Consider the following 115,343-nt stretch of genomic DNA (forward strand, 5'->3'; position numbering starts at 1 on the left):
GTTACGAAAGCAAAATTTGCTTTTTACTCAATCCTGTGTACTATAAACTGATTTATGACGGACTGAATAAAGCGGCGCTGACCGAATTTTACAAATCAATAAATGACACACGAAAAGTGGATAAAGAAACGTGGCAAGAAACGGTAGAGCATTACTATAGCAAATTATCGTTTTCCCCCAAAGATGAAACGGACATAGACCGTATCTTCAGAAAAGATTTTGAGCTTTGGGCAAAAGATACCGTAAAGACATGGCTTTTCAAGGAAAACGGACATATCACGTATAAAAGAGGCCTCACACCTGAAAGCGCGCAAGAGCTATCGGTGTAAAACAATTACCTACTGCGTTTCCTGCGATTATCCTGATTGCACCTAGCCAAAAGATATTTTTTGTGATAAATTGCTGCAATCATGGGGGAACCAATGAGCGAAAAATATGATTTGATAATTGTCGGCGGCGGTCCTGCAGGGATGGCAGCCGGAATTTATGCTGCGCGTTCAAAATTAAAGACCGTTGTTTTGGAACAAAAACGGAATACGGGCGGCCAGTGTTATATTACCGAGGAAATTGAAAACTATCCCGGCTTTCCGGAGGCAACAGGGCCGTCTCTCAGTGAAGCTTTCCATAAGCATGCCGAGAAGTTCGGTGTTGTATTTGTAAATACGGGTGCTGAAAAGCTTGAAAAAGAGCAATGACTCTCTCCATTATATCGTGCATGGAACCAACGGTACCGACTATGAAGGTCTTGCCGTTTTGATTGCAACCGGTGCCGGCGCTCGTACTCTTGGGTGTAAAGGTGAAAAGGAATTCAGTGGAAAGGGTGTTTCCTACTGCGCTACGTGCGACGGTGCATTCTTTGAAGAATGTGAAATTGCCGTTGTCGGCGGCGGAGATGCGGCTGTTGAAGAAGCAATGTATTTGACAAAGTTTGCCGATAAGGTAACCATTATCCATCGCCGTGATGAATTGCGGGCAGCTAAGTCTATTCAGGAAAAAGCATTTGCCAATCCTAAGATGGCTTTTAAGTGGAATGCTGTTGTAGATGAAGTATGCGGCGACGGACTTGTGTCTCACTTAAAACTTCGGGATACGAAAACCGGAGAAATTTCCGATTTTAAAACCGAAGGTTTATTCATATTTATCGGGCATGATCCCGAGACTGAACTGGTAAAGGATATGGTGAAACTTGATGAGGCGGGATATATTATTACCAACGGGCGAATGGAAACCAATGTGCCGGGTATTTATGCCGCCGGTGATGTTATCCGTAAAGAGTCCCGTCAGGTGGTTACTGCAGCAGCGGACGGCGCTCTCGCCGGAATTTGGGCAGGCAACTATATCGACGATATAAAAGCGCGTCAAAAGCTTTCAAAATAATGTAAGAACCCCGCTTGTCAACGTTAAACTGAGCGGCGGCGTATAGGAGGACTAAAATGGTTGAATTGACGAAAGATTCATTTGAACAAGAAGTACATGGATCAAAGGGTGTTACGCTGGTAGATTTCTGGTCTCAGTCTTGTGTGCCATGCAAGCAGTTGATGCCTGATGTTCATGCAATGGCAGAGCGCTATACGGGGAAGGTAAAGTTCTGTTCGTTTGATATCGGTCTCGGACGCAGAGTTGCAATGAAAGAGCAGGTGCTCGGTCTACCTTCAATTCTTATTTACGTTGACGGCGAAAAGAAAGAACATCTGACCGGCGAAGGTCTAAACGCCAAACAGATTGAAGATACGCTTCAAAAGTATCTGTAAGAATTTAGACTTATTAATAATGAAATATCGGGGAAATATCTCCTGATATAGGGTGTTTCTAAAAATCAAAGCGGATTTTTAGAAATTTCTATAATTTCCTTGGAGGATATGCTATGGAATTAAAAGGCAAAAAGGTCATCATTATTGGTGATCGCGATGGCATTCCCGGGGAAGCCATAAAGCTTTGTGCTGAGTCGGCGGGCGCTGAAGTTGTTTATGCGGCAACCGAATGCTTCGTCTGAACAAGCGCAGGCGCAATGGACTTGGAAAACCAAAAGCGGGTTAAAGATTTAGCTGAAAAGTACGGTTGCGAGAACACGGTAGTGCTTCTCGGCGGTGCCGAAGCAGAATCGTCAGGCCTTGCCTGTGAAACCGTTACAAACGGTGATCCTACTTTTGCAGGTCCGTTGGCAGGAGTCTCGTTGGGACTTTTGTGTTATCATGTGGTTGAACCGGAAATTAAAAATCAAATAGATCCTAAGATCTATGAAGAACAAATCAGTATGATGGAAATGGTTCTTGATGTTCCCGCAATTATTGCAGAAGTCAAAGAATATCGTGAGAAATACTGTAAGTTTCTAAAGTAAAAAATAGTACAATAAAAGCGTATCGATTACGATCCGGTAATCGATATGCTTTTGTAAACTTTCCTCAGTCTTAAATTAGAATAAAATTCGTATATGAGACCTTGACTAATCTTGAAAAGCAATTAGAATTATTGTTATGAGTGATTATCTGGATATCAATAATGAAGAGTTGTTGAAAGACTTTTTTAGTGAAGCAGAACAGCAAGTAGAGCAGTTGGAAAGTAACATCCTTGTTATTGAGCAGGATCCTACCAATAAAGAAGCTATTGATGAGATTTTCCGTGCGGCTCATACTTTGAAAGGCGGTTCTGCAACTGTTGAGATGAGTGAATTATCCGGTTTCACTCATGCCGTAGAAGACTTACTTGATGCTATTCGGTCAAATAAGGTTACTGTCACAGAGGATACTATTGACCTTTTACTGCATGCTTTGGATATAATCAAAGATATGCTTGCGGCAAGATCTAATGGTGAAGTATACAACCAGGATGTATCAGCCACGGTAGCAAAATTGCGGTCAAATATACCTGAGGGCAAAGAAAATAAAAAAAATGCTGCAAAAGCTTCGCAGTCGAAGGCAGCTTCCAAACCGGTTGTGCAACCTCAAGCAAAGACTACCCCAACAAATAATGGAAATACGGCAGATCCTGCCTCGTTGCTTTCTGAGTATGAAATACTGGAGTTACGCGAGGCTGTTCCAGCCGATAACAAGGTATATGCCATTCGCGTACAATTTGATGAATCAAGTTTAATGAATACTGTCGGTGGTATTCAGGTGTTTGCTGCATTGAAGCAATCTGCATTGGTGCTTAAAACTATTCCTGATTTTGATGCCCTTTATGAAGATGAATTTCATCCCGAGGTTCTTTATTATGTTGCATCAGATGCAAGTGAAAGTGATTTGTTGTCGATCGCAAATATCCCCGATGTAACGCTTAACGCAGAAATCGATGAGTTAACCTTCAGTGCTGAGGGTAGCGCTTCTAAAACGAAAAGTGTAAACGCTGATGTTGCCTCCGATCCGTCGGCTGCGGAAACTCGGTCTGTTGCCGCTGATGCGAAACCGAAGGATGAAACGCCTGAGCCTGCAGCTGCTACTGTTGCAACGGGAGAAGCGGAGCATCCGAAAAAATCTCCGGCTACAGCTGCAAATGCTGCACATTCATCGGGATCGGTATTGCGCGTTGATGCGAAACGAATCGACTATTTACTTAATTTGGTCAGCGAGACGGTTATTACGAAAGCCTCACTTAATCAAAGTGCGATGGAGTTTAATGAACTTTATGCGCTCTTCCAAAATGCAAACGGTGAATATAAAGACCGGATTCGTAAGCTCTTGGACAAGTTTCCGTCTTACCTCGAAAAAATACAGCAGGGGGTAGATTTAAATACAATTAAAAAAGAACTGGCTGCAGATTATGCCGGTATGTTTGAGCTTTTTAGCCAGTTCGAAACCTCTATGAAGTATTCAGTTACGAAATTTCGTTCTTCCGCACAGAATTTAGGCCGTATTTCCGGTGAACTGCAGGAAGGCGTTATGAAAATCCGTATGGTTCCTATTAGTCAGATTTTCAGCCGTTTTCCTCGTGTAGTTCGGGATCTTTCAAAAACATTAAATAAGAGTATTCAATTGGTAATTGAAGGTGAAGACACTGAATTGGATAAGTCGGTTGTCGAAGACCTTCTCGATCCGATTATGCACTGCGTGCGTAACTCTATGGATCATGGTATTGAAACTCCTGAAGAACGGAAAGCATTGGGTAAATCCGAGCAGGGGACGCTTTTACTTAGAGCGAGCAATGAAGGTAACATGATCGTTATTGAAGTTGTCGATGACGGTAAGGGTATCGATGTTGACGCTGTAAAAGCAAAGGCTGTTGAACGAGGTCTTTTGCATCCCGGTAAGAACCTCACCGATGTTGAAGCATATCAGTTGATCTTTGCACCGGGCTTTTCGACCTCAAAGACAATTTCAAGCGTTTCAGGGCGTGGCGTCGGACTGGATGTTGTTAAAACGCATATCGAAAAACTCAACGGAACTGTTACCGTCGTTTCGGAAAGAAATAGAGGAACTCGCTTTACAATAAAGCTCCCGCTGACACTCGCTATTATCCAAGGTTTGCTGATACGGGTCGGCGAAGAAGTTTATTCCATCCCGATTACTTCCGTTATTGAAAGTCATCGTGTGCGCAGCGAAGAAATTAACCGCATTGATAGCTATGAAGTATTTAATGTGCGTAATGAAGTTATTAGTTTGTTGCGTCTGAATAGACTATTCGGTGTTCCTTCAGCAGAAAAGGGTGATGATGGTCATCACTATATCGTTATTGTCGGAACCGCCGAAAAGAAAGTCGGATTGATGGTCGATAGTCTCATTGGTGAAGAAGATGTCGTTATTAAGCCTTTGAAAGATCAGTTTACCAATTCTCCGGGAATTGCCGGTGCATCAATCTTGGGGGATGGGTCAGTTTCGTTGATTATCGATGTCGGGCAATTGCTTGATTTGGGCTTAAAACAAGAAATGCATGCTCGTGAACGTCGCGAGGCTTCTATCTGGTAAAAGGGGATTAAATGACTATGGAAAAAACCGAGTTGAATACAAGTATAAATGAGGAACTGCAAGACGAGTATGTAAGTGAACCTCTTTCAATTATCGATTTTAAGATGATAACTTTTTCCCTTGCAGAGAAAGATTATGCGATCGATATTATGAAAGTAAAAGAGATTGCAAAGGCAAATAATTTCACATATGTACCGAATACTGCGCCTTTTGTACTTGGAGTATATAACCTTCGTGGTGATATTATTCCAATTATTGACTTACGTATTTTTTTCAATATTCCGATTAAGCAGCGCGCAAAAGATACTATTGAGAGTATGGTTATCATTAACGTTGATGATCAAACTTTTGGTATCGTCGTTGATCGAATCGATAAAGTAGTCGGCGTTTCAAAAAATACTATTCAACCGCCGCATCCTATTTTTGGTGATATAAATATTAAATATATTTATGGTGTTGTAGAAAATTCCGGACAATTGTATATTTTGTTGGATGTCGATCGTATTTTCGCTTCCCGTACCGTAACGGAAACAAAAGCAACAGTTGTCGAAAGTGAGGCTCTGCCAGCCGATGATTCTTCAAAGATCGGTGTGGCAGATGTTGCTCAGTCAAATGATGCGCTTGATATCCGCTTTATTGGTGATACGCTTGCTGCTCTCGGTCAATTTTATCCTTCTCCCGTCAATAGTGCATGGCTGGAAAAGCGATATTACGAATGGCGGGATATGCGCGTTGCCTCGAGCATCCAAATACAATCTGAAGATCAAGCTCGGGAGTTTTTGAGTAACTTCCTTTCGCCTAATACGCGGCGCTTTTGGTCTGATGCGTATATGAATTCGGTATTGGCTGCCTTGCCCGATAATGATGCTAAAATTATTACCGTTTGGAACGTCGGTTGCGATTCGGGATACGAGACATACAGTCTTGCCGTCCTGTTAAAGCAGAAATATCCGCGTGCTACCATTAGAATTTATGCAAATGATGCCGATCTTTTGGCTATTTCCAATGCGCCGATGTTGACTGTTCCTGAAGAGCAGGTGATTAATAGATTTAAGCCGTATTTGGTTAAAGGAGTGAATGATTCATATAGCTTCAACCAAGAAATAAAAGATATGATTTTGTTTGAATACCATGATTGTTTGCATCAAAATACGGTGCCGGATGTCGACCTTATCCTCGCTCGAGACGTGTTATCGTTTATTAAAGCGGAAAAGCAAAGCATCTTATTGGAAGAATTCAGGGATAAGCTGAAAACAACCGGCGTCGTTATTTTAGGTGCAAATGAAATGATGCCAAAACAGAGCGGATGGATGCGGCAAGTGATGGGGGATATAACTACTTTCTCGCGAGAGTAGGTTGTAGCGGATAATCGAAAATCAATATAGATTTTCGATTATTGATAAACAGAGGGCTGGCAATCGTTGAATAAACGGTCGCCATGCGCAGTTTGTATCAAACTGAAAACGGACCTCGTACCGTAACGGATGTTATTGTTCGTTTAATTTTTTTCGAAAGGAGATTTTGATGCGTGTAGAGTATATCAATCCGTTTAGTGAAGCTGCCTATAACATCTTAGTGCAAGTACTTGGCGGTGAAATTAAACGCGGTGACTTGTATTTGAAATCTACTTGTATGCCTGTGATGGGCGTTGCGGCAATTGTAGGTTTGGCCGGTGATGTTGAAGGGCGGGTTATTTTTGATATGACCCCGGAAACAGCATTAAAGATCGCATCGGCGATGAATCAAGAAGAGTTCACCGAATTTGATGAACTGGGGCGTGCGACGATCACGGAACTTGCGAATCTCATTACCGCACAAGCAGTGACAAAACTGCATGATCTCGGGTTTAAATTCGATTTAACCCCGCCTGCTCTTTTCACCGGTGATAATATGTCAATATCGAGCAGTGATATTGAAGCACTGATTGTACCGATGGAAACGGCGCAAGGTAAAGTTGAAATAAACGTTGCTATTCGCGACAGAGCTTAAGAGGAGTAGGCTATGATTTCTAAACAAGATTTTCCGTCTATTAACGAACGTGCCCCGGGCGGTGTAAGAGCTGATGGTTCAGCTTATAAAGTTCTGGTGGTGGATGATTCTATTTTCGTTTCCAAACAGATCGGCCAGATTTTAACCAGTGAAGGTTACGAAGTTATTGCAACTGCTGTCGATGGTTTTGAAGGTGTCGAAAAATATAAAGAGTTGTGTCCGAATGTTGACCTTGTCACAATGGATATTACGATGCCCAAAATGGACGGTATTACAGCTCTTGAACAGATAATGGCTTTTGATAAGAATGCAAAGGTTGTTATGATTAGCGCACTCGGAAAAGAAGAGTTGGTAAAGAAATCTCTGCTGCTTGGAGCAAAAAACTACATTGTTAAACCGCTCGATCGCAAAAAGGTTCTTGAGCGCATCGCTGCCGTTTTATCGAAATAATGAAAGTTTTTGATCTTACCGTGGATTGAACTCTTTCTACGGTAAGATATTGTTTTTGCAGTTTTCTGTGGTATAAAGTGGTTGCTTACAATGGTTATCATTTATGGATACAAAGCAGTTGATAAGTGTGATCTTTATAGGAAATAATGTATTCATCTCCGAGTAGGCGATTGAGCTTATTTCTAAGTCGATAGATGTGCGTTTGTGCATAGTTCTGACTATTCTTAACTGTTTTTGCATTTAATAATTCAATAATCTCTTCTACGTTTATTCCATCTTTCTTTTCTAATAACCTTGTAATTAGTTGCCTTTGTTTTTTTGTAAAATGTTCCATGACTTGATTGACGCTGCTCGCATTGGCAGAATAAGCATTGATAGCTTGATGTTCTGTTTGCGATGCAGATTTCTCTTTTTGCTTTTTATACTTTCGAAGCCTCTTTTTTACTTTTTTAATCAATTCCTTATCTTTTTCGGTTGTAAATGGAAAATAATAATATGATGATAGGTAATGGACGGAAAAATCGAACGTTGTTTCCGTTTCGGTATAATCGATAACGGTAAAAGTTAAGCCTAATTGTTCAAGTAGGGCTTCGATATCAATATTATAATGCTGTATTCTGCTGTGTTCGATAAGTAAAATTTTAAGCGATGGCTTTTCAAATTTTGAAAGAAAATCCTTTAAGCAATAGGCTGCCGTAACTTGTATATTGGCATCTTCGAGATACCGGTGGAGACTTTTATTTCTTTGTATATCTTGATCATATAAAAGCACTCTCATATTTTTATTTTCGGCTAAGTATTGATATGGCTCAATCATTTATCGGAGAATTGTCGAAGCTTTTTTGCTGTGCAAAATTATGTCTAAAATTTCGCGTATTTTTCTAGTAGACGGGTAAACGCATCAGGCGAAGCAAATAAATATCACAGAATAAGAGAGGTCTTGCATACTGCCTGTAAAGTATCGTATGATATATCTCATGGCAAAACGTAAAAGAAGAAAAATATCGCTCGGTTGTCTTTTTTGGATTGTATTTATTTTATTGATTGCCGTGCTTTTTTTCTTGAATAAAGACACGATTTCTTTTGTTTTAGAAAAAACAAATGCGAAAAGTATATTCTTAAAAGATAAAACCGAAAAAATGCAAGACGCTTCACAGGCGATCCTTGGGCTTCAATCTAAAGAAGAGGGTGGCGATAACGCTCCTGTAAAAGGAGACGGTAGTAAGGAACCCGAGCAAGAAGCAAAAAACGAAGCTCCCTCACAACAGCAAAGCGACGATAAACAGTCGGAGTCGGCTGCACCGCAAAGGAATGAAAGCTCACATGTCCGTAACAATGAGCAAATAAAAAAGCCTCAGCCTGAAAATAATAGCAGGGGCAATTCGCAACAAAACAGCGGACAAACAGCTGCGCCGGGTTCGGTAACACAAAAACCGGCTGACGAACATTCTTCGTCGCAGCGCAGCACTGCTACGACAGCACAACAATCAACACCCGCTTCTTCGCCGGTTCAAAAACCTACTGTAACTCCATCAAGCCCATCGGCAAAGCCGGAAACCGCTCAAAACCGGTCGGCGGCAGTAAGAAAGGCTGTCATATACTGGGTTCGGGTAGATGCGGACGGAAAGCTTGTTCCGAAAAGTGCAACTCGATTACTTCCTAAATCCGATGCGCCGATGAGCGATGCACTCGAAGCTCTTTTTGCCGCTCCTACTGTAGCTGAGTTAAAACAAGGAGTACGGACGCTTATTCCGCCCGATACCAAGCTCCGTTCCGCATGGGTAAAGGACGGCATCGCCTTTATCAATGTGAGCGAAGAATTCCAGTTTAATCAGTATGGTATCGACGGGGCGTTGGCGCAGCTTTTGCAGGTGGTATTCACCGCTACTGAATTTTCAACCGTAAAATCGGTACAGTTTCTGATTGAAGGACAAAAAAAAGAGTATCTTGGCGCAGAGGGCGTTTGGATCGGCTCGCCGCTTTCGCGTACCTCTTTCTAACTTGAATCCCCCGTGTGTCTTTTAAAAAACGGAGCTTTGGAGATGCCTTGCGGTTTACCGAAGGGGACTTTATGCCGATATTGGAGAGTATGAAATCTTTTGTTGTGCTGGCGGCAAACGGTATTTCCGATTATGCGATGCGGCCGCTTACTCAAGGCGGTTGTACAGCTCTCGCTTCCGCGCTGGATCGTGCGAGCCGTTTCCCCGATTATGCGGGTACCATTATAACCGCAGCAGCGGAGCAATGCGCTGCAATTCAAAAATACTGTAATGAACTCAATATACCGCCGGTGCGGGTCGTTCCGGTTGCGGAATTTACCGCTGCCGCTTTTTTTAAGGCGCTTACCCCTTTTGCAGCGGAAGCCGACCATATTTTTATTGCATGGGCTGACGCTCCGTTTTTAGACAGTGCAGGGGCGGCGCAGCTCTATACTCAGCATTGTACTTATAAGGCGGAATACAGCTTTGCAGATGGATATCCCGAAGGACTTCTTCCGCAAATTGTCGCGGCAGGTCTTGTGCCCATATTGGCAGCGTTGCCTTTTGCGGCAGAGGTGCCGCTTGGGCGTTCTTTCCTGTTTGATACCGTTAAAAAAGACATAAACTCCTACGACTTGGAGACAATGATTGCGCCTGATGATGTGCGGCACCTGCGTCTTGCTTTTTACGCCGATACCAAGGCTTCATGGCTCTTATGTCGACATTTTACCGGTATCACAGCGGAAAATTATGCTGCGTACATTGCCGAGCGGCAAGAATTCCTGCGGCCGCTGCCTGCCTATTACGGTATGGAAATAGTCGCCTATCATCCTTTACATTCTATTTATCGTCCGAACTTGTTTCCTAACAACTTTGATGATTCTTGCTGTATGGACTTTGAAGCCGCCGCTCGGCTCATCGATGCGATTGCCGCTTTTTCCGAAAGTGCAGTGATTTCTCTGTCGCTCTATGGGGAACCGCTCCTGCATCCTCGCTTTGCAACACTTGTAGCGCTGATACTGAACCACCCAAACCTTTCGGTATTGATAGAAACGAGCGGCATTGCGGATAAGACGGCATATAATCTTGAGTATTTTACTCAACTCGCTCAAGTTTGCAGGGATGTGCCGCCGAGGAGCGGCGGACACTTGCCGATTTATTGGATTGTCGATATCGATGCGGCAGGATCGAAAACGTACGGCGCAGTTCATCAGCTTCCCGATGAGGAGGCTGAACGCTCTTTAAAGCAGGCGGTAACATTTGCGGATCAGTTGGCAAACGTTTTTCCTAAAGCAGTGTGGGTACAGATGACGCGTATGAATGAAAATGAAGCGGAATTGGAGCCTTTTTATCGGTTGTGGGAAAAACGGGAAGCAAAGCCGCTTATTCAAAAATACGATCACCTCTGCGGAGCGCTCCCTGATCGGCGCCCTGCAGATATTTCTCCGTTACAACGACATCCTTGTTGGCACCTCAAACGGGATATGTCTATTTGTACGGATGGAACCGTTCCGCTCTGTAAGGAAGATGTTAACCGTTCGGTGGTACTCGGAAACGCTTTTACGATGCCGCTCGAAACGATTTGGGAAAACGGCCGGCGTTACTATTGCGAGCAGATACAATCATGCTATAAGGGGGTATGTGAACACTGTGACGAATACTATACCTACAACTTTTAATGAACGGAAAGTTTCACATACTATTATCGGCGGTATGCAGTATCGAGGACAAAATAAGCCGGAAGATTTCTGTGTTATCGTCTTGAACCGGGGTAGAAAGTATTATCGTCCTTTCTTTTTTGAACAGCTGTTAGCGGAAGGCTTTACATCCGTTATTTCGATAGAATCAAGCCCCGACGCAGGCGATATGGAAAGTCTGACAACGAAATTTCCGCAAGTACGCTTTTTATTGCCTCAAGAAAAGCTCACCGTCGGGGAGATGATCAATCTCGGTTTTGCCGAAACGGTTGCGCCGTATATTATGGTGCTCTGGAACGATACGCGTATTCCGCCGGGGAGCTTTACCGATCGAGTATTGGAGAAGATTAAGGAAGCACATTTACTGTGTGCAGCGCCCGTGCTGGCGAATGTGCGCGGAGAGGCGGTGCCTAATCAAATGGTTCCCAGCCTAAGCGGAAATCGATTTTCGACCGAACAGTTCTCGTGTATCAAAAATAAGACGGCAACGATCTATCCCTATGATTTTATGGGAATATATAGTAGAAATAAGTGTATGCAGCTCGGCGGTTTCGATTATACTATTCAGAATCCTTATTGGCAAAACCTTGATTTCGGTTTTCGCGCCCACCTCTGGGGTGAAGCAATCCGTATCTTTACTTCTTTCAGGATTCATTATGAGGGAGAAACGCCGCCTGAAAATATCTCTACCGATGCTTCATATCGGCAGTTTTATCTCAAAAATCTTGCGCCGGAGCTGACGGGCGGATCTGCTGTGATTCCCTTCAAATTATTTTGGAGATATTTGCGTAACTCCGGTTTAAATCCGCTGCATGCATGGCAGCATTTTTCTGAAGCGCGGCGATGGGTTGAACTGAATAAGGATCGGTTTACCACCACCGCTCGTGCGCTAATAGAGCATTGGGAGCCTTTTATATGAGCGTTTATTCAGGCGTTGCCGTTGTTGTGCAGGCTCGCCTCAATTCTTCACGACTGCCGCGTAAGGCACTTTTGAACCTTTGCGGTAAGCCGCTTCTTGCCTATACACTTGCAGCAATGCGGGAGATTCCTGCGGAACGGTACATTCTTGCCTGCGATCATGCGTCGAAAGCCGAGTTTGCACCGATTGCTGAGCAATACCATTATACCCTGATCAGCGGTTCGGAGACCGATGTGCTTGGCCGTTTTTGTTCGGTTGTTAAGCAGTTTGAATCCTCACTTCGCCCCATTACGACGATTATCCGTGCGACGGCCGACAATCCCTTTTTATTCACCGAAGCGGCAGAAGCCTCCGTTAAGCGGTTTGTCGAGTTGGGAGAGCCGGATTACTTTACCTACACCGGTCTCCCGCACGGCAGCGGTGTCGAAATTTTAAAGGCAAAGAGTCTTCTTACTGCGGCGCAACTTACGAATGACTCGTATGACCATGAACATGTAGGTCCCGCGCTGTACCGGTATACCGACACTTTTATCTGTGTAAAGGAAACCGCTCCGCTGCAGTGGTATGCGCCGCACCTGCGGACAACGGTCGATACACAGGAGGATTTTAACCGTGCGGAATTGATGATGCAGTATCTGCAACGGGAAAAGACCACAATGCCTCCGTCTTCGTCTGCGGTAATGAAGGCCTGCCGGTATGCCGGTAGGATTGCCGTTTTTGTTCCGTCGGTGCGGGAAGGGCAGGGGACGGGACATCTCCGCCGCGCCTGTAGCTTGATACAAGAGCTGTCCCCTCAGCTGCGCTGTGTGCTGTATCTTCGATCTTCATCTACGTCTTCATTTGTACAGGATATCATTAAGAAGGCGGGGAGTATTGAAACCGTCAATGAAATTCCGGAGCAAGCATGTGTGTTTATCCTCGATAACTTTAGGACACAGGCCGAAGAGGTGCGGCAGCTTAAAAAAATTGCGCCGGTTGTCGCCTTGGATGAAGGCGGGGAGGGGAGGGCATACGCCGACTATCTGATCGATATTCTTCCTACATTGCCGTATCCCATTGAGTTATCTGACGTATCGGCATCGAAACTTTCGGCGGCTTCATCAAAGGTTTCAAGTTCCTCGCACTCCGCGTCGAACCGTACCGTCGATCGCTCCAAACATACTATAGATCATTCTTCACGTACTTCGGATCACTCCGAATCGGGCGAAGCGCTTCGCTCGAATATTACTGAAGTGCGTTTTATTGCGCTGCCTCAAAAGCGGAAACGGGACGGCGCTTTAAAAAAATATGAAAAGAACGGAAAATACTTTTTTCCGATTGAGAATGCAAAACTTTTGGTTGCCTGCGGCGGAGAAGATGCTGCTCAAATGGGACTTCCGGTTGCCCGTACGTTTGCCGAGCTCGGTGCTGAGGTTTCTGTCGTTGAGCCTAATGAAAAAAACTATTCCCAGCAGAAGGTGAATCTCTATGTGTATCCTTATTTGGAAAATCTGCGGGATAGGCTCTGCGAATGGGATATCATTGTAACGCACTACGGCTTTACCGCCTTTGAAGCGCTCGCTGCAGGATGTGCCGTTATCCTTGTCTCTCCGACCGAATATCATTATCAACTCGGCATTAATGCGGGCTTTTCAACGATGCCTGCCGGCATCCCTTCTGCTCAGGGGTTTAAAGCGTTATTCAAGATCGGTATCGATATTCCGTCCGTCGTTACTCCGCAATCAAAAGAGAAAAGCCTTGCCGATTTTATCTTGAAGCTTTCTACGGCAACCGCTCACCGCTGTCCGCTCTGCGACGAGCAGGCTTTGCTGCCTCCCGAAGGGAGAGCTGAAAATAAAACCGTTTCGCGCTGTCCTGTCTGCGGAATGTACTATCCGTCATTTATCGCTGCAGAAAAAAAAGACTACAGCGAACAGTATTTTTTTGAAGAATATCAGGCTCAGTACGGTAAGACCTATCTTGAAGATTTTGAATCGATTAAACGGCAAGGTTTACGGCGGATGTCAATCATCAATGCGATCTATGCGAAGGTCTTTAATGGAGGCAAGGAAGAGTCGCTTTTTGAAGGACTGCACCATGGGACAAAGCGGATTCTCGATGTGGGCTGCGCTTACGGCCCCTTCCTTGCGGCTGCGAAGGAGTCCGGTTGGAATCCCGTCGGTACCGATATTTCGGCGGAGGCTGTGCACTATGTTTGTAAGACGCTCCAGCTTCCCGCTTGTCAGGCTCCGTTTCCCGTACTTCCGGCACGGTTTCCCTTTACGGTTGAAAAAACATTTACCGAACAGCATAACCAGTCTCTCAGTATTCCGCTGGAATCAGGCGGTTTTTCTGCGGTAACGATGTGGTTCGTTATTGAGCATTTTCAAGATTTGAATTCGGTGCTGCAGAAGGTCTCTGATCTTTTGATTGGAGGTGGAATTTTTGCTTTTTCCACGCCTGCGCTGTCGGGCGTTACCGGCCGGTGGAATCGTCGACTCTTTTTTGCGCAAAGCCCAACCGATCACTATACCATCTGGGATAGATGGCAGGTAAAAAAACAGCTGGAACAATATGGATTTACCGTAAAAAAGATCGTATCTATCGGGCATCATCCGGAGCGGTTCCCCCATGCTGCCAAGATAAGGAAAGGTGGCTTCCGCTGGAATATATTGATGTTGGTCAGCAAGCTCTTTAAGTTGGGGGACAGTATGGAGATTTATGCGGTAAAGCAGGGAGCGTTTGATGACTAAAAAACGGGTGTTTATGCTCGGTGCGGGCTTTATGCAAGGTGTTGCGATACGCGCTGCCCGCGCGCTCGGCTGCACCGTGGTTGCAGCCGATGGAAATCCGTCCGCGGTGTGCGCTGCGGAAGCCGACGAGTTCGTATGCATCGATTTAAAAGATACCGCGCGCCTTATCGACTATGCGCGGTATTTACAGCAAAACGGCGGACTTGATGCGGTGTTTACCGCTGCGACGGATTTCTCCGCCGCAGTTGCCGCGGTTGCGGCTGCCTGCGGCTTGCGCGGCCACACGCTCGAAGCGGCGCTCAATGCAACGGACAAGGTGCGGATGCGGGAATGCTTTCGCAAAGCCGGTGTACCGTCTCCCGCTTTTATCGAGTTGACCGCCGCCGACCTTGCAGCTCCGGCTGACCGTTTAGAAGCAAGGGGTAATGTCCGGTATAGTGATCTAGGGGCAGCTACAGCCGATACACTTGAACGGCGGCTTGGCGAACTTGCAGGACGTTTTCCGCTGGTGGTAAAGCCCGTCGACAACATGGGCGCCCGCGGATGCTCGCTGGTTAGAAATCTTTCGGAATTACGGAAAGCGGTTGCTACGGCATTGCAGTATTCGCGGAGCGGGCGCGCCATCGTCGAAGAATACATAGAAGGAAGTGAATTTTCGATTGAAGGGCTGATCTTCGGCAGGCGGCTGTATATCACCGCACTTGCCGACCGGCATATCTTTTTCCCCCCGTATTTTATCGAGATGGGGCATACGATCCCGTCGGACTGCACGCAAGACATTGCCGATGAGGTTATGTCGGTGTTTGAACGCGGCGTTCATGCGCTCGGCTTAACCGACGGGGCGGTGAAGGGCGATATTTTGGTGCGGAACGGTAAGGCCTTTGTCGGAGAAATCGCCGCCCGCCTTTCCGGCGGTTACATGTCCGGTTGGACGGTGCCGTACAGCTGCGGTTTGGATATTACAGCTGCGGCGTTGACCCTTGCGCTCGGCGATTCGCCCCGGCTGCACACCTGCGGAAAGGATTTTTTCGTAGTGCCGCTCAAGCAAAACTGTCCGTTTGTGTCTGCGGAGCGGGCATGGATTTCCATTCCCGGGCAGGTGGCATCCGTCAGCGGCTTGGAAGCCGCACGCGCAGCGCCCTTTGTCAAAGATGTGTTTCCCCGTGCCGGTGCAGGCGATACGGTGGTGTTTCCACAAAACAATGTCGAAAAATGCGGCAATGTACTAAGCGCTGCGCCGAGCCGCCGAGAAGCGGTGCAGGCAAGCGAGGCTGCCTGCCGGAAAATCGTACTGCGGCTTAGACCTCATGTTGCGGAAACCGATGCTTTCTTGGCGGAGCTGCACTCCCCGGCGGAACAGCAGATCTTTCCACCGAATTTTTTGCAATTTACGGAACCGCTCGCCGGCGCCGAGACCGCTGCAAAGGTCGCTGTCGAGGTTCTTGCCACGGCTCCTGCGGCAGATAGTAAGAGGCAACGCAGTGGAGGTTCCTCAGCAGCCTCAAGCGCTTTTTTTGATCGGTTACTCGCGGATGCCGTTTACGAAGAAAAAGAAAGCTTTGTACTGCCTTGCTTTTTAGCGGCAGCGCTTGGTACCGCCTGCGATCTGCAGGGTAGGTCGCTGAGGGAATTGCTGCATCAAGCGCTTGAGGAGGAGCCGGGATTGGCTTCCATACTGGGCATTTCCGGTTCGCCGGAAAGGAGTGCAGTGAGTGCTTTATCTTCGAGGAAAAGCCGTGGCTCATCTTCACTAGACATACAACGGAAGAATGGCTATTGGAAAGCTCTTATCCGGGGCGGACTACAAGGTTTACTCTATCGGTATGACTGCGAAAAGGTATAATGCCAAGTTTTTTACCACTGTTATTTTCCTTTTGCTCGTGAGCGTTGCTCCTGCGTTCTCTGCGGAAAAAAACGTCTCTGCGCTTGAGACGGCGGATAGGCTTGGCGCCGACCTCACATGGGATCCACTTTCGCAGGAGATAACGTTTACAGTCGGGAACCATACGGCACAGTGCCGGATCGGTACGCCGCTTGTGTTTTTTGACTATCGTGAAACGATAATCGCTCAAGCTCCTCTGATGGGAACAAATGCTCAGCCGCAGCTTCCTGCAGCTCTCTTTACGCAGCTAGAGACTTTTTTTAAACAGTTCGACATCGGCTCATTTTTCCGTGTCGGTGCGATCCTCATTGATCCCGGACACGGAGGAAAAGATCCCGGCACGACCGGCTCTTATGTCGAAAACGGTAAAACTATCCCCGTTTATGAGAAAAACATTGCATTAAGCGTTTCACTTTCCCTCTATGATATGTTACGCAAGACTTATCCCGATAAAAAAATTCTTCTAACTCGTTCGGATGACACGTATCCCAGTTTAGAGGAACGGGTTGAGATGGCAAATAAAGTATTACTCAAGAAAAATGAAGCCATCCTCTATATTTCAATCCACGCAAATGCTTCTCCGTTTAATAAGAAACCTTACGGTTTTGAGATCTGGTATTTACCTACCGACTATCGACGCAATTTAATCGATAAAAATACAGCATCAAGAGAGATTGCTCATATTTTAAATATAATGCTTGAAGAAGAATTCTCTACCGAAAGTATTTTAATCGCAAAAAATATTTCAGACGGCTTGGAAGCGCAGATCGGTAAAGAGAGTAAAAACCGCGGTTTAAAAGAAAAGGAATGGTTTGTGGTACGGAATGCAAAGATGCCGAGCGTGCTCATCGAGCTGGGCTTTGTAACAAACCCCGAAGAAGCGAAACGGTTGAATACTCCTTCCTACTTGCAAAAATGCGCACAGGGAATATATAATGGCCTCACTGCATTTATCTCTCGCTTCGAGGGTCAATAGGTAAGGTATGAGATGAGTTTTTTTACAAAGCAGAGGCTGATATGCTGGTCGTTGCTCAGTGTAATCGCCGGAATATTGTTTTTATCGTATATGGCGAGCCCTAAACTTGAGCGTGCACTTCTGTATTTTCCCCAAAGTGATGGTGGTATCGGTATTGAAGAAAGGTATTTACCGCAGCATCCCGAATCGGAATTTGCCGTGTTGTTGGTGAATGAACTGCTGCTTGGTCCTGCCGATCACCGCTTTTTACGCTTTTCCGATCCCGAATTACTACCCCGTAGTTGTTTTGTGCGTGATAATGCATTATATATCGATTTCCCTGCCCAAGTTCTAACGCCGAGCGTTAAAACTCCCGACTTTTATACCGTTTATAGTTTGTTACGAAAAAATATCGCGGTAAACTGTAAAAGTATCAATACCGTTTATTTTTATATTGATGGTATGCCTGCCTATGTAAAAAATTATCGTATTTCAACCGATAATAAAAGAGTTGACAAGAATAAGTATCTTTCGTATACTTATTCTCAACAGGGCATTCTTAACAATGGAAAAGGAGCTTTTGAATGAAAAGAACAAGCATACTTGTAGCAATTGCACTTCTCTTTATCGGTGCATTTGCGGTTGCTGAAGAAGCAATTTTGGTTGACTTTGCGTTATTGAACGCAGATATCCTTGCGGATAAGAATGGTGCTATGACTCAGAACCGCAAAACGGTTATGGACTATGCTACCGTCGCAGGTTCTACCTACACCGATGAGCAGAAGGCTCTGATGAGAACATCTTTGGCTATCGGTCAGTGGGAAGTGGTTTTGAACTCATCTTCTCGCAATCCGACTGCGGTTGCAGTTTCTCATGCTACCGAAGCAAAAGTCAGTGATGAAGCAAAAAACTTTGCAGGTCAAACCTTAATGGGTGTCCGCATTGAGTTTCCTCTGTGGGCACATAATGCAAGTGCGACGATTGAACCGACTTTTGATATACCCGTCTATGAACCGCTTTCACAGGTTGATGAACAAGGAAATATTCAAGAGCCGACTGACGAAGAAAAAGCTTCTGGGAAGGGACGCTTTGAAGACGGATACGGCGTTGTTCGTAATACCGGTGTCATTAAGTCTATTGCGGTTAATACCTATGGTATGAACTTTCCTCACGGGCTGTATGTACTCATTCGCAATGAAAAGAATGAAGTAAAACGCTATTTCATGGGATATCTGCTGTTTGACGGCTGGAAAGAGCTTGTGTGGAATAACCCTGCTTATTTGACCGATGTACGCAGTCGCGAAACCCGCATCTATCCTGCTTATCCTACCTCACTTCCGTATAGCAGCTTTGCAGGCTTCTTGGTTACTCGTGACGCCGCGCATGAAGGTGGGACGTTTGTAGGTTACTTCAAAGATGTTAAGCTTATCTATGATAAAGCTGTATTGAATACTGTACGCGATTTTGCTGATGAAAATATCTGGGGCATCCAGACAAAGATGAACAACGAACGCATGCAGCTTGAGATGTCTCGTTTTGGCCAAACACAGGTTCTTCGCTTCTTGGAGCAGGAGAAGATGGCAACCGAAGCAGGGTTCACACCTTCTGAAGGTTCTGCTGCTGCGACGGCTGGAAATACGAATCAATAGCTGATTTAAGTTAATGATAAAATAGGCGGTGTTTATCTATAAGTAAGTACCGCCTATTTTTTTTGTTCTGAATTTGGTTATGGCATTTAATACTGTGTGGATACCCGATAAAAACCAATTAAAAAGCCAATATAACGAATTCCATGCACATTTTACCGTATTATTAAAACGTCTTGAAGATCATTTGCGAGCAACCGTTAAAGTATCTGCACTGCTCACTTATAAAACACGTGTAAAGAGTTTTGACAGTTATTACAAAAAATTATTAAAATTCCCCCCTACCGATCCAGCAATTCGATTTCCTCTTGTAACTGATTTAATTGGTATCCGAATTGTATGTCCTTTTTTACAGAATCTTAGTGAAGTTGAAAATATCCTTATAAAAAATTTTACTGTCAGAGAGGTGGAACGAAAAGGAGCGGATCGTACTTTTTGTGAATTCGGCTATGAGTCTACTCATATTTTAGCGGACATCCCTGAAAGCTTTAAGGTGGGATTACTGCTGCCGGAAAATTTAATCTTTGAAGTCCAAATTAGAACAATTTTACAAGATGCATGGGCTGAAGTTGAGCATGAACTGATTTATAAATTTGAATTTTCTCCTTTTGATTTTCCTCTTAAGCGAAAGTTTGCCTCAATTAATGCAAGTCTTAGTCTCGCAGATATACTCTTTCAAGAAATTAGAGATGCACAGACCAGTTTGAATATGGAGCTTGATAGGCGGCGTGAACAGTTTTATTTGCGTGCCGACGAATTTACAGATGGTTTACTCGGTGATCATTCGGGAGCTGAAGAAAAATCCGGTATGAATTCATCGAATACTTCCTCTTTGGAAACAATTGATACTATGATTTTTTATGCTATCAAGGCTCATAACAATGGAGATTTTCAAACGGCAGAAACACTGTATACTAAAATATTAAATCAAAAACCGAATGCGCTGGTAGCTTCGATTGTCTATAAGCATCGCGGTATGGCTTTTTTTGCACAAGGTGCCTACGAAGATGCATATAAAGATTTTTCTGCCAGTCTGAATGAAAATCCTAAAAATTTCCGCTCTTACTACTATGCCGGTATCGTATTGATGATGATGAATAAAAATTCCGAGGCCATCACAATGTTTAACAAGTCTCTTGAAATAAACGGATATCAGGCGCATGTATATTTTAGGCGTGCTTTGGCTTATTTTCAAGAGGATCAGCTTATCTTGGCTTTACATGACCTTGACAATGCCGCTGCACTCGGGCTCTCTGCGGAAGAAGAAAAGAAATTACGGGCAGCTATTGCAAAAAAGATCGATATGGTTTAATATTACAACCCTGTATTGATTGCTAACAATTTTATTGGAGGTTTATAAATGGCAAATAATGCATCCGCTATAAAACGTCATAAACAGAGTGAAGTACGCCGTATCCATAATAAATCGGTGAAGTCGGCGGCACGAACATGCGCTAAAAAATATACACTTGCTGTTATTGAAAAAAATGCTGAATCCGCTGTGACGTTATTAAAGGAGCTTGCGCATCAGCTTGATAGCGCCGCTCGGAAAGGAATTATTACAAAAAATGCTGCTGCGCGAAAAAAGTCTCGTATGCAAAAGTTGTATAATGTAACTTTTTCACAAAAATAGCGTATTTACCTTTACATTTTAATTATCCCTTATCTTTTCTCCGATTTTATGAATCAAATAGTGGAGAGCCGTAGCTTTTGTGTTTTTATATCGGCTAGAAAATCGCTAATGTATGATTTTTTAATTTTAAGGGATAATATGATAAAAATGGAATCTCCTTACGCTTTTGCCTTTTTAGCGCAACAGCCGACTGACTTTCTTGTGATATTATTGAATGTTCGTGTCGCTGCATTAAGGGCACTTATAGATAGTTTCGTATTCCGTCTGGAAGGTTAAAGATGAGTAAACATAAGCAAATAATTAAACAAACAAAAACAAGTATTGTTGATGCAATTTATAAAAAAACAGATCACATGCTGAAGGACATTCACTCCGTAAGCGATTTGTTTTTTTCGGAAATGTTTCAAGCGCTGCGACGCGGTGAAACAATAGAAATTCGTGGCTTCGGTACGTTTTCAGTGCAATTTCGTAAGGGGCGAAAAGGTATGCGAAATCCTAAAACAGGTGAATTGGTGAATACGGAGGATCATTCAGTTGTCGTATTTCGTCCGGGAAAAATATTGAGTGCAGCTGTACGACCTATTGTGGAGAAGGACTCTCCGGATGCAGAGAAGTAGGAAGCTTGCTTATTGGGGTGTTAACGTCGCTCTGCTCATAAGCTCTTCTGCTCTTTTTGCTTTTTCGCAGCCCGGGTTTTTAGTTTCGACCGGGTTGCCGTTTCTCGCATATTTTATTTTTGTTCCTCTTTTTATTTTAGTTCGTAGAATTTCATTCCTTTCTTCTTTTTTATGGGGTGGAATTTACGGGGTGTTTAATTATTGTATTTTTAGTTATTGGCTGTGGGGGTTCCACCCGCTTGCAATGTATATTGTTGCACTGGAATACTTTTTTTACTATATGCTAACGATTCCACTGCTTAAATTAGCTGATATCTATTTTCCTCGATACGGTTTTATCGTTCAATGGTTAATCTGGATCGGATACGAGTATATTAAAACGCTTGGCTTCCTTGGTTTCTCTTATGGTTTGATAGGGTATTCGCAGTGGCAATTTATCCCACTTATTCAGATTGCCTCAATTTTTGGTGTATGGGGAGTTTCTGCACTGGTATGCTTCCCTTCTGCATGGATAGCTGCCGGAATAAAAATTCATTGTAAGGAGCCTGTTCGGAATTGGCTGCATGGGCTTCGCGCATTTGCTTATAAAGAACGCATCCCCGCTTTGATGTGGTGTCTTTGTTTTGTTGCAGCATTGATTTTCGGTTTGTCCATTCAACGTGATTATAAAGACTTGCCGACTGCTCGTATTGCGCTTATTCAGTCGAACTCCGATCCATGGGTAGGAGGAGTTGAGTCATATAAAAGAGATTTTAAAACGCTTAAGAAACTTTCTGATCAGGCTATTGCCGGCGATCCAAACCTTGCACTGGTCGTATGGCCGGAAACCGCTTTTATACCCCGTATCGATTGGCACTATCGGTACCGTGAAGATCGAAATACTTTTGAGTTGGTGCATGAGCTTTTAACCTATTTAGACGAACAGTCGGTGCCGTTTTTAATCGGAAATGATGATGCGGTAAAAGCGGTAACCGATACGGGCGTAGAAGAGCGGCTCGACTATAATGCTGCTTTGCTATTTTGTCCTAAGGAGAATGTATTGCCCCCAAACCCCGAACGATATCGGAAGATGCATTTAGTGCCTTTTACCGAGCATTTTCCATATAAAAAAGCTTTTCCGGCTATCTATGACGCATTAGTTGCGAATGATACTCATTTTTGGGAGAAAGGACTCGAAGCGACGGTTTTTTCGGTGAATGGATTGGAGTTTTCCGTTCCGATTTGCTTTGAAGATACGTTCGGGTACATCACACGGCGTTTTGCACGTCATGGGGCGAAGTTATTTGTCAATATGTCGAATGACGCATGGGCAAAAAGCGTTGCCTGCCAATATCAGCATTTAAGTATGAGCGTGTTTCGAGCTGTAGAAACGCGCTTGCCGATGGTGCGGGCAACTGCATCGGGGCAAACGGCGGCAATTAGTCCGCATGGGCATATTACTGCGATGCTAAAGCCGTTCATCGAAGGGTATCTGTGCGTTGATATTCCGGTGTTTACAGCAAGGTCGAATACATGGTATATGCTGTGGGGTGATATTTTTGGGCTTATAGCAGCAATAACGGCTGGGTGCCTCTTGATTATCGGTTCAGTACGGACTATACTTAATTCTAGGAAAACTGCATGAAAAAAATCGATAAAGAAAAAAAACTAACCGTTTTAGGAAAAGAGACGGTTTTTGACGGTTTTTTGAAATTTAGTGAAGACTTGCATATCCAAGGTACTTTTTCGGGCGCTATAGATGCACAAGGGTTCTTATTGATAGAAAAAGGTGCGGTTTGTAAAACTCAGTATATCAGAGCTGCTTCGATCGTTATTGAAGGTACCGTGTACGGCTCTTTAACGGCTGCCGATAAGATAGAGATGAAGGTCGGCAGTGTTGTGCATGGAGATGTTCATGCTGCCCGCATTAAGATTGCAGACGGCGTTTCGTTTGAAGGTGCCGTACATATGATTCGGGACAATGCCGGAGTTGACGGAAATCTTTTTTCCATGCATCCTGAACAGCTCAAGCAAAAGCTGCGTAGCTAATGTTTCCGCAAATTCATTATATATTTGACGAACTAAAACGTAGAAATCTTTTCCTTGTAACGGCAGAATCGCTGACCGGCGGTTTGATTGCAAAATATATTACGGATGTACCGGGAGCTTCCGCTGTTTTCTGGGGTGGTTGGGTTACATACTCGGCAGAGGCAAAGCGCCGGCTATTGAATGTCTCTACTGAAATCTTGGAACGGTTTGGCGTGGTAAGTGTAGAAACAGCGACTGCAATGGCGAAAGGCGCATTAGCGATTGCATCCGATTCCTTGAACAAGTGCGGTTATGCAATTGCAGTAACCGGATTAGCGGGACCTTCCGGAGGTACTCCGCAACTGCCGGTCGGCACGGTATGTATCGCCTGTGCGGCTAATGGACATACCGCTTGTGTGTATTCTGAAAAGTATCTGTTTAGCGGTACGCGCGATGCTATCCGTGAACAGACCTATACTGCTGCAATGCAAATGTTATTACAGCGACTGAAAGAAGATTGCCAAAACCGATAAAGTTAAGGCGATACTCTTGACAAGATAAAAAGCAACAAGATACAATAAGAAAGTTGCCGAGCAATCTAACGATGATGCTCGGCAGTGACTTTGGCATTTCAAATTTCACAGTAGGCCTGTATGATCTAAAAAAGCCTTATTGCGAAATAAACGGAAACACTTGGGTGCCTACGGGCAGCAGCTATTCCAAACAGAAAAAAATCCCTGTAATACAATCGTATCGTAAGCGCTGTATGCAACGATAGGTTGTTGATAAAGGCTTTTTGTTTGGATATTGTGGTTTCTAAAACAACTTATCAAAGCTAATCTTTCTTAGGAAATACTCCGTATCTTTTTGATATTTTAAAAAGCAAAACTTACTATGGAGAAATTTTATGACAATCTTAAAAGTACGCCGTTCGCCTTTTACTGCTGACGGAGCCGCTCCGGATTTCCAAGAACAACCTGAGTTGAATCTGGAACAACAAGAGGCCGCGGGTACTGCGTCCCTTGAATCTGATGGGTTTGCACACCGAACAGACAGTAATGCAGAGTATTCTTCTGCGCCCGATGAACCGCCTGAAAAAAAATTAGTAGTACGGCCACGTATGCACAGAAAATCATCCTTCGACGGAACTGCGCCTGAGGTAGAGAAGAAACCGCGCCGCCAATCTTCTATGCGAAGAACCTATAATCGAACGCAGGATTCCACCGCTGTCGGTGCAGATGGAAATATCGGTTCCGAAGACAATGAGAATAAACTAAAATTGGTTATTAACGATTTGACACGTATGGGGATGCATGCCCTGCGTGATTTGGCAGCGCAATATGGTATACCACACGAAGATATGGTTGCGATGAAAAAGCAAGAAATTATCTTTTTTATTCTGAAAAATCATACCGAAAACGGCGGAATTATTTTTGCCTCAGGCGCTTTGGAAATTCTACCCGATGGTTACGGTTTTTTGCGTTCGCCGCAGAATAGCTATCTGTCCGGTTCCGATGATATTTATATTTCGCCGAGTCAGATACGGTTGTTCAATCTTAAAACGGGCGATACCGTATACGGGCAAATCCGTTCACCTAAAGAGGGAGAGCGTTTTTTTGCTCTGCTGCGGGTTGAGTCGGTAAACTTTGAGGATGTTTCTATTGCTCAAAGCCGTATTCCCTTCGATAACCTTACCCCGCTGTATCCCCGCCAAAAACTCAATCTGGAAACAACCAGCGAACTTTATTCAACTCGTATTATGGATTTGTTTTGTCCGATCGGGAAAGGGCAACGTTCTTTGATTGTTGCGCCTCCACGTACCGGTAAGACAATATTGATGCAGCAAATCGCGAATGCTATAACGCAGAATCATCCTGAGGTATATCTTATCGTTTTGTTGATTGATGAACGGCCGGAAGAAGTTACCGATATGGAGCGAACGGTGCACGGCGAGGTTATCTCCTCTACTTTCGATGAACAGGCAACGAGGCATGTACAGGTTGCGGAAATGGTATTGGAAAAGGCAAAGCGGTTAGTCGAACACAAAAAAGATGTGGTTATCCTACTTGATTCCATCACACGTCTTGCCCGTGCGTATAACCAAACGGTACCGACTTCCGGTAAGGTGTTATCCGGCGGTGTCGACTCGAATGCATTGCATAAGCCCAAGCGCTTTTTCGGTGCTGCCCGTAATATCGAAGAAGGCGGAAGTTTGACCATTATCGCGACGGCTTTGATAGAAACCGGCAGCCGTATGGATGAGGTTATCTTTGAAGAATTCAAGGGAACGGGTAATATGGAAATCAACTTAGATCGTCGATTATCAGATCGCCGTATATTCCCTGCGATTAATATTAAGAAGTCGGGCACCCGTAAAGAAGAACTTTTGATTAACGAGGCTGATTTGCAACGGATTTGGCTGTTGCGGAAGGTTATCAATCCGATGGATGACATCGAAATTATGGACTTACTTCTTGACAAAATGAAGAAAAGTAAGAATAATGAAGTGTTCTTGAAATTGATGAATTCCGGAACCATGCAATAATACGGCCGCGGCTGATTGATGCTGAAATGGTATAGTAAACCTCTAAAAACTAACTAAAGTTTTTAGAAATACCTATAGTAATGCTCTTTTCGGGGCAGTGTATAAGAGGTGTTATAATGAAAAAAGATATTCATCCTAATTATGTGGAAACAACGATTACGTGTGCATGTGGAAATGTTATTCGGACACGTTCTACAGAAAAAGATATTAAAGTTGAAATTTGTTCTGCTTGTCATCCTTTCTTTACCGGTAAACAGAAACTGGTAGATACAGCCGGACGTATTGATCGCTTTAAGAAACGCTACAATATTAAAGACTAAGAGTCCGTTATTCCGCAGAATCAAAACACTAAAACGGATTGGTTTTAGTGTTTTGTTTTTTATGGGGGCGATGATGGCGCACGTGATTACAAAACGATATACAACCGGCGAAGAAATTGTCAATGCAATAACACATGGCATTGGAACGTTGCTTTCGATTGCCGGTTTGGTGCTTCTTATTATCCGGGCGGTTCATTATGCGCCTGATGAATACCGGGCGCGATGTATTGTCGGATTTACAATATTCGGATCTTCGTTAATTATTTTATATTTGTTTTCAACACTCTATCATGCCTTACCACTCGGTACAAAAAAAGTATTCGGTATATTCGATCATTGTTCAATTTATATTCTGATCGCCGGAACCTATACCGCTTATTGCCTTACTGCACTGAGAGGAGCGGTCGGTTGGTCTATCTTCGGTGTTATCTGGGGGTTAGCCGTAGTCGGTATTGTGCTCTATGCGATATTTGGAAGCAGGGTACGTGTGTTATCGGTTGTTACCTATATCCCGATGGGATGGCTTATTATATTTGCTGCAAAGCCGCTGAAAGAACAACTCCCTCTACTTAGCTTTCGCTTCTTAATTTTAGGTGGTGTACTCTATACCGCCGGCTGCGTTTTTTATGCTATGAAAAAAATAAAATGGATGCATGGCGTGTGGCACCTCTTTGTGCTCGCCGGAAGCATCATGCATTTCTTTTCTATTTATTACAGCATATAAGGGGACTGGCACTTTCCGTTAGCTTTCTATGTTTTACTAATACAATACTTCCATCCTTCTCAAGATGCTCATAGATTTTTTTCACTACCATATCCTGTATCTGCTGTAATCATTTTAGAAGTACGCTATCCGGACGACATTCAATGACATTTTGTTATGCTTACTTCTGTGCAAACTCGATTTTATTTCGCGTTCTGTTCAGCTTACTGAAATAGACGCCGAGCGTAAAGTACAGCAATAGGAACAAAAGCTGCATACCGATATTATTCCAATCGGGACGCAGCATCCGTTCGGTAAAAGTATTTGCACGCACGTAATAGTATGTCGGAAAGACTTGAGCGAGCGTAGTAATGCTTTTCGGCAGCAGTTCCTGATCCAAAAAAATCCCCGAAATAAAGGCAAGCGACAGGGGAAGCACCGTACCGACAATTCCCATTACCGCCCCTTTTTTTAACGCGGCGTTCAGCATAAAAACCGCACTTAAAACCACCGCTGCGTAGACGGCAGCGTTTAGCGTATAGCTTGCAAGCGGCAAGGTACGGATAGTCTGCCGGTACATCAATGCGGCAAAGGCAATTAACACCGCAAGAAAGAGGGCTACGGCGGTCAGCTGCGCAGCAAAATTTTCAAAAGCAAGCCGCATATTCGACACCGGTGAAACGGCCGTGCGGATTCTCAGCCGCTCGTTATTTAATTCAAACAGCGCCCAGCCGATGGAATTGATAATCAGCGAGAATATCGCCCATCCCAGAAAATTGAAAAAATATTTAAGCCCTGCGGCAGTCGATGTGTCTTCCTCTCGGTTCACATTGATAACCTCGGTTCGTACCGCAAGCGCGTTTCGTACTTTTTCAAAGTCGAAAGCCCCCGTTGCTTCCTTTGTTGAAAGTGCAAAGCGTAAAAAGGTTTGTATCTGTGAATCGATATAGAACGCTGCCGCTTGTCTGCCGTCTTTAATGCTGATGATTCCTTTTTGTCCTGATTCTGTTTTCTGTTCAAATCCTTCGGAAATAATCAATCCTGCATCAACTGTACCGACGGAAATATTTTTTCTGAGCTTTTCCAAAAGCGCTTCATCGCTTAAACCGAAACCGTCTAAAAGCGTAACCCTGTGTTTTGTTTGCAAGTAAGCGGTCAGCTGCTCCGAAAGCGGTGAATGATCTTTATCTGCAATGCAAACGGTAAGCGGCGTTTCGGAAAAACCGTGCGCATTCCTGCTTTCCGGCTGCAGCATTAGAAAACACAGCGATAAAAAGATAGCGAGAAAGATAGCGGTGCCGATTTTCCGCTGCCACACCATCAGCAAAAAATGCTTATAGACTGTCATACTGTACCTCCCGCGCATTAAAAAACGCAATACTTAAAAACAGCGCGATGAATCCTGAGTACACAATAAAAAATAACGACGCTGAATCGTATTCGTGCAGGATATTGATGTTGTATAATGTATCTGTAAAAAGCGCGATGGGGTTTATTTTACTCAGAATCGGAACCGAAGCATCCAACGCGGTTTTGACACTGACACTCATCATACCGGATAAAAAGGAGAGAAACAGCGAACTGAACACGCCTATCATCACTTTTGTGTTTTCCGTCAGTTTGGGAATTGAGCCGATACAGAGGCCGAAGGCGGTTCCGAACAGATTTGCATAGATCAACAGCGGAACCGTTACCGCAAAATCCGTGATGAGGTTAAGTTTTAACACAAGCATCACATAGCCGATGTATAAAAGATTCGATGCAAGGTTAAAGCAGACAAAGAAAAGAACGCCGGAAAGATATAGTCTGAACCGCTTGATAGGCGCTGCGGACATTCTTACCGCTAATTTTGAAATATTTGCCTGCATGCGTTCGGGGATGGATATTGCACCGAACATACTGTAAATGGAGACCATCGCCAAAAGCGAGTAGAATAAAATCATCATCGAATTGTTTTGTTCATCCTTACTGTCGATGAACCGTTTCCGGTAAACGGAAGGCGTTATTGGGATACCGAGCGCATCGGTTTGCTTTATCTGCTCTACTATATTTTTAACGATTGTCTGTGCGGTACCGTCTTTGTATATTCTGATCGATAAATCGTCTGCGATAAACACTTGAATACTGCCTTCGCGCAAAGCGGCATCGGCAGCATCCTGTTCCATCGAGATAACATGCACTATCGGAATAAAATTAAGGATGACTCGGTGGGGATTTGTTTTGGTAATGCCGGTGTTTATAGCGGTACTTAATCCCCGTGTACTGATGGCGGAGAAGATCACAAAAAATAGCGACGATAACAGGATCGGATATGCTACCGTCCAAAACATTCCTTGCACCGTCGAGATCATCGAAATTGCCGTGTACTTTAATTCGCGTAAAAAATTCATCAGTCCCGCAGCTCCTTTCCCGTAAGCTCTAAGAAAATGTCGCTGAGGCTGGGACGTTCGGAATACAACTTGCGATATGCGAGCTGCCGTTTATTGATAAAGAGGATCAGTTCGTTTAAGTTGTTGATGGAGTTTTCAAAAGTGATCAGCCATTCCGAACCGTTTTGTACAACGCCGGTTACGTGCGGAATGGTTTTCAATGCTTCCATTATACTGTCAGCGGTATCGTGCAGACCGACAAACTCAACGACAACTTTTTCGCTGGTGCGGATAAGGTCTTTCAACTCGTCAAAGGTACCGTTTGCAATATCCCGCCCGTTATCCATAATCACCATCCGGTCGCAAAGCTGTTCCGCTTCTTCAAGGTAGTGCGTGGTGTACACAATGGTGCTGCCGTTTTGCGCCAGCTTCCTGATACCGGAAAGAATAAAGTTTCTGCTCTGCGCATCGACGGCAACGGTCGGTTCGTCCAAAAAAATGAGTTCCGGCTTATGCGCAATGCCGCAGGCAATATTGAGCCTCCGTAATAATCCGCCGGACAGCTTTTTCGCTTTATACGATTCGTAGTTGTTAAGACCGACAAAGTCGATTGCTTCCTCTACCAGTTTTTTTCGTTCGGCTCCGTTATCGATGTACAGTCCGCAAAAGTAGTCGATGTTTTGTTTAACTGTAAAATCGTAATAGACGGATACTTCCTGCGGCACAAGGCCGATTTTCCGTTTTATTGCAAAAGCGTCGGGACGCATCGGCTCATCAAAAATCCTGATCTCGCCTTTATCGTACTTTAACAGCGAAAGGATGCAGTTGATTGCCGTTGTCTTACCGCAGCCGTTCGGCCCCAACAGCCCCAGCACTTCTCCTTTTGCAACGTCCAAATTAAAATGATCCAATGCGATTTTTTCTTTATACCGCTTAACCAGATTTTTTACCGATAATACCGGTGTGCTCATACATTCTCCTCGTCTATTCGGCTGTTTCATCAGCCGTTTCCCTTTCCGTCAATTCAGGTATGCGTATTGTACGCTTTTGTCCAATCTAAAAAAAGTGTGCAATATCATATCGGCGTATGACATTTGTCATTGGTCTTCTCTATTTCGTATAATAATACACAAGGAGCTGTGTGCGGTCGCGCAGATTCAGTTTTTCCAATATCGAAGAAATGTAGTTACGAACAGTACCTTCGCTTAAAGAAAGGCGCTGCGCAATTTCCTTATTATTCAGTCCGTCCGCTAATAAATCCATCACATCGTTTTCGCGGGAGTTCAATTCTTTAAATGATTTCCGTTCCTGTTTTGCAACGGGAAGGTTTGTAATAATTTCGGAATCGAAGACAACGCTTCCCGCTGCAACGGCGTGCAGTGCAGGAGCCAGTAGGCGGATATTCTGTTTTAAAATATAGCCTTTGCACCCGAAATTAACAGCCCGCATAATGTATTCTTCGTCATTAAAAGTTGTCAGTAATAATATTTTTGCGTCTTTGTTTTGCGCAAGGATTTTTTCCGCAACCTCGATACCGCTCATTTTTTGCATACGGATATCCATAAGCAAAATATCAGGCTTATATCGTTCAAATAGCTCTTCGGCTTCCGTTCCGTCAGAACCGCAGGCAACAACCGCAAAATTATTCGCCGTCAAAATTGTTTTAAGCGATTGTATTACCAGTGGATCATCATCTATTATTACGATATTCATTGTATGCCTCCGTAAAATGGTATCATTTTTTTGGAAATGTTATATGCACCTTAAAACCGTCTTGGGAATAAAAATGAATGGTGCCGTTATGTCTTGCGGCAATTTCGCTTAAAACGGTAAGCCCGATTCCCTTAACGCACGGTTCGGTATCGGAACAGACTGTTCCGTTATCCTGTACCGATACCGAATAAAATGCAGGATGCTCTAAAATACTGATTACCATTGCCGAAGCACCGCTGTGTTTTAAGGTGTTTGAAAGACATTCTTTTATTACCGAAAGAATGTCGTATTTTAACGTATACGGCATCGTTTCCGTTTTACAAGTTAGACGAATATGCAAGGTCTGCGTAGACGAAGCAATCAACTTTTCGATGCCGGTTTGCAAATCGAACGAATCGTTATGCAGATTATGAAGACAATTACGTATTTCGGTCAATCCCGCTTCCAGCGAATGTTGTAACATATTGAGATTTGTTTTTACCTCATCCTGCACGGTAATATACTGTAATGCATTAACCTGCACTATGGCGGCACTAATGGTATGACCGATCGAGTTATGCAGTTCTCCCGAAATACGATTCCGTTCAGCTAAGATCGCTGCTTCTAAATTTTTCAGCGCTTCATTTTGCAAATGCCGTTTTTGAACCTCGTTTTGAAGAGTGCGTTCGGTAAGCGAATCCTGCAAGGCTGTAAATTGTTTGGAAATACTATCGTATCGTTTTTTTTCGATTGCATAAAAAAAGATGATGGCGGTAAAAACAAAGAACGGAATGTTTAAGCAGGTAAGAGTGCAGCTTAAAATAATTACTTTAACTGCGATTTCTTTCGCATTGAAAAAAAGCGACGGTGTTTGCCGTTTGGGATGTTCTTTTTTCCCGCTGCCAAAATCTGACATATCGAAATCCGAAACTAAAAGCACCGGTGAGAAAAACAGGATGGCCTTACCTAAGGCAAACACTGCGAGTATAAAAAGGCCAAAGCATGCTATTCTCAGTTTTTTGTTTTCCGTCATTTCCAGCCAAAGAGAAAGTGAAAAGAAGACTATAAAATAATGCACTGTCGAAACGCCGCTGGTCTGCATCAAAAAAAGAGCACACAAAAGATTGATCAAAAATAAACGTACTAGGACAATCATATCGATAAAACCGTCTGCTGTCTTCGCGAAGCTTCTATGGTATTCACATGTACGATAGACTTTTTACGGCCTGGTGTCTAGCTTAATAAACTAAAAAAGATGACAAATGTCACGGTACCCAATGACGTTTCTCACTGACTTTTTTAGAATAAACTTCTATAATACCGGCTTGAGGTACATAAAGAGGCTTTCGCAATCTGTTTTTCCAACGGAAATTGCTGAAATTTCTACAATGAGGATGATACTATGAAGATACGGACCGTTACGGCGGTGTTTACAGCGTTGCTATGTATGTGTGTAATGCCGTTGTGCGCTCAAGAAGCGTATAATAATTTTTTAAAGTTTAAAATCAATCTCTATAATGCGGAAAGCAAAGAAGCCATTCAAAATCGCATTGAAGCATACCGAAAGAACATTGAAGCGTCAAATCTTAACGAAGAAGAAAAACTAACGCTTTTTACGCTGCTGACAGTCGAGCAGACTGATATGGCGGACAAAGCAAACGCAAAGCAAAATTACCTTCTTTTGACCGAGCAAAACGATCGGTGCAAAGCGTTTATGGAAGGTAAAAAAGACAGCGAGGTAAATGTATGGCTGCTTGTCGGCTGGGCGGATATTAAATCTCGATTGGCAGGGTTTTCATCAGGGCAGACGATGTACGATGAAGCGCTCCGTTCCCGTCATCTCTATGAAGAGGCGCTTAAACAAGATAAGAAGTTCCCGCAAGGACACCTTTCATACGGACTCTGGTTATTCTTTGCCCCTCCTATTGCAGGCGGAGGAGCCGATGCTGCACTGAAAGCATTTTCAAAAGCGGTTTCGTACTCAGAAACACCGGAGGAAAAATACTTCGCACTGCTGTACCGTTCACAAGCATATATCGCACTTGAAAACCCAAAAAAAGCTGCTGCCGATTTACGTGCTGCACATGACCTTTTCCCTAAAGAAACCTTTACGCAACTGGTAAGCGAAGGAAATAAAAATGGCAAACTATTTTTTGAATAAACGCGCGGTGCTGTTCGTGTGGTGCGCGGCGCTGTCTGTGTATGCATACACGGAAATTCCCGCTGCTCAAAATGCGCCGCTACCTCAGGAGCAAACACAAACGGAAATGACCGCTGCCGTCAGCCAAGCGCAGGCACCTGTTCAGGGCATATTGTCTATTACCGACTGCAAAGCTCTTGAAGAACAGTATTACCGGATGCAGTCATTCGATCCGCAGCTGTTGCTGGACAGTTTTGACCGGATCCGGGAAGCGCTTAACACTTCTTTTGAAGATGCGGGGCTGCTTGATCTGTATTTTGAACACGCAAAGTTGATTTCCATGCTGTATGTCTACGAGGGAAACCGGCAGTGCGGAAAATACGATACGCTCATACAGGGTGAAGCGCAGGACTTTTTACGGCAAGCAGAAAAATTGACCCGAAAACATGCGGGATTCACAAGGGAACAGATGTCCGCCCTCTTTATGCGGTATGCAAATTATCTGTATACAAAAATAGGCGTGCCGAAAAATACTTTTGCAATCGCCTCGGCAGTACCGGTGCTATACCGCAAGGCACTCATGCTCAATCCCGGTAACACTGAAGCGGCGGTAAAACTGGCATGCTGGCATATCTTCCCCGCTGACGTAACAACGGGGAATTACAATAGCTACATCGAATCGCAGGAGGAGTATATAGAGGAGTTATCTGCAGCAGACCGGTTTAATGCGTATCTTTTATATTCAATTTACTCTATGAAAAAATATGAAAGTACCAAAGGACGCGCCTATTTACAAAAAGCTGCCTCATTGTTTCCCAATCATGTGTTGCTCTTGCGCGTCTATGAAAATTACCGAAAGGGAATATTCAGTTTATAAAAAGGAAACGGTATATGACGGATAGAGAGAACAAAGAAATACACGGTTTAGCTGTCAAAAATCTGTATAAAAGTTATACGATAGAAAAGAACAACTATGAGGTTAATAAAGATATCAACCTATCCGTTCCGCCTGCATCGCTCGTATGGATTTACGGAAATTCGGGCGCGGGCAAATCTACATTTTTAAATGTGATTACCGGCATCGACACACCCGATGCGGGAAGCGTCAGTTGGGATGGCTCCGAAATCAATACCATGAATGTGAACAAGCGCGCTCAATTTCGGCTGGAACACTTCGGGCTGATTTTTCAGTTTTTTGAATTGATTAAGGCGCAGACTATTTACGAAAATGCCGCGCTTCCATTGAAGATAACGCGGAAATCAAAAAAGGAAATTGATGCGGTACTGTTTCCGCTGTTCGAATATTTTGATGTGCGGTCTCTCATTCGTAAAAAACCGGATCAACTTTCAGGCGGAGAAAAACAGCGGGTGTCTATTGTCCGTGCACTTTCTACCAATCCGCGCTATATTATCGCAGATGAAATTACCTCCTCGCTTGATACAAAACGTTCCCATCAGGTGTACGGGTATCTACGCAGTTATATAAAAGGGAAGAACGGTATCGGTATCTTTGTTTCACACGACCCGATCATCAGCGAATATGCAGATACTGTGTACAGTATGCAGGCAGGCTGCTTAATGGAACAGAGGCAAGGAGACCGTTGATGTTTTTATTGAAGAGCGTATGGGACAATATTCTGTTTCATGCAAAACGCAGTTTTCTTTCGGTGTTACTGATTACAATAGCGTCAAGCGCAATGCTGCTGTATCGCGGTTTTGTGGAATATTCCGAACAGGGATTAGCGCTCAGCTTTATTTCAAATTCGGGGCATATTCAGGTAAGCATGAAAAGCGCAGCTGAGCCGCAGCATACCGACAATACCGGCGCGGCACTGTTAAGTGCACGGGATATGGAGATGCTGCGGAGCATCTATGCGGATATGCCTGCGGTGAAATCTTCCGATGCGGTATTAAACTTTCAGGGAATTATCGGTACCGATACAGATACGGCTGTGTTTTGGGGCGCGGGGTACGATTCACCGCAGCGTTTGGGCGCAACGGAAGGGACACCGGTATTTGCAGGAGACCAAAGCCTTGTGCTGGGTAAGGCGCTTTTTGAAACACTCAAACTGAGTACGGCGCAAGAACCCTTTGTCAACCTTATGTCTTCGATCGGAGACAGCGGTTTGTTGACAGGATCCTTTGAAGTAAGCGGATGGCTCGATACAGGTACTCCGCAAAACGATGCCGGTTTGGTGATTGCTTCCCGCAGCGCGCTGCTCGATTTTTTTGAGCTGAAAGATTCCGCTTCGTATATGCGTGTGTACCTCCACAAAGATACCGATATGCCCGCTGCACAGGCTGCCCTCGATTCGTATTTTGCCGAACATCAGCTGCCGTATCAGACGCAGAATTGGAAGGAGCGCAATCCTTCGTGGGAACAGATCAGCGGTTTATTCCGCAATCAATCTTCTTTTATCAGCATCATTTTGTATATCTTAATTTTCACGGCATTGACACAAAGTCTTTCCGCAAGTTTTATGGAACGGCTCGGGGAGTTCGGCACGATGGAAGCAATCGGACTGAAACGCTCCTCCGTTATGCAGATGCTGGCGCTTGAGGTATGCCTCATTAGCCTTGCCGGTATTATCGGAGGCATCGTGCTCGCGCAGCTGGGAAACAGTCTGACGGAAACATGGAATATTACCATGACCCCGCCCGGATATACACGGGCATACCGCCTCAGTTTTTACATCACCCTCCCGGCGATTTTGACAACCCAGTTTTTTATTTTTTTAACCGGCATTATTTCCGTACTGCATCCGATGTACACCATCTGCAAACATAGCACGGTGCAGCTTATTCATTATAATGGAAGTTAGGTATGAACACACACATAAAGATAGTATTGCTCTGCATGGCGGTATTTTCCGGCATAGCGGGATTATGCAGCGCGGTGTTATATGCCGATGAAGTGCAGAACCGGACGGACTATGAACGCTTTCTTTCAGTGAATAAAGCGTATGGTTCAGACCGGACGGTGTTGGTACAACAGCGTATTATAAAGCAGAAAAAGAACGCTCAGAGAAAGAACGCTCAATCTAATAGCGTTGCGAGTAAATCGGAGACGGCGTATTGTTTGTTCCATAAAAATGGGCAGTGCGTACGGATGAAAACGAAAAGCGGTATACAGTATTTTTTCAGCTCCGATCAGGGGTATTGGCTTTTAACGAAAAAGCTGAAAAGCCCGCTAAAAATTTCAGGTTCGTATAAGGTTGAGGAGTTTGAAATTCAGGATATTCTGAAAATCGATTTTAGAAACGAATATCGGATCGTGGATTCAACGGACGGCGTTTTAACGCTTGAGCGGACATCGTCAAAGGCCGCGTATAAATTCGTACTGTTTGAAAAAACGGATGATGAGGTATTCGAGCTGACCTTTACCGATACGAAAAAAAATCCGGTGAGGACATTACGATACAGCCGCGGTATAGTCGATGGGTACGAATGTTTTAAGCAAATCGATATATATAATCTGCTTTTTGATAAAGACATGGTCAGCACATGGATAACGGAGGGGATAACTCCGACTGATGTTCCCGCAAGTCTTTTTCAGTATTCAAATATGAAAATGCTCAGTCAAAAAATCGAAGGTATAACTTCGGCTGCTAAATAGAGCAGCCTCGTTAACCGATGAGTTTGCCTTGCAGCAAACGTCACGTATTGTATGCCGTTTCTCACTAACGTTACGAAACGGCGTAATGCACCAGCCTCCAAAATTGATATTTTGTTCGACTGGGGCATTTTAAGGAAGGTATAACTTCGGCTGCTAAATAGAGCAGCCTCGTTAACCGATGAGTTTGCCTTGCAGCAAACGTCACGTATTGTATGCCGATTCTCACTAACGTTACGAAACGGCGTAATGCACCAGCCTCCAAAGTTGACACTTTGTTCGACTGGGGCATTTTAAGGAAGGGCTTATTCAATAGGCCATCTTTTAAAAATTTAAGGTTAGATGGTTAGAGGTTCACAAGAGTAATGCGAAAAGCGATAGCCTATTTATTTTTTTTATGCATTGCATTTTCCGTGTGCGCACTTTCCGGCATTGATTCGGTACAGGTAGGTGCAGGATTTGAAGTGCAGCATGAATCAATATTTTTACAGAAGAATACAAATGAATATGCGCCTGATACTATTCCGAATATGGCTGGTACTGTGTTTTGCAATATTGAACTTTCTGCAGGTAATCAAAATTTTCTTGTACAGCCGGGGATTCTTGTAAAAGAGCAAAAGTTCAGACCGTTTTTTAGAAAGCTGCGTTATTCACTTTTTACCGACCGATTTTCGCTTTCCATCGGAAAGGATTCATTTTCTTTTGGAGAGGGCATAATGAAAAATTATTTTTTTGTGCATCTTCCTCAACCGGACAGATTTGGAAAAAAGATCTATCCATTGGTGTGGCATACCGTGTTTGAAGTACCGGTCAAGCAATTCCTGTTGACCTCCGGTATTTTTGCCGATGCCGATTCAACGGCGTTCCGGAAAGTGCCCAAGTGGTATAGCCTATGGGCAAAAGCTGTGTACACCAATCCGGTCGTATCGGTGGGGCTTGAAGCAGATGCACTGTTGCAACCGGAATTACCGGAGACAGCTGCTTCCGCCGAACAGAAAAAAGCCTATACCTGTACCGCAGCAGCGGAGATTTCAGCGCTGCTGCCATATCAGTTTAAGCTCTATGCCAATGCGCAGTTGCCGGTAGATTTGCTGCATAAAAATATCACCGATTGGGGAACGCTTGCCGGTATTTCAAAAGATTTTCTATTGAACTCGATTACGTTAAGTTCCATTGCAGAGGTATCATATTCGACGGAAGGATTTGCGTATTCGGTCTTTCAAAGTATGGGGCTAGCCGACTATGCACAAATTTCCGCCGGAGTGCAGGGACTGGAAGCAAAAAAGCTCGTTGGAATTATGCAGGCGGAGTTTTTCATATCTGATTTTTCGATTAAAATCGGATATATTTCAAAAGATATGCTGAAAAAGCAAACGACGGATATGAGCTATCTCGGTATACTTTCGATTGCCGTCAGTTTTAATGGAGATGTATAAAAGTTATGGATGAATTTTTACTTTTCCAAAAGATCACTACGAAAAAGATGATACGGAACATAAGCCGTAAGATGCGGCGGTATTGTGTGCTTTGCCTACTGTTGTGCGCCGGGGTAACCGGATACCCACAGTCCGCGCTGAATACTGCTGCGGCATCGGCTTCTGTTGTATCAAAAACCGATAATGCGGCATCGGATCATGCCGTAGCGGCATCCGGAATCGCAATGGGAGAGACACCGGGCGGTAATACCGGAGCCGATGGGCACGCCACGGATACTGCCGGAGAAAAGTCTCCTGACAATCCACAAAGCAAAAACTCCGGCGGTACAGCTTCCCACGATTCGGCGAACGCTCCGCTGGATTTTCACGTTAAGGTGTCGGCATTTAAAATAATTTCGCAGTATTACGGCTTACCGCTATCAGTACGATTCGGATGGTTTTATCGGAAAGAAGACTTCAGTGTCTTTCCCAATGCAGGGTTTTCGTTCTCGGTTGCCGATACACCGGTGCTGGATACCTCGGTCGGATTAGCGCTCCAGAAAAAGTCTTTCTTTTGGAGCGGCTACGCCGTATATGACATTGTTCCCTTCGCCATGCATAAAAAAGCTGCTGATCAAGCGGTCTACGGGATAACTTCCTTCGGTTTTAGTTTTCCCAGAATAAAGGTAACCATGCCGCTTGTTGCCGGACGGCTGCGGAAAAATGAGATCATCGGAGATGAGTGGAGTACCGTAACCGCACCGACGGTGGTTACTCAGGTTTCTGCAGGATTGCAGCTGGATTTTTTCCTTACTGATCTCGGTTTTTTTAAGAGTACCGGTACCGCTGCGTTTTATTATCATTGGATACCGAAGGCTGCATTTCATTATTATACTGTTTCGGCGGCAATTCCCGCTTCTTTTCATCTCTATTATGTTGATATTGCGTTCATGTATTCGCTCTTTCATACCTCAACTGTGCAGTACGGCAAGGCTGCGCCGTTCCGCCGCTATGCGATCGGACAAACCCAAAGCGGCATGACCGGGCGCAGTACCTTTAAAACGCAGGCATTATTTAAAGATATGCATCTGTTCAGCGCTGAGTTCCGTTGGTACCCTGCGCGGATTACCGCCCAAACAAACGGCTTTTTTCTTTCGCTCTTTGCCGATGTCGGCTTCGGTATTACCGAACGGCGCAAAGGTTCTCTCTTCTATGAAGCAGGCGGCGGACTCGGCTACAACCTTTACGACAGTGTTCCTTTAACTTTTCAGGTAGGTTTCAATCAAAAGATGCAACCCGTATTTTACTTCAGTGTAGTTTCCCGGCTTTCACACAGGCTGTAATGGCGCGTAGTATTTATTATCTCGATATAGATGCCTGCAAAAGTAAGCCGCTTGACACATTTCTCCCCTTGAAATATACTCCTCCTATCGAGGGTTTCCTCGGTAAAGAGAAGTTCATTACTATGCAAAGAACACGATTACTTCCCGAAGAAAGAAAAAAGGAAATTAGAAAAGCAGCCGCACGGAAATTCCTCGAAAAAGGATTCTCAGCAACCACAATGGAGGATGTGATAGCTGAAAGCGGTTTATCCGTCGGCGGGGTGTACCACTATTACAAAAATACCGGCGACATTCTCTACGACATAATGGAAGAGGCTAATAAGAGCCGTATCGAAAAGACCTTGCACCGGCATCAACAGGGGAATTACAGCACTCCTGAAGATATGGCGGCGCAGTTTATTACTGAAAAAATCATCGATGAAAATCCGTATAAGCCGCTTTACGCCATGTTTTTATTGGAAAAGAGCCGCGATCCGAAATTACAGCACCTGTTTGAAAAACTAAGTACCGACGGTTTCCAGGAAATGCTTGACGCTTTCGGACAAGCGCAGAATGCTTGCGGCATCGAACAACTCGATTCATTTTTATTTACTTTTATGAATGCACTTACGATCGGTTTTGAATATCTTGGCGAAAAAGAACTTTTTAAAATGAAAAAACAGGCGATCACCGAAATGGTCAAAGCCTATCTTGTGTATAAAAATAATGAAGAATGATTAATGGGTATCCTCTAAACACTAACCTTGAATTTTTAGAGATGTTTAATGAGGAATTATACATTGGAGTAATCACACATTACGCATTACAAATTATAAATTATAAATTATAGTATTGGAGGTCTAAATATGAATACTCAAAAAGGCTTATCGGTAAAAGATTTGGTAACAACCGGTATTTTTACCGCATTGATGATTGTGTTTACAATGCTCGGCGGCATGTTTTTTGCAGCTAATCCGGTATTGACGTTTTATATGCCGATGGGCTGCGCATTATTGTGCGGTCCGGTATATTTGCTTTTAGTCGCAAAGGTTCACAAACGCTGGAGCATTACCATCCTCGGCATCATTTTAGGCTTTTCCTTTTTTGTTACCGGAATGCATTGGTCGATGGCACTCGGCAATATCGGAATGGGCATTATCGCCGACATCGTTGCAGGGATCGGCGCCTATACCAATAAAAAACTCAATGCACTTTCGTATATGCTGTTTATGCTTTCAAACACCTTCACCTATCTCATCTTTTTTATCGACCGGGACAGATGGATACACGCTATGCTGAAAAAAGGCACCGACGCTTCCTACATTGAAACCATGAATACCTCGGCAGCATCATGGATGCCTGTCGTGATTGTCGGCGGAACATTGCTCGTTGCAGCATTCAGTGCATGGGTAGGCAGCAAGATGCTGAAAAAACAATTTGAAAAAGCAGGGGTTGTGTAATAATTAGTAATTTGTAATGGATAATGGATTAATGTACCGGTTACACATTACCAATTAACAAAGTGATGAGTAAGTAACTTCTAAAGACATAGACATGCGCACTTAAAATGCGTATCATATAATTATGACTGCAAAAGAAGTCTTAAAATTATTAAAACAAAATGCTTCCTTAAAATTGAATAACTGAACAAAGTATCAACTTTTGAAGTTGTTCAATTCGTGCGCGGAAAGCGCACATATAATCTGCGATGTTTGCAGGTAGCAAACTCGCAGTGTTTTTCAGTCGCGCTATTTCAGCGACTGAAAATAAACCTTGGTATGTTTATGAAACAAAAGGGTCTCATTGTCAACTAAAACATTCGGAAATGTCAGGTAAAATAACAATCCCGATGCACAGCGGTGATTTAAAACCCGGTACTTTGAATAGCATCTTAAAACAGGCAGGATTAAAATAGGAGGCTGTGTATGCATAAAATGACTTATTTAGCGGTGTTTGAACCGGCAGACAACGGCGCTTATAGTGTTTATTTTCCGAATGTTGCAGGCTGTATAAGCTATGGAAAAAACTTTCAGGAAGCACAGGCAATGGCACAGGAAGCTCTTGAATTGCATATATACGGTATGGAAAGAGACGGAGACAAATTACCAATTGAAAATTTTTCCAATATACAAACTAATATAGGTGATATAGTATATGCAATTACTATTTATCCTGATTTTGTAAAAAAAGAAATGGATAACAGAAGAGTAAGAACAAATTGTACTATCCCATATAATTTAAAACGAAAAGCAGAAGCGCAAGGGATAAACTTTTCTCAAGTATTAGAAGCGGCTTTAGAAGAATTATGCAGTTGATAACTGCGTATTTGTCATTCCTTGTAATGCAGACAGTGAAATAATTTAGTAATGCATAATTTATAATTAGAAGTATTCATCTACTTATGATTATGCATTGGATTGCTCATTACCAATTATTAAAGAGCTATTTTATGGAACAACGAGTAAAACTCATTCTTGACCCGCGGACAAAGCTTTTTATACTGCTCTTGTGCGTTATTGCTGCCTCTCTTGCACCGTCTCTTTTATACGGAGCCGGGCTTGTCGTTCTTATTGGAATGGTGGGAATCTTGTGCGGGTATTGGCGCAGCGCACTAATGGGGATCGTCGGTTATGCGCTCTTGTATGCGCTGACACTGTGGGCAGCCGGTCTGACGGGCACATTGAAGACAACACTGCTGGCTGCGTTTGGGCTGTTTCACAAGGTATATCCCTGCGGTATGATGGGCGGCTTGTTTATCACTTCAACAAAGGTGAACGAATTTTTATCTGCGATGCACCGGCTCCGTGTTCCGAAAAAGATTGTTATTCCGCTTGCAGTAATGATCCGTTATTTCCCCACAATCGGTGAAGATTGGCGGTACATTAAAGATGCAATGCGGATGCGTGATGTGTCGCCGACGCTTGCAGGATTTGTGAAACAGCCGACCATGACCGTTGAGTGTATTTACGTGCCGTTGCTGTCAGCAGCATCAAAAACAGCTGACGAGCTTTCTATCGCTGCCCTTACCCGTGGTATCGAAAATCCCCATCCGCGAACGTGTCTTGTGCAGACTCAATTTAGATTTGCAGATGCTATAACCGCTGCGGTCTTTTTACTGTATACAGCGTTGGCATTGCTATTTTAATAACTAATAACTTCGATATTCATTTCAGCGCTTATTTTTGCTAACTTTTTATCGCGCGTTAATAATTTTGCGTTGTATTTTTGTGCAACGATAAGATAAAACATATCATAGACAGGATGCCGGTATTTTATTGATTCTTTATAAGCCTTGTTACATAATAGTTTTGTATGAATAAAATCATCTATCAACTCGATACAATACTCTATACCCTTTTCGCATATTGTTGTATCCAAAGAAGAAAAGTTCCTATATTTCCAGAAAACATTTGTAATTTCTGATGGATAAATATCCGGTGCAAAAATGCAGTCAGCATTTGCACATATTTCTTTAAACAAAGACGCATGTTTCATATTTAATGCCATTTCAATAGCTGCACTGGCATCAAGTACTATATTCATCGTTCTCTATCCTCACGTAGTAAGGTTACCGGATCCGGTAGCAGGACATCAGGGATAGTGAGGTCTTCCATTTTCTTTAATGTCATTCGGCGCCTGTTTTTATTGGCATTATTGTTGTTCAAGCTTTCTTTTAAAAGAATTATTGTTTGTTCCGCAATCGATCGTTGTTCTTGTGCTGCCAGATATTGTATTTGCATATACATATCATTCGGTATATTCCGTACTTGAATGGTAGGCATAGTATCTCCTCTAAAAAGTCAAGAAGAAAGTAGCAACTTTCGATTGACTTCTCGTATACTAGGCGTTCAGTGTAGTTTTTTTATCAACAGATGTCTAGTATTTACTTTAAGCTGTATGGAAAAAATCCATGATTTACAGTACTATAAGCTGTGTATATACCACGTTAAAGGTGCAATACGGTACTATGATAACGATACGAGATGTTTCTTTTACCTATGCCGGTAATGAAACGGATGGCATACATCATATCAATTTAGAAATACAAAAAGGTGAATGTGTTCTGCTTTGCGGACGTTCCGGTTGCGGCAAAACAACAGTTACGCGGTTGATCAACGGATTAATTCCTTCCTTTTATATGGGCACGCTCACCGGCTCCGTACTCATTGACAATCAGCCTGTCAGCGAATTACCGTTGTATAAAATTGCCAAACGGGTCGGTTCGGTGTTTCAAAATCCGCGGACACAATTTTTTAATGTTGATACCGACAGCGAAATTGCATTCGGTATTGAAAATGAAGGATATCCGCAGGAGCAACTGGTACAGCGGGTACGGCAAACAGCCGAAGAGCTGCATATCGAAACTTTGAGCGGAAGAAATATCTTTGAGCTTTCCGGAGGCGAAAAACAAAAAATCGCCTTTGCCTCCGTGTATGCGATGAATCCCGATATATATGTACTTGATGAACCTTCGTCAAATTTGGATTCGGAATCAATTACTGCGCTGCAAAGCTACATACGGAATATAAAAGCGCAGGGGAAGACAGTCATCGTTGCGGAGCACCGGCTGTATTATTTAGCTGACCTTGCAGATAAAATCGTATATATGGAAAACGGCACCATCACCCGCATATTCACACCGCTGGAGTTTAAGTCGCTTTCCGCTGAAACACGTCACGGAATGGGATTGCGGGCAATTCATTTGCAGGAAGAAAACCCCTCCTCTTTACATAATGAGACGATGGGTATTCGCTCAGAAACTCCCTGCCGTATGAGCGGAGCAGCGTCGGTTCAGACCACACAAGATACGGCTCAGTCTCCCCAACCGCCGGTTCAGCCAGCGCTGGCAGAGCCGCTTACGTTAGAGCTGCAGAATGTTTCACTGTACCGTAAGAAAAAACTCATCCTCCATGATCTTTCTTTCTCTGCCCATGCAGGAGAGATTATTGCAATTACCGGCGCAAACGGTACGGGAAAGACAACCTTTGTCCGTGCCTTGTGCGGTCTGCACGAGGAAACATCCGGCAGTTTTCTATGGAACGACAAGCCGCTTAAACCGAAAGAACGGTTACAGCGTGCATATATGGTGATGCAGGATGTGAACTACCAGCTTTTTGCCGAAAGCGTGGAGGCAGAATGTTCATTCGGTTTGAAAACAGCATCGGAGACTGCGGTAGAAGCAGCGCTTAACGCTTTGCAGTTAACGGAAATTCGTACACGGCACCCCGGCTCTCTTTCAGGCGGACAAAAACAGCGGGTTGCTATTGCGGCAGGACAGGTAAGCGCTAAGCCGCTGCTTGTGTTTGATGAACCCACAAGCGGACTTGACTACGATAGCATGGCGCGGGTTTCCGCTGTTATCCGCAGCCTTGCAGCGGGGCGCATCATCTTTGTCGTTACTCACGACTATGAGTTTATACATAAAGCCTGCACACGGATTTTGCATTTAGGAAACAATACGCTCCTGTCCGATCCGCAGCTCTAGAAATGTAGATTTATCCAATAGACTATGAGGGGCGGAGATGGTAATACTTGCAGTTTCGCGGCAGTGCTCTGCGCCGGCGGTGTGGATTGCAAGATATAGAAAAAGAATGTAATGGAGGCAGAAATGAAAATTGAACATATTGCCATGTATGTCAATGATTTGGAAAAAGCAAAAGACTTTTTTGTTGACTATTTTGGCGGACATCCCAATGCCGGATACCATAATAAAACGACCGATTTCCGCTCATATTTTATCACTTTTGATGAAGGTGCACGGCTGGAAATTATGAAAAAGCCGCATGTAGCGGATTGTGAGAAAACACTTGCGCGTACAGGGTACATCCATATTGCGTTTTCCGTCGGAAGCAAAGATGCGGTTGATGCCTTAACTGAAAGGCTTAAAAAGGCAGGCTTTGAAGTTGTAAGCGGGCCGCGGACAACCGGAGACGGATATTATGAAAGTTGTATTGTCGCAATTGAAGATAATCAAATTGAAATTACGGTATAAAGGGAAAGCGTAAGGCGGTAACATGATGTGGGCGGTTTTTGCATTTCTATCCGCTGTTTTTGCGGCACTCACTTCTATTCTGGCAAAAGTCGGGATTGAAGGAGTAAACTCAAATCTGGCAACAGCGGTAAGAACGGTTGTGGTATTAGCTATGGCGTGGGGCATGGTTTTTATTACCGATACGCAGGATGGAATTATGGACATCAGCAAGAAGAGCTGGATATTTCTGATTCTTTCAGGCTTGGCAACAGGGGCTTCATGGCTGTGTTATTACAAGGCATTACAAATCGGCGAAGCATCCAAAGTTGTGCCTATCGATAAGTTAAGCGTAGTGATTACATTGATTTTAGCAGTGATTTTTCTGCATGAAAATATGAATGCAAAATCGATACTTGGCTCGCTGCTGATTACGGCAGGCACCCTTTGTATGGTGTTATAAAGATGGTGCACTGTTTGAATATCAAGATTACGGTAGCATAATCCATGCGTATTTTATCATCAATCCTCAATCATTACTGTGTAAGACGATTAAAAACAGCCTGATGTGTGTACCCGAAGCAACCGTCTGGCATCTTGACTTAAAATGCCTTTGTCATAAAATATCGGTATGAAACATATCTATACGAAAATGCTGCCATTTATGGCGGCGCTGATTGTTATTTCCTGCGGAAGCTGCTCAAGTAAAGACGAAATCAAGCCGCTTACCGAAGGAGGTTCTATGAAGTTGACAAGCACGGCTTTTGCCGACGGCGAAAAAATGCCCCAAGAATTTGCAAAACTCGGAGCGAATCACATTCCTCCGCTCGAAATCGACGGTGTACCGGAGGGTACAAAGAGTCTTGCGATTATCGTGCACGATCCGGATGCGCCGCTTCCCGGCGGATTTTATCATTGGACGCTGTGGAACATTCCGCCGCAAACAACGTCGATCGGAGAAGGTAATGTGCCATCGGATGCCGTCGAAGGCGAAACAAGCTGGGGTACGAGCGGCTACAACGGGCCTCAACCGCCGTTCGGTACGCACCGCTATATTTTTTATCTCTATGCGCTCGATATGAATCTGAGTCTTCCGGCGGGCAGCAGCGTAAAAGAGCTTAAAGCCGCGATTAAGGGACACGCAATCGAAGCAGCTTCACTTACGGGTATGTTCGGTGCTAAGGATAACCCCTGACCAAAGCAGTGAAAAATTATCCGTATACTATAATGATCTAAACTCATCATTCACCGAGGAGGTGTAAGGAAATGAATTTATTTTTGTGCTCACACTTTTCAAAAGTAGGCGCTCTTCTTAAAGATCTCATTGCGGGAAAAAGAGTTGCTTTCATTCCCACTGCATCGATACATGAAGGGTATACAGGCTATGTAGGGTCTGCCCGTACAGTATTCAAAAAATTAGGAGCTGAGCTGACTGAAATTGAGATTTCAACTGCAAACGCTTCCGATATTACGCAGGTGTTTGACACAGCGGATATTATTTATTTTACCGGCGGTAATGCATTTTTCCTTATTGATCAATTGAGGAAAACCGGTACGGATACGTTGCTAAAGCAACAGCTGGAAAAAGGGAAATTATTTATTGGAGAATCAGCAGGCGCTATTGTATGTGCTCCGGAGCTTTCTTATATTGAAAAAATGGATCCTATTCCGGAAGATTATTCTCAGAGTGATTATGCAGGATTAGGGCTCATCAATTTTTATGTGCTGCCGCACTATCTTACCGCACCATTCAAAAAAGTTACCGCAGACATTATGCAATCCTTCTCAAATATCGAACTATGCGCTATCAATAATGCACAAGCTCTTAGTGTTAAAGACGGAATACGGAAGGTGGTGAGTGTAGCGAAAGAGTAAAATACAAAGATGGAATTTGATGAGATGAACGCTGCCCCCATTATCAAACACATTGCGGTGCGCAGCGTAATATCAAAATCGAATTTACCCGTAGCGGATTATTCCGTTAATCCATACACCGGATGTACCCATGCGTGCAAATATTGTTATGCGTCTTTTATGCGAAGGGAGAATATTGATTTATGTTTTCAATATTAGGTGCAGTATTATTTGGAATTATAGCAATTATGACAGTTCTTGTTGCTTGCGGTTTGCCTTTGGGCGAATTTACAATGGGAGGACAACATAAAATCTTACCTAAGAAATTGAGAGTTGCGGCAGTCATTTCAGTGGCTATCCAAATTTTTGCAATGATAATTATTTTGCAAGCCGGAGGTTTTATTTCCTTGTGGTTGTCTTTTAAGGCTACTAAATATATTTGTTTCTTCTTTGCCGCTTATCTATCTTTGAATACTATTATGAACATGATTTCAAAAAGTAGGAAAGAAAAATATGTTATGACTCCGCTTTCACTTATTGTCGGAATATGTTTTTGGATAACGGCATTTCAGATGTAGTATGTAAAATGAGGATAATCTACAGTGCGTCAAATTGGAAAAATATGAGAAAAGTGATATAGTAGGATGGACGAGAAATTGACAAATTTGAATTTGAAGAGGAGAAACTTTCCCATGAAGAAAGAAATCAAAACAATAGAGAAAGATGGATATAACGGCGTATACTGGCCGAATCCGAACGGCAGTAAATATTGCATGATTGCCATGCTTGGTGATGATACAAAAGACATGATGGCAAAGGGTGGCGTCAAATGGCTTCAAAAGAAAGGTCTGAACGTCCTCACAATGTCACCGGCCCCAAAAGATTACGGTCACCATAACTATCCACTCGAACGTTTTGAGAAGGCACTTGCATTTCTGAAGACGATGGGTAATGAAAAAATCGGTATTATGGGTGCCTCGACAACTGGTATGCTTGCGCTTGTCGCAGCGTCATGCTTTTCGGAAATAACGCTTACGATAGCCATTTCTCCTTCTGATTTTGTGATGGAAGGTTTTTATCAGGATGGGAAAGACGGGGCTCACGAACGTCCGGGAGACGGAGAGTCATCTGTTTCGTATCACGGTAAGCCGCTTCCTTATCTGCCCTATGCGTATCGCCATCCGGAATACTGGCAGAAAATATCTGAGGAATCCAAACGGCGCGGCGCGATGGTTGCCAGTCGCGATTTGTTCGATGAATCGGAGAAAAGGCATCCCGTGCAGGAAGCCGAGAAAATAAAGGTGGAGAATATAAAGGGCCGCATTCTGCTGATTGGTGCGGAGGATGATGTACTTTGGGATACCTGCAAATACATTCGTAGAATGGAAAACAGGCTGAAAGAAAGGGACGCGGATAACAGTGTAGTTCTCATGACCTATGAACATGGAACGCATTTTATATTTCCGCAGACCATGTTAACAGGCATTCTTCCCGTGGGTTCCGGGCTGTTTATCAGCATGGCTTTTAAGGAGGCAAAGCAGTATCCGAAAGAGTGTAAGCAGACGAGGATTGATGTTGATGAGCGCTTATCGGAGGAACTAAAGCAGTGGATAAATTCAGCTTCATAAATCCCGGTTTGTCGAAGTAAAAAATCAAATAGGATATTACCAAGAGGAAGCAAAAGCAAATTGCCGATACTTCCTTTTTTGTTGTCAAAAATTCAAAAAATGGAAAGGAGGCATGATAAAAACTAAACGAACAAGCGGTAATGTGATGGACTGAAGTGATTCAGCGGAACCCGGGCATAAGTTCGCCATTTTTAGTAAGGGCATGACCCTTGTAAAGGAGTTGTTACGATTAGAAAATACGAGTGAAAAGTGATACCCTAGTTTGACGGGACTGGGGAGCCGGTGGAAGGCAGTGTTTTTCTTCGAACAAAAAGTTCGGTAAGGAGTTTGTGTCAAAGCCGGCCACCGTATAACAAAATGCGGCTTGCCTCTGGGCGAATTTACAATGGGCGGGCAACATAAAATCTTACCTAAGAAGTTGAGAGTTGCGGCAGTCATTTCAGTGGCTATCCAAATTTTTGCAATGATAATTATTTTGCAAGCAGGAGGTTTTATCTCCTTGTGGTTTTCTTTTAAGGTTACTAAATATATTTGTTTCTTCTTTGCCGCTTATCTATCTTTGAATACTATTATGAACATGATTTCAAAAAGTAGAAAAGAAAAATATGTTATGACTCCGCTTTCACTTATTGCCGGAATATGTTTTTGGATAACGGTATTTCAGATATAGTGTGTAAGATAAGGATAATCTACTGCCCTGCTTGATTGCGCCTTTATTCTTCTGGGAACCTCTAAAAGCTGAAGTTTTTAGAGGTTTTCCTTAGATTTAATTTGCGATGTTTTATTTAAGTCGTTGTGAAATAAAGACTTAAATAAAACTCGTCGGGCATCTCTAAAAATCTAACCGAGTTTTTAGAGATGCCCTTCTATCGCCTTAAACAGCGCTTGATACTCTCTTGCGTTTTCCGCTAAACAGACACACCAAAATTGCACATTCACTTCCGGATCGGATAAAGGAACAGCGACTTTACCGTGCGGAATGGCATTATTGGTATTCGTAATATTCGTTATGAAAGAAGGCAATTCGCTGGCATGTACAATTTCACGCAAGACCGAAAGCTCGCTTTGTTCCAAAAACACTGCGTCAGGAATTTTTTGTTTACATACCGAATACCAAAAACCGATGGTATTGTGTATCAAGAGTTTTTCTCCGGCAAGGTCTTGCAGTTGCAGCGTTTTTCGTTTTGCAAGCCGATGTGAGACCGGCAAAAGTACGGAAAGCTTTTCTCGAATAAACGATTTACACAGATACTGTGGCATTCCATCAGACTTTTTTGCTTCAAGCGGATGGAGCAGTATAATCAGATTGTATGTTCCGTCATCAAGTCCGCGGATAAGTGATGCCTCTGTTTCCTGTAAATCGCTCTGTATTGTTTTACCGGTAAAAACTTTTGATGCGATCGGTGCCAATTCCCACATTGGAGCCGGAGCAATCGAGCCGAAAGAAAAATTGCGCAGTCTGCGGTCTGCTTCTCGAACAGCACCAATCATATCATCATGTGCAGAAACAACAACGTGTGCGTGCTGTGCTGCAAGGACACCTACCTCGGTAAGCGCAATATGATTTTTAGTACGACTAAAAAGCGGTACCCCAAGCTCGGCTTCCAAATTCTGCATAGAGCGGCTTAAAGCAGGCTGAGACGTGTGCACCATCTCTGCCGCTTTAGAAAGCGTTCCGTATTCTGCAAATGCCACAAGCTGCCGCAACTGATAAAGTTCCATAGGTATAGTATATCTCACTATGCACTTCTGATATAGTGCCTTGCAAAACTTTTATTGTACATAGTTTACTCTCTTTGCTATATTGAAAACAGCCAAATACACTAAGGAGGAAAACGATGGATTTTGTGACGTTATCAAACGGTGTAAAGATGCCGGTTCTCGGTTTCGGTGTGTTCCAAATCGATGCAAAAGAAACGGAACAGCGTGTGCTTGCTGCAATACGGGCTGGATACCGTTTAATTGATACAGCCCAGTCGTATTTTAATGAAGAAGGCGTTGGGGCTGCGGTGAAAAAATCTGGTGTTGCACGGGAGGAACTGTTTATTACAAGCAAGGTATGGATTGAACACTACGGGTATGATGCGTGCCGAGCGTCCGTCCTTAAATCACTGGCAAAGATGCAGCTTGACTATATCGATCTTATGCTGCTGCATCAACCTTTTAACGACTACTACGGTGCGTGGCGGGCGTTGGAAGATTTATATGACGAAGGTAAAATAAGAGCAATCGGTGTGTCGAATTTTTATCCTGACCGTTTGGTGGATATAGCTTCGTTTTCCCGGATTCGTCCTATGGTGAATCAAGTAGAAACACATCCTCTTCATCAGCAAATTGAAGCGCATAAATGGATGGAGAAGTACAACATTGTACATGAAGCATGGGCTCCGTTCGGTGAGGGGCGCGGAGGACTTTTTGAAAATCCGGTACTGAAAGAAATCGGTGCAGTATATGGTAAGACTACTGCGCAGGTAATGTTGCGGTGGCTTTTGCAGCGGAATATTGTCGTACTTGCAAAATCGGCACGGGTGGAACGTATGGCAGAAAATATTGCAGTATTCGATTTCCGTTTAAGCGATCAAGATATGCAGCGTATAGCTGCACTGGACAAGGCTGAAAGCTCGTTTTTCTCCCACACAGATCCGAATATGGTGGAATGGTTTGTAAAGATGATCGAAGAGCGAAAAAAGAAATAATGTATCGGAGGTGATGATAATGAATAGAACAAAGAAAACAGGTCATGCGCTTATTCTAAAATGTACCCTGTGCGGAGTGCTGTTATCGGTCGGGTTGTTACTATCATTAACAGGATGTGCAACAACAAATCACAACAATCTTGTGATTGCAAAACAGGGGATGTTTTCCTCAGGCGGAATCGTGGTGCGTTCAGCAGGAGTGTTCAACCCTGAAAATCAATGGGAGGCAAGCGGATCCGGACAAACAACACATGCGGATCACGCAAATGTATTGTATCAAATTCCGGCGGTGGAAACAGAACTTCCGATGGTGTTCTTACACGGTTATGGACAGTCCCGTATGGGGTGGATGACAACACCGGACGGACGTGAAGGCTGGAGCAATCTTTTTTTGAAAAAGGGACACAGTATTTTTTTAATTGATGAACCGCGCCGGGGTGAAGCGGGACAGAGTTCGGTCGGCGGAACCATCAGCACAAAGACATTGGATCAGAGGTGGTATACACAGTTTAGAATCGGTCGATGGGAAAACGGACGCTCTGTAGTCAATACAGGGTCTCAATTTCCGAACGATGATGCATCGGTGGATCAGTTTTTTCGGCAGATGACACCCGATACCGGTATGAAATCGGATATGGGGGCTGACTTTGATAACGAAATGGTTGCAAAAGCTGTAGCTGCAACGATTGACAGGGTCTTTGCAATGACAGGTAAAAAATCAATTTTAGTAACACATTCCCAAGGTGGCGGATCGGGATGGACGGCAGCAAAATACACCGATCATATTGCTGCAATTGTCGCAGTTGAACCGGGTGGAGCACCAGGAACAGACAGCGAAGATTTTAAAGCAGTGCTTTCTAAAAAAATATCGGTAGCATTCTATTTCGGCGACTATATTGATAACGGTGATTCTAAGATTCAAGCGACCGGAATGTGGCAGATGATGCGTAGGATGTGCTATTCATTTGCGGAAAGCTATCGAGCACAAGGCGGAGACGCAACAGTTATCGACCTTCCGAAAGTAGGTATCACCGGTAATAGTCACTTTCTGTTCCAAGAATTGAATAACAAAGAAATTGCAGATCATGTTGAAACATGGTTGAAAACAAGGAATGTTAAATAAAAGCCGTACATTTTTATCGGAGGTTATAATGATGAAAAGATTTGGTTTAGTGCTATTCGGTTTTGCACTTTGTACGGCAGTTTTGCAAAGGAGTCCGCTATTATGGGCTGGTTATTTAAAGTTCGATAAAAAGCGGTAATATAATGGAGGTGAAAGATGAAGTTCACACAGAAAATGATGGCAGTATTTGCTGTTGCGGCAGTACTTTTAGCGGAGGGTGTCCCTGCTTGTGCTGTTCCGGGTAGTCCCGCAAATACTACGGTCAATGCGAAAAAAGTACTGGTGGTCTATTATTCGGCAACCGGTACAACAGAACGTTTGGCAAAGATTATTGCACAGGAGACGAAAGCTGATACGTTTGTAATAAGACCGAAACAGCCTTACACATCGGCAGATTTGAATTGGAATAATAAAAACAGCCGTGTTGTTCAAGAACATGAAATGGGTGTTGACAAAGTGTCTGTAACGCTTGAGTCAACAACAGTCCCGAATTTTGAAAGCTATGACACCGTTTTTATCGGTTATCCGATTTGGTGGCGAGAAGCCTCATGGGTTGTGGATGAGTTTGTCAAAAACAATAATTTTACCGGCAAGAGCGTGGTCACATTTTGTACTTCCATTTCGACCGGTACGGGTGAAAGCCGGAAACGTCTTGAAAAACTTGCCAAAACCGGTAATTGGGTGACAGGTGAACGGTTCCCCAGCAGCTTTAGCGAGGTAAGTGTAAAGGCATGGCTGAAAGGTTTAGGTTTTTAAGGTAGACCGATGTGTGGGATGAAGAAGCTGTTTCTTCTGTTATGCAGTCTGTTCCTTTCGTTATCTTGTACGGCACAAACGGCAGAGCAAGGCGGCAGTGTAAAAACTACCGACATCGTATCGGGAGGACGGATAAAAGTTGAAGATATTACCGCGCAAACTGTGATTGACCGCGTTATCGCCGATACTGGTTTTTCTCCGTGGGGTAGGCTGCTCTTCCCGGCGGATTCAGGTTATTGGAGCGGAGCGACACTCGGCACTTTGCAGTTGAGATGGTACAGCCATATCGATGCAGCAAAGACGGTAGAGATCATCCGTTATTTTAAAGCTCAAACCCTCCGGGGCGAGCCGGTCTTTTTCGATATCTACACGGAAGCGGAAAAACAGTACGATCCGCGAAAACGGAATACCGGGCTCTTTTTCTTTCGTGGTAAGAAAGGTGCAAAAGGTGCAATCTGCAGTGCAGGCGGCGGCTTTGTATATGTCGGAGCAATGCATGACAGTTTCCCACACGCATTGGAACTTTCCAAGCACGGTTATAACGCTTTTGCGCTCATCTATCGACCGGGCTCGCAAACCGCCTGCGAAGATTTGGCACGTGCTATTGCCTTTATGCACGAGCATGCGGCGGAACTGCAGATCGATACGGCGGATTATTCCCTGTGGGGCGGTTCGGCCGGCGCACGGATGGCAGCATGGCTCGGCAGTTTGGGGACGGAACGATTCGGCGAAAAAAAATACCCGCGTCCAGCTGCCGTCATCATGCAGTATACGGGACTTTCGGAAGTTTACGGTAACGAACCGCCGACATACGCCTGCGTCGGAACAGCGGACGGCATCGCAAGCTTTCGGGTGATGGAAGATCGCATCCGGCAAATCAGAGCCAATGGAACCGATGCACAGATAGAAGTCTTCAACGGCTTGCCGCACGGCTTCGGCTTGGGAACGGGCACTGTTGCCGAGGGCTGGATCGATAACGCGATGAAATTCTGGGAACGGAACATACAAAAGCGGTAATCTTTTGAATGTTCCGAATGATGGGTATATTGTCACCGTTTCAAAATTTCAATCAACACCCCCGACGCAGGGGATAATCTTTGTACGAATGAAGGAAGCTATATGAAAAAATTGACCATTCTTATGATGCCGATTTTTACGTGCGTGCTATCTTGCACCTCAGCGGAGACAAAAATGACTACATTGTTACAAAATTATACAGTAACAACAGCTATTCCCAAGGCGTATTTTTCTACTGCCGCAAAACAGGGAACAGTGCATCTGATTGAGTATGCTACCTATGATTACACTCAAGCCGCCCGCCCGGCAATTACGAAGAAAGCATACGTTTATCTTCCTTACGGGTATAACGCGGATGACACAAAAGTACGCTATAATACTCTTTTTTATATGCACGGGTGGACAGGGATAGCCGGTGAACTGTTTACAATAGGGAACGGTTTTATCAAAAATATGTTCGATGTTATGATTGAAAAAGGGGATATTCAACCGCTCATCATTGTTGCTGCAACATTTGATAATGATAATGCCCCACAGGATTTTTCACGCAGTGTTGATGAACTGGGGATATTTCATCATGATTTCCAGAATGCCTTGCTGCCTTTTATCGATTCTCACTTTAATACAAATGCATCACGGAATAGCCGGGCATTCAGCGGTTTTTCACTGGGAGCTGTTACTACATGGTACGAATTTTGTTACAATAACGATCTTATCAAGTATTTTCTTCCCTTAAGCGGCGATTGCTGGATTATGGGAACCTACGGCGGGCGCTATCGGCCCAAGGAAACCGCTGACCGGCTTGAACAGCTTGTGCAAGAAAAAGGATATACTGCTGCAGATTATGAAATTTATGCCGCAGTCGGTACACGCGATCCTATCTGGGATCAGGTAAACAACCAACTGACCGAAATGCTGACCCGCTCCACTTTCAGCGGGGGAAATGTACGCTATGCTGTCAAACAAGGCGGTCGCCATGACTACGATGCAATCGCCGAATATTTGTACAACGCTCTGCCGCTGTATTTTGGACGTTAGTACTTGTATATCTCAAAGCATCAACGAACGTCAGAAACAAAAACAGGAGCATTTGTACAGTCGGCGTTTTGTACCCATGCCGGGAGCGGGCTTTCAAATACAGTAAAAACGATTGCTTCGAAATGTCCGCGGGCAACGGTTCTGAACGGTTTTGCAATGAGCGGTCAGACGGCTCAAAACTCGCAAGCGGCAGCCAAGCGTGATACGCTCAAGTGGATTGACGGCATTAAATTGAAATAAGCTCTTTGGAGGAAACGATGGCAAAGACATTAATCGCATATTTTTCCCATACGGGAGAAAATTACTTTGGAGGACAAATCCGTTCCATTAGTAAAGGCAACACAGCAATTGCTGCAGAGTTTGCTCAAAAAGCAGTCGGCGGCGATTTGTTTGAAATCCGTACCGTAAAAGACTATCCCGTAAACTACAAGCAGTGTACGGATATCGCCGCGGAGGAGGGAAGAATGAATGCCCGCCCCGAACTGCGCGGTACGCTTCCCGATCTCAGCGGCTATGATACCATTGTGTTAGGATATCCGTGCTGGTGGGGGACTATGCCGCAAGCGGTGTTTACATTTTTGGAAAGCGCTGATTTTAGCGGAAAAAAGATATTACCCTTTTGCACACACGAAGGAAGCGGCATGGGGCGCAGCGAAAGTGATATCAAAAAACTCTGTCCTGCGGCAACGGTAGCACGGGGTCTTGCAATAACCGGTTCTTCCTGCGCATCCTCGGAAGCTGCGATAAAGAAATGGCTTAGCGTAAACGGCATGTAAAATTTAGGAGCCGGAGCTGTGGTTACAAAAGACGTACCTGATTACGCGGTTGGTGCTGCAAATCCCGGACGGATTTTTAAAACACGCGATGCGGATAAGTGTAAGGAATAGACGAATGCAGATGAAGCACACGGGAGCACTGATGATGAAACAAAGTACGCTCCGAATGATGATAGATAGCGCGATGACGCTTATTTCACTGATGCTGATAGGCGGCAATTACTTTTTTCCGTGGACAGGTGTGCATGAAATTTTAGGCGTTTCGCTGTTTGTGTTCTGGGGAACTCATGTCGCATTGAACCGGCGTTGGTATGCCTCGCTTGTAAAAGGTCCGTACCGTCCGTTCCGCATTATGCAGACAATCGTTAACTGCGGTATTCTTGTGTGTGCAGCATTTTTGACGATAAGCGGCATTATGCTTTCGCAGCATGTTTTTGTCTTCTTTCTCGATATGGAAAAAGGTTATGTTATATTCTTTACCGATTATAGTGCAATTATCGTACTGTTTGCAGCTTGTGCACATTACGGTGCAAAATTAACGAGGAGAAAGAATGAATAGCCGTGATGTGCAGTATGGGAAGGGGGAATCAACAGTTACCTGTAGTTTTCGTGATAATGTAAAAAGGCTTGCTAATCCCGCTGTTTTATAATATACGTGCAAATATACTTGATTTTTATAATAAACTGTTTTACACTTGGATAAAAAGAGGTACGAATATGCCGCAGTTATCATTATATGTTACGCAAGAGCAGCTTCTCAAAATTGAAAACGAAGCTCATGCGGAAAATATGTCGCTTTCAAAGTGGGTCGTGAGCAAAATCATGGAAAGAATAGAGCCTCATTATCCGGAGGGCTGGGCTGATCTATTCGGCTCTGTTGCTGACCCGGCATTTACGAGACCTGATCAGCCAAAACTTGAAACGCGAGAGGCTTTTTAATGTATTTTATAGACTCAAATACGTGCATTTACTTTATGAATGGAAAGTTTCCATCTGTCCGCGAAAAATTCTTATCAGTTTCGCCAAAAGAGATAAAAATTTCTTCAGTGGTAAAAGGAGAACTTTTGCTTGGCGCTTTTAAAAGCCAGACAAGAGAAAAGACTACGGAGAAAGTGGAAAAATTTTTAAAGCCGTTTGAAATTGTGAATTTTACAGGTAAAATGGCTTACTCCTATGCAGAAATCCGAAAAGATTTGGAGCTTGCAGGTACACCGATAGGCGCAAATGATTTACTGATTGCTGCTACCGTTCTTCATGAAAAAGGGACTCTTATTACTCATAATGCGAACGAATTTTCAAGAGTAAACGGCTTGAAAATTGAAGATTGGGTAGTAGATTGAACATATTAGATCTTTACCCCATCCTTGAACGATTCTCCGACACGCTCCAAAACAGAAGTTTCCGGCTTTCACAGCAATTTTCCTACGCAAGCCGACATCGATTCAATTTTCAGCTTTTTAACCGAGCATACCTTACAGCCGCTTATCGGTGCACACTTTGCGTTCCGCGATATTGCCCAAGCCTGTGCAGCATGCGACGGCGGTAAGGTAAACGGGAAAATCGTTGTGGAGCTGTAAGGCGCGGAGTAGATGCGCCGTATATTTTCAAAAGGGCTAGTTTTTTGTTCCGCGCAGCATATCCTCGATAAATTCTGCAGGGCATAATTCTTTGTTCAGAATTTTGTAGAGTCCGGTGCAAAGCGGAAGCTTTAAGTCGTATTTTACGGCAATCTTACTGAGGTACGCGCACGCGACGATGCCTTCCGGTAAATAGCCGATAGTACCGATTTGCGCAATAAGGTCATCGATGCCGCTAAAACCGTCTAAGACGGCTGCGGTGATAATTTCGCGGCCGAATTTACGGTTTCTACCGTATTTGCTGCGGCACGTCACATCAAGGTCTCCGATACCCGAAATCGATGTAAATGTTTCAGGATGCGTTGCTCCCATTGCTCTCCCGATAATTTGAATTTCGTTCAAACCGGCTGCTAATAAAAGCGATTCGGTATTGTCGCCGAAAAAGTCTGAATGTTCAGTTAGCGCATCAAGCATGCCGAATGCAATGGCGATCACGTTCTTCGTCGCTGCGCATACCTGTACACCTACGATATCAAGACTTGAGTATACCAGTAGACTACGCGATTTAAGAATTTCGCGGCAACGGATGGAGCTTAAGGGATTTTTTGAAGCTGCAATAAGACCGGTGAGCTTTCCGGCGGCAACTTCTTCTCCGTGACTTGGACCTGCGACATAGACGAGGTGATCTCGATAAAAATCGGGTAATTTTTTTTCAAGAGATTCGATGATTAAATGCGGTTCTCTGTGCTCATCGGGGATAAATCCTTTGGTAAGTACAGCGATGAGTGGATATGTCTCTGTACCGGTATCGGTATTAAAAGGAGGAATCGTTAAGAGTCGGTTTACGATATCCATTAAATAGAGGGAGGGACTTGCTAAAAAGAGTACAGCCGCATCCTTGCATACTTCTTGCATATCGGTAGAAGCGGAGATCGTCGGTGGTAAGATATAGTTCGGTAAATATTTTTTATTGATATGCTCGGTATTGATGCTTGAGCATGCATCCTCACTCCGATTCCAGAGCATGACACGATGCCCGTTTCGACCGAGTGTACAAGCTATTGCCGTTCCCCATGAACCTGCGCCGAGAATAGCGATTTTTTCATTCATAACAATCTTCTCTCTTATGGGAACCTCTAAAAATCTCAGCTTTTTAGAGGTTTTTTAGTATATAAATTCTACCGGTTCCGTTCTTTCTTTCGGCGCCGGTTTTTCTGCTGGGTATCCCAATGCAACAAAGCCGCATATTATATGATTGTGCGGAATATGAAAGGAGTCGAGTATCTTCCTGATTTCCGGTTCATTACATTTATCACGCAATTGGTTAATCCAGACGGCGCCCAACCCAAGGGATTCCGCAGCTAAATAAGTATTTTCGATTGCGCAAGACGAATCGCATTGGCCGTATATGTCGTCCTCTGCAAAACTAATCAAGAGAATAGCATCGCAGTCGTATATACGGTAATCGCTGCGGTTATGTACTTTTGCAAGGGCTTGTGCGAGTTCTTGAATTTTTTCCCGATTGTGTACAATCGTAAATTTTCGCGCCTGTCTGTTTTTTCCTGTTGGAGCAGCTTTTGCGCAGTCGGCAATGAGTTTTAGTTTTTCATCTTCAATTCTTTGATCGGTAAATTTACGCACGCTTATCCGTGTTAAAATTGCGTTGATCACTTCGTTCATATTGGTAGCCTCCATATTTTTTTCATTTTACATCGTTTATAGTATAAAGGCAAAGGGTTCTTTAAAAGGCAACGGTATCTATTATTCTGCTGGGGTATTCAAGAGAGCGCCTGATGTGTTGTCTTTTATAACAATACCGACATTGCTTGCAACACGGATATGGATATTCCAGCTGCGAATGGGAGCGACAATATGCTGTGTCCTGTTTTCCTGTAGAACCAACGAGCTTGAACTGCCGCCGTCAAGTTGAAGTGCGTCGTCGGCGCCGAGTTCCCGCATCAGCCTTGCAGTTTCTTCAAAAGAAAGACCTTGGCTTTTCCGTTTGTTTTCTCCTTCTACCACTACGACGAAGAGCGTCCGTCCGTTATCGGCAAGTCCGACGGCAGTTCGTGAATCGCGGCGGTGAAGTTTTTGCAGCAATACGGTACCGTTTCGAAGAATTGTCCAAAATCCGCCCACCGCATGGCGGATATCCGCCGATAGAAGACTCTCTGTTTGAGCGTCGATAATGCGGGCAGTTTTATCCGTATAAAAAAGCAGTGCGCCGTAGCGTTCATGCGGCATACTCATTCGCCGGAAATCCGTAATATGAATACCGACAATAGTGCGGTACACACTGAAAAGCAGCGAGCGTGTTTTGAATGGAGCGGCATTAAAAGCGACAATGGTATTGTGTCTCAGCGCAAAATCCAGTGTCGTTTCGCCGCGGATATGCCCTCGGCTGTTTGTAAAGAGAGCCGGTTCCGAAGTTATAACGGAGACGGCCGGATTGAGTAAATCTATTTTTACGATATGGACGATAAGCGGAAGCTTCAGATCATGTATATCGGCAGCTTCAATGCCCGGTGATAGAGAACGCCAGCGTATCTCTTCCCGGGTGACAGGCTGATACGGCGTATCCGTATAGGTGATAGGAACGGTTGTACATCCCGGAAAGCACCAAAGACAACACACTAATATCAGCAATGGGAATAGCGTAAGCATGCCTCCGGTGCGGTTTTGTTTATACTGCATTCGTGCTTGTACGGATTGGAGGGACGCCGGATACTTTTGTAACATAGAGCAAGTGTATCACAAGAGAGGATAAATTACAAACCTTAGGTTCCGTTTCATGATGCATACGGGTTCAGGGCTTGACAGTCCATCATAAATTTTCTATATTCAAGGACGAAATTTTTCATGAGGAGGCTTGAGGTATGGCTGGTGCTAGTAAAAACTCCCGTACTGCTGTCGCTACGCAGAAGTTTAGCTGCCCGTGTGGTGGTGAAGTTGTGCTAAAAACAATGGTTGAGAACGGAAAAATAAAAAATATCGCTGAATGTGCAAAATGTCATCGTATTGAACGCCGACCTAAAGATTTTAAATAATCTTATAAGATACACCGAAGTAAAAGGCTGCCATCGGGGTTACCGAAAGGTGGCTTTTTTTATATAGTTTACTGCTCAATGATTTGGTGAATAATTTATCGTACGTATTTAAATCATGATAGTTTAAACTTCTATTGAATAAGCGATTTGAAATCGTTATACTAGGAAAATGAAAGCCGTATTTCCTATCAAAGACATATTTTCCTCAACATAAACAACCGTATCCGCGCGGCTGAGGTCAACGTATTTATGTGAGAAATAACGGTAACAATTGCAAGATAAGGAAGAGATTATGAGCAAAGAATTTTTACCATACGACACGGTTCGTAACAACGGGTTCCGTTTGGCGCGTCAAATTTGGGAGGATGGTTTTATTCCTGATGTGATATATGTTTCGCTGCGAGGCGGTTCATCCTTGGGGAATGCTATTCATGAATGGTTTAAGATAGTAAATAAAGATGTGAAGCCTATTTTGTATGCCGCTGTTGTTGCTCATTCTTATTCCGATGCCAATCAACAGTCAAAGATGATGATTGACGGATGGACGTATTCACCCGAACATCTGCGGAGCGGCGATAAGATATTGTTGGTTGATGATATTTTCGATAGCGGCGCTACGATCAATTATCTTGTATCGGCTTTCTTGGAAAAAGGTATTCCGCGACGTGATATAAAGATAGCCGTTCATGATTATAAGGTTTTCCATAATAGAAAGAGTAGCGAACCTATTCAGCCGGATTACTGGTGCAGAAAGCATGATATCTATGCTGATAAAGACAGTCGTTGGATTCACTATATGAGCCATGAGTTGACCGGTTTAACTCCTGAAGAACTTGAAAAGCACTACTATGCACAATATCCCGAATTGCGCGAAATTTTTAAGGGTGTTTTATAAGAAACCGATGCATAGAAATCGTAAGCCGTTATTGTTTTTTTTTGTTTATTTTCTCTTTTCTCTTTCCCTTTTTGCTGCAGAGAATGGTTTAGCCTTGTATGTAGATGTTGCTGCAAGAACATCCGTCGAAAAAGGTACGGTCGATAGTCCGTTTGTTTCTCTTGAGCAGGCTGTTGCAGCAGTCCATAACCGAATAAACCGGCGAGGAGCTCCGGTAAAAAACGGTAAAGCTAAGCCTGTTTCTGTTTTTCTTCGTTCGGATGTGTATGTCGAGGAAGCTGTATTTCTTACTGTTCCGATTAAGATAATCGGTGAGAATAATCCGGTAATTACATTTGGAGAAAATGCCGGTTTTGTCGTTGAACGTACTTCATTGGAGATAACGGGATGCTCGGTAAAACGATCGGAACGGTTTACGGAACCACGTACCGTGCCTGTTTTATACGGCTCGAAGGCTTCCATTGCGCTGAATAAAGTTGCAATTACCGTAAATGAAGGGGGCGATGCAGTGATTCTGCGAAATAGCCGCATGACCTGTACCGACACATCTCTTACTTCCGAGCAACATGCGCAGGCAGTGCTGATACGTGCTGAAAAAAGTTCGCTTTCTGCCATTCGAAGTACTTTCTCGGCATCGGGTTTAGTGGCTTTGTGCTTTGATTTTGTGAAAACACAGGGTACGTTGACCGACATAGGTTGTAATCTTGCCGTGCAGTATACCGGAAGATTGGCTGAGCTTACCGATTCATCCGTGCAAATGCGGAAAGTACGCTGTTCGTATACGTCTCCTTTATTCGACATGATGGATGCGGCCGTCATTGCCGACAATGCTTCTAAAGCTGAATTGCCGGAATCTGTTGAATTAACCGGATTTGCGGAAGTGCTTGTCCGCAGATAACGTGTTGTACCGATAAATAGAGCATCACGGAAAGTACGGTGGGAATAAACAGAATAGGAATGATACTCGATGTTGTTTTGCGGTATTGATGAAGCGGGTAGGGGGGGGCGTTGGCAGGCCCCGTATACGCTGCAGCTGTTATTTTACCCGATTCCTTTGACGTTTCTGTACTGGATGATTCAAAAAAAAACTATCTCCTAAACGCCGTGAAATCGCGCGGGCAGCTATTCTGAGCGGTGCGTTGTATTGGCAGATTGCATCGGTTCCTTCCGAACAAATAGATAAAATCAACATTTTACAAGCGACACTTACCGCAATGAAGGAAGCGTTTGAGGCTCTATTTGCACAGTATGGGCGAAATACTTCAAATACACTTGCCGATAGCGAAAAGGATTTAACGGTTATTGTTGACGGTAATCAACTGCCTGATATCGGCGGCAATTTCACGCTTATTGCGGAACCCAAGGCTGATGGGCGGTATCCGTGTGTGATGGCTGCTTCTATTTTGGCTAAAACCGAGCGGGATCACCGTATGATGGAATATCATAAACAATATCCGCTCTACCGATATGATTTGCATAAAGGCTATGGGACAAAATTGCACCGATCTCTTATCGGGCTCTATGGCGCTTCGCCCATCCAGCGGCAGAGCTTTAAGTTCAAAAACGTTCAGACTAATCCTACAGATAAGTATTCATGAGGCGATAACTTCGCATTTTAAAGTATGATTAAGCTTTCTGCAACTTACATCTAAGTGAACCCTCTAAAAACTGCTTCGTCATCTATGTTAGCGGATACGATAATTCTTATGGAACAAACCGATAGGCGTGCTGTTTTTGGAGGTTTCCTTATTTCTTTTGCTCGGCGGTTGCGCCATCCTTTTTAGCTTCTGTCGGGGGCCTTTGCAAATTTTTTTGGAGTCTGCTTTGCAAGGAAGGAAGTTTCGGCTTTTGATATCGCACAATATAGAATACAAGGTTCAAGTATAATATAAGCAGTATGGTCACGATAATCACTTCGGGAGAAATAACCACATTCTTTATCAGGATAAAAAGTTGTGAGAAGCTCATATTAAAGGCATCGGCAATAGCGCAGATAACTTAAGATATTGATATTTCTATTTCTGCCTCTCAAATTCTGATATTCTACATATCATATTCTGACAGACGGTGCACTCATGATTGTATCCATATTTCGATGAGACCGTGTAAGGACGGTAGGAGAACAACGAAACAAAGGTTTCCTTTCATATATATCATTTAATATGAAGGTTTGTAAGTTGTTATTATATAATGACTTGTTTAAAGAAATTTATTATTGAATTTTGCTGATTATTATCTCCCGGAAGCTATTCGGTTGTCGAAAAATCCTGTATATCTTTTTTTGGCATGTATCTTGCTATGACAAAACTACACATGGGAACCTCTAAAAACTCGGTTTTTAGAGGCCAAAATACCTTGATGCAGAGCGTCAGGGTATATGCTATAGGGAGATTTTGATACCTTTATTACACTAAAGATGTGTAGGGATATTAAACTCTCCGTACGAAGAAACTTACGCTCACGGAGGAACGTATGCAAGCGGATATTGTTGAAACGATATTGACGGACTTTCTACGGACAGAAAAACAAAAAAAAGCCATAGATACGCTGTTTCAATATTTATATTTTAATCTCGGTGAATTTGGGGTTTACTGTGGAAGCGAGGACATGCGCAGTGACTTTTTACTTTGGCTCTATCCAAAACTAGACACCATCATAGGCGATTATAATCCTGATAGATCAATATTTTCTACATATTTGCGGATGTCCCTTACATATAGCTGGAAACTTTTTTTGAGGCGGAATCGAGAACAGGCAACGTATGCTGACGTTGCTCAAGATGATCAGCAGCAGATTGTTAAAATGAAACAAGACGAGCAGGACGGGTTACAAAGCTATGAATTGTATGCAGCAAGTCCACCACCTTCATATACAGTATTACCTGAAAAAGCACAATCCATTCAGAAAACAATTAGATGGGAAATAAAAGGAAAAAACATCTATACGCGTTATTTCCTCGAACTGTTGTGTAAGTCTTGTTTTTATATCAATGAACATTTACTGCAAACGGTTGCCGGGCATTTAGGAATATCGGTACGGAAGGTAAGACTGCTGATTGAGGAAGCAAAGGAGCTGACTGATAAACGGAATGGTGTTTACAACGAGTGGGTGGCTAAGCGGGACTTTTACTATGTACGGTATAAGAGCGCAACGCTTCAGCTTCGTAAAGTGGATGAGGCACATGCTTCCGTCATCAAGCGCTTGAAAAATCGTCAGGCCTACAGTTATGCGCGTTGGCAGGGATATTTGAAGCGGATACAAGAATATACGCGGGGGCCGAGCAATCGAGTATTGGCACAGCAACTGGGCGTTTCTCGTGCAACGGTTAATAGCGATCTTGTCGAGCTTAAAAAAGCGTGTTATGGTAAACCATGCACATATACTTAGCAAGCGGTAATCGACATAAACAAGAAGAATTTGCCGCTATTTTAAAAGATTATCACATCAGCCTTCCCGCCGATGCCGGTATCGTATTTGACCCTGAAGAAACGGGAACAACTTTTTTGGAAAATGCATTATTAAAAGCCCGTGTCTTGTACGAAAGCGTTAAATGCCCGGTGATTGCCGATGATTCGGGGCTATGCATCGATGCGCTTGGCGGTAAGCCCGGCATCTATTCAGCCCGCTACGGCATGAAAGACGGTGTGCAGCTAAAAGCGGAGGAGCGGAATCAACTTGTGCTGCAGCAAATGGAGGGTGTAGAAAACCGCAGTTGCCGGTTTGTCTGCTGCATTGCGGTAATGCTGGATGCTCACCGTTTTTTTACGGTACAAGAAACATGCGAGGGAGTGATTGCCAAATCGGAAAGCGGCCATCATGGCTTCGGCTATGATCCTATTGTGTATCTTCCAAAGATTGGAAAAACAGTTGCAGAATTGACGGCACAAGAAAAAAACGAACTGTCTCATCGCGGAAAAGCCGGTCGGCTTGTCGCTCAACTATTGGCTATGTTTCCGTCCACTGCGTCGGGATGTTGATTTTTGGCAATAGCCATTCCGTTAGCCTTTTGAAAATAGGTAGAGCAGATGCTAGGAGCGTACAAAAAACACCCGCAGGCACGGTAAACAATATACGTCCTTGTACATTGTTTACCTACACGTTTGCAATGCAAACGTGCTACTGCATAGAACCACCGCCGTCCGTGGCGGTTCTGATACGTCGAGGACTGTTTGCAGTAGCGGCATGGACGCCGCTTGTATTAACCAGTAGTGAGTTTCGTCTGTATGCGAAACTCACAGTCAAAACTATACAAGGATGTATAGTTTTGGCGATGCGACAACGCAGATGCTTGCATATTTTTAAAAGGTCGTTCCGTACCGGATGTTACCGCCTGTTCCAACTCGGTATGATATAGTTGCAACACTATGAATCTTTTGATCGTTTCCGGCCCGCCGTCTTCGGGCAAAACAAGCGTTATTTTAAAGACAATTGAGGCACTACGCACGCAAGGACTTCGTGCCGGAGTGGTGAAATTTGACTGCCTCTACACCGACGACGATGTGTTGTACGAAAAGGCCGGTATTCCCGTTCAAAAAGGTATTTCCGGCTCGCTCTGCCCCGATCACTTCTTTGTTTCCAATATCGAAGAGGTGGTACAATGGGGTGTCAAAGAACAATTCGACCTTCTGATAACGGAATCCGCAGGCCTGTGCAACCGCTGTTCTCCGTACATTAAGAATATCCTCGGTATCTGCGTTATCGATAATTTGTCGGGTATCAATACGCCGAAAAAAATCGGTCCGCTCTTAAAAGCGGCGGATATTGTCGTCATCACAAAGGGCGATATCGTGTCGCAAGCCGAACGCGAAGTGTTTTGCGCCCGTGTCAACACCGTTAATCCGCGGGCGGTTATTATGCAGGTAAACGGTCTGACGGGGCAGGGGGCCTTTGAACTGAGCACGTTGCTGTTCAGTCCCGATAAAGATATTTCGACGGTACAGGGAATGGAGCTCCGCTTCCCGATGCCCGCGGCGCTGTGTTCCTATTGCTTGGGTGAAACGCGGGTCGGCGAAAATTTCCAGATGGGCAACATCCGTAAGATGAAGATTGCCGAGTCTCAAACAAATCGTTAAAGGGAACCTCTAAAAAGCCAACCGAGTTTTTAGAGATGCCCAAAATATCTTGCACAAATTTTATGGGGGAACACTATGACCGCAGATACCGATTTTGAAATACACGGCACCGCCGAGAAGCGAACAGAACTTTCAAAAAAAACAATAGAAACACTCCTTGCGGAATATCCTTTTATTGAAGATTTTTTTGCAGAAAACCGATTGACGGAGCTGCACATTCTGGACAATGCGCAGCGCACTTTTGACTCTTTTCTACAAAGCCTTTCCGAAGAGCAGTGTGAAGATTATGCACTCGATAAAGAAGCTTTATCCCACGCGTTCTTTGAATACATCATTCAAATGGAACAGTTTTTAAATGGGGATGATGTTCGGAGTGTGCAGAGTCTTACGATACTGCCCGGCACGAATAAATCCGGCGAGCCGGAAAACTTTGAAGACCTTGTATTGTATCCGTCCCAGATTATTTCGATTGTCGGGCCGACCGGTTCCGGTAAGTCGCGGCTGCTTGCCGATATCGAATGGACGGCGCAAAAAGACACGCCTACCGGTCGCGCAATACTTATCAACGGCGAAGTACCCGATAAAGCAATCCGGTTTTCGATTAACAACAAATTGGTTGCGCAGCTTTCTCAGAACATGAATTTTGTAATGGATCTTTCCGTGCGGGAGTTTATCGAACTCCATGCGGAAAGCCGTTTGGTTAAAAATACGGAAGGCGCTGTCCAGCGGATTATCGAAGCGGCAAATAAACTGGCAGGGGAGCAATTCCGGCTGGATACACCGATTACCGCGCTGAGCGGCGGGCAGTCCCGGGCGTTAATGATTGCCGATACCGCCATTTTAAGTTCATCTCCAATCGTTCTGATAGACGAAATTGAAAACGCGGGCATCGACCGGAAAAAGGCTTTGCAGCTTTTGGTATCGAACGATAAAATCGTATTGATGGCTACTCACGATCCGGCGCTTGCGCTCTATGCCGATAAACGTATTGTCATTAAAAACGGCGGTATCCATGCGGTCATCGAAACTTCCGATCACGAGAAAGGACTGTTACATGAGCTTGAAGCGATGGATGCAAAGATCCAAACGATGCGGGCTAAGCTGCGTGCGGGTGAGCGGTTGTAGGTAAATTCTAAAAAAATTAGCTTTGTAGATATCCTATGCGACGGCTTCTCAAGAGCTGCATTTACAAAGGGATGGACTAATCCAACTAGAATCTATATAATTTACACTGCCTATGTAAAATCAGTTATAGAAATAAGTTCCTCTGTAAGGTAAAGAAAACAATAACCTTGCTTTGCTATTTCAGAATTGTCGAATTATGCCGTTCCGGTTTCAGTCGTTGAAACCGATAGAAACCGGCAGCACGGCTCTGTTAGGAGTCGTTATGGGCATCTCTTAAAAGTGAAGTTTTTGAGATGCTTGACAGATATCGGCTCCTGAAGTAGCCGAGCTCAATGTAATAGGAGATGGACGTATGGGGAATAAGCTAAAGAAAAAGCGTTTTTCGTTAAGAAAAAGATTGATGCTGATTTTTGGGCTGTTAATTTTAGGAGGTTCCAGTGTTGAGGTCTTCCTTGCAATTCTCATTGCGCGTAAGGCTGTAACGGAAAAAATTGAAACCCATTTAATAGATAAGGCCGCTGATGTCGCAGAAATTATCGACGGCAGAATACAAGCGACTCTTCAATTTGTTGAGGGAGTTGCCCGTATGCCATCTCTTAGAGATACTTCTTTTTCATATTACCAAAAAGCACAGAGTCTTGTGTATGAAGCGGAGCATAACACAAGGGTTGACTATTTTAGCGTGACTGATTTACAGGGAAATCTTTATAGAGCAAATGATAGGAGACCAATTTATGTCGGCGACGAAGATTGGTTTCTAGCTGCTTCATCGGGAAAAAGTTTTGTCGCGGAACCGCGTATATCCCGCGTCTCAGATATAATGCAGATTGTCTATGCCGTTCCTATTATCGGCGATAACAATGAAGTTGTTGGTGTATTAAGTGCGGCAGTAGGAGCCAATCTCTTATCAGAAATCATTAAAGATATTGTTTTGGGAAAAAGCGGTTATTGCTATATACTCGGTTTAACGGGAAATACCATTGCGGATAAAGACATACGTTTTGTCGAAGATCAATATAATGCCTATGAGGAAGCAAAAACAGATCCGACCCAAGCGCCGCTTGCATCATTTGAACAACAAGCGCTACAGGCGCAAGCCCCGGGTATCGGGTATTATGACAGCGATGGTACTTCTGTAATTTCTTCCTATGCTAAGAGTAAGCTGTCCGGCTGGACAGTCATTATGACTGCTCCGTATAGTCAACTTATGAGTTCGGTAAATGACATGAGTTTAGTGATGGATCTTATCTGGTTAGTTATTTTTATTTCTGCACTGGGGGTCGTTTACTTTGTTGCACGTAGTATCGTAAAACCAATCCAAAAACTTGTTGCGGCGCTGAAGGATATTGCGCAGGGTGAAGGCGATTTGACGGTTCGTATGGTTGTAAGCGGTAATGACGAAGTAACGGATTTATCTGAATATTTTAATGAAACAATAGAGAAAATCAGCGTTACAATAAAATCTATCGGCACTAATAGTAATATTATGGAAGAGATCGGTACTGAACTTGCTTCGAATATGTCGGAGACCGCAAGTTCGATCAACGAGATCAGTGCAAACATAGACGGTATTCAACAACAGGTTCTGACTCAAGCTGCGAGTGTTACCGAAACTGCCGCTACGGTAGAAGAGATTATCCGTACCATTAAGCAGTTGAGCAGCAGCATCGAAACGCAGTCTGCAAGCGTTGCGCAGTCTTCGTCGTCAGTTGAGCAAATGGTTGCGAATATTACCTCGATCAGTCAGACGCTCAATAAGTCAGATACAATCGTGAAAGATCTTGTATCTGCAACGGGAGATGGAAAGGCAACGTTGGTTACATCCAATACAGTAACACAGAAGATAGCGGAAGAATCCGGATCACTTATGGAAGCGTCGAGTGTTATTCAGCACATCGCATCACAAACGAATTTACTTGCAATGAATGCTGCTATTGAAGCCGCCCATGCGGGGGAAGCAGGAAAAGGTTTTGCCGTTGTCGCCGATGAAATCCGCAAATTAGCGGAGGATTCTGCCGTACAGGGGAAAAACATTACGACAACACTTAAAATACTCAGCAGCGAAATAGAAACACTTTCAGTATCTTCTAAAACAGTAGAAGGAAAATTCAATGCTATTTTTACCCTTGCCGCCCAAGTAAAAGAGATGAGCGACCGGCTTACTGAAGCGATGCGCGAGCAGGCAAATGGCAGCAATGAAGTACTGGATGCTATTAAAAACATCAATACGGTAACGACCGAAGTCCAGTTCGGGGCAGAAGAGATGTTGAAAGGCGGAGAAGGTGTTGCGGAAGAAATGCGTAAATTGGATAATCTGACACGTGTTATAACTGACGGTATGAATGAAATGGCCTCAGGCGCAGCACAAATTAATAATGCCGTGCAGGAAGTAAACGAGATTACACAGAAGAATACGCAAAGCATTAAGGTATTGGCGAGTGAGGTCGGAAAGTTCAAAGTCTAGCTTTTCATTTAGTTTACGAATTATGACTTTATGGTATAAGAAGTTTAGTATCTTATTCAAGCACAATCTCCGGGATAGCAACGCTGAAATGTCCTTCCGGTTTTGCATTCGTTTTGAGCATCTCGGTGATACAGGATAGCGCTGCGTTGCTGTATTCATAGGCGGCAAGGCCGCAGACGTTATCGGGCAGGCAACCGAGGTCGTAGGGATTGCGTAGGGCAACGGCAATCATCGGTTTGTGCAGGCGGGCAAGGGCTTGGATCAATTTGAGCTGTCCCTGTTTGACGTGTCCGTTGTAGCTTGCTGCGGCGATACCGGTAGCCGATTTCGCCTGTGCGACTATGCGTGTTATTTCCGTATCGTCGGGGTCGATCGACGTATCGATACCGACGCCGCCGAATGCGGTTTGCATGGAGCGCGCAAAGCTGATTGAATTATCGACATCGTTTGACACATTGGTAACAATGAACGGCTGCGGGCCGGCAAAAAACGGTTTACTGCCGAGGTTGGGAAATCCACTTTCGGGAAGATGATAGCCCGTCAGCGTTTTGCGCCGGAGACTTGCAATGGTTTTTCGATATTCTTCCATCGTTTTTTCCGGCAGCGGCTGTGCGGGTTTGAATTGCTTTTTTAAACCGATAATCTTTTCGGCTGCCTGTTCGATGGTTGCTGCAGAAATCTGTTTGTCCGCACAGGCGCGCGTTACCGTTTCGATAGCGGCGCAGGCGGTCGGTATGGTGTGGGAGATAAAAATCAGTTCGATACCCGCATTGATTGCCGCCGCAGCGCTTTCCGCGGTGCCGAAGTACGTTTGCATCGCCTTCATCTCCATACAGTCACTGATAACCAACCCGTTAAATCCGAGCTTTTCTTTTAATAAATCTGTTACAATTTTTTTCGAGATGGTTGCAGGGAATTGCTCATCGATGGCGGGAAAGAGAATATGCGAGATGGTAACCGCGGGAAGCAGCCCTGATTTGATGACGTGTGCAAAGGGTGCGATTTCCATCTGTTCCAGTTCCGCTTTCGATTTATGGACAGTCGGTAACGTGAGGTGTGAATCGACTGATGTATCGCCGTGCCCGGGAAAATGCTTTGCAGCGCTGAGTACTCCTCCTGCGGTAAGACCCCGTACCGTCTGCAGCCCATAGCGGCCGACAAGGGTAGGATCATCTCCGTAGCTGCGTACTCCGATAACCGGATTACGCGGATTGGAATTAACATCCAGCACCGGCGCCAAGTCGAAGTTTACGCCGTGGGCATGGAGAATTTCTCCCGTGATTTTACCGGCGGTGTAGGCGTTCAGTTCATCGCCGGTCGCCGCCAGCGCCATTGCGCCCGGTACGTTATAGTAGTCTTCGGCAAGCCGTGAAACAGCGCCTCCTTCTTGGTCAATCGTGATGAAGGCAGGGTGTCCGGTTTCAGTGGTAATCAAAGTTTGTATATCTGTGCAGAGCGTCTTGAGTTGTGCGAGGCTTGTAATGTTATGCTTAAAGAGGATGACATTACCAACCTTGTATTTTTTTACCAATGCGATAAAGTCTTCCGGCATCTCCGTTCCCGGAAAACCGCAGGCAAACATCTGTCCGATATATTCGGTTAACATTGTGCTGTTCATCGCTGTTCCCTCCTACGAGTAGATAAAAAACGGCCTGATATGCCGGTAAAAAGCTTCCGCTTCTTTTTCAAATATGCTGCACACTTCGGCTGCGGAAGAGGCTGTCCGCAATAGGCTGTCTCCACCGAGCCGGTCTATCGACACTGAAACGTTCCCCTCCACAGGGGCCAAAAACCTGAAATCATCGGGGTAGGCGGTCTTAACGGCAAACAGGAGCGTTATGCCCGTTTTAACCGGCTCGAAGGCTTTGTGGTCGGTAATAAGGAGCTGTACGCCGTAGCATGGCAAATCTGCATACTTTGATGCGAAAGGAGTAAAACGGGCAGGTAAAAAATGCACACCGCGCAGCCCTGCGGCATTCATCGTATCGGCAAGTTTTTCCGCTTCTATGTACGGAGCGCCGATAAGGGCAAACGGATTCGCCGTACCTCTGCCTTCGGATACATTGGTTCCTTCAAATAGCGCGGTACCCGGATAGGCAAGCGTATTGTCAAAGTGCGGCAGGTTGGGGAAGGGGGGAATCCACACGCGGCCGGTTTCGGTAAAAAGCATATCGCGGTGCCAGTGTTCCATCGGCACAATGTGCAGCGGGCAGCACAGCTGTTCTTCCGTATGTACCATTCGTGCAAGTTCGGCGGCGGTTAAACCGTAGCGGATGCAAAGCGGGTACATGCCGATAAAACTTTCAAAACTTTTTTTAACGATGTTACCTTCTACTTTAACGCCGCCGAGTGGGTTAGGTCGATCGAGAACGATAACGGTTTTGCCGTGCATCGAAGCAGCTCGCATAGCAAGTATCAATGTAGAAATGTAGGTATAAAATCGGGCGCCGACATCCTGAATGTCGTACACTAAGGTATCGATATCGGTCAGCGTGTCAGGTTTGAAATCTTGCCCGTCTTGCCGGTAGAGACTGTAGAGCGGCATACCGGCAATCGATTTGTTTTCGCTATCCCACACTGTGCCGGCGTTCTCACAGCCATAAAGCCCGTGTTCCGGCGCGAAGAGGGCGCGTACTGTGTACCGTTCGGCAAGTATTTTCCATGAAGGGGTAAAATCTTTAGAAAGACCGGACAGCGAAGTGATAACACCGAGCTTTTTCCCTTTAAAGAGGAAATCGAAGTTATGTATCCGGTCTATTCCATTTAGAACCATAGTAAAACTGGTATAACTTACTGTTTTGCCTTAGTGCCGAGCTTTTCTGCAGCACGGGCATAGTCGATTTTTGCCAGCTTATAGTAGTCGGGCGGTAAATGTATTGCCATCGGTCCTTCATATTGTGCGATAATCTTTTCGAGCATAGCGTGAGCATCTTTCCACTGATGTCGTTTGATGTGCAAGTGTGCGATTTCGTATTGAGCGGCGATGCACGCGCTGTCATCATCGGCAAAGCGTTTTAGGATAGTCTCATAATAGACACGTGCAGCGCGATAGTTACCGGAATCGAAGGCTTCTTGCGCTTTTTGTGTTAAATCTGCTGCTGTTGCTTCTTCCGGTATTTCTGATTCCTTAGGAACAGTCATACACGCAAAAAGACCGAATACCATAATCATGCATCCAAGAGATGCAATACTTTTTATTTTCATATATCAACTCCTGTTAGTCGCGCAGAATAGTAATTTCGACGCGGCGGTTTTTTGCTCTGTTTTCAGCGGTGTCGTTTGGTGCAATGGGACGCGTTGCTCCGTATCCGGCGGTTTGCATTCTATTTGCCTCAATGCCGCGTTTTGCAAGCTCTTCAGCAATTTTATCAGCTCGTTGCAAAGATAGGATGCGTTGCCCTTCAGGGCGATTAAGGTCAGCAGTATGCCCTTCAATTAAGAAGTGTGTGTTTGGTCCGACTTTTTTCAACGCTTCTGCAATTATATTAAGGCGATCTGTTTCGTCCGGAAGAATTTCTGCCGAATCCGCTACGAATAGTATCTCATCGTGCATAGTAATTTTGATAACATTTTCAGGTGCTTTGACGCTGATACTTTCCGGTTCGCGGTCTAAGAAGAATTTTTCTATATCATGATACATAAAATAGAACTGTTCATCCACAAGCGGATATGTCGGAGAGACCTGCAAGGTATCTTTATCGCATACAATAACGATCTTCCCTTGGCGGAGCAGTTCGATATTTTCTTTTTTTTTTGCAAGGATCCGTTCTGCATCTTCATTGCTGATAATCGGATCGGTACGGTTATCGCCGAATACACCGCGTGCAATAATCCTTAATGGCTCCGTACCTATTCTATCTCGATATTCGCTTTCATCAAGTGTCCCTGTATACAAAACAATGCTGTGCTTTTTTGCCTGATCGGGGTCTACGATGTTTTTCTCATAAATCAGGTTCATGTTTTTATTCCATATTTTGGGGAATAAACAAGGATTGAGTTGTTCGCTGGAATACTCACCGTGTACGGGCAGTTGTCCACGAGCGTCGATTAAAATACCGGTATATACCTTACTCGCCGTACCGAAGGGAAAAAATGAAGGGGTATACGGCGCATTGTGTTTTACAAAAAAGATTGGCAAGTTCCTGCAAAGGATTTTGATGATAGATAATAGCCGTCTGTAATTCTTGCGAGAGAATAGGTGCCGTACTTTTTCCGTTATTAATGACGGTATTGATGTCGGTGAAGGAAATTTTTTCTTCCGCCAGATAGTTACCGATCCTGTGGGAAGAATCCACCAATATGGAAAGGTAAGCATTCTTTAAGAGCGAAGAACGGTTTTGTTGGATAAGCCGTATTGCCGCATTTCTATCGGTCGGCAGGTACAGTCCGCTTTTATTTAAATCTATTGTAATCTTTGAATCTACTTGAGCGGTTTCCCAGTTTTGTACTGTTTGGGATTCCATCCCTGATGGATAGCCGTAGCAGAATGCCAAAGCACATAGAACGAAAACGGTAAGGGAGACTGAATGTTTCATAGATATGTCCTCGTCATAGTATCGGCACTTTTAGGGTATTCCCTAACTTGAGGACACTATTTACCGACAGATTATTTTTCTGGGCTAGAAGTTCGACTGAAACCGAATATTTCAGCGCGAGTGACCACAGTGTGTCGCCCTGTCGGATGGTGTGCGTACCGTCGAAATTTCCCGCCTGTACGATGTTCTTGCCCGAATATGTTCCAACCGACTTTAATGCAGGAATAAGGATAGTCTTTCCTATTTTCAGTGTTTCGGGTTTAAGGCCTGTGTTGTAGTTTAAAATACTTTGGATGCTCACCCCGTAGTGGTTTGCGAGGGCATAGAGCGTGTCGCCTGATTTAATACGGTATTGATAGTATTTTATCAGCAGTTTATCGGATTGATTGAGTACTGTTTGTGCAGCCTCCGTGTATGCCGACGGAAGACGGAGCTGATATTTGATACTCGGCGGGGTGATAAAGTAACGGAGTGAAGGATTAAGTTTCCTAATAGTTTCGGAGTCAAGGCCGAGTTCCTCTGCGAGTAACCGCACATCGATTGCCCGTTTGATTTCTATCGTGGAAGTAGGCGGGTGGTCTTCGGTATTTCCCCAATCGATGTTCAGTTCTTCACTGCGAGAAAGTATTTCTGCAATGGCGAGAAATTTCGGTACATAATAGAGCGTTTCTTTTTTTAAATAACCGTGCTCTGCAAGGTACCAGTAGTCCGCCTTACCCGCCTTTTTGATAGCTGTGCGTATCGTTCCCGCTCCGCTGTTATAGGCGGCAAGTGCAAGTGGCCAGTCGTTGAATTGGCTGTAGTTCCACTTGAGCTTTTTTACCGCAGCGATGCTCGCTTTCCACGGATCGCGCCGTTCATCAACCCAATCGTCAATATGAATGTTGTATCCGCCGATACTGTTCTTCATAAACTGCCAAATCCCGACGGCACCCGATTTCGACGTAGCTGTTTCAAAAAAACCCGATTCTATGACGGGGAGAAACAGTAGTTCGGCAGGCATATTTTCGGTTTCTAACAGCTCGATAATGAAATCCCGGTACGGAGCGGAACGCTTCATTATTTTTGAAAGGTAGTTATAGCCATCGGTACTCATATACTGCTTACGAAATTTTTCGATTAATGGATGATCGTGAGGAATGAGGGTACTGTGTAAAAATGTGTTGCTTTGAAAGTTTTTGAGAAGTTGTTTATTTACATATAACTCTGTGTCCGAAACAGGCGGTTTTGATTGGATATTTGCATAGATAGGGTGAATATACAGCGCCCCTGCTATGATGCCGACGCAGAAGTACTTTATCTGTGGTTTTTTATCGGTAAAATGTATGCTCAAACTTTTTCTCCATAATAAATACCTGCCCATTCCCAGCGGCCATGAATTGTCGGATCGGCAGGGAAATTGATTTTCCTAAAGTAGAGGTACCATGTACGGACGTATTGGTTCCAACCGGAAGTCCTTAAATAAGCTTCGTAAGGCGTGGAGGACGGATCCAACTCGGAGGCAATACTGATAGCGCTGCCGTACATAAAGTCCTTTAGATTCGTATCAGGCTGCTGCTGCGTATCGGATAACTCTTGTTTCCACGACATTGCGAAGAAGTTCACCTTTGAGCGACACCGTTCCAATGTCGCATAATCTCGTGAGCGGATCGCGGTCTTGATGGTCTTTACGAGATCGTCAAGTGTATTGAACGTCCAGCTCTTTGTCGACGTACTGTAATCGACAATTTTACGCGCATAGCCGTAGCTGTCGGGAATTCCCGGAATAATAACATCAAACCGGTGCAGATTTAAAAATTGCGTATAAGCTTGGATTGCAAGCCGCCATTCCCCTTGTTTTTCATAAGCCTGCGCGAGCATAAAATATGCTTGTGCAGGATCAAACTCATTATAAAAATCGGTTAAAAGCCGCGAATAATAAACAATCGATTTTCTGGCAGTACCGACGAGCTCGATTAGATTTTTCAAACAAAGTAGGTGGATTGATTGTCCGTTTACAACCATATCGGAATAATTTTGAACGATGTATTCAAAATAATATGCAGCAATGGTATCTTCTTGGAATTCTCGATATGCTGCCGCGAGCCGTAAAAGAAAGTAGGCATTATACGGATTGTCCGGTTCTTCGTCAATAACGGATTGCAGGAATACTGTCAGTGATTTTATTTTATGTTCAGTTTGCAAATGAGAGGCAATCTTATCGATGAGGGCGAACCGTATTTGAGGCTTCTGTTCTTTTTCCAATAATTCTACCAAGGTTTTCTGTTCTTTGCGATGTTCACGTAAACCGGTATACAGATAATCGAATCGGTTGTGAGAACAAGAACACAATAGAGCACAGATGTACAATATAAAACAACCGAACAGAGACTTTTTAAACCGTACCACGGGAGGCATACTATCACAGTCAGTGTATATTGACAAGACTCCGCTTGCCTTGACAGTCCGTTTTTTATTTACTACCATTATATCACTACTATGCAATCGGATGCTTTCAGATTTCAGGCACAAGAAGATTTTTCCAGAGCACGCAATAAAGCATGGATCAATGAGATGCAGAATATTATGCATCCCGATAAAAAACGGCTCCTTTCCTTAAACGACGTAAAAAAAATTTTAAAACCTAAGAATGAGGTATACATCGGGCTCAAAACTGTTCCGATTAAAAAAATAGTCGGCAGCGAGGGACGTTATAACGATTTTGACAATCATTTTTTACCCCGTTCAAATGAATTGAAGCAGCGGTGGGTGAATATCGATCAGGCTCATTTATCCGACATTGTTTTGCCGCCCATTCAGCTGTACGAACTTGGCGGGTTGTACTTTGTGCGTGACGGGAATCACCGTGTGTCGGTGGCGAAGACGCAGGGCGTTGAGTTTATCGATGCCGAAGTGATCTCGCTGCAAAGCGAGGTGCAGCTGCCGCCGGATGTCAGGCTGGACACGCTGCTCGATGCGGTTATCCGTTACGAGAAACGGGTGTTTTACAACGAAACACATTTCGGCGATCTAACCGATTATTGGGATTTGGACTTTACCGCAACCGGCCGCTACGATGTTATCTATAATCATATCCTTGTACATAAGTATTATATGAACGAGCAGCAGCATACCGAAATCGACTTTAACGATGCGCTGGTTTCTTGGTATAAAACGGTGTATCTTCCGGTTATCGCTGTGATAGACAAATATACGCTGCTTTCCGATTTTAAAGACCGGACGAAGAGCGATATTTATGTCTGGATTGTCAAGCATTGGGATAGGCTCAAGCAAAAGAACGGTAACGATTTCAGTCTTGATGAAGCTGCGTTGGATTTTGTTGCATTAGAGAAAACGGCCAAGTTTCAAGAACCTTCGGTGTTTTCAAAGTTTAAAGCAAAAGTTTTGAAGCTTTTAAAAAAATAGCAACGGTGGGGTAATCGCCGCATTGCTTGCGGTTTTCTGTAAAGGCAGGGAAGGCAGATTGATGATAAAAGACGGATTGATGCGGTATGTGCAGTTGTTCATGGCTTTTTTTAAGATAGGGCTTTTTACCTTCGGAGGCGGCATGAGTATGCTGCCGATGCTGCAAAGGGAATTGGTAGAATCGAAGCAGTGGCTAACTGAGGAAGAAATTCTGAATTACTTTGCGATAGGGCAGTGTACGCCGGGAATTATTGCGGTGAATGTTGCGACGTTCTGCGGGTATAAACGTGCCGGTCTTTCGGGGGCGATTGTAAGCACGATAGGGATTGTGTGTCCTTCGTGGATTGTCATTACGCTGATAGCCGGTTCCATCTCTCGCTTTTCCGATATTGTATGGATACAACGCGCGATGAAAGGCGTTTATGTCGCTGTAGCAGCCCTGCTTGCCCGTGCGGTTTTTACTTTCGGCAAAAAGATTATTACGGACTTTGTTACCGCAGGGATTGCCGTCGGTGCCTTTCTCGCGATGTCCGTGTGGAATATTTCCGGTATCTTGATAGTGCTTGCCGCGGGTATTATCGGGTTTTGTGCACAGATTATCCGAAACGGCAAAAGAGCTTCCGGTCGCCGTAAGGAGGATAAAGAATGAGTTTGCTCGGTTTATTTTTCCTTTTTATGTATATCGGCCTTTCGACCATCGGCGGCGGACTGGTTGCCGTCAGTTTGATGCAGCAGGAGTTGGTAGCCCGCTCAATTATCAGTTCGGAACAGTTTATTGCAATGATAGCCGTTTCGGAGTCGACGCCGGGTCCGATCGGTATTAACATGGCGACCTATATCGGGTACGAGCTGTATGGTATTTGGGGCAGCCTTGTGTTGACAACAGGGATTGTGCTGCCGTCGCTGATTGTCATTGTGTTAATTGCCCGCTTTGCCCAATCGTTTCAAAATGCGGCGCCGGTTAAGAACACCATGTATGGGCTGCGGGCGGGAGCTGCGGGGATGATTGCCGCTGCCGCATGGAACGTGCTTGCGGTTGCAGTATTTACATTGCCCGCCTTTCACGCTTCGCGACAATGGACGGAATTGGTTGACTGGAAAGCTGCAGCCGTCTTTTGCCTTTTCTTGCTTGTACAAATACTGTTTAAGCGGCTGCATCCCATCTTTTTAATTCTTGCCGGAGCTGTTGTCGGCCTTGTATTGTTTTAAAAAACAATTCGGCGCTTATTTTACGGTGCCGATAATTTCGGACATTGCGCCGAGGTCGGCGGTTTCAAACCGGTCTTCGGGCGGGTAAAGGGCGCCGCCGTAGTAGATGGCGGGGTTCTTTGCCGTCGAAGGTTCGGCAACGGCTTTTAACGCTGCAAAGTGGATCTGATTGACGCCGGTACCTTTTACGAGCTTCGCCGCATTTTTCTTTGTAATGCCGCCACCGGGTAGAATTTCTATGCGGCCTTTTGCGTGCTTAACCATCGCAGCGATCAGTTCCATGCCTTCGTAGGCGGTCGGTTCCTGTCCGCTGGTGAGCACGCGGGTAAAGCCGAGATCAATCAAAATATCGAGCGTTTTAAAGGGATCGGGTACGACATCGATAGCACGGTGGAATACCTTTTCTTTATCGCCTGCAATTTTGATGAGCGCTTCGCACCGCTTTTCGTCTATCGTTCCATTCTTTTTTAAAAATCCGAATACGATACCGTCAGCTCCGTTGTCGATAAACAGTTTTGCATCTTCTTTCATTGTCTTAAATTCGGATGCGGTGTACAAAAAACCTGCAGCGCGGGGGCGAACCATCGTCATCACTTTGAGGTTGGTCTCTTTTTTAACGAGGAGAAGGGTGCCGAGCGAGGGGGTTAGCCCTCCCAAAAACAATGAAGAATTCAATTCAATTCTTGCGGCGCCGGCTTTTTCGGCTGCAATTGCATCATCGAGCGAGCCTGCGCAAATTTCAATGGTAATAGTGCTTTTCATTCCATAATTATAGGATACCCCTTATGAAAGGTCAACGATGTATTTCGCACAGTAAAGCAGGAAATCGCTTAAAATATTTATAATGCGGAATCCCTGTGTATTTCTCCGGTCTTTCTTAAAAAATATATTATTTCGTTGTAAAAACATCGGATATTGATTATGATAGCAAAACCGTTAAGTGGGAACTTCTAAAAACTTCAGGTTTTAGAGGTGCCCAAGAAGACAATAGAAGGAAAACCGGTATGAAACAATTCATCAATCTTATCCGATCGATCGTATCCGATATGAGACTTCTGGGGAAACCGTTTATCAACTATACTCTTGCCTATATAGGTTTGGCAGTTGTTTCAAATGCGCTGTCTCTGTTTAACAGTTCAAATCAGGCTGTAAACTCTCTTATAACTCTTTTAATTCTTGCCGTAGCTGTTTTGCAAACAGCCGCTATTATCTATTTCCAACGCGCATATATAAAACAACAGATAGGGAATGTCGTTTTCAATTCCATTTTTGCCGTAATTCTACGCCTCTATTTTATCTATTTTATTCAGTTGATTATTATCATCATACCGGTTACTGCGGTTATGATGATTCTCCGTTCGGTACGACCGGAAGCATCTGCCGCATTCTCCGATATGGATTGGGTAGGCAGAGGGTTGGTCTTTATATTTCTGTTATACTGGTTCAGCCGGTTAGTATTTGTACCGACTATTTTGGTTTATAAAAAAGAGAGCATGAAGATGAAGCTCATTATTGCCGAAAGTAAGGCTATATTCCGGAAAAATTTTTTTGTCGTTCTTCCGTTTTTTCTCATACTGTTTGCCACCGCCTTTTATGCCGGTTTTACTATTATGGACAATCCGCAGTATACACCGTCATTAGCACGGGTTATCTTTTTAACGTGTAATGCATATATTTCTTCAATTCTCTATTGTAAACTGGTCATTAACTACCAGCTGCACATGGCAAGCAAGTACTTGCCCCAAACAAGCAGTGCGCAGGAGTAAACATGGAAACGGAAAAACAACGGACACAAATTTTAAACGATAATCTCTGGAAGATTTTAATAGATTTTTCATGGCCGGCAGTTATTGCGATGTTCCTGCTTGGAGCGAACAATGTGCTTGACGGAATATTTGTCGGGCGCTTTGCTGAAGAAGGCTCGCTTGCAGGTATTTCCATTGCGCTGCCGCCGGTAATTGCGCTTACCGGCTTCGGGCTCCTGATCGGAACGGGAGCGGGTTCCCTATTAAGTATTGCGATCGGCGCGGAAGATACCGATATTCGGCGGCGGTTATTAGGGAATGCGAATGCGCTGGTGCTTATCGCTTCGGCAGCGGTAATGCTGTTGGGATTTCGTTTTTCTCAGCCGCTGCTTTTTGCGATGGGTGGCAGGGGAAATGAACTTGTGCTCGGCGATGTGTATTACCGGACCCTTTTATGGGGTGCACTTCCTTGGATATATGCTGTTGCGCTCAATACGCTGATTCGCGCTGAAGGCAAAATGAAAACCGCTGCCGTCATTATGGCGATAGGTTTGGCGGTAAATGGGCTTTCAAACTATGTGTTGATGGTTTTGCTTAAGCAGGGCATTAAGGGGGCTGCAATCGGTACGAACATCGGTATGATCGTGCAGGCGTTGATCTGTATGCTGTATATTATTCATTCCCCATTGGTGCAGCGAGATGCGGATTCCGCGGGCGACAGGATATCTGTTTCTTTGTTGCAGCGAGCATGCGCAATCAGGTTGGACAAAGATATTGTCAGTACGATTATTCGAATGGGGTTATCTTCTTTTATTATGCAAATTATGATGGTGCTGCAAAGTATGTTGGTATTGAACGTTATTGCCCGCTATGGCTCTGCTCACGATATTGGTTTTTACGGTGTAGTTACCCGCCTGTTCAGTTTTGTCATACAACCTCTTGCAGGACTCATGATTGCGATGCCTCCTATCATCGGTATTAATTTCGGAGCAGGACGATCTGAGCGGGTTATTGCAGTATTTAAATGTTTTTTAATGGCTGCTTTTATTCTCGTACTTCCCTTTTGGATTTTTGCACTTACCATGCCCGAAGTAGCTGCCGGTGTTATGATGAACCGTGCCCTGATTACTACAGAGAATAGCATACAAATTAGGATCTTTATGGCACTGCTGCCTGTGATGCCGCTTACTTTTTTAACACTGAGTTTTTTCCCCGCAATCAACAAAGGCCTTAGTAGCTCTGTAATTGCTCTTATGCAGCAGGTCGTACTGTATGTTCCCGTTATGCTGCTTTTGCCTCGTTTCACCGGCGTCCGCGGTGTGTACTACGGTACGTTGTTTATCGAACTGGTAACGGCAATTCCGATCCTCATTTTAATTAAACGTGAATTCCGACTGTTAAGAACGGGTGCAACTCGCTGGGTAAAATGATGAAGTCCGGTACGGCTTTTGGGAGAAAGGGTATTAAAGCCGACTGCAACCACCTTATAGAACACACAGTGCGAAACGTTGAGCACTGTACCCCGACGCTTGCGTCGGGGTTGTTGATTCGTTTCAGCTATTTATTCATTGGTTTTTATATTTTGCAGATGATCAGTGTGTGTAATCAGTGCATTGAGCGTACCGATTGATTCGCTCGTTTCGGCTTCTACTCCGCGTGTTGTCTCAACTGCATCATTTAAACTTTTGATATTTGTGAACATAGCCGCTATTTCCGTATGTACTTTTTCGGTTGCTTGCAATAAGCTGGTAAAACTTTCATTGATTTTGTTTCTTAGTTCAGATACCTCGGTTTGTTCCTCTTGAACATCAACGGATTGATCAGCCAGCGATTGCATAGCGCTGTTCATTTTTTCTGCCTGTATATCGACGTCTTTTAAAAATGATGAAATATCTCCTAATATCGTCTGGAAGTTATTGACCTGTGTATTGATATTGTCAAAGCTTTTTCGCAACACATCCGAAGCTTCTGCAGAGTCTTTAATGCTTTTATTGATATGCTTTAAAATCTTACCGGTATTATCAGCTTCATACGCAGAGTTTTCTGCAAGTTTTCGTATCTCATCGGCAACAACGGCAAATCCTTTTCCCGCTTCTCCGGCATGGGCAGATTCTATTGCCGCATTCATAGCCAATAAATTCGTTTGCTCTGCGATAGCGGTAATAATTTGGTTTGTTTCCAGCAGGCTTTCCGAACTTTCGTAAATCGCATTGATAATATCCGTAACCGTTATTAAATGATGTTTACCGGCATCACTTGCTTCACGGATGTAAGAAAAGTTATGATTTATTTCGTTGAACTTTTCCGTTAGTCCGTTAGTAGCATTATTCAACTGTTTAATTTGTGTTACCGTTTCTTCCGCCGCATCGGATTGCCGTTCAATTCCTTGGCGCATCGTATTCAAGAAAGCGTTAAAGCTGTCGGTTGCGTTTTGCGTACTCCGAAGCTGATTACTTTGTTCGGACATTTCGGATCTTAACGTTTGCACTTGAATTGATAAGGCCTGCATTGCCTTTTCTGCTCCATCCATGTTTTGTGACAGAACCGTTTCTTGTTGTTGTAGCTTATCGCTAGTGTTTCTGATTTCATTAAATAAAAGTGTTTTTTGTTTGTTTGAATCCGACAGTTGTATTTTTATCTCCTCGCTTTGACGATTGTAAATATGTGTTTTCCATGCAAAACCGAATGCCTGCGCTAATAAAAATGCGGAAAAACCGAAAGGCAGAAGGTTGCCTGTAGAAATAATCAGCATACTATAAAGTAAATCATTGACAGTAAATAATATTAACGCAACGATACCGACGATAATAAATATCGCCCCTTCCCGTTTACGCATAAGCAGCTTGATGATCAAATAAATGACATACACGATAATCATGACAATCACGAATTGGTGAACTTGTATGAGTTTTCCGTATATATAAGACGGTGTTACACAAATAAAGGCGGTGTATGTCAACGCTTCGATCATAATGATACGGTTAATAATTTTATGAGTATCTTTTGGATAGAGCGTAGCAAAATAACCGACTACGGAAAAACCGAGCAGTGCAAAGGTAAGGTAGTCGATTTTAGTATCAATACTCCACGGTAAAGAAGAAAAAAGGATTCTAAAGACCGGACCCTTTACCATGTTGCGGAGAACAACAAGGATGCTGAAGAATACGAACCATAGGATACTTTTATTATCCGGTTGAAATAGATAGAGCGCAAGGTGATACAGGATAATTGCTGCACCAAAACCGAAAACAAAGATCTCAATAAAGAGAAATGCAAAATTGGCGCTGTCGACTTTTGCCTTTGTCGAAAATCTAATGGTTTGGTAAATACCTCCGCGCGAATGAAAAAAGTTTGAAACTTGAATGGCAAGGAATACTTCAGTGATGTCTTTTGGAATATAATAGAGAATATCTGCTTCGCCACGGATCGATGCTTCTCGTGAAGCTCCAACTCGTCCTGAATGGTCTTGTAATTCTCCATTCACATAGAGACTCCATGCTGAAACCGGAGAAGGAATTTGTATTGCCAATTCTGGGTGTCGTTCCGGTAATAAAATCTGCAGCGTATAGGTACCGTATCCGAAAGCGGACATCTTTGTTCCGTCGGATAAAACGGTTGCGCTCCATTCTTTAGGACATTCGATAAATACTGCAGGGTTACGCACATCTTCCGGTGAAGAAAGTAGCTGACGATTATAGAATCCCATCTTACCGCTTATCGCAATAGTTTTAGCGCTGTTGAAGTTATTCCCGCGGAGATCGAGTACCCCGTTCTGAATGGTTTGGGGAAACACGGGGGCAAAGCATATACTCAAGATTAAAAACGCTGTAAGTCTTTTTATATGTTTCATTGTCTCTCTCCTTTTAAATTTACCGAGGCTGCATAAAGCGGGCAGCCTTAGTAATCCTTTGTTTCTATTCTTTGATACGGGCGGCAAGCGCTTGGGCGGTAAATCCGAGATGCTCTGCAACTTTTTTTGCGGGTCCCGATTCGCCGAAACGTTCTATCGAGAAAATATCTTTCTCCGGCGACTGTACCCAGCCTTCCCAGCCTTGTTTAACTCCGGCTTCCGCAACCATTACACGGCCGTTGTTACCGACTAGCTGCGCTTTACAGGAAGATGCTTGTGCATCCAGCAGCTCTTTCGACGGAACGGAAACAACCCGTACTTTTTTCGGAGCGGCGAGTTCTGCGGCTTCGCAGGCGAGGCTAACCTCGGAACCGGTTGCAAGTATCGTTACATCGGGCGTACCGATCGTGTCTTTTACGATATAGCTGCCGGCGGCTTTCATCAGAGCTTTCCACTGAGGTTCGGCTTTTTCCAGTATGGGCAGATTCTGGCGGCTCAGTATTAAACAGACCGGCCGGTCTTTCTGCTCAAGCGCGATTCTCCATGCGACGGCGGTTTCTTCCGCATCGGCAGGGCGGAGTACCAGTAGATTAGGAATGGCGCGGAGGCTTGCGAGTGTTTCCACCGGTTGATGGGTCGGGCCGTCTTCGCCGACAAAGATGGAGTCGTGGGTTAATACAAAAATAGAAGGGATGCGCATCAGCGCCGCGAGCCGGAGCGCCGGACGCAGATAGTCGGAGAACACGGCAAAGGTTGCGCAGAAGGCGCGGAAACCTCCGTGCAGCTGAATACCGTTGGTAATCGTTGCCATCGCGAATTCTCTGATACCGAAGTGGATGTATCGTCCCTGCGGCGTTGCTGCGGTAAAGGATTGGGCATCCTGCAAGGCAACCGCATTCGGCCCCTGCAAGTCCGCCGAACCGCCGACGAGATTCGGGAATGCCTTTGCAAAAGCGTTCAGTGCGGTTTTAGAAGCCGCCCGCGTCGCAATCATTTCATCTTTTTTAAAGACAGGATCGGTAACACCGTCGAGTACGGCTTGATCGATGCCGCCTTGTACAAAGCTGCGATCCCATTCTTTGCGCTGTTCGGGATAGGCGGCGCTCCATGCGGCAAAGCGGCTATTCCAGTCCGCTTCCGCTTGAGCAAACTCCTTTTGCCGCTCTTCAAAATAACGGTAGGCTTCGGGGGCAACAAAGAACTGCTTTGCAGGATCAAGCCCCAACGTCTTCTTTGCCTGCGCCAGCTTCTCTTGACCGAGCGGCGCTCCGTGTGCGGCGGCGGTTCCCTCAACGGCGGGCGCTCCCTTTCCGATCACCGAATCGAGTATGATGAGCGAGGGACGGGGATCTTTTTTTGCCTCCGCAGTGAGCTTTTCTATATCGCTGTAAGAATACATCGAACCGTGCAGCACCTGCCAACCGTAAGCCTCGTACCGCTTTGTAACATCTTCGGTAAAGGCGATATCGGTTGAACCGTCTATCGTAATATTGTTTTTATCATAGTATACAATGAGCTTACCGAGTTTCAGCGTACCGGCAAGGCTCGATGCTTCGGAAGAAACGCCTTCCATTAAACAACCTTCTCCCACCAGCGCGTAGGTGTAGTGATCGACAATGCGGTACTCTTCGGTATTGAACCGCGCTGCCAGCATCGCTTCGGCAATCGCCATACCGACTGCGGTAGAAATGCCCTGACCGAGCGGCTCGGTGGTGGCTTCAACGCCGGGGGTGAGGCCGTATTCGGGATGCCCTGCACAGCGGGAACCGATCTGCCGGAATGAGCGGATATCGTCAAGCGAAAGATCGTAACCGGCAAGATGCAGCGCGGCATACAGGAGCATAGACCCGTGCCCCGCCGACAAGATGAACCGGTCGCGGTCTACCCATTGGGGATTTTTCGGATTATGCCGTAAAATTTTTGCATACAGCACCGCTGCGAGTTCGGCGGCTCCGAGCGGAAGCCCGGGATGGCCGGAATTGGCTTTTTCGATTGCATCGATTGAAAGGCTCCGTATCGAAAGCGCTACGGCGTCAAGTTCTTTATTCATAGTTCCTCCAATATGTTACGGCTGCGGAATAAGTTCGAGCAGCTCGGCGATAATTTCATCTGCACTGATATTTTCCGCGCTCGCTTCATACGAAAGTTTTAAGCGGTGGCGCAGAATAGGGTAGGCGAGAGTTTTTATGTCTTCTGGAAGAACGTAGTCGCGTCCGTTTAAAAATGCCCGTATCTTTGAGCACCGGTAGAGGGCGATGCTCGCGCGGGGAGAGGCTCCAACGGTGATATAGCTGAGGTAACTGCCGCGGGGCAGCTCTTCCCGTTTTTCGATAATGGGACGGGTTGCCGTAACCAGTGAAATAATGTATTCGTGTAAACCTTCAGTACAGCGGACGGCTTCGGCGCTTTTGCGGATGGTATGGAGCATATCGACGGAAAGAATTGCTTCGGTTTCGGGTGTTTGCATTTTTTTTACCGAAGCGGTGATATTCTCGCTTTTCAGCATGATGATGAGTTCATCTGCCGGTTTAGGGTAGGGGACAAAAAGTTTAAACAGGAAGCGGTCGAGCTCCGCTTCGGGAAGGGGGTAGGTGCCTTCCTGTTCAATCGGATTCTGGGTCGCAAGTACGAAAAACGGTGTGGGGAGCGGATAGCTCGTTTCTCCGATGGTAACCTGACCTTCCGCCATCGCTTCGAGCAATGCGGATTGAACTTTTGCCGGAGCACGGTTTATTTCGTCAGCCAGCACTACGTGCGCAAAAAGCGGCCCCTTTCGTACCGCAAAGCGATGCGCGGTAGAATCAAAGATGAGCGTTCCGGTGAGATCGGCAGGCAGCAAGTCGGGCGTGAACTGGATGCGTTTAAAACTTAATTGAGAAAGCTCCGCAAAAGTTCGTACCGTTAAGGTTTTGGCAAGACCGGGCGCCCCCTCCAATAACACGTGTCCGCCTGCAATATAAGCGACGAGAATGTCATCAATCAGCTGCTCCTGCCCAATGACGGATACGGCCATTTGTTGTTTAAATGCAGCAACTCGCTGCAGCACTTCGGTTGGTAAGCTCTCCATAATAACGAAAGTGTACGCATATTTTTCATTCTATGCAAGATAAGGTAATTCTGTAACTTCTTATAATCTTATTCCTTGTATGTAGGCTGCATTTTACTTTTAATCATATTGATAGTGTTAAAAAGATCGATTTTAAAGGAGCCGCTTGTGAAAAGACTTTTTTCCTTATTTTGATTCTTGCCGGTGTGTTTATAATTAGCGGGTGTCCTCACTCTCCGAGAATATATAGTGTAACCTTTGATACGCGTGGACTTACCACCCCACCGGCTCCGGTAACTGTTATTAAAAATCATACTATTTCTGCAACTGATATACCGAATCCTACGCATCCGACATGGAATTTTTCCGGCTGGTATAAAGATAAAAATTGCAATGCTCAATGGAATACGGCCTCCGATATCGCTATGGGGAATATGACGCTGTACGCAAAATGGACTCCTAAAACTTTTTTAGAAAAGGAGTTATGGGAAAGTAAGAAAACTGAAGGAGCGACAAACTATTTTCGAATTCCGGCATTGGCACAGACAAAAGACGGGACGCTGATTGCCGTTACGGATTTACGGTACAATCATACTGCCGATATAGGCAGGTTCGGGCCTAATGGGGAGTGGAATCAACACTCCGATATCCATCGCGTGGATGTAATAGTTAAACGCTCTACCGATAACGGCTTGACGTGGGATAACAGCAGTACAAAAATTACAAATGCACCGGATAATTCCGTGAAATACGGTTATGGAGATGCCGCTATCGTAGCAGATAGGGAATCGGATAATGTACTGATTATTTGTGCTCACGGGGACACTCGCTACGGACATTATACAGCAGGAAATGCAAGTACGCGGCTTAAAGTCGTCAGGATTCGTTCCTCAAACGGAGGCAGAACCTTCACATCGCCTGAGGATATTACGACTTCCATTTACGGTTTAAACGGTAGTTGGGGAACGCTCTTTTTCGGTTCCGGGAAGATTATGCAGTCTCGCAAGATAAAAAAGGGTAGTTATTATCGTATTTATTCAGCAATTTTGATTACAGATACGGCAAAGCACCTCTTCGGAAATGCCGTATTGTACTCTGACGATTTCGGTGAAGCATGGCATGTTCTCGGTGGTGCAACAGTGTCGCCGATACCGACCGGCAATGAAGCCAAGGTTGAAGAGCTTCCCGACGGCAGAGTACTGCTTTCAAGCCGCACTGAGAACGGACGTCTTTTTAATATCTTCACTTATACAAATGAAGGAACTGCAAGCGGGCATTGGGAAAGCGCTCAAACTGCGCCGCTCGGAACGGAACGAGGTACGAACGGTGAAATATGTATTATAAAGGTTCGTAAAGCTGATACGAAAGCGCCGGTATATCTTGCATTACAGTCTATTCCCTTATCCTCAAAACCGCACCCTAAGAGCGGTGAACCGAACATCCGCAAGGATGTCGGCATCTATTGGCGCGTAATAGAAGAGAACATCAGTCTTTCGGCATTGGCAGATAAAAATCAGTGGAAAAAATATCAAGTATTTACCGGAGAGAGCGGGTATTCGGCAATGGTAATGCAGCAGGATCACCGGATCGGCTTCTTATATGAGAAATATGATCATGTTACCAACCTTGGCGATATGAATGACGTATACGATATATGTTATGAAAGTTTGCCTATCAGAACTATTACTAACGGCGAATACGAAGCGGCGTTTTTAACGGAGTAGCAACATAGTTTCCGTAAGCCTTTTGAAAATAGACTGTCCAGAAGTGTACCTCCGTGTACACTTCTGGACGCGAGTTTTTGTTCCACAAAAACATCGCTGCTGCATGGAACCACGGACGTCCTGTCCGTTCTGGTACGTTGAGGATTTTCAGTAGCGGCACATACGGTATAATACCCTTTCCGTAAGCCTTTTGAAATGACGGTACAGATACAAGGAGTTAGGCAAAAAAGTACCGCAGGCACGGTACAAAATGTACATCCCTGTACATTTTGTACCTACGTGTTTGCAGGGCAAACACGCTACTGACTAGAACCACCGCCGTCCTTGGCGGAATTGGTACGTTGAGGATTTTCAGTAGCGGCACATACGGTATAATTTCCGTAAGCCTTTTGAAATAGACGGTACAGATACAAGGAGTTAGGCAAAAAAGTACCGCAGGCGTATCTTTGATACGTTGAGGACACTTTTTTGCCGTACGACGCAGTAGATGTGCCGTATATTTCAAAAGGTTGGTCTAGTAGGTCTTATTATGCGGCAATATAATCGGGAACAGTTTTACATCCTTTGCTTTTGCCGCTTCGATAACTCCCTCTTTCGTAATTGAACCTTGAGGGCGGGGATGGGGCGGGGCATCGCCGATAAGGATCAGTTTACGGTCGGTATCCGCATCGGTGCGCCATTCAAGGTCGAGTCCCGCGTCGATGCCTTCGTAAACCGCTTCGGGGATGTCGCGGCCGCCGAATACGCTAAAACTCCTGAGCGCAGCGGAAAAACGATCGATATCCGAGGTAAAATCGGTTGCGGTTTTAGTCAGAAAATCATCATAGTAGTCCTTATAAAGGACAAGCCCTATCCGGTATGAATCATATTTGGGAAGTACCTTTTTCAATGAAGCCGCAAGTAGCTCTCTGACTTTTTTTATATCATCCTTCATACTTTCGGTTGCATCGATGACAAACACCACATCGAGTTTTTTGTGTTTCTTCGGCGTCAGAATTACTTCAATTGAGGGCATAATACCGTCGACGTTTTCAGAGTAGATCAGTTTATTGCCGCTCAAACGGGCAAGTTCCGAAAAAGAAGCGGCGGCCGGTTCGCTAAAGGCCGGATCATGTACTTCCTTAATTGATTTTTGCGTTACACGCAGTACGAAGGGGTTATCGCTAAAGGAGCCGGTATAATCGGCATACGGCTTCTCAAATGCGCGGATATTAAAAAATGTGCCGTCCAATACCTGCACTTCGCCGTGTCTGTCCCATTCATAGCCGTAACAGATAATGTACGGTACCCAGATATGAAATGCTTCGCCGAGCGGCGTGTCTTTTTCGGGACTGGAGTCTATCAGGCTGTAAAGCCGCTTTCCGCGGGTATCCAGCTCTTTGCCGTTTAGGATACGTTTTTCATCGCCGTTAATGCTGTTGTATTGGAAATCACGGTATGCAAAGTTATCGAGCCGATTTTGAGGATCCTTTGTCGTCTCTGTCATCAAGATGGAAGCGATATCGGGCTTCTTTCGAATATAAAAGTGATATCCGGCGCCCTTGGGGTCTTGAATAACCGCAAGATCGCTTTGGTCAAGCTCTAAATCCGCCCCAAATACGGGAAACAGGAATCCGATAAGCGCAATAACCGTAATAATACCGTTCTTTTTCATATCTTTAATATCGAACGGATTACTTACGCGGCTTAATCTTTTTCTGCGCTTTTTCGAGATTTTTCTGTTTGCTTTCCTTTATATCCCATTCAACGTCGATGAGGCGGGCTTCCAAATCGGGGATTCTTTTGAGGTTGATACAGCTTTTCCGATGAATGATAACTCCTCTACCGTTGGCGACATAGCCGCAGATGGCAGAATCGGAGGTCGGTTTACAGCACCCTGCAAAACGTACGGGAAAGTTGGTAGAACCGCCGATGCGTATCCGCAATGCAGGGTTCTTCTTGGGATCCTTTTGAGCTGATTCAAGTTCCCGTTTTGCCGTTTCAGCTTCTTCCGGTGTTTCTTTGGGCGGACGCAACGCTTCTTTTGCCGAATCTTCCGTAAGATCCGTTCGCTGTCCTTTTTCTTCTTTTTCACTGCGGAGCAGGTTTTCGTTCAACTGAAGCCAAGCACGGATTTTTTGACGAGCCCGCGTCGTATGGGCGTTTTCGTACTGGTTGTGCGTGGGGTGCGCGTTCGGGTGCGTGATAACCTCTACCACTTGTGTGTTTTTGAGCGGGCGAGAAAGCGGGATGATGGCGCCGTCTGCTTTCGCGGATACGAGCTTTTCTCCTATCGACGAATGGATACGGTATGCAAAATCGACGGCGGTTGCACCGGCAGGCAACTCGATAATATCACCCTTAGGAGTAAACACAAAAATCGAATCGCTTAATAAATCGCTTTTCAGTTCCGCGAGGAATTCTTCATTATTAAAGCGCTGTTGCGCGAGCGACTTGACCTGCTGCACAAAAGATAATTCCTGCTCGTTCGCTGTTTTGTTCTTGCTGTGTTTTTTATACACCCAGTGGCTTGCAACGCCGCGTTCGGCTATTTCGTGCATTTCGTGCGTGCGGATTTGGATTTCTAAGGTTTGGCCGCCTTTGCAGATAACGGTGGTGTGGAGACTTTGATAGCCGTTCGCTTTCGGCATCGCGATGTAATCCTTGAAGCGGCCTTCAAGCGGCTTCCATACCGTGTGCATCAGGCCGAGAATAGTATAGCACTCGTTCACGGTGGTGCATAAAATCCGCACGGCGAGGAGGTCGTACAATTCATCCGCCGCCTTGTTCCGCTTTTTCATTTTTTGATAGATAGACCAAAAATGTTTGGCGCGGCTTTGCACCTTAACCTTGATTCCCGCTTTCTCCATCGTTTGATAGATGGTTTTTTCGGCGCTTTGCAAAAAGGCTTCCCGTTCTTTTTTCTTTGCTGCAACAACGGTTTTTATCTGATCAAAGGCTTCGCGGTTGATGTATTTGAGACTTAAATCTTCAAGCTCATTTTGAACGGTGGAAATACCCATCCGCTGGGCAAGCGGCGCCCAGATTTCACTGATTTCGCCGGCGATACTGCGTTGCCATTCCGCAGGGTATTCGGAAATATACCGAATCTTATCGAGCCGGTCGGCAAGCTGGACAATCATAACCCGTAAGTCACTTACGAGGGAAAAGAACATCTTGCACACGGTATCGGTATGTTCTTTGCTTTTGCCGTACAGCTTTACGTCGGAAAACTTTGCCGCCGCATTCAGGATGTCCGCTACCGTATCTCCGAATTGTGCGCGCAGTTGATCATCCGGTAAAGTAAAGCTCCCGTCTTCGCTGTACAGCAGTGCACAGATGATACTTTCGGAATCCATTTCAAGCTCGGCAAGACTGTGCGCCATGCGTAGCGAATGAGCGGCGTCATGCGGAATGGGGGCGTCTGCAGCCGTATCGGGTATACGGTTTGCAAGCAAAAGATTCCACGCCGCGGTAATCCGGGCGGCGTCTTCAGGACTTTCCGCTTCCGCATAACAGGGATACTGCGCAAAAAAATGTTCAAGACTGCTTAAGTTTTCAACTTTTTGTATCATCGTGTCATCCTCAGGAAATGGTAACCGCAGCAGATCGTGTTTTTAGCAGCCCCGCAAAATAATTGAGGTCTTGATCAATTGGTCTGCTGTGATTGCCCTTCTGTAAAAATAAACTGTGTGAAATTTTTGACAAAATTTCACACGGAAGGGAACAACCGTTACACTAACCTTAGTGCGGTTGTTCCGATACGCCTTCGATTAGTCTGTCTTGGCCTGCTAAGTCCTGATGGATACGGATGTCCGAAAAGCCTGCGGTTTCAAAGAGCTTGCTTGCGGCTTGGGCATGGTATTGGGGCTGTCTAAAAGCTTCAGCTTTTGGACAGTTTCCTTAGCTTTAGATTCTACATGGAACTATTGATATCCCGTCAGAAAAGCGATATTTCGACGTTGTCGAAATATGCTGGCAAAAACGTATAAGGAGACATACCTTTGGCAATGCGACGCAATAAATGCGCAGTATATTTTCAAAAGAATTTTAACATTCCAAGATAACAAGTCCATCAGGTAGCTCATTGGAATTTTCTGCGTCGCTAGGAAAGTTCTGTTGTAGAATCCTGCCGCATTCCTTTACGGCGGTAACAAAGGCTTGGGCTGCGCGGTGTTCTTTTAATCCTGTGGTCATAATTTCGCAAATGCCGTCCCATTTAGTTTGCGCTACTTTTGCAGCAATTCCCGAATCGGCGATGACAAAGAACTTCCGTTCCAGTACGGATGCAAAGATGAGAACGCCGGAATGTTCCGCTGTTTTATATACGCCGCTTTCGACAAAGTGTTGCAGTGCACGCGCATATACACGACGATTTTTTAAAGTATTCGGAATAATCAACCGGTCGATTGCGGGAATATTTACCAGTAAATAAACAATAAATACAGCAGTAGCTGCACCACCTCCGATGACCGCTGTCAGCTGGGCAGGGGACGGAAACCAAACGGTGCGTTCTAAAAGACTCCAGATAGGAGCGGAACATAAAAACAGAATGAAAAAAGAAAGAAACGCCGCGCAACATGCAATGAACAACTCTACAAAGGCATATGAATCGCTTTGGTATACAACCGCAAGGGCAATCTCTCCGGTAGTCTTTTTTTCAACCTCCGCGACCGTATCGGCAATTTCTCTCATTTGAATAGGAGAAATATTCATTAGCTTTAATAGCCTATTTTTTTTCATCGTATTCCTTCCTCATTTAAAGCAATCTGGAGTATCTTCTAAAAACGTCCAGTTTTAAAAAATACCTATTATGGCATATTTTATGAAAAACGGCATATCACATATTATCCTTTCCGATGCGATTACCCTGCTTTTCTTATCGGCTTTTATGAAAGTTTATATACTGCATAATTGATTAAGTGATATTCCTTCTTGTGCTGCCTGCAATGCCGGTTTTTTACCGGTACTATGCAGTGTTCGTTGTAATAAGGAATTAATGAATCGTGAGTTAGAAAAAGCATATTTTCAACTTTCGCCTGACATATCAACCTTTGCAGTATAGCTCATAGTATGTCTTCCTCTGTATTTATAGTATATGAGAGACATACCTACTGTCAACAACACCGAAACCACAACCTCAATTATTTTGCAGGGTTGATCAATTTAGCTGCTTTGATTACCCTTCGTTAAAATACGCCCTCGATTAGTCTGTCTTGGCTTGCTAAATCTTGGTGGATACGGACATCCGAAAAACCTGCGGTTTCAAAGAGCTTGCTTGCGGCTTTGGCATGGTATTCTCCTACCTCGCTTAAAAGGACACCGTTGCGGTTCAGGACAGTACAGGTATTATTTGTCAAAATCCGTATGAAATCAAGACCGTCGGAGCCGCCGTCGATGGCTAATGCCGGTTCATTCCGCCCGTCTTTGAGTAGTTCCTGCGTCAATGTAGAGGGTACATACGGCGGATTGGCCGCGATGAGGTCGAAACGGAGAATATTGGTGAGTAGGGAAGATGGAGATAGTGATTCTCTAACATGGGCGATGGTTTCCGGCAATGTACGCATATCTCCTTCGATGATATAAAGTCGCGTTTGTGTTTCAGCCGACAGGAGCCGCTGTGCATTGCGGCGGGCTATGGCGAGGGCTGCGGGAGAAATATCGGCGGCAATACAGCAGAGATTTCGTATGTTTTCAGCTTCAAGCGTATGCAAGATGGAAATTGCAACGCAGCCCGATCCGGTACAGGGGTCGAGTATGAACAGATTTTGTTCGGGTAGGAGAGCCGCCGCTTTTTCTCTTATGATAGCAAGGCTCCGCTCTACCAGCAGTTCGGTGTCTGGCTTAGGGATCAGCACATCGGGACTCACGTGGAAGGGAAGCCCCCAAAAGTCTTTTTCGCCGGTGATATAGGCAACGGGTAAACCGGTACAGCGCCGCTCTACTGCCGCGCAAAAGGCTTCCCGTATCGGGGAAATATCGGTGTCATCATGGGCAAAAAGCCATGCCCGCGGCTTATTGAGGAAGTGCTGCAGCAGGACATCCGCATCAAGCATTAAAGACGAGCGGAGCTGCGTTTTCAGTATTGCCGACTGCATAAACAAATCGACGGCACAGCGGCGGGCATCGGCGACGGTAAACATCCGGTTATGCTTGGGCTTTCATCATTTGCTCGCGGGCGGCGATGCAGAGCGCTTCGACGATTTCGTTGAGGTCTCCCTGCATAATCGCATCAAGCTTGTAGAGGGTCAGGTTAATCCGGTGGTCTGTTACGCGGTTTTGCGGATAGTTGTAGGTGCGGATTCGTTCCGAACGGTCGCCCGAACCGACTTGATTCTTCCGGTCTTCCGCCCGCTCGGACTGCTTCTTCGCTTCTTCCATATCGTAGAGGCGGCTCCGCAATACGCGCATTGCCTTTGCCTTGTTTTTTAATCTGGCTCTTTTCGTCCTGACAGATAACGACCAGCCCGGTCGGAATATGGGTAATACGCACGGCGGAGTCGGTTGTGTTGACGCACTGACCGCCGGGGCCTCCTGCGCGCATAACATCGATGCGCAGGTCTTCCTGTTTGATAACGATTTCCGTTTCCTCAGCTTCGGGTAAAACCGCGACGGTTACCGCACTCGTGTGAATACGCCCCGAGCCTTCCGTTTCCGGTACGCGCTGTACGCGGTGTACTCCCGATTCATAGCGGAGGCTTCCGTACACATACTTGCCCGAAATGGACAGCGTTACTTCTTTAAACCCGCCCAGCTCGGTTTCGTTAGAGGAAAGGATTTCGTATTTCCAGTTTTTCAATTCCGCATAGTGCGTGTACATTTTTAACAAATCCGCTGCAAAGAGCGCCGCTTCTTCTCCGCCGGTACCACCGCGTATTTCCATAATGATATTTTTTTCTTCAAGCGGATCGGGCGGAATGAGCAACACTTTAAGATTGTTCTCGCTTTGCTCCAGCTGCGCTTCGAGGTTATGCAGTTCTTCTCGAGCCATCTCTTTCAGCTCATGGTCGGTTTCTTCCTGCATCATTGTGCGGGTTTGCCCGATGTCTTTTTCCAATCGAAGGTACTGCGCATATTCTTCCATCAGCTTCGAAAGATAGGCATGTTCCCGCATCGCCTCCTTATAGCGGTTTTGATTTTTAATCAACGCAGGGTCTTGTATTTCTTCTTCCAGTTCTTTCCAGCGAATCGATAAACTTTCAAGTTTTTCTTTCATAATTATTCACCTTATAATGCTTTAGCATAATACTTTAGCCGAATAAAACGGCTGATACTATTGAAGGACGTTAATGCCGATAAATTGAAACACAGCTAAGGCTGCTGCATGGCTTCTAAAATCTCTTGATTGTTGAACAGTTTTGCGTAACCAAGCGCGGACATGCCCAGTCGGTCGGTGATGTTCCAATCGGCATGATGTTTTATGAGCAACTTTACCATTTGGGTATCCTTTCTGCCGACAGCGAGAATTAATGCCGTTTGTCCGTCTTTGCTTTGAATGTTTGTGTCTGCATTCTTTGAAAGCAGTAATTCTGCAGTTTTTAAATCGCCGATTTGAGCAGCTTCCATTAATGCCGAATAGGAACGATCTTCGGCACAGAGGTTTATCTCTGCTCCATAGTCAAGCAGCAGTGACGCAATTTCATAATGCGAATTTCTAATCGCAAGCGAAAGTACCGGAGTACCGCGTGTGTCGCGCTGCGAAGCATTATAACCCGCCTCTAAAAAGAGCCGAACAATCTCGTATTTTCCTTCTTCTACTGCTGCAGCAAAATTAGACTCACAACAAGGAAAGCCGCTATTCAACAACTTTTCTCGGGCGAGCTGTTTTCGTTCTAGTGCAAGAAAATTCTGTTGTTCTTTAATAAAATAATCTTCGAAAATATCAAGCGCAAGTGGAATGATAAATTGTTTACAGTTTTCCGGCAAAGGCAAGGCGCTTTCCTGTCCAAGTGTTAAAATAGGTAGATTTTTTCCGACGCCGAATCCTAAAAAGAAAATAAACGCAAGGTCTAGCGCTGATGTATTTTTACCGAGCACAAATAGAATATGTGACGCATCCTGCAGCAGTGCGATAGGAGAGCATACACCTTTCTCCCATATTGTATCGACTTGATAGTGTACGACATCGCATTGATGTGATGCAATAATATGAGCGGCAGCTTCGGAAATTTTCTTTTCAGTTTTTTTCGTACAGAATAACAATTTTCATGATATTATACGGTAATATATCGTAAAATAGAAATCATTTCAATGATTTTTGATATCCTGAGTCTTAATCGCACCCGACCGTATCAGCGCTATCTTTGCAGTCACCGGCCCCATCAATTCATATAACACCGAAGATGCTAGAATGATATTAAATAGGATAAGGCCGTCCTTTTCCGGCAACATTGCTTTACCCATAAACGCGAGTCCGATTGCAACACCTGCTTGCGGCATTAGCGCAAACCCCCATATTTTCCGTTATCTTCTTATCGATTGATAATATTTTACATGATGTGTATGCACCGATATATTTTCCGATTATGCGGATGAAGAAATATGCAACGCCGATAATCCCTGCCGTTACGATAATGCTTAGATCCATATTCATGCCGGAAATAATAAAAAAACTGCTCATCACCGGGGGAGAAAAATTATTCATTTGGTCGAATAGGGTTTTATCGTTTGTTCGATTATAATACACGGCGCCACACACCATACAGGCAAGCAGTGGGCTTACCTCAAAATATGAGCAGATACCGGAAATCAAAAAAAGAAACGCGACAGCTAAAATCAGCCTGTTATCGAAACTCCGCTTTTCCGTAATGAGAAACTCCATACACAGGGCGGTAAAGAAGCCTAACATCAACATGGCCGCATTAAGGCCGACCGGCGTTATAATACTCATGATATTAAAGACATCACTTTCTTGCGCATTGACGACGGCAACCATAATACTGAACACAAAAAAGGCAGACAACATCATCAAAGGCGGTGATACGCAGCAGCAAATCGACAAACGGCCCTTTGCCGTTGTATTCTTTGATAGTCATAATAGTGCTGGCAGGGGCTGTTGCGGTTGCAATCGCGCCGAGTAAAAGCGAGAACGAAAGCCTCATCTTAAAGACAAAGAGCATAACGACGGTAACTAAGCATCCCGCTAACAGGGATTCGCAGAGCGTGATAAAGACAACATTCCGGAATTCCTTTCTGCCGTCGCTTCGTTTAAAATATCTTCCCATATCGAAGGCGATAAAGCTGAGCGCGATAACCGAGATAACGTCCAAATTGACAATAAAATGGCGATGAATTAAATGTAATCCGCTCGGGCCGATCAGTATTCCGGCAAGAATATAGCCGCTCACTTTCGGTAGCTGGAGCCTTTTGGTGAATCGAGTGACTAAAAAGCCACTTATCAATATCAGAGAAAAGGATATCAGAATCGTAGTAGGTAAATTGAGGTCTTTAACAATGCTGTAAATAAAATCGATCATATTCATTTTTGCTCATCTCTGATACGCGCAGGTGCGTCGCCGAAAGGGCGATTGTGAATTCAGAGGTGTTTTATACTATAGTATATGGTTAAAAGACGCAACCTCCTTTTGAAAATATACGGCATATCTACTGCGTTTCTCTTATACTGCTGATTTCACTATTCTCTTTATCTTTTTTTCCCATAAAACCGATACATAATTTATATCCATAATGCTCGAGATATCCTCCGCTGTTATATCATATTTAGGCCCCCTTTCTCACAATGAGCTTATAAAATTACTCCATTCTTTTGCGATGACGCATGAAGTGGAGTGATACAATAAAAGTGCAGTACTAAAATTGCCGAAAAAGAGAGGAGGAAGGACAATGAAACGGTACGATCAGAATGGAAAACGATAGGGTAATTCGGGACAAAATGTATAAATTATCAATACATTTCCTTGACAATATGTCGAAAGCATTGTAGAATAATTAAAACCGTGCTCGAGCACGGTTTGATATTTTCGATTAGATGTTTTATTAGGAGGAATGTATGAAACGGAAAATCGGTATAGCTCTTATGGTCTTTATGACCGGAATAGGAGCCTTATTTGCGGGGGGCACAACAGAAACGTCAGAAGCACCCAGAATAGGCGTTTCCATGCCTACAAAGGATCTGCAGAGATGGACTCAGGACGGCGACAATATTAGAATGTTGTTGGAAAAATCGGGCTACAAAGTCGATTTGCAATATGCAAACAACGATATAGCCGTACAGGCATCTCAAATTGAAAATATGCTGACTAAAAACTGCAAAGTAATAGTTATAGCAGCAATCGACGGTTCATCGCTCACGGAAGTTCTTAAAACCGCCAAAGAAAACGGCGTTCCCGTTATTGCTTATGACAGACTTATTATGAACAGCGATGCGGTACGCTATTATGCAACATTCGACAACTACAAGGTCGGTCAATTTCAGGGAGCTTACCTGCGCGACACGCTTAAATTGGACACGGCAAAAGAACCTGTATACATCGAATTATTTACCGGCTCCACAGACGATAACAATGTGAACTTCTTTTTCCCGGGTGCAATGGATATTCTAAATCCTTACATCAAAAAAGGCGTCTTGGTCGTCCGTTCAGGACAAACCGAAAAAGCTCAGGTTGCAACACCCAACTGGTCAACTGAAGAAGCTCAAAAAAGAATGGAGAATTTGATCAGTGCCTACGGTTACGGTCCGACAGGCACAAAACTGCACGCGGTATTATCATCAAACGATTCCGTTGCGCAGGGTATTACCAATGCACTTGTTGCGGCCGGATACACGAAGGAAAACTTCCCGCTGCTTACGGGACAGGACTGTGATATTACTTCGGTAAAAAATATGTTGAAAGGCCGTCAGAGTATGTCGGTATTTAAAGATACCAGAACACTGGCAGGTAAAGTATCGGAGATGATTGACGCTCTCGTAAAAGGATCCAAACCTCCGATTAACGATACAAAAACGTATAACAACGGTACCGGAGTTATTCCTTCATTTTTGTGCGAACCTGTTTTTGCAACAATCGATAACTATAAAAAACTATTGGTTGAAAGCGGCTATTATACCGAAGCACAGTTGAAGAACTAAAATCGATTTGTGCTGAGGATTTAAGCGGTGCCGATTAACTGTCGGCACTGCTTTTGGATTGCGATTAAATACGGAAACAAAATGGAGACTGTTTTGACGGAAACGCTGTTGGAAATAAAAAATGTTACAAAAACATTTGCAGGTATAAAAGCTCTAAATGACGTCAGTCTGAAAATTGCCCGAGGTGAAATCCATGCTCTCGTAGGTGAAAACGGTGCCGGCAAATCAACACTGATGAATATTTTAAGCGGCATTTACCCCTACGGTACCTATACCGGTGATATACTATATGAATCCGAGCTGTGTACGTTTCATTCGGTAAAAGACAGTGAACGTAAAGGTATCGCCATTATTCATCAGGAATTGGCTCTTGTTCCCCACCTCAGTATTGCTGAAAATATTTTTTTGGGAAACGAGCAAGGAAAATCATTTAAAATTGATTGGGAAAAAACCTTTGCAAAAGCCGATGCGCTGCTTCGGACGGTAGGGCTGCATGAATCGTCACGGACGCTGATTAAAGATATCGGGATAGGCAAACAGCAATTAGTTGAAATTGCAAAAGCTTTGGCAAAAAATATTACGTTTCTCATTCTTGACGAGCCGACAGCTTCGTTAAACGAAACGGATTCACAAAAATTATTACATTTATTACTTGAATTTAAAAAAGAAAAATATAACGTCAATTATTATCTCACATAAATTGAATGAGGTATCCTTTGTTGCGGACAAAATAACCGTTATCAGAGACGGCTCTGTAATAAAAACTTTTGATAAAAAAACGGATGATTGCAGCGAAGATCTAATAATCAACGCAATGGTCGGTAGAAATCTGTCGGAACGTTTTCCGCCGCGCACACCTTGTATAGGGGATATTCGGTTTGAAGTAAAAGACTGGACGGTTGAACATCCCCCTGTATGCGGAACGGGAAGTATGTAAAAATATCAATATCAATTTACGCAAAGGTGAAGTTGTCGGCATAAGCGGTCTTATGGGAGCGGGGCGGACGGAATTTGCAATGAGTGTATTTGGACATTCCTACGGCGCGAATATCCGCGGACGGATTTTTATAAACGGGAAGGAAGTCCGGCTTAAAACCGTAAAAGATGCAATAAAACACGGGGTGGCATACGTAACGGAAGACAGAAAGGGCAACGGCTTAATTTTACATACAAGCATTTGCAAAAACACAACTTTAGCAAATATACGGAAAGTAAGCCGCCGCAATGTTATCCAAATCGATAAAGAACATGAGGCTGCACGGGAATGTGTTGAACAACTCAAAACAAAATGTACGGGAATAGAACAATCCGTAGTAAATTTATCGGGAGGGAACCAACAAAAGGTTTTACTCGGCAAATGGATTTTTGCCGAACCCGAAGTGCTGATACTCGATGAACCCACGCGCGGTATAGATGTGGGAGCAAAATATGAAATTTACTGCATAATAAACCGCTTGGCCGCAGAAGGAAAATCCATATTGATGATTTCTTCGGAACTGCCGGAAATTTTAGGTATGTGCGACAGGATTTATGTTATGAATGAGGGTAAAATTGTGGGAGAAATTCCGCGGGAAGAAGCTTCACAAGAAGCAATAATGGCTTGTATCGTCCAAACGAAAAAGGAGAACACAAATCATGCTTAATACTCTTTCGATCAAAAATATATTGAAAAAAAATACAATGTTTATAGCGCTCATTGCATTGATGATTTTATTTCATGCCCTGATCAGTTTTGCAGACAGCGGCTCCTTATTTGCCCCGACAAATATTTCAAATATTATAAGTCAAAACTCTTATGTTGTTATTTTAGCAACCGGAATGCTGCTCTGTATTCTCAGTGGCGGCAATATCGATTTATCGATCGGTTCAATTGTCGCACTTATCGGGGCATTAGCTGCCCATTTAATTATTCTTTTACATTGGAATATATATGTCGTGATGATTTTATGTTTATTAGCCGGTACGGCAATCGGGGCATGGCACGGCTTTTGGATTGCATACATACGCATCCCGGCATTTATTGTAACATTGGCAGGTATGCTTTTATGGAGAGGCGTTGCCTTAATTATTCTTAACGGTTTAACTTTGTCGCCGTTTCCGGAAAATTATTTACGTTATTTTACCGGCTTTATTCCGATAACAAAGGATAAAGGATTGATATTTTCCGTAACAGTCGGAACGGCAATTTTATGCTGTCTCATTTTCATTGCAAAGGAAATTGTGCAACGTATACAAAAAAAACAAAAAGCATATTCAACTGAAAGCTTCGGAATATTTCTTATACGCATTATTCTTATTCCTGCAATTGTATTGTTTTTAGCAACACTGCTCGGCCGCCATAAAGGAATACCGGTGATTTTAATTCTTTTAACCGTTGTTGTTCTTGTCTATACCTACATTACTCAAAATACGGTGCCGGGTCGGTATTTGTATGCGATGGGCGGTAACGAGCGAGCGGCTAAGCTGTCGGGCATTGATACAAATAAAGCGTTGTTTTTTGTATATGTAAATATGGGATTTCTTTCAGCCCTTGCCGCTCTGGTTTGTGTCGGCCGCTTTAATTCGGCAGCGCCTACGGCCGGTATGAATTATGAACTCGATGCAATCGGTTCATGTTTTATCGGAGGAGCATCGGCATACGGCGGAACGGGATCAGTCGGAGGAGCGGTTGTCGGAGCTATTTTTATGGGTGTTTTGAACAACGGAATGTCCATTTTAGGTATAGACTCGAACTGGCAGAAAGCGGTAAAGGGACTGGTGCTTTTAGCGGCGGTTGCTTTTGATGTCCTTTCAAAACGTCGTGAAAAAAGTTCAGTCTAATCCGTAAAAACAGACTGCAAATGAGTACCAAAGAGGACAGGGGAAATATGAACATAGTTGCCGGTATTGATTTAGGAACGCAAAGTTTAAAAGCGGTTTTATACGATTACGAACAAAAACGTATTGTCGCACAAGCATCCTGTCCTTTGGATTTGATTTCCAAAGAGGACGGAACCCGCGAACAAAAAACCGAATGGTACGATGCGGCATTAAAAAGCGTCTTTGAAAAACTTCCGTGTGAATTGCGTTCGCAGATACAGGCCGTCGGCGTCTCTGGTCAGCAGCATGGCTTTGTCCCTCTTGATAAAGACGGACAAGCTCTTTATAACGTAAAACTGTGGAACGATACGTCAACCGCCGAAGAATGCCGCATCTTAACCGATAAAGCAGGAGGTAATGCCGAAGTTATAAAAGAAGTCGGCAACCTCATGTTACCCGGCTTTACTGCTCCCAAGATATTGTGGTTAAAAAAACATTTTCCCGACGGATGGAAAAACGTGCGCTATATTTTGCTTCCGCATGATTACATCAATTACGTACTAACCGGAAGCTATGTTATGGAAGCTGGAGACGCCTCGGGGACAGCGCTGTTTAACCCTGTAAAACGCAGATGGTCGCGTACACTCTGTTCTCTTATCGATGAAGGCTTATACGATTTACTTGCGCCTCTTATCGCTTCGGATACAAAAGCCGGAACGGTATCGCAGAAAGCCGCCGGTCTTTTAGGGATTCCTGAAGGTATCCCGGTTTCTTCCGGCGGCGGGGATAATATGATGGGGGCAATCGGGACGGGGACGGTCAGCGACGGCTTTTTAACGATGAGTATGGGGACGTCGGGAACACTCTACGGTTATTCGGACAAGCCCATCGCCGACCCCGAACACGGTCTATCGGGCTTTTGTTCCTCAACGGGCGGATGGCTTCCGCTTTTGTGTACGATGAACTGCACGGTTGCAACCGAACGAATCCGTTCTCTCTTCGGCTTACCGGTAGCCGAGTTCAACCGTCTTGCTGCAGCAGCTGAGCCGGGCGCTCAAGGAGTACGGGTTCTTCCCTTTTTTAACGGAGAGCGTACACCGAATTTACCGAAAGGAAGGGCAAGCATCACCGGTCTTACGATGACAAATTCGAATAAGGAAAACATTTGCCGTGCTGCAATGGAAAGCGCTGTCTTCGCCCTGAAAGGAGGCTTGGACGCCTTTAAAAAATTGGGTTTTGAACCGAAAGAAATACGGCTTATAGGAGGCGGCGCAAAAAGTCCCTTATGGAGGCAAATCGCCGCGGATATTATGAATGTGTCGGTCAGCGTTCCCGTATCGGAAGAAGCTGCCGCAATGGGCGCTGCCGTGCAAGCGCTGTGGTGTCTTGAAGGCGGTACGCCCGAGCGGATAAAGAGCCTTTGCGCCGAACACATTCAGTTGAGTAAAGAAAAATCGGCGGAACCGGGCAACGCAGTTTGCGAATACGAACAGGCGTACCGCGATTATAATGAGATTTTGGGGCAGCTGACGCCCCTCTATATACACGGCTAAATTTTTTGAAAGTTGACACTTTCTGCAAAGATTTTTATAGGAGGTTATATGTCATATTTTAAAGGAAGTACCGAATACTTTCCCGGTATCGGTAAAATAAGGTTTGAGGGAAAACAATCGAAAAACCCGCTCGCATTTAAATACTACGATGAAAATAAAATCGTTTTAGGTAAGCCGATGAAAGAGCATTTGCGTTTTGCAATAGCCTACTGGCATTCTTTTTGCGCTGCAGGAGAAGATCCCTTTGGGGCGGGAACAATGAAGTTTCCGTGGAACAGCAGCACCGATGCGATGACAAACGCCGAAAACAAAGCGGATGCGGCTTTTGAGTTTATTACTAAAATCGGAGCGCCCTATTATTGCTGGCATGACCGGGATATAAGCCCTGAAGGGAAAAGTCCTGCCGAAAGTGAAAAAAATCTTATAAAAATTACCGACGGTCTGTATGAGCGGCAAAAAGAAACCGGCGTAAAACTCTTGTGGGGAACGGCCAATGTATTCAGTAATCCGCGCTATATGAATGGGGCTGCGACAAACCCGCAGTTTGACATTGTAGCCCACGCTGCAGCTCAGGTGAAATGCGCAATAGATGCAACGATAAAGCTCGGCGGGCAAGGCTACACCTTTTGGGGCGGACGTGAAGGCTATATGTCGCTGTTGAATACCGACATGCAGGCTGAAAAAGAACACCTCGCCCGTTTTTTAACGATGGCACGCGATTATGCGCGTAAGCAGGGCTTTACCGGCTGTTTTTATATCGAGCCGAAACCGATGGAGCCGACAAAACATCAATATGACTTCGATGCGGAAACAGTGATAGGCTTTTTGCGTACCTACGGTTTGGAAAAGGATTTTAAACTGAATATTGAAGCAAATCATGCGGAGCTTGCAGGGCACGACTTTTACCATGAATTATCGGTATGTGTTGATGCGGGGATGCTCGGTTCCATCGATGCGAATCGCGGTGATAGCCGAAACGGCTGGGATACCGACCAATTCCCTTCGAGCATATATGAAACGGCCTTGGCTATGCGGGCGGTGCTGCGTATGGGCGGCTTTAAAACGGGCGGCTTAAACTTTGATGCAAAGCGCAGAAGAAATTCGACCGCACCGGAAGACTTATTTATCGCACATATCGGTGGTATGGATATGTTTGCACTGGGCTTGGAAAAAGCTGCTGCCCTTATTGAAGACGGGCGAATCGATGCATTGGTTAAAGAACGTTATGCATCTTTTGCAGAGGGAAAGGGCGCCGAATTTGCGGCGGGCAAAATGACCATGGAAAGTCTTGCTGCCCTTGCCGAATCCTATGATACGGTGCATCCTGCTTCGGGTAAACAGGAATTATACGAAAACATCCTCAACGAAGTTATTTTTAACGGATAAACGGTGTCGGTTACCATAAAAGATATCGCGGCGGACCGTGTACTGCATAAACGTATGGGAGTAAATCCCGAAGTGGCGCAAAGAGTCCGCCTCATTGCCGATGAACTGGGATTTGCACCGAATATGGCAGGAAAAATTCTTGCCGCCCGTAAACAGCCGATAAAATTCGGCTGTTTACTTCCCGATGTGGGAAATCCTTTTTTTGACGGTATTATTGCCGGTTTTCACCGTGCGGAAAAAGAATTAAGCGATTTCGGAGTGTCCCTTCACATAGAACATATAAAAGGCTTTGATATCGCTACTCATATCCATACGATTGAAAAATTAGCTTCCATGAATCTTTCAGGCGTATGTATTGCCACTATGGATATCCCCGAAGTTCAATATACCGTACAAAGGCTTATCGAAAAAGGAATACCGGTTATCAGTGTCAATACCGATATTCCTGATACCGATCGTCTATGCTATGTGGGACCTGATTATACAAACGGAGGAAACACCGCCGCCGGTTTATTGTCGTTGTTAACAAAGAGCGAATTGAACATTTTAATAGTTACCGGCTCTTTTCATATTCGCGGTCATAATGAACGCATTCAAGGCTTTATCCAAGGTTTAATTGAAAGAAAATCTTCTTATACGGTTTTAAGTACCTTTGAATCACTTGATGACGATACGTATGCATACGAAACGACAATGAGCGCATTGGAAAAATATCCGGAAACAAACTGCATATTTATTGCCGCCGCTGGGGTTGAAGGGGTCTGTAAGGCAGTCGATCGATGGCATAAAGATTCGGGAAACAGAAAAAAGCCCTCTATTTTATCATTTGACGATATTCCGGCAACAAAGCGTTTGGTGAAAGACGGATTTATTGATTTTACCATTTGCCAGGAACCTGAACAGCAAGGATATATGGCTGTTTCAAAATTGTTCTCGTATTTAATGGCCGAAAAAAAATGCACCCCGCAGGATTATATAACGTCTACAATTATAAAAATCAAAGAAAATATATAGGGCACATCTCGTCATTTAATGCTGCTGAGCAAAATATTGAGCACTTGTACTCCAATGCTCTGCGCCGTATATTTTCAAAAGACTTGAGTCTTGACATAACGATGAATATTTTAGATGATGCCGCAATGGAGAGTGGGAGTGCGGTGAAATTTACCAGATCCTATTTGCAGACGCTGTCTACGGATGCTCTTTTTGCGCTGGCCGACCGATATGGGTTGTTTTTGTCATCCGATTTGACTCGGTACCTTTTGATCAGTGAATTACTTGATCTTGATGACGGTTTCGCGAATGATGATGATAGTGTTGACCCTATTTTGGCATCAACACGACCTCAAGAAGCAGCATACGGCTATAACATGACCGAGATAAGGGTTGTCTTAAAGAATCCGCTGTGGTTTTTTGTCTTTTGGGATTTTCATAAACGTCTTTTTACCGAATTGACGGAAGCAAAAGATTTTTCTTTTTTTTCACTTCGCGTGCATTCTCTCGACCTTGAAAACCCTTTAAAATCTTCAGACTTTTTTGATATACAGGTACCAAAGGAAGACCGCAGGCGCTATGTGCATGTTTCTTTTGATGAATACTTGCACCGTATCGACTTAATGGCTCATTTTACGAACGGTCGTGAGCAAATATTGTCGCAATCGAATGTTGTCGGTATGCGGCGAAAGAATATTCCGCAACGGCTTTGCATTTCGCAAAATGCAGTGAATAAGATAATCGGTTTATCAGGATTGACCTCTTTAAAAAAGTCCCACTTTCGGCATTACCGGCAGGCTTTTAGATAGAAAAGCAAGGAAACTATTCCAAAACTGAAGTTTTTGGATAATCCTACGCAGCCCTATGTTCGGAGAACAGTATATTCGAGGTACTCGATGATTAAAAAGACATTACTTTTAATTTTTCATGCTCACGTACCATATATCCGCCAATCGGATGAGAACGAACCGCTCGAAGCGGCACAGTTGTATGAGATGCTGTCATACGGTCTTTTGCCGTTCTTACGAATGTGCAGACGTTTGGATTCCGATGCCGTTTCGTTTAAATGCGCGCTGGTAATTTCTCCGCTTTTGTGTGAAATGCTAAAATCTTCCTTGTGGCAAGAGCGGTACGGTGTGTATTTGGATCGGCATATAACATTTGCACAACAGGAATTAAAGCGGACATCCGGAACTGCCCGTGAAGATATTGTCAGGATGTACCTTGAATTTTTAACGCTTAATCGAGAAGATTTTCATACCCGTTATAAAAAAGATATTTTGAGCGGAATAAATTTCTTTGTTGCCAAGGGATGCATTGAACTGCTTGCGACATCGGCAACACCATGCTTTTTCCCGTTTTATCAGGATATGCCGGAAGCGCTTACCGCACAGATTGAACAAGGCCTCAGTAGTTTTCGGGAGGATTTTGAGGCGGTGCCTGCAGGGTTTTGGCTTCCGTCAATGGGATATGATACGGGATTAGACAGCATTATCAAGTCTTATGGTATCGATTATACCGTATTGGAAGGTCAGAGTTTCTTATTTGCCGATCGACCGCCGGTAAATGGTGTCTTTTCCGCCGCCATAGGCGAAAGCGGTTTGGCGTTCTTAGGGAAAGACAGTACAGCGTGTGCTGATGTTACCAATCCCGAAACAGGGTTTTATCTGCACCCCGATTACCTCGATACCGATAAAGACGTCGGCTTCGAATTTGATGAACAAGCGCTTTCACCTCTGTTCGATGTGAAAAAAGGGCGGCGTGCAACGGGATTTTGCTATCACCGGCGAGGTGGCGGCGAATATAACGCAGCGGCAGGCGTACTGCAAGCGGAAAAGGATGCCGAACGGTTTATTGCAAACCGTAATGCGGTATTAACGGAAGCTATGGAATTGCTCGGTACCGATACCGATCCGCTGTGCTCGGTTTCCGTATTGCCGCTCAGGTTTCTCGGCAAAACGTGGATGGAAGGAATGCGATGGCTGGAAGCAGTGTTTTGCAAAGTTGCGCAGCGGCGTGATATGCAGTGCGCATTACCGACCGAATACCTTAAAAAAGTGCGGCGGATACAGAGTATTAATCCTTTTTATGCTTCCAACCTGCCGAGCGGGTATGCTGATGAACTGATTAACAGCTCTAACGATTGGATGTTTCCTCGTATTCAAAAGGCGACCGAACGGATGATCGACCTCGCAGGACGTTTCCGGAACGATCAAGGCCTTAAAGAGCGGATGCTGAATATGGCAGCGAGAGAACTGCTACTTGCGCAGTCGACCGATTGGCCGCTGATGGCGGATGCCCAAATCTCCGCCGACTATGCCGCCGCGGAGTGTGAGGAGCATCTTGCCGCCTTTACCGATGTATATGATTCGCTCGGTTCGGGCTCGATCGGTACCGACCGGTTGATTAAGAGAGAAAAAGAATATCCGATATTTTCGGATATGAATTATCGTTTTTTCATATCATAGGAAAGTTTTTATGGAGGTAGAAAATGAAATTAGTGCTTATACGGCATGGCGAAAGTGAATGGAACAAGTTGAACCTGTTTACCGGTTGGACTGATGTGGAATTATCGGACAAGGGCGTAGAGGAAGCGAAGGAAGGCGGAAAGGCGCTTGCCGCAGCCGGTTTTGACTTTGATATCTGCTATACCTCATACTTAAAGCGAGCAATCCATACGCTGCAATTCGTATTGGATGAGCTTGACCGCAATTGGCTCCCTGTCGTTAAAACATGGAAACTGAACGAACGGCATTACGGCGATCTGCAAGGATTGAACAAGGCTGAAACGGCTGAAAAATACGGGGAGGCGCAGGTAAAAATTTGGCGCCGTTCCTTCGATATTGCGCCGCCTGTTCTTTCGGAAGACGATGCACGCTGCCCGTATCTCCAAACCGCATACCGTGGTGTCGATAAGGCGGAGTTGCCCCGTACCGAAAGCTTGAAAGATACCATTGCACGAGCTGTTCCGTATTTTGAATCGGTCATTAAAAAGGATATGCTGGCAGGTAAGCGCGTATTGATTGCCGCGCACGGTAATTCGCTGCGGGCGCTCATTAAATACTTTGAACATTTGAGCGACGAGGAGATTGTGCAGGTAAATCTGCCGACGGGCGTTCCCCTCGTCTATGAATTTGATGTTAATTTTAATGTGGTGAGCAAGGCCTATTTGGGAGATCAGGAAAAAATCAATGCCAAGATCAACGCCGTTGCGAACCAAGGCAAGGCGAAGTAAACGTTAATTTAATCTTTATCATGCAAGAAAATGAAACACAAAACAGCGCACACGTGAATAAACTCATCGTTAAAGGTGCGCGCGAGCACAATCTCAAAAACATCGATGTGGAGCTGCCCCGCGACAAGCTCATTGTGGTGTCGGGGCTTTCCGGTTCGGGAAAAAGCTCCCTTGCCTTTGATACCATCTTTGCCGAGGGGCAGCGGCGGTATGTGGAATCCCTTTCGGCGTATGCGCGGCAGTTCTTAGACCGGATGGATAAGCCCGATGTCGATTATATCGAAGGCTTGTCTCCGGCTATTTCCATAGAACAAAAGACTACGCACCGTAATCCGCGCTCGACGGTCGGCACGGTAACGGAAATTTACGACTACTACCGCCTCCTGTATGCCCGAACGGGGCATCCGCATTGTCCGCAGTGCGGGAAAGAAATTCAGGAGCAAACAGTCGATCAAATTATCGATGCGATTATGAGCTGGGAAGACCGTACCCGTGTTCAAATCCTCGCGCCGATTATCAAGGGCAAAAAGGGCGAACACCAGAAGATTATCGAAGACGCCCAAAAGGCGGGTTTTCTCCGTGCGCGCATCGACGGACTGACGGTTAATTTGGAAGACGGCGTTAAGCTCGATAAACAAAAGAAACACACTATAGAGATTATCGTAGACCGTATTCAGCTGTCCGCCGATGCCCGCAAACGCCTTTCGGAGTCGGTGGAAACTGCATTGGAAAGTTCCGGTGGGACGCTAATAGCGTTGCGGCAAAAGACTGCGGATGATCCGATAACGGAAGTGTTCTTTTCGCAAAAAAATGCCTGTCCCGACTGCGGTATTTCGATGCCAGATTTGCAGCCGCGCCTTTTTTCGTTTAATAACCCTTACGGCGCTTGCCCCGAATGTACCGGATTGGGGCTTAAACAGCATTTCGACTTTAAGCTGATAGTGCCGGACACCTCGCTTTCCTTTAACGAGGGGGCGTTCTTGCCCTATAATCCCGATTCCGCATGGAACCGCGCCCGTTTTGAAGCGCTTGCCCGCCGCTTCGGCTTTTCGCTCGACACGCCGGTAAAGGAACTATCAAAAAAAGAGCTAAAGATCATTATGGACGGCTCCGGCCTTGAACCGATTGAATTTGTGTACGAACGGCAGGACGGGTCGGGTAAGTCGAAGTACCGCCGTCCGTGGCTCGGCATCTATGCTGACATGCAGCGCCGGTATAACGAAGCGTATTCGGCAGCGCAGCGGGAATCCTATGAAAAATACATGGCGGTTACGACGTGCGAGCACTGCGGCGGTAAGCGTTTAAAACCGGAAGCCTTAGCCGTTACCGTCGGCGGTAAAAATATTTACGAGTTAAGCAGCCTTTCCGTCGGCGATTCAATTACGTTTTTGGAAAGGCTCAAGCTGACCGCTACGGAAAAAACCATCGCGCATCAAATTCTAAAAGAGATAACCTCCCGCCTCCAGTTTATGAAAAACGTGGGGCTTGACTACATCACCCTTGAACGGAAGGCAGCGACGCTGTCCGGCGGAGAATCGCAGCGGATACGGCTTGCAACCCAAATCGGCTCCAGCTTAATCGGAGTGCTGTACATCCTTGACGAACCGTCCATCGGATTGCACCAGCGGGATAATCAGCGGCTGATCGACACACTGCTGTACCTGCGCAACCTCGGCAATACGCTCATCGTAGTAGAACACGACGAGCAAACCCTCCGCGTCGCCGACTACATCGTAGACCTAGGTCCAGGCGCAGGGGTGCACGGCGGCGCTGTCGTAGCGGCGGGGACTCCCGATGAGGTGATGCAGGTAAAGGAAAGCCTTACCGGTCAGTACCTTGCGGGAACCCTCTGCATGGAACTCCCCGCAGAACGGCGGAAAGGAAACGGCTCCTTTTTAACCTTACAGGGAGTAACCGAGCATAATTTAAAGAATGTTTCGGTTTCCATCCCGCTCGGAGCCTTTACCTGCATCACCGGCGTTTCCGGTTCGGGAAAGTCCACGCTCCTTTCGGATGTACTGTACCCCGCCGTATCCAATGCGCTGATGCGCAGCGGTCTGCCGGAGGGCGCATACAAAAAGATAAAAGGGCTTGAGCATATCGATAAGGTCATCAATATCGACCAAAGCCCGATCGGCAGAACGCCCCGCTCGAACCCTGCGACCTATGTAGAGGTGTTTACCGCGATTCGCGACCTGTTTGCAAACTTGCCGGAAGCCAAAGCGCGGGGCTATAAGCCGGGACGTTTTTCGTTTAATGTGCGGGGCGGCCGCTGCGAGCACTGTCAGGGTGACGGCGCAATCGCAATCGAAATGAACTTTTTACCCGACGTGTATATCACCTGCGATGTGTGCCGCGGCAAACGGTTTAACAAAGAAACGCTCGATGTCCGGTATAAGGGGAAGAACATCTCCGACGTGCTCGAGATGACCATCGAAGAAGCCGCCGAGTTCTTTGCTCCCGTGCCGCAAATTGCCCGCAAAATGCAAACCCTCCTTTCGGTAGGGCTCGGCTATATCCGCCTCGGGCAATCGGCGCTTACCTTGTCGGGCGGCGAAGCGCAGCGGGTTAAACTGGCGCACGAGCTTTCCAAGCGTTCGACGGGGAAAACGCTCTATATTTTGGACGAGCCGACAACGGGACTGCATTTTGCAGATGTCAAACAGCTGATGGAGGTTATTCAACGGCTGGTGGATCAGGGGAATACCGCCCTTATGATCGAGCACAACCTCGACGTCATCCTGCAAGCCGACCACATTATTGACCTCGGCCCTGAAGGAGGTTCCCGCGGCGGTACCGTTATTGCGGAAGGCACGCCGGAAGAAGTTGCCGAAGTGAAAAATTCCTACACGGGATTTTACATTAAAGAGATGCTTGACCGACAGCGGCAAAAAAGCTCATAGGTTTTTATAGACAGCCGTATAATGAAAAAGCCGCTTGTTTCCGTTTTTTGCCTTTTTTTATTCATTCTCTCTTCTCCCTCTGCGCAGATTGCGAAAGAGCCGAAAGTTATTACCATCAATTCAGTGCGCGTGATGGAGGTATTCAAAAAAGAGAATAAGGCGCAATACAGTACCAAACCGGATAAAACCGATAAGAAAAAAGATACAAATAGCAGTGAAGATAAAACAGAATCTCCGACAGAACAAACCGCCGGTACGGAAAATATCTCCGACACTCAGACATCGGTAACAACCGAAGAGGCGCAAAAAGCCGTTGAGGAAAAAAAAGACGACATTATTGTGTTTACCGGCGGTGTTTCTCTTTCGGTAAAAGACGGCTCTACCGTTTCAACAATCGAATCGGATAAATTAGTGTATAATCGCTCCGAAAATACCATTGAGGCGGAAGGGAATGTTCACTACAGTAGAAAGAGCGGCGGTTCCGATGGGGCGGAAGAATTCATCGGCGAATTACTGCTATTCAATATCGACGAGATGGAAGGTATATTCCTTGACGGTACGATCAAACAGGCACCTCGGAAACAAGGGCAATCCCCTTTTACAATTCAGTCGGCAACGGTTGGTCGTGATTCGAGCGGTGTAATCGGATTTAAAGATGCCGTGCTAAGTACCAACCCCGATCCGGACGAAGAACCGTTGTGGTCTATCCGTGCAAGTCGGATTTGGATGTTACCGGGTAATGAACTGGCATTTGCTAACGGTTATTTCTCCATTGGAATTGTGCCGATATTGTATCTACCGTTTTTTTATCATCCTGCCGATGAAATGCTTTTCCATCCCGTATTCGGCTTTCGAAACCGTGAGGGATATTTTCTTCAAACAACAACATATCTTCTTGGGCGTAAACCGCTTGATACCGATTCCAAAAAATCCGGTTCTTTTTCTAATTTTATGAAAAGTGATCGGCTTAAAAAACAAGAACGAATCGGTTTGTTTTTTAAAAACATGGAAGAAGATGAAACCGATATAAGTTCTGCATATATTAAATTAATTGCAGATACCTATTCACAACTCGGCGGTTTAGTCGGCATAGAAGGAAAGACAATTCCTAAAAACACACCGATTAGACAGCTCGATTTTTCAGTTTTTTTCGGAATGTCTCGGACACTTTTTCCTCTGAATAGAATCGGTACCGGCGGTATCTCACATACTACTTATGATACACATGGAAAAAGGCACTACAATAAAGGTTTTTTTCTGGGAATGCAGCTGCCGTTTCGATACAGAGCGCATATTAATTTTGGAATTTCACAGGCGCCGTTTCAACTTTCGA

The 115,343-nt window shown here is 44.7% G+C and carries 110 protein-coding genes and 6 pseudogenes (2 of these 116 running past the window's edge); 84 read left to right on the forward strand and 32 right to left on the reverse strand.

Annotated elements, in window-relative coordinates; all coding sequences use genetic code 11:
• The 8 genes and pseudogenes from GWP43_RS05650 to GWP43_RS05685 all read left to right on the forward strand — a co-directional run.
• A protein-coding gene (locus tag GWP43_RS05650; protein ID WP_162663352.1) for a hypothetical protein crosses the window boundary here: on the forward strand, positions 1-329 show its 3' portion. 262 nt of this gene lie to the left of the window's left edge; 329 of the gene's 591 nt are visible here — the last part of the coding sequence; its start codon lies beyond the left edge, outside the window; it ends in the stop codon at positions 327-329.
• A 93-nt stretch (positions 330-422) separates the two neighbouring features.
• Positions 423-1,377, forward strand: a pseudogene (trxB, locus tag GWP43_RS05655) (thioredoxin-disulfide reductase).
• A gap of 56 nt (positions 1,378-1,433) precedes the next feature.
• Complete coding sequence (gene trxA, locus GWP43_RS05660) at positions 1,434-1,751, forward strand: thioredoxin TrxA (protein WP_016524044.1); 318 nt, start codon at positions 1,434-1,436, stop codon at positions 1,749-1,751.
• Positions 1,752-1,864: 113 nt separating this feature from the next.
• Positions 1,865-2,338 (forward strand): glycine/sarcosine/betaine reductase complex selenoprotein A, encoded by a 474-nt coding sequence (grdA, locus tag GWP43_RS05665; protein ID WP_162663353.1) that lies wholly within the window; start codon positions 1,865-1,867, stop codon positions 2,336-2,338.
• A gap of 136 nt (positions 2,339-2,474) precedes the next feature.
• Entirely contained in the window at positions 2,475-4,898 is a 2,424-nt protein-coding gene (locus GWP43_RS05670; RefSeq protein ID WP_162663354.1) for a chemotaxis protein CheA, read from the forward strand.
• A gap of 17 nt (positions 4,899-4,915) precedes the next feature.
• Positions 4,916-6,253, forward strand: coding sequence for a CheR family methyltransferase (locus GWP43_RS05675; protein WP_162664753.1), 1,338 nt, complete (start codon positions 4,916-4,918; stop codon positions 6,251-6,253).
• Between the two features lie 169 nt (positions 6,254-6,422).
• Positions 6,423-6,887, forward strand: coding sequence for a chemotaxis protein CheX (locus tag GWP43_RS05680; RefSeq protein WP_162663355.1), 465 nt, complete (start codon positions 6,423-6,425; stop codon positions 6,885-6,887).
• 12 nt (positions 6,888-6,899) lie between these two features.
• A complete protein-coding gene (locus GWP43_RS05685) occupies positions 6,900-7,337 on the forward strand; it encodes a response regulator (protein ID WP_162663356.1) in 438 nt (145 codons plus the stop codon).
• A gap of 97 nt (positions 7,338-7,434) precedes the next feature.
• Here GWP43_RS05685 and GWP43_RS05690 read toward each other — a convergent pair whose 3' ends face one another.
• On the reverse strand, positions 7,435-8,154 hold the full coding sequence (locus GWP43_RS05690; protein ID WP_230978090.1) for a helix-turn-helix domain-containing protein: 720 nt from the start codon (positions 8,152-8,154) through the stop codon (positions 7,435-7,437).
• A gap of 160 nt (positions 8,155-8,314) precedes the next feature.
• Here GWP43_RS05690 and GWP43_RS05695 point away from each other — a divergent pair, with 160 nt between their 5' ends.
• The 18 genes and pseudogenes from GWP43_RS05695 to trhA all read left to right on the forward strand — a co-directional run bounded on the left by GWP43_RS05695 (position 8,315) and on the right by trhA (position 26,993).
• Positions 8,315-9,337, forward strand: a complete 1,023-nt coding sequence (locus GWP43_RS05695; protein WP_162663357.1) for a GerMN domain-containing protein — start codon at positions 8,315-8,317, stop codon at positions 9,335-9,337.
• An 89-nt stretch (positions 9,338-9,426) separates the two neighbouring features.
• Positions 9,427-10,995 carry a spiro-SPASM protein gene (locus GWP43_RS05700; RefSeq protein ID WP_230978091.1) on the forward strand — a complete coding sequence of 523 codons (1,569 nt, stop codon included), beginning with the start codon at positions 9,427-9,429 and terminating at the stop codon, positions 10,993-10,995.
• Entirely contained in the window at positions 10,967-11,932 is a 966-nt protein-coding gene (locus GWP43_RS05705) for a glycosyltransferase family protein (RefSeq protein WP_162663358.1), read from the forward strand. The genes GWP43_RS05700 and GWP43_RS05705 overlap by 29 nt, the downstream gene beginning before the upstream one ends.
• Entirely contained in the window at positions 11,929-14,664 is a 2,736-nt protein-coding gene (locus GWP43_RS05710; protein ID WP_162663359.1) for a cytidylyltransferase domain-containing protein, read from the forward strand. Before GWP43_RS05705 ends, GWP43_RS05710 begins: the two co-directional genes overlap by 4 nt.
• Positions 14,657-16,507, forward strand: a complete 1,851-nt coding sequence (locus tag GWP43_RS05715; protein ID WP_162663360.1) for an ATP-grasp domain-containing protein — start codon at positions 14,657-14,659, stop codon at positions 16,505-16,507. The genes GWP43_RS05710 and GWP43_RS05715 overlap by 8 nt, the downstream gene beginning before the upstream one ends.
• Positions 16,488-17,522: an N-acetylmuramoyl-L-alanine amidase gene (locus tag GWP43_RS05720; RefSeq protein ID WP_162664756.1), complete on the forward strand. Its 1,035-nt coding sequence runs from the start codon at positions 16,488-16,490 to the stop codon at positions 17,520-17,522. The genes GWP43_RS05715 and GWP43_RS05720 overlap by 20 nt, the downstream gene beginning before the upstream one ends.
• A 12-nt stretch (positions 17,523-17,534) precedes the next feature.
• A complete protein-coding gene (locus GWP43_RS05725; protein ID WP_162663361.1) occupies positions 17,535-18,089 on the forward strand; it encodes a GerMN domain-containing protein in 555 nt (184 codons plus the stop codon).
• Complete coding sequence (locus GWP43_RS05730; protein ID WP_162663362.1) at positions 18,086-19,150, forward strand: flagellar filament outer layer protein FlaA; 1,065 nt, start codon at positions 18,086-18,088, stop codon at positions 19,148-19,150. The genes GWP43_RS05725 and GWP43_RS05730 overlap by 4 nt, the downstream gene beginning before the upstream one ends.
• Positions 19,151-19,229: 79 nt before the next feature.
• Positions 19,230-20,459, forward strand: coding sequence for a RelA/SpoT domain-containing protein (locus GWP43_RS05735; RefSeq protein ID WP_162663363.1), 1,230 nt, complete (start codon positions 19,230-19,232; stop codon positions 20,457-20,459).
• A gap of 48 nt (positions 20,460-20,507) precedes the next feature.
• Positions 20,508-20,780, forward strand: coding sequence for a 30S ribosomal protein S20 (gene rpsT / locus GWP43_RS05740; RefSeq protein WP_162663364.1), 273 nt, complete (start codon positions 20,508-20,510; stop codon positions 20,778-20,780).
• A 108-nt stretch (positions 20,781-20,888) separates the two neighbouring features.
• Positions 20,889-21,056: a hypothetical protein gene (locus GWP43_RS05745; protein ID WP_162663365.1), complete on the forward strand. Its 168-nt coding sequence runs from the start codon at positions 20,889-20,891 to the stop codon at positions 21,054-21,056.
• Positions 21,057-21,058: 2 nt separating this feature from the next.
• Positions 21,059-21,397: an HU family DNA-binding protein gene (locus GWP43_RS05750; RefSeq protein ID WP_162663366.1), complete on the forward strand. Its 339-nt coding sequence runs from the start codon at positions 21,059-21,061 to the stop codon at positions 21,395-21,397.
• The gene (gene lnt, locus GWP43_RS05755) at positions 21,384-23,021 is read left to right on the forward strand and encodes an apolipoprotein N-acyltransferase (RefSeq protein WP_162663367.1); all 1,638 of its coding nucleotides are present in this window, start codon (positions 21,384-21,386) and stop codon (positions 23,019-23,021) included. The genes GWP43_RS05750 and lnt overlap by 14 nt, the downstream gene beginning before the upstream one ends.
• Positions 23,018-23,425 carry a bactofilin family protein gene (locus GWP43_RS05760; protein WP_162663368.1) on the forward strand — a complete coding sequence of 136 codons (408 nt, stop codon included), beginning with the start codon at positions 23,018-23,020 and terminating at the stop codon, positions 23,423-23,425. Before lnt ends, GWP43_RS05760 begins: the two co-directional genes overlap by 4 nt.
• A complete protein-coding gene (locus GWP43_RS05765) occupies positions 23,425-23,937 on the forward strand; it encodes a CinA family protein (RefSeq protein WP_162663369.1) in 513 nt (170 codons plus the stop codon). Before GWP43_RS05760 ends, GWP43_RS05765 begins: the two co-directional genes overlap by 1 nt.
• 746 nt (positions 23,938-24,683) lie before the next feature.
• Positions 24,684-25,949, forward strand: a pseudogene (gene rho, locus GWP43_RS05770) (transcription termination factor Rho); the annotation flags it as partial.
• Positions 25,950-26,065: 116 nt separating this feature from the next.
• Positions 26,066-26,269, forward strand: a complete 204-nt coding sequence (gene rpmE / locus GWP43_RS05775) for a 50S ribosomal protein L31 (protein ID WP_162663371.1) — start codon at positions 26,066-26,068, stop codon at positions 26,267-26,269.
• A gap of 73 nt (positions 26,270-26,342) precedes the next feature.
• Entirely contained in the window at positions 26,343-26,993 is a 651-nt protein-coding gene (trhA, locus tag GWP43_RS05780; protein ID WP_162664758.1) for a PAQR family membrane homeostasis protein TrhA, read from the forward strand.
• A 160-nt stretch (positions 26,994-27,153) separates the two neighbouring features.
• Here the strand turns inward: trhA and GWP43_RS05785 are convergent, their stop codons facing one another.
• From GWP43_RS05785 to GWP43_RS05805, 5 genes are all read right to left on the reverse strand, one after another.
• Positions 27,154-28,320, reverse strand: a complete 1,167-nt coding sequence (locus tag GWP43_RS05785) for an ABC transporter permease (protein WP_162663372.1) — start codon at positions 28,318-28,320, stop codon at positions 27,154-27,156.
• Positions 28,307-29,362 (reverse strand): ABC transporter permease, encoded by a 1,056-nt coding sequence (locus tag GWP43_RS05790; protein WP_162663373.1) that lies wholly within the window; start codon positions 29,360-29,362, stop codon positions 28,307-28,309. The genes GWP43_RS05785 and GWP43_RS05790 overlap by 14 nt, the downstream gene beginning before the upstream one ends.
• Positions 29,362-30,312, reverse strand: coding sequence for an ABC transporter ATP-binding protein (locus GWP43_RS05795; RefSeq protein ID WP_162663374.1), 951 nt, complete (start codon positions 30,310-30,312; stop codon positions 29,362-29,364). Before GWP43_RS05795 ends, GWP43_RS05790 begins: the two co-directional genes overlap by 1 nt.
• Before the next feature lie 139 nt (positions 30,313-30,451).
• The gene (locus tag GWP43_RS05800; RefSeq protein ID WP_162663375.1) at positions 30,452-31,054 is read right to left on the reverse strand and encodes a response regulator; all 603 of its coding nucleotides are present in this window, start codon (positions 31,052-31,054) and stop codon (positions 30,452-30,454) included.
• Between the two features lie 22 nt (positions 31,055-31,076).
• The gene (locus GWP43_RS05805) at positions 31,077-32,189 is read right to left on the reverse strand and encodes a sensor histidine kinase (protein WP_162663376.1); all 1,113 of its coding nucleotides are present in this window, start codon (positions 32,187-32,189) and stop codon (positions 31,077-31,079) included.
• A gap of 246 nt (positions 32,190-32,435) precedes the next feature.
• On the opposite strand from GWP43_RS05805, the gene GWP43_RS05810 reads away from it, so the two are divergent.
• The 12 genes from GWP43_RS05810 (at position 32,436) to GWP43_RS05865 (ending at position 42,668) form a co-directional block, all read left to right on the forward strand.
• The gene (locus tag GWP43_RS05810) at positions 32,436-33,194 is read left to right on the forward strand and encodes a tetratricopeptide repeat protein (protein WP_162663377.1); all 759 of its coding nucleotides are present in this window, start codon (positions 32,436-32,438) and stop codon (positions 33,192-33,194) included.
• Positions 33,172-34,050, forward strand: coding sequence for a hypothetical protein (locus GWP43_RS05815; RefSeq protein ID WP_162663378.1), 879 nt, complete (start codon positions 33,172-33,174; stop codon positions 34,048-34,050). Before GWP43_RS05810 ends, GWP43_RS05815 begins: the two co-directional genes overlap by 23 nt.
• A gap of 14 nt (positions 34,051-34,064) precedes the next feature.
• Positions 34,065-34,778: an ABC transporter ATP-binding protein gene (locus tag GWP43_RS05820; protein WP_203232447.1), complete on the forward strand. Its 714-nt coding sequence runs from the start codon at positions 34,065-34,067 to the stop codon at positions 34,776-34,778.
• Positions 34,778-35,995, forward strand: a complete 1,218-nt coding sequence (locus GWP43_RS05825) for an ABC transporter permease (protein WP_162663379.1) — start codon at positions 34,778-34,780, stop codon at positions 35,993-35,995. Before GWP43_RS05820 ends, GWP43_RS05825 begins: the two co-directional genes overlap by 1 nt.
• A 2-nt stretch (positions 35,996-35,997) precedes the next feature.
• Entirely contained in the window at positions 35,998-36,789 is a 792-nt protein-coding gene (locus tag GWP43_RS05830; protein ID WP_162663380.1) for a hypothetical protein, read from the forward strand.
• Between the two features lie 362 nt (positions 36,790-37,151).
• A complete protein-coding gene (locus GWP43_RS05835) occupies positions 37,152-38,222 on the forward strand; it encodes a hypothetical protein (RefSeq protein WP_162663381.1) in 1,071 nt (356 codons plus the stop codon).
• Between the two features lie 5 nt (positions 38,223-38,227).
• Positions 38,228-39,544, forward strand: a complete 1,317-nt coding sequence (locus GWP43_RS05840) for a BamA/TamA family outer membrane protein (RefSeq protein WP_162663382.1) — start codon at positions 38,228-38,230, stop codon at positions 39,542-39,544.
• A gap of 122 nt (positions 39,545-39,666) precedes the next feature.
• Positions 39,667-40,260, forward strand: a complete 594-nt coding sequence (locus tag GWP43_RS05845) for a TetR/AcrR family transcriptional regulator (protein WP_162663383.1) — start codon at positions 39,667-39,669, stop codon at positions 40,258-40,260.
• Between the two features lie 129 nt (positions 40,261-40,389).
• The gene (locus GWP43_RS05850; protein WP_162663384.1) at positions 40,390-40,983 is read left to right on the forward strand and encodes an MptD family putative ECF transporter S component; all 594 of its coding nucleotides are present in this window, start codon (positions 40,390-40,392) and stop codon (positions 40,981-40,983) included.
• Positions 40,984-41,231: 248 nt separating this feature from the next.
• Entirely contained in the window at positions 41,232-41,438 is a 207-nt protein-coding gene (locus GWP43_RS05855) for a type II toxin-antitoxin system HicA family toxin (RefSeq protein WP_162663385.1), read from the forward strand.
• Positions 41,439-41,448: 10 nt separating this feature from the next.
• Positions 41,449-41,838, forward strand: a complete 390-nt coding sequence (locus GWP43_RS05860; protein WP_162663386.1) for a type II toxin-antitoxin system HicB family antitoxin — start codon at positions 41,449-41,451, stop codon at positions 41,836-41,838.
• 134 nt (positions 41,839-41,972) lie between these two features.
• A complete protein-coding gene (locus GWP43_RS05865; RefSeq protein ID WP_162663387.1) occupies positions 41,973-42,668 on the forward strand; it encodes an energy-coupling factor transporter transmembrane component T in 696 nt (231 codons plus the stop codon).
• Here the strand turns inward: GWP43_RS05865 and GWP43_RS05870 are convergent.
• Positions 42,665-43,066 carry a type II toxin-antitoxin system VapC family toxin gene (locus GWP43_RS05870; RefSeq protein WP_162663388.1) on the reverse strand — a complete coding sequence of 134 codons (402 nt, stop codon included), beginning with the start codon at positions 43,064-43,066 and terminating at the stop codon, positions 42,665-42,667. The two genes, GWP43_RS05865 and GWP43_RS05870, sit on opposite strands and share 4 nt — an antisense overlap.
• Positions 43,063-43,305 (reverse strand): hypothetical protein, encoded by a 243-nt coding sequence (locus tag GWP43_RS05875; RefSeq protein ID WP_162663389.1) that lies wholly within the window; start codon positions 43,303-43,305, stop codon positions 43,063-43,065. Before GWP43_RS05875 ends, GWP43_RS05870 begins: the two co-directional genes overlap by 4 nt.
• Positions 43,306-43,490: 185 nt before the next feature.
• On the opposite strand from GWP43_RS05875, the gene GWP43_RS05880 reads away from it, so the two are divergent.
• The 9 genes and pseudogenes from GWP43_RS05880 (at position 43,491) to GWP43_RS05920 (ending at position 49,643) form a co-directional block, all read left to right on the forward strand.
• Complete coding sequence (locus GWP43_RS05880) at positions 43,491-45,008, forward strand: ABC transporter ATP-binding protein (RefSeq protein WP_162663390.1); 1,518 nt, start codon at positions 43,491-43,493, stop codon at positions 45,006-45,008.
• Between the two features lie 123 nt (positions 45,009-45,131).
• Positions 45,132-45,515, forward strand: a complete 384-nt coding sequence (locus tag GWP43_RS05885) for a VOC family protein (RefSeq protein ID WP_162663391.1) — start codon at positions 45,132-45,134, stop codon at positions 45,513-45,515.
• A gap of 22 nt (positions 45,516-45,537) precedes the next feature.
• Positions 45,538-45,954, forward strand: coding sequence for an EamA family transporter (locus tag GWP43_RS05890; RefSeq protein ID WP_162663392.1), 417 nt, complete (start codon positions 45,538-45,540; stop codon positions 45,952-45,954).
• A 168-nt stretch (positions 45,955-46,122) separates the two neighbouring features.
• Entirely contained in the window at positions 46,123-46,686 is a 564-nt protein-coding gene (locus tag GWP43_RS05895) for a YbhB/YbcL family Raf kinase inhibitor-like protein (RefSeq protein WP_052185507.1), read from the forward strand.
• A gap of 71 nt (positions 46,687-46,757) precedes the next feature.
• On the forward strand, positions 46,758-47,366 hold the full coding sequence (locus tag GWP43_RS05900; protein WP_162663393.1) for a Type 1 glutamine amidotransferase-like domain-containing protein: 609 nt from the start codon (positions 46,758-46,760) through the stop codon (positions 47,364-47,366).
• A gap of 24 nt (positions 47,367-47,390) precedes the next feature.
• A pseudogene (locus tag GWP43_RS15415) lies at positions 47,391-47,534 on the forward strand (radical SAM protein); the annotation flags it as partial.
• 14 nt (positions 47,535-47,548) lie between these two features.
• Positions 47,549-47,923, forward strand: coding sequence for a hypothetical protein (locus tag GWP43_RS05910; RefSeq protein WP_162663394.1), 375 nt, complete (start codon positions 47,549-47,551; stop codon positions 47,921-47,923).
• A gap of 114 nt (positions 47,924-48,037) precedes the next feature.
• Positions 48,038-48,973, forward strand: coding sequence for an acyl-CoA thioester hydrolase/BAAT C-terminal domain-containing protein (locus GWP43_RS05915; protein ID WP_006188636.1), 936 nt, complete (start codon positions 48,038-48,040; stop codon positions 48,971-48,973).
• Positions 48,974-49,322: 349 nt separating this feature from the next.
• Positions 49,323-49,643 (forward strand): hypothetical protein, encoded by a 321-nt coding sequence (locus GWP43_RS05920; protein WP_371922147.1) that lies wholly within the window; start codon positions 49,323-49,325, stop codon positions 49,641-49,643.
• A gap of 182 nt (positions 49,644-49,825) precedes the next feature.
• On the opposite strand, the gene GWP43_RS05925 is transcribed toward GWP43_RS05920, so the two are convergent.
• Positions 49,826-50,695: a LysR family transcriptional regulator gene (locus GWP43_RS05925; RefSeq protein WP_162664762.1), complete on the reverse strand. Its 870-nt coding sequence runs from the start codon at positions 50,693-50,695 to the stop codon at positions 49,826-49,828.
• A gap of 116 nt (positions 50,696-50,811) precedes the next feature.
• On the opposite strand from GWP43_RS05925, the gene GWP43_RS05930 reads away from it, so the two are divergent.
• The 11 genes from GWP43_RS05930 (at position 50,812) to GWP43_RS05985 (ending at position 57,956) form a co-directional block, all read left to right on the forward strand.
• On the forward strand, positions 50,812-51,669 hold the full coding sequence (locus GWP43_RS05930) for an aldo/keto reductase (RefSeq protein WP_162663396.1): 858 nt from the start codon (positions 50,812-50,814) through the stop codon (positions 51,667-51,669).
• Positions 51,670-51,688: 19 nt separating this feature from the next.
• Positions 51,689-52,792, forward strand: a complete 1,104-nt coding sequence (locus tag GWP43_RS05935) for an alpha/beta hydrolase (protein ID WP_162663397.1) — start codon at positions 51,689-51,691, stop codon at positions 52,790-52,792.
• A 156-nt stretch (positions 52,793-52,948) separates the two neighbouring features.
• Positions 52,949-53,548 (forward strand): flavodoxin, encoded by a 600-nt coding sequence (locus tag GWP43_RS05940; protein WP_162663398.1) that lies wholly within the window; start codon positions 52,949-52,951, stop codon positions 53,546-53,548.
• Between the two features lie 18 nt (positions 53,549-53,566).
• Entirely contained in the window at positions 53,567-54,565 is a 999-nt protein-coding gene (locus tag GWP43_RS05945) for an alpha/beta hydrolase (RefSeq protein ID WP_203232448.1), read from the forward strand.
• A 174-nt stretch (positions 54,566-54,739) separates the two neighbouring features.
• Positions 54,740-55,603 carry an alpha/beta hydrolase gene (locus GWP43_RS05950; RefSeq protein ID WP_230978093.1) on the forward strand — a complete coding sequence of 288 codons (864 nt, stop codon included), beginning with the start codon at positions 54,740-54,742 and terminating at the stop codon, positions 55,601-55,603.
• Positions 55,604-55,606: 3 nt separating this feature from the next.
• Positions 55,607-55,843, forward strand: coding sequence for an NADPH-dependent FMN reductase family protein (locus GWP43_RS05955; RefSeq protein WP_162661908.1), 237 nt, complete (start codon positions 55,607-55,609; stop codon positions 55,841-55,843).
• 17 nt (positions 55,844-55,860) lie between these two features.
• On the forward strand, positions 55,861-56,379 hold the full coding sequence (locus GWP43_RS05960; RefSeq protein ID WP_162663400.1) for a flavodoxin: 519 nt from the start codon (positions 55,861-55,863) through the stop codon (positions 56,377-56,379).
• A 115-nt stretch (positions 56,380-56,494) separates the two neighbouring features.
• The gene (locus tag GWP43_RS05970; RefSeq protein WP_230978094.1) at positions 56,495-56,938 is read left to right on the forward strand and encodes a hypothetical protein; all 444 of its coding nucleotides are present in this window, start codon (positions 56,495-56,497) and stop codon (positions 56,936-56,938) included.
• Positions 56,939-57,096: 158 nt separating this feature from the next.
• Entirely contained in the window at positions 57,097-57,318 is a 222-nt protein-coding gene (locus GWP43_RS05975) for a hypothetical protein (protein ID WP_162663401.1), read from the forward strand.
• Positions 57,318-57,719 (forward strand): type II toxin-antitoxin system tRNA(fMet)-specific endonuclease VapC, encoded by a 402-nt coding sequence (gene vapC / locus GWP43_RS05980; protein WP_162663402.1) that lies wholly within the window; start codon positions 57,318-57,320, stop codon positions 57,717-57,719. Before GWP43_RS05975 ends, vapC begins: the two co-directional genes overlap by 1 nt.
• A gap of 24 nt (positions 57,720-57,743) precedes the next feature.
• Entirely contained in the window at positions 57,744-57,956 is a 213-nt protein-coding gene (locus GWP43_RS05985) for a zinc-binding dehydrogenase (RefSeq protein ID WP_230978096.1), read from the forward strand.
• Positions 57,957-57,992: 36 nt separating this feature from the next.
• On the opposite strand, the gene GWP43_RS05990 is transcribed toward GWP43_RS05985, so the two are convergent.
• The 3 genes from GWP43_RS05990 to GWP43_RS06000 form a co-directional block, all read right to left on the reverse strand.
• Positions 57,993-59,066 (reverse strand): NAD(P)H-dependent glycerol-3-phosphate dehydrogenase, encoded by a 1,074-nt coding sequence (locus GWP43_RS05990; RefSeq protein WP_162663403.1) that lies wholly within the window; start codon positions 59,064-59,066, stop codon positions 57,993-57,995.
• A gap of 54 nt (positions 59,067-59,120) precedes the next feature.
• Positions 59,121-59,636, reverse strand: coding sequence for a nitroreductase family protein (locus GWP43_RS05995; protein WP_162663404.1), 516 nt, complete (start codon positions 59,634-59,636; stop codon positions 59,121-59,123).
• A gap of 81 nt (positions 59,637-59,717) precedes the next feature.
• The gene (locus GWP43_RS06000) at positions 59,718-60,620 is read right to left on the reverse strand and encodes a phosphodiester glycosidase family protein (RefSeq protein ID WP_230978097.1); all 903 of its coding nucleotides are present in this window, start codon (positions 60,618-60,620) and stop codon (positions 59,718-59,720) included.
• Positions 60,621-60,832: 212 nt separating this feature from the next.
• Here GWP43_RS06000 and GWP43_RS14220 point away from each other — a divergent pair, with 212 nt between their 5' ends.
• The 9 genes and pseudogenes from GWP43_RS14220 (at position 60,833) to GWP43_RS06045 (ending at position 70,559) form a co-directional block, all read left to right on the forward strand.
• The gene (locus GWP43_RS14220; protein ID WP_006188141.1) at positions 60,833-61,003 is read left to right on the forward strand and encodes a hypothetical protein; all 171 of its coding nucleotides are present in this window, start codon (positions 60,833-60,835) and stop codon (positions 61,001-61,003) included.
• Between the two features lie 292 nt (positions 61,004-61,295).
• Positions 61,296-61,898, forward strand: coding sequence for a phosphoribosyltransferase (locus tag GWP43_RS06005; RefSeq protein WP_162663406.1), 603 nt, complete (start codon positions 61,296-61,298; stop codon positions 61,896-61,898).
• Positions 61,899-61,992: 94 nt separating this feature from the next.
• On the forward strand, positions 61,993-62,796 hold the full coding sequence (locus GWP43_RS06010) for a hypothetical protein (protein ID WP_230978098.1): 804 nt from the start codon (positions 61,993-61,995) through the stop codon (positions 62,794-62,796).
• Positions 62,797-62,865: 69 nt separating this feature from the next.
• Positions 62,866-63,496: pseudogene (locus tag GWP43_RS06015) on the forward strand (ribonuclease HII).
• 874 nt (positions 63,497-64,370) lie between these two features.
• On the forward strand, positions 64,371-65,285 hold the full coding sequence (locus GWP43_RS06025) for a hypothetical protein (RefSeq protein ID WP_162663409.1): 915 nt from the start codon (positions 64,371-64,373) through the stop codon (positions 65,283-65,285).
• A complete protein-coding gene (gene rdgB, locus GWP43_RS06030; protein WP_162663410.1) occupies positions 65,270-65,875 on the forward strand; it encodes an RdgB/HAM1 family non-canonical purine NTP pyrophosphatase in 606 nt (201 codons plus the stop codon). Before GWP43_RS06025 ends, rdgB begins: the two co-directional genes overlap by 16 nt.
• Before the next feature lie 387 nt (positions 65,876-66,262).
• Positions 66,263-66,970, forward strand: coding sequence for a GTP-binding protein (locus tag GWP43_RS06035; RefSeq protein ID WP_162663411.1), 708 nt, complete (start codon positions 66,263-66,265; stop codon positions 66,968-66,970).
• A 75-nt stretch (positions 66,971-67,045) separates the two neighbouring features.
• Positions 67,046-68,095, forward strand: a complete 1,050-nt coding sequence (locus tag GWP43_RS06040; protein ID WP_162663412.1) for an ATP-binding cassette domain-containing protein — start codon at positions 67,046-67,048, stop codon at positions 68,093-68,095.
• 352 nt (positions 68,096-68,447) lie between these two features.
• A complete protein-coding gene (locus GWP43_RS06045) occupies positions 68,448-70,559 on the forward strand; it encodes a methyl-accepting chemotaxis protein (RefSeq protein WP_162663413.1) in 2,112 nt (703 codons plus the stop codon).
• Positions 70,560-70,611: 52 nt separating this feature from the next.
• Here GWP43_RS06045 and GWP43_RS06050 read toward each other — a convergent pair whose 3' ends face one another.
• From GWP43_RS06050 to GWP43_RS06075, 7 genes are read right to left on the reverse strand one after another with little or no spacing between them, the layout of a single operon-like run.
• On the reverse strand, positions 70,612-72,177 hold the full coding sequence (locus tag GWP43_RS06050; RefSeq protein WP_162663414.1) for a glycoside hydrolase family 3 protein: 1,566 nt from the start codon (positions 72,175-72,177) through the stop codon (positions 70,612-70,614).
• 12 nt (positions 72,178-72,189) lie between these two features.
• Positions 72,190-73,332, reverse strand: coding sequence for an exo-beta-N-acetylmuramidase NamZ family protein (locus GWP43_RS06055; protein WP_162663415.1), 1,143 nt, complete (start codon positions 73,330-73,332; stop codon positions 72,190-72,192).
• 17 nt (positions 73,333-73,349) lie between these two features.
• Positions 73,350-73,763: a tetratricopeptide repeat protein gene (locus GWP43_RS06060; RefSeq protein ID WP_162663416.1), complete on the reverse strand. Its 414-nt coding sequence runs from the start codon at positions 73,761-73,763 to the stop codon at positions 73,350-73,352.
• Positions 73,764-73,776: 13 nt separating this feature from the next.
• Positions 73,777-74,697, reverse strand: coding sequence for an OmpA family protein (locus tag GWP43_RS06065; protein ID WP_230978099.1), 921 nt, complete (start codon positions 74,695-74,697; stop codon positions 73,777-73,779).
• On the reverse strand, positions 74,627-75,094 hold the full coding sequence (locus tag GWP43_RS14740) for a hypothetical protein (RefSeq protein WP_230978100.1): 468 nt from the start codon (positions 75,092-75,094) through the stop codon (positions 74,627-74,629). Before GWP43_RS14740 ends, GWP43_RS06065 begins: the two co-directional genes overlap by 71 nt.
• A gap of 13 nt (positions 75,095-75,107) precedes the next feature.
• The gene (locus GWP43_RS06070; protein ID WP_162663417.1) at positions 75,108-76,427 is read right to left on the reverse strand and encodes a lytic transglycosylase domain-containing protein; all 1,320 of its coding nucleotides are present in this window, start codon (positions 76,425-76,427) and stop codon (positions 75,108-75,110) included.
• Positions 76,424-77,491 (reverse strand): tetratricopeptide repeat protein, encoded by a 1,068-nt coding sequence (locus GWP43_RS06075; protein WP_162664767.1) that lies wholly within the window; start codon positions 77,489-77,491, stop codon positions 76,424-76,426. The genes GWP43_RS06070 and GWP43_RS06075 overlap by 4 nt, the downstream gene beginning before the upstream one ends.
• Before the next feature lie 81 nt (positions 77,492-77,572).
• Here GWP43_RS06075 and GWP43_RS06080 point away from each other — a divergent pair, with 81 nt between their 5' ends.
• The 3 genes from GWP43_RS06080 to GWP43_RS06090 all read left to right on the forward strand — a co-directional run bounded on the left by GWP43_RS06080 (position 77,573) and on the right by GWP43_RS06090 (position 79,708).
• Complete coding sequence (locus GWP43_RS06080) at positions 77,573-78,499, forward strand: transcriptional regulator (RefSeq protein ID WP_162663418.1); 927 nt, start codon at positions 77,573-77,575, stop codon at positions 78,497-78,499.
• Between the two features lie 61 nt (positions 78,500-78,560).
• The gene (locus GWP43_RS06085) at positions 78,561-79,148 is read left to right on the forward strand and encodes a chromate transporter (RefSeq protein WP_203232449.1); all 588 of its coding nucleotides are present in this window, start codon (positions 78,561-78,563) and stop codon (positions 79,146-79,148) included.
• Positions 79,145-79,708: a chromate transporter gene (locus tag GWP43_RS06090; RefSeq protein ID WP_162663419.1), complete on the forward strand. Its 564-nt coding sequence runs from the start codon at positions 79,145-79,147 to the stop codon at positions 79,706-79,708. Before GWP43_RS06085 ends, GWP43_RS06090 begins: the two co-directional genes overlap by 4 nt.
• Before the next feature lie 15 nt (positions 79,709-79,723).
• On the opposite strand, the gene GWP43_RS06095 is transcribed toward GWP43_RS06090, so the two are convergent.
• Positions 79,724-80,470: a copper homeostasis protein CutC gene (locus tag GWP43_RS06095; RefSeq protein ID WP_162663420.1), complete on the reverse strand. Its 747-nt coding sequence runs from the start codon at positions 80,468-80,470 to the stop codon at positions 79,724-79,726.
• A 242-nt stretch (positions 80,471-80,712) separates the two neighbouring features.
• On the opposite strand from GWP43_RS06095, the gene GWP43_RS06100 reads away from it, so the two are divergent.
• Positions 80,713-81,474: a hypothetical protein gene (locus GWP43_RS06100; RefSeq protein ID WP_162663421.1), complete on the forward strand. Its 762-nt coding sequence runs from the start codon at positions 80,713-80,715 to the stop codon at positions 81,472-81,474.
• A 2-nt stretch (positions 81,475-81,476) separates the two neighbouring features.
• Positions 81,477-82,883: an MATE family efflux transporter gene (locus GWP43_RS06105; RefSeq protein WP_162663422.1), complete on the forward strand. Its 1,407-nt coding sequence runs from the start codon at positions 81,477-81,479 to the stop codon at positions 82,881-82,883.
• A gap of 131 nt (positions 82,884-83,014) precedes the next feature.
• Here GWP43_RS06105 and GWP43_RS06110 read toward each other — a convergent pair whose 3' ends face one another.
• From GWP43_RS06110 to GWP43_RS06120, 3 genes are all read right to left on the reverse strand, one after another.
• Entirely contained in the window at positions 83,015-85,303 is a 2,289-nt protein-coding gene (locus GWP43_RS06110) for a methyl-accepting chemotaxis protein (RefSeq protein ID WP_162663423.1), read from the reverse strand.
• Between the two features lie 64 nt (positions 85,304-85,367).
• The gene (tkt, locus tag GWP43_RS06115) at positions 85,368-87,353 is read right to left on the reverse strand and encodes a transketolase (protein WP_162663424.1); all 1,986 of its coding nucleotides are present in this window, start codon (positions 87,351-87,353) and stop codon (positions 85,368-85,370) included.
• Between the two features lie 15 nt (positions 87,354-87,368).
• A complete protein-coding gene (locus GWP43_RS06120; RefSeq protein WP_162663425.1) occupies positions 87,369-88,370 on the reverse strand; it encodes an AAA family ATPase in 1,002 nt (333 codons plus the stop codon).
• Between the two features lie 185 nt (positions 88,371-88,555).
• Between GWP43_RS06120 and GWP43_RS06125 the strand changes: the two genes are divergently transcribed.
• Complete coding sequence (locus GWP43_RS06125) at positions 88,556-90,073, forward strand: InlB B-repeat-containing protein (protein ID WP_230978102.1); 1,518 nt, start codon at positions 88,556-88,558, stop codon at positions 90,071-90,073.
• Between the two features lie 514 nt (positions 90,074-90,587).
• On the opposite strand, the gene GWP43_RS06130 is transcribed toward GWP43_RS06125, so the two are convergent.
• The 9 genes and pseudogenes from GWP43_RS06130 to GWP43_RS14755 all read right to left on the reverse strand — a co-directional run bounded on the left by GWP43_RS06130 (position 90,588) and on the right by GWP43_RS14755 (position 99,534).
• On the reverse strand, positions 90,588-91,727 hold the full coding sequence (locus tag GWP43_RS06130) for a vWA domain-containing protein (protein ID WP_162663426.1): 1,140 nt from the start codon (positions 91,725-91,727) through the stop codon (positions 90,588-90,590).
• A 19-nt stretch (positions 91,728-91,746) separates the two neighbouring features.
• Positions 91,747-93,627, reverse strand: a complete 1,881-nt coding sequence (locus GWP43_RS06135; protein WP_162663427.1) for a RelA/SpoT family protein — start codon at positions 93,625-93,627, stop codon at positions 91,747-91,749.
• A 475-nt stretch (positions 93,628-94,102) separates the two neighbouring features.
• A complete protein-coding gene (locus tag GWP43_RS06140; RefSeq protein WP_162663428.1) occupies positions 94,103-94,795 on the reverse strand; it encodes a TPM domain-containing protein in 693 nt (230 codons plus the stop codon).
• Between the two features lie 446 nt (positions 94,796-95,241).
• Positions 95,242-96,195, reverse strand: a complete 954-nt coding sequence (gene prmC / locus GWP43_RS06145; RefSeq protein ID WP_162663429.1) for a peptide chain release factor N(5)-glutamine methyltransferase — start codon at positions 96,193-96,195, stop codon at positions 95,242-95,244.
• A 4-nt stretch (positions 96,196-96,199) separates the two neighbouring features.
• Positions 96,200-97,268, reverse strand: a pseudogene (gene prfA / locus GWP43_RS06150) (peptide chain release factor 1).
• A gap of 95 nt (positions 97,269-97,363) precedes the next feature.
• The gene (locus GWP43_RS06155) at positions 97,364-98,254 is read right to left on the reverse strand and encodes an ankyrin repeat domain-containing protein (protein WP_230978103.1); all 891 of its coding nucleotides are present in this window, start codon (positions 98,252-98,254) and stop codon (positions 97,364-97,366) included.
• A gap of 45 nt (positions 98,255-98,299) precedes the next feature.
• Positions 98,300-98,455 (reverse strand): hypothetical protein, encoded by a 156-nt coding sequence (locus tag GWP43_RS14745; protein ID WP_230978104.1) that lies wholly within the window; start codon positions 98,453-98,455, stop codon positions 98,300-98,302.
• Entirely contained in the window at positions 98,448-98,942 is a 495-nt protein-coding gene (locus tag GWP43_RS14750) for a cation:proton antiporter domain-containing protein (protein ID WP_414162721.1), read from the reverse strand. The genes GWP43_RS14745 and GWP43_RS14750 overlap by 8 nt, the downstream gene beginning before the upstream one ends.
• Positions 98,943-98,955: 13 nt before the next feature.
• Positions 98,956-99,534, reverse strand: coding sequence for a cation:proton antiporter (locus GWP43_RS14755; protein ID WP_230978105.1), 579 nt, complete (start codon positions 99,532-99,534; stop codon positions 98,956-98,958).
• A gap of 527 nt (positions 99,535-100,061) precedes the next feature.
• Here GWP43_RS14755 and chvE point away from each other — a divergent pair.
• The 11 genes and pseudogenes from chvE to GWP43_RS06215 form a co-directional block, all read left to right on the forward strand.
• Positions 100,062-101,141, forward strand: coding sequence for a multiple monosaccharide ABC transporter substrate-binding protein (chvE, locus tag GWP43_RS06165; RefSeq protein ID WP_162663430.1), 1,080 nt, complete (start codon positions 100,062-100,064; stop codon positions 101,139-101,141).
• Between the two features lie 93 nt (positions 101,142-101,234).
• Positions 101,235-102,784 (forward strand): annotated as a pseudogene (gene mmsA, locus GWP43_RS06170) (multiple monosaccharide ABC transporter ATP-binding protein).
• Positions 102,777-103,961: a multiple monosaccharide ABC transporter permease gene (mmsB, locus tag GWP43_RS06175; protein ID WP_162663431.1), complete on the forward strand. Its 1,185-nt coding sequence runs from the start codon at positions 102,777-102,779 to the stop codon at positions 103,959-103,961. Before mmsA ends, mmsB begins: the two are co-directional and overlap by 8 nt.
• A gap of 20 nt (positions 103,962-103,981) precedes the next feature.
• Positions 103,982-105,493, forward strand: coding sequence for a xylulokinase (gene xylB, locus GWP43_RS06180; protein WP_230978106.1), 1,512 nt, complete (start codon positions 103,982-103,984; stop codon positions 105,491-105,493).
• 48 nt (positions 105,494-105,541) lie between these two features.
• Positions 105,542-106,879 carry a xylose isomerase gene (xylA, locus tag GWP43_RS06185; RefSeq protein WP_162663432.1) on the forward strand — a complete coding sequence of 446 codons (1,338 nt, stop codon included), beginning with the start codon at positions 105,542-105,544 and terminating at the stop codon, positions 106,877-106,879.
• 54 nt (positions 106,880-106,933) lie between these two features.
• Positions 106,934-107,893, forward strand: coding sequence for a LacI family DNA-binding transcriptional regulator (locus GWP43_RS06190; RefSeq protein WP_162663433.1), 960 nt, complete (start codon positions 106,934-106,936; stop codon positions 107,891-107,893).
• A gap of 143 nt (positions 107,894-108,036) precedes the next feature.
• Positions 108,037-108,681, forward strand: a complete 645-nt coding sequence (locus GWP43_RS06195) for a DUF4912 domain-containing protein (RefSeq protein ID WP_230978107.1) — start codon at positions 108,037-108,039, stop codon at positions 108,679-108,681.
• An 87-nt stretch (positions 108,682-108,768) separates the two neighbouring features.
• Positions 108,769-110,340, forward strand: a complete 1,572-nt coding sequence (locus GWP43_RS06200; protein WP_162663435.1) for a 1,4-alpha-glucan branching protein domain-containing protein — start codon at positions 108,769-108,771, stop codon at positions 110,338-110,340.
• 23 nt (positions 110,341-110,363) lie between these two features.
• Positions 110,364-111,107, forward strand: a complete 744-nt coding sequence (gpmA, locus tag GWP43_RS06205) for a 2,3-diphosphoglycerate-dependent phosphoglycerate mutase (protein WP_162663436.1) — start codon at positions 110,364-110,366, stop codon at positions 111,105-111,107.
• A 20-nt stretch (positions 111,108-111,127) separates the two neighbouring features.
• Positions 111,128-114,010 (forward strand): excinuclease ABC subunit UvrA, encoded by a 2,883-nt coding sequence (uvrA, locus tag GWP43_RS06210; RefSeq protein WP_162663437.1) that lies wholly within the window; start codon positions 111,128-111,130, stop codon positions 114,008-114,010.
• A 21-nt stretch (positions 114,011-114,031) separates the two neighbouring features.
• On the forward strand, positions 114,032-115,343 hold the 5' end (the start) of the coding sequence (locus GWP43_RS06215) for an LPS-assembly protein LptD (protein WP_162663438.1). The gene runs 1,991 nt beyond the window's last position; the window shows 1,312 of its 3,303 coding nt (coding positions 1-1,312); it begins with the start codon at positions 114,032-114,034; the stop codon falls past the right edge of the window.

It is taken from the genome of Treponema vincentii, from assembly GCF_010365865.1.
Classification (GTDB): Bacteria; Spirochaetota; Spirochaetia; order Treponematales; family Treponemataceae; genus Treponema.

Excerpts from the sequence above, each read along its gene's own strand:
- trxA (WP_016524044.1), top strand. The coding sequence starts at position 1,434 with ATGGTTGAATTGACGAAAGATTCATTTGAACAAGAAGTACATGGATCA.
- GWP43_RS05670 (WP_162663354.1), top strand. The coding sequence starts at position 2,475 with ATGAGTGATTATCTGGATATCAATAATGAAGAGTTGTTGAAAGACTTT.
- GWP43_RS05675 (WP_162664753.1), top strand. The coding sequence starts at position 4,916 with ATGGAAAAAACCGAGTTGAATACAAGTATAAATGAGGAACTGCAAGAC.
- GWP43_RS05680 (WP_162663355.1), top strand. The coding sequence starts at position 6,423 with ATGCGTGTAGAGTATATCAATCCGTTTAGTGAAGCTGCCTATAACATC.
- GWP43_RS05685 (WP_162663356.1), top strand. The coding sequence starts at position 6,900 with ATGATTTCTAAACAAGATTTTCCGTCTATTAACGAACGTGCCCCGGGC.
- GWP43_RS05690 (WP_230978090.1), bottom strand. The coding sequence starts at position 8,154 with ATGATTGAGCCATATCAATACTTAGCCGAAAATAAAAATATGAGAGTG.
- GWP43_RS05695 (WP_162663357.1), top strand. The coding sequence starts at position 8,315 with ATGGCAAAACGTAAAAGAAGAAAAATATCGCTCGGTTGTCTTTTTTGG.
- GWP43_RS05700 (WP_230978091.1), top strand. The coding sequence starts at position 9,427 with ATGAAATCTTTTGTTGTGCTGGCGGCAAACGGTATTTCCGATTATGCG.
- GWP43_RS05710 (WP_162663359.1), top strand. The coding sequence starts at position 11,929 with ATGAGCGTTTATTCAGGCGTTGCCGTTGTTGTGCAGGCTCGCCTCAAT.
- GWP43_RS05715 (WP_162663360.1), top strand. The coding sequence starts at position 14,657 with ATGACTAAAAAACGGGTGTTTATGCTCGGTGCGGGCTTTATGCAAGGT.
- GWP43_RS05720 (WP_162664756.1), top strand. The coding sequence starts at position 16,488 with ATGACTGCGAAAAGGTATAATGCCAAGTTTTTTACCACTGTTATTTTC.
- GWP43_RS05725 (WP_162663361.1), top strand. The coding sequence starts at position 17,535 with ATGAGTTTTTTTACAAAGCAGAGGCTGATATGCTGGTCGTTGCTCAGT.
- GWP43_RS05730 (WP_162663362.1), top strand. The coding sequence starts at position 18,086 with ATGAAAAGAACAAGCATACTTGTAGCAATTGCACTTCTCTTTATCGGT.
- GWP43_RS05735 (WP_162663363.1), top strand. The coding sequence starts at position 19,230 with ATGGCATTTAATACTGTGTGGATACCCGATAAAAACCAATTAAAAAGC.
- rpsT (WP_162663364.1), top strand. The coding sequence starts at position 20,508 with ATGGCAAATAATGCATCCGCTATAAAACGTCATAAACAGAGTGAAGTA.
- GWP43_RS05745 (WP_162663365.1), top strand. The coding sequence starts at position 20,889 with ATGTATGATTTTTTAATTTTAAGGGATAATATGATAAAAATGGAATCT.
- GWP43_RS05750 (WP_162663366.1), top strand. The coding sequence starts at position 21,059 with ATGAGTAAACATAAGCAAATAATTAAACAAACAAAAACAAGTATTGTT.
- lnt (WP_162663367.1), top strand. The coding sequence starts at position 21,384 with ATGCAGAGAAGTAGGAAGCTTGCTTATTGGGGTGTTAACGTCGCTCTG.
- GWP43_RS05760 (WP_162663368.1), top strand. The coding sequence starts at position 23,018 with ATGAAAAAAATCGATAAAGAAAAAAAACTAACCGTTTTAGGAAAAGAG.
- GWP43_RS05765 (WP_162663369.1), top strand. The coding sequence starts at position 23,425 with ATGTTTCCGCAAATTCATTATATATTTGACGAACTAAAACGTAGAAAT.
- rpmE (WP_162663371.1), top strand. The coding sequence starts at position 26,066 with ATGAAAAAAGATATTCATCCTAATTATGTGGAAACAACGATTACGTGT.
- trhA (WP_162664758.1), top strand. The coding sequence starts at position 26,343 with ATGGCGCACGTGATTACAAAACGATATACAACCGGCGAAGAAATTGTC.
- GWP43_RS05785 (WP_162663372.1), bottom strand. The coding sequence starts at position 28,320 with ATGACAGTCTATAAGCATTTTTTGCTGATGGTGTGGCAGCGGAAAATC.
- GWP43_RS05790 (WP_162663373.1), bottom strand. The coding sequence starts at position 29,362 with ATGAATTTTTTACGCGAATTAAAGTACACGGCAATTTCGATGATCTCG.
- GWP43_RS05795 (WP_162663374.1), bottom strand. The coding sequence starts at position 30,312 with ATGAGCACACCGGTATTATCGGTAAAAAATCTGGTTAAGCGGTATAAA.
- GWP43_RS05800 (WP_162663375.1), bottom strand. The coding sequence starts at position 31,054 with ATGAATATCGTAATAATAGATGATGATCCACTGGTAATACAATCGCTT.
- GWP43_RS05805 (WP_162663376.1), bottom strand. The coding sequence starts at position 32,189 with ATGATTGTCCTAGTACGTTTATTTTTGATCAATCTTTTGTGTGCTCTT.
- GWP43_RS05810 (WP_162663377.1), top strand. The coding sequence starts at position 32,436 with ATGAAGATACGGACCGTTACGGCGGTGTTTACAGCGTTGCTATGTATG.
- GWP43_RS05815 (WP_162663378.1), top strand. The coding sequence starts at position 33,172 with ATGGCAAACTATTTTTTGAATAAACGCGCGGTGCTGTTCGTGTGGTGC.
- GWP43_RS05820 (WP_203232447.1), top strand. The coding sequence starts at position 34,065 with ATGACGGATAGAGAGAACAAAGAAATACACGGTTTAGCTGTCAAAAAT.
- GWP43_RS05825 (WP_162663379.1), top strand. The coding sequence starts at position 34,778 with ATGTTTTTATTGAAGAGCGTATGGGACAATATTCTGTTTCATGCAAAA.
- GWP43_RS05830 (WP_162663380.1), top strand. The coding sequence starts at position 35,998 with ATGAACACACACATAAAGATAGTATTGCTCTGCATGGCGGTATTTTCC.
- GWP43_RS05835 (WP_162663381.1), top strand. The coding sequence starts at position 37,152 with ATGCGAAAAGCGATAGCCTATTTATTTTTTTTATGCATTGCATTTTCC.
- GWP43_RS05840 (WP_162663382.1), top strand. The coding sequence starts at position 38,228 with ATGGATGAATTTTTACTTTTCCAAAAGATCACTACGAAAAAGATGATA.
- GWP43_RS05845 (WP_162663383.1), top strand. The coding sequence starts at position 39,667 with ATGCAAAGAACACGATTACTTCCCGAAGAAAGAAAAAAGGAAATTAGA.
- GWP43_RS05850 (WP_162663384.1), top strand. The coding sequence starts at position 40,390 with ATGAATACTCAAAAAGGCTTATCGGTAAAAGATTTGGTAACAACCGGT.
- GWP43_RS05855 (WP_162663385.1), top strand. The coding sequence starts at position 41,232 with ATGTTTGCAGGTAGCAAACTCGCAGTGTTTTTCAGTCGCGCTATTTCA.
- GWP43_RS05860 (WP_162663386.1), top strand. The coding sequence starts at position 41,449 with ATGCATAAAATGACTTATTTAGCGGTGTTTGAACCGGCAGACAACGGC.
- GWP43_RS05865 (WP_162663387.1), top strand. The coding sequence starts at position 41,973 with ATGGAACAACGAGTAAAACTCATTCTTGACCCGCGGACAAAGCTTTTT.
- GWP43_RS05870 (WP_162663388.1), bottom strand. The coding sequence starts at position 43,066 with ATGAATATAGTACTTGATGCCAGTGCAGCTATTGAAATGGCATTAAAT.
- GWP43_RS05875 (WP_162663389.1), bottom strand. The coding sequence starts at position 43,305 with ATGCCTACCATTCAAGTACGGAATATACCGAATGATATGTATATGCAA.
- GWP43_RS05880 (WP_162663390.1), top strand. The coding sequence starts at position 43,491 with ATGATAACGATACGAGATGTTTCTTTTACCTATGCCGGTAATGAAACG.
- GWP43_RS05885 (WP_162663391.1), top strand. The coding sequence starts at position 45,132 with ATGAAAATTGAACATATTGCCATGTATGTCAATGATTTGGAAAAAGCA.
- GWP43_RS05890 (WP_162663392.1), top strand. The coding sequence starts at position 45,538 with ATGATGTGGGCGGTTTTTGCATTTCTATCCGCTGTTTTTGCGGCACTC.
- GWP43_RS05895 (WP_052185507.1), top strand. The coding sequence starts at position 46,123 with ATGAAACATATCTATACGAAAATGCTGCCATTTATGGCGGCGCTGATT.
- GWP43_RS05900 (WP_162663393.1), top strand. The coding sequence starts at position 46,758 with ATGAATTTATTTTTGTGCTCACACTTTTCAAAAGTAGGCGCTCTTCTT.
- GWP43_RS05910 (WP_162663394.1), top strand. The coding sequence starts at position 47,549 with ATGTTTTCAATATTAGGTGCAGTATTATTTGGAATTATAGCAATTATG.
- GWP43_RS05915 (WP_006188636.1), top strand. The coding sequence starts at position 48,038 with ATGAAGAAAGAAATCAAAACAATAGAGAAAGATGGATATAACGGCGTA.
- GWP43_RS05925 (WP_162664762.1), bottom strand. The coding sequence starts at position 50,695 with ATGGAACTTTATCAGTTGCGGCAGCTTGTGGCATTTGCAGAATACGGA.
- GWP43_RS05930 (WP_162663396.1), top strand. The coding sequence starts at position 50,812 with ATGGATTTTGTGACGTTATCAAACGGTGTAAAGATGCCGGTTCTCGGT.
- GWP43_RS05935 (WP_162663397.1), top strand. The coding sequence starts at position 51,689 with ATGAATAGAACAAAGAAAACAGGTCATGCGCTTATTCTAAAATGTACC.
- GWP43_RS05940 (WP_162663398.1), top strand. The coding sequence starts at position 52,949 with ATGAAGTTCACACAGAAAATGATGGCAGTATTTGCTGTTGCGGCAGTA.
- GWP43_RS05945 (WP_203232448.1), top strand. The coding sequence starts at position 53,567 with ATGAAGAAGCTGTTTCTTCTGTTATGCAGTCTGTTCCTTTCGTTATCT.
- GWP43_RS05950 (WP_230978093.1), top strand. The coding sequence starts at position 54,740 with ATGACTACATTGTTACAAAATTATACAGTAACAACAGCTATTCCCAAG.
- GWP43_RS05960 (WP_162663400.1), top strand. The coding sequence starts at position 55,861 with ATGGCAAAGACATTAATCGCATATTTTTCCCATACGGGAGAAAATTAC.
- GWP43_RS05970 (WP_230978094.1), top strand. The coding sequence starts at position 56,495 with ATGCAGATGAAGCACACGGGAGCACTGATGATGAAACAAAGTACGCTC.
- GWP43_RS05975 (WP_162663401.1), top strand. The coding sequence starts at position 57,097 with ATGCCGCAGTTATCATTATATGTTACGCAAGAGCAGCTTCTCAAAATT.
- vapC (WP_162663402.1), top strand. The coding sequence starts at position 57,318 with ATGTATTTTATAGACTCAAATACGTGCATTTACTTTATGAATGGAAAG.
- GWP43_RS05990 (WP_162663403.1), bottom strand. The coding sequence starts at position 59,066 with ATGAATGAAAAAATCGCTATTCTCGGCGCAGGTTCATGGGGAACGGCA.
- GWP43_RS05995 (WP_162663404.1), bottom strand. The coding sequence starts at position 59,636 with ATGAACGAAGTGATCAACGCAATTTTAACACGGATAAGCGTGCGTAAA.
- GWP43_RS06000 (WP_230978097.1), bottom strand. The coding sequence starts at position 60,620 with ATGCTTACGCTATTCCCATTGCTGATATTAGTGTGTTGTCTTTGGTGC.
- GWP43_RS14220 (WP_006188141.1), top strand. The coding sequence starts at position 60,833 with ATGGCTGGTGCTAGTAAAAACTCCCGTACTGCTGTCGCTACGCAGAAG.
- GWP43_RS06005 (WP_162663406.1), top strand. The coding sequence starts at position 61,296 with ATGAGCAAAGAATTTTTACCATACGACACGGTTCGTAACAACGGGTTC.
- GWP43_RS06025 (WP_162663409.1), top strand. The coding sequence starts at position 64,371 with ATGCAAGCGGATATTGTTGAAACGATATTGACGGACTTTCTACGGACA.
- rdgB (WP_162663410.1), top strand. The coding sequence starts at position 65,270 with ATGCACATATACTTAGCAAGCGGTAATCGACATAAACAAGAAGAATTT.
- GWP43_RS06035 (WP_162663411.1), top strand. The coding sequence starts at position 66,263 with ATGAATCTTTTGATCGTTTCCGGCCCGCCGTCTTCGGGCAAAACAAGC.
- GWP43_RS06040 (WP_162663412.1), top strand. The coding sequence starts at position 67,046 with ATGACCGCAGATACCGATTTTGAAATACACGGCACCGCCGAGAAGCGA.
- GWP43_RS06045 (WP_162663413.1), top strand. The coding sequence starts at position 68,448 with ATGGGGAATAAGCTAAAGAAAAAGCGTTTTTCGTTAAGAAAAAGATTG.
- GWP43_RS06050 (WP_162663414.1), bottom strand. The coding sequence starts at position 72,177 with ATGAACAGCACAATGTTAACCGAATATATCGGACAGATGTTTGCCTGC.
- GWP43_RS06055 (WP_162663415.1), bottom strand. The coding sequence starts at position 73,332 with ATGGTTCTAAATGGAATAGACCGGATACATAACTTCGATTTCCTCTTT.
- GWP43_RS06060 (WP_162663416.1), bottom strand. The coding sequence starts at position 73,763 with ATGAAAATAAAAAGTATTGCATCTCTTGGATGCATGATTATGGTATTC.
- GWP43_RS14740 (WP_230978100.1), bottom strand. The coding sequence starts at position 75,094 with ATGAAACATTCAGTCTCCCTTACCGTTTTCGTTCTATGTGCTTTGGCA.
- GWP43_RS06075 (WP_162664767.1), bottom strand. The coding sequence starts at position 77,491 with ATGCCTCCCGTGGTACGGTTTAAAAAGTCTCTGTTCGGTTGTTTTATA.
- GWP43_RS06080 (WP_162663418.1), top strand. The coding sequence starts at position 77,573 with ATGCAATCGGATGCTTTCAGATTTCAGGCACAAGAAGATTTTTCCAGA.
- GWP43_RS06085 (WP_203232449.1), top strand. The coding sequence starts at position 78,561 with ATGATAAAAGACGGATTGATGCGGTATGTGCAGTTGTTCATGGCTTTT.
- GWP43_RS06090 (WP_162663419.1), top strand. The coding sequence starts at position 79,145 with ATGAGTTTGCTCGGTTTATTTTTCCTTTTTATGTATATCGGCCTTTCG.
- GWP43_RS06095 (WP_162663420.1), bottom strand. The coding sequence starts at position 80,470 with ATGAAAAGCACTATTACCATTGAAATTTGCGCAGGCTCGCTCGATGAT.
- GWP43_RS06100 (WP_162663421.1), top strand. The coding sequence starts at position 80,713 with ATGAAACAATTCATCAATCTTATCCGATCGATCGTATCCGATATGAGA.
- GWP43_RS06105 (WP_162663422.1), top strand. The coding sequence starts at position 81,477 with ATGGAAACGGAAAAACAACGGACACAAATTTTAAACGATAATCTCTGG.
- GWP43_RS06110 (WP_162663423.1), bottom strand. The coding sequence starts at position 85,303 with ATGAAACATATAAAAAGACTTACAGCGTTTTTAATCTTGAGTATATGC.
- tkt (WP_162663424.1), bottom strand. The coding sequence starts at position 87,353 with ATGAATAAAGAACTTGACGCCGTAGCGCTTTCGATACGGAGCCTTTCA.
- GWP43_RS06120 (WP_162663425.1), bottom strand. The coding sequence starts at position 88,370 with ATGGAGAGCTTACCAACCGAAGTGCTGCAGCGAGTTGCTGCATTTAAA.
- GWP43_RS06130 (WP_162663426.1), bottom strand. The coding sequence starts at position 91,727 with ATGAAAAAGAACGGTATTATTACGGTTATTGCGCTTATCGGATTCCTG.
- GWP43_RS06135 (WP_162663427.1), bottom strand. The coding sequence starts at position 93,627 with ATGATACAAAAAGTTGAAAACTTAAGCAGTCTTGAACATTTTTTTGCG.
- GWP43_RS06140 (WP_162663428.1), bottom strand. The coding sequence starts at position 94,795 with ATGAAAAAAAATAGGCTATTAAAGCTAATGAATATTTCTCCTATTCAA.
- prmC (WP_162663429.1), bottom strand. The coding sequence starts at position 96,195 with ATGTTTACCGTCGCCGATGCCCGCCGCTGTGCCGTCGATTTGTTTATG.
- GWP43_RS14745 (WP_230978104.1), bottom strand. The coding sequence starts at position 98,455 with ATGGGTAAAGCAATGTTGCCGGAAAAGGACGGCCTTATCCTATTTAAT.
- GWP43_RS14750 (WP_414162721.1), bottom strand. The coding sequence starts at position 98,942 with ATGAGTATTATAACGCCGGTCGGCCTTAATGCGGCCATGTTGATGTTA.
- GWP43_RS14755 (WP_230978105.1), bottom strand. The coding sequence starts at position 99,534 with ATGAATATGATCGATTTTATTTACAGCATTGTTAAAGACCTCAATTTA.
- chvE (WP_162663430.1), top strand. The coding sequence starts at position 100,062 with ATGAAACGGAAAATCGGTATAGCTCTTATGGTCTTTATGACCGGAATA.
- mmsB (WP_162663431.1), top strand. The coding sequence starts at position 102,777 with ATGCTTAATACTCTTTCGATCAAAAATATATTGAAAAAAAATACAATG.
- xylB (WP_230978106.1), top strand. The coding sequence starts at position 103,982 with ATGAGTACCAAAGAGGACAGGGGAAATATGAACATAGTTGCCGGTATT.
- xylA (WP_162663432.1), top strand. The coding sequence starts at position 105,542 with ATGTCATATTTTAAAGGAAGTACCGAATACTTTCCCGGTATCGGTAAA.
- GWP43_RS06190 (WP_162663433.1), top strand. The coding sequence starts at position 106,934 with ATGGGAGTAAATCCCGAAGTGGCGCAAAGAGTCCGCCTCATTGCCGAT.
- GWP43_RS06200 (WP_162663435.1), top strand. The coding sequence starts at position 108,769 with ATGATTAAAAAGACATTACTTTTAATTTTTCATGCTCACGTACCATAT.
- gpmA (WP_162663436.1), top strand. The coding sequence starts at position 110,364 with ATGAAATTAGTGCTTATACGGCATGGCGAAAGTGAATGGAACAAGTTG.
- uvrA (WP_162663437.1), top strand. The coding sequence starts at position 111,128 with ATGCAAGAAAATGAAACACAAAACAGCGCACACGTGAATAAACTCATC.